The sequence below is a fragment of the Pseudoalteromonas sp. DL-6 genome, assembly GCF_004328665.1.
In the GTDB taxonomy this organism is placed as follows: Bacteria; Pseudomonadota; Gammaproteobacteria; order Enterobacterales; family Alteromonadaceae; genus Pseudoalteromonas.
This window is the reverse complement of record NZ_CP019771.1, coordinates 115,343-230,685: the sequence shown is the minus strand read 5'-3', so window position 1 is coordinate 230,685 and position 115,343 is coordinate 115,343. Positions and strand designations below refer to the sequence as shown.

Annotated in this window: 98 protein-coding genes and 1 pseudogene (2 of these 99 running past the window's edge); 61 read left to right on the top strand and 38 right to left on the bottom strand. The window is 39.6% G+C overall.

The window, feature by feature from the left end; genetic code table 11:
• Positions 1 to 528, top strand: partial view of a 23S rRNA pseudouridine(2604) synthase RluF gene (rluF, locus tag B1F84_RS16125; RefSeq protein WP_131692068.1) — the 3' portion only. It extends 462 nt beyond the left edge of the window; only the last 528 of its 990 coding nucleotides appear in the window; its start codon lies off the left edge, out of view; it ends in the stop codon at positions 526 to 528.
• A gap of 21 nt (positions 529 to 549) precedes the next feature.
• Here rluF and B1F84_RS16120 read toward each other — a convergent pair whose 3' ends face one another.
• Positions 550 to 3,615 (bottom strand): efflux RND transporter permease subunit, encoded by a 3,066-nt coding sequence (locus B1F84_RS16120; RefSeq protein WP_131692067.1) that lies wholly within the window; start codon positions 3,613 to 3,615, stop codon positions 550 to 552.
• Positions 3,616 to 3,617: 2 nt separating this feature from the next.
• Positions 3,618 to 4,700 (bottom strand): efflux RND transporter periplasmic adaptor subunit, encoded by a 1,083-nt coding sequence (locus tag B1F84_RS16115; protein ID WP_076919747.1) that lies wholly within the window; start codon positions 4,698 to 4,700, stop codon positions 3,618 to 3,620.
• A gap of 122 nt (positions 4,701 to 4,822) precedes the next feature.
• Here B1F84_RS16115 and B1F84_RS16110 point away from each other — a divergent pair, with 122 nt between their 5' ends.
• Positions 4,823 to 5,725, top strand: a complete 903-nt coding sequence (locus tag B1F84_RS16110) for a LysR family transcriptional regulator (protein WP_131692066.1) — start codon at positions 4,823 to 4,825, stop codon at positions 5,723 to 5,725.
• On the top strand, positions 5,715 to 6,020 hold the full coding sequence (locus tag B1F84_RS16105) for an MGMT family protein (RefSeq protein ID WP_131692065.1): 306 nt from the start codon (positions 5,715 to 5,717) through the stop codon (positions 6,018 to 6,020). Before B1F84_RS16110 ends, B1F84_RS16105 begins: the two co-directional genes overlap by 11 nt.
• A gap of 1 nt (position 6,021) precedes the next feature.
• Here B1F84_RS16105 and B1F84_RS16100 read toward each other — a convergent pair whose 3' ends face one another.
• The gene (locus tag B1F84_RS16100) at positions 6,022 to 9,051 is read right to left on the bottom strand and encodes an EAL domain-containing protein (protein ID WP_240702037.1); all 3,030 of its coding nucleotides are present in this window, start codon (positions 9,049 to 9,051) and stop codon (positions 6,022 to 6,024) included.
• A 241-nt stretch (positions 9,052 to 9,292) separates the two neighbouring features.
• Positions 9,293 to 9,922: a hemolysin III family protein gene (locus B1F84_RS16095; RefSeq protein WP_131692064.1), complete on the bottom strand. Its 630-nt coding sequence runs from the start codon at positions 9,920 to 9,922 to the stop codon at positions 9,293 to 9,295.
• Positions 9,923 to 10,204: 282 nt separating this feature from the next.
• On the opposite strand from B1F84_RS16095, the gene B1F84_RS16090 reads away from it, so the two are divergent.
• From B1F84_RS16090 to B1F84_RS16020, 15 genes are all read left to right on the top strand, one after another.
• Positions 10,205 to 10,483 (top strand): hypothetical protein, encoded by a 279-nt coding sequence (locus B1F84_RS16090; protein WP_008112538.1) that lies wholly within the window; start codon positions 10,205 to 10,207, stop codon positions 10,481 to 10,483.
• Between the two features lie 229 nt (positions 10,484 to 10,712).
• Complete coding sequence (locus B1F84_RS16085; protein WP_036933580.1) at positions 10,713 to 11,291, top strand: LON peptidase substrate-binding domain-containing protein; 579 nt, start codon at positions 10,713 to 10,715, stop codon at positions 11,289 to 11,291.
• A gap of 70 nt (positions 11,292 to 11,361) precedes the next feature.
• Entirely contained in the window at positions 11,362 to 11,985 is a 624-nt protein-coding gene (locus tag B1F84_RS16080; RefSeq protein ID WP_008112542.1) for a sigma-70 family RNA polymerase sigma factor, read from the top strand.
• Entirely contained in the window at positions 11,978 to 12,643 is a 666-nt protein-coding gene (locus tag B1F84_RS16075; protein WP_008112543.1) for a ChrR family anti-sigma-E factor, read from the top strand. The genes B1F84_RS16080 and B1F84_RS16075 overlap by 8 nt, the downstream gene beginning before the upstream one ends.
• 8 nt (positions 12,644 to 12,651) lie before the next feature.
• Positions 12,652 to 13,605, top strand: coding sequence for a DUF523 and DUF1722 domain-containing protein (locus B1F84_RS16070; protein WP_131692063.1), 954 nt, complete (start codon positions 12,652 to 12,654; stop codon positions 13,603 to 13,605).
• Positions 13,605 to 14,999, top strand: a complete 1,395-nt coding sequence (gene phrB / locus B1F84_RS16065) for a deoxyribodipyrimidine photo-lyase (protein WP_131692062.1) — start codon at positions 13,605 to 13,607, stop codon at positions 14,997 to 14,999. The genes B1F84_RS16070 and phrB overlap by 1 nt, the downstream gene beginning before the upstream one ends.
• A gap of 1 nt (position 15,000) precedes the next feature.
• A complete protein-coding gene (locus B1F84_RS16060; RefSeq protein WP_008466632.1) occupies positions 15,001 to 15,429 on the top strand; it encodes a nuclear transport factor 2 family protein in 429 nt (142 codons plus the stop codon).
• Between the two features lie 2 nt (positions 15,430 to 15,431).
• Positions 15,432 to 16,142 (top strand): SDR family NAD(P)-dependent oxidoreductase, encoded by a 711-nt coding sequence (locus B1F84_RS16055; protein WP_075170210.1) that lies wholly within the window; start codon positions 15,432 to 15,434, stop codon positions 16,140 to 16,142.
• The gene (locus B1F84_RS16050; RefSeq protein WP_131692061.1) at positions 16,139 to 17,392 is read left to right on the top strand and encodes an FAD-dependent oxidoreductase; all 1,254 of its coding nucleotides are present in this window, start codon (positions 16,139 to 16,141) and stop codon (positions 17,390 to 17,392) included. The genes B1F84_RS16055 and B1F84_RS16050 overlap by 4 nt, the downstream gene beginning before the upstream one ends.
• Positions 17,385 to 18,122 carry a DUF1365 domain-containing protein gene (locus B1F84_RS16045; RefSeq protein WP_131692060.1) on the top strand — a complete coding sequence of 246 codons (738 nt, stop codon included), beginning with the start codon at positions 17,385 to 17,387 and terminating at the stop codon, positions 18,120 to 18,122. Before B1F84_RS16050 ends, B1F84_RS16045 begins: the two co-directional genes overlap by 8 nt.
• Before the next feature lie 49 nt (positions 18,123 to 18,171).
• Positions 18,172 to 19,434, top strand: a complete 1,263-nt coding sequence (locus tag B1F84_RS16040) for a cyclopropane-fatty-acyl-phospholipid synthase family protein (RefSeq protein WP_008112553.1) — start codon at positions 18,172 to 18,174, stop codon at positions 19,432 to 19,434.
• A complete protein-coding gene (locus tag B1F84_RS16035) occupies positions 19,412 to 19,912 on the top strand; it encodes a DUF2878 domain-containing protein (protein ID WP_131692311.1) in 501 nt (166 codons plus the stop codon). Before B1F84_RS16040 ends, B1F84_RS16035 begins: the two co-directional genes overlap by 23 nt.
• A gap of 23 nt (positions 19,913 to 19,935) precedes the next feature.
• On the top strand, positions 19,936 to 20,424 hold the full coding sequence (locus tag B1F84_RS16030) for a chalcone isomerase family protein (RefSeq protein ID WP_076919738.1): 489 nt from the start codon (positions 19,936 to 19,938) through the stop codon (positions 20,422 to 20,424).
• A 1-nt stretch (position 20,425) separates the two neighbouring features.
• Positions 20,426 to 20,968, top strand: coding sequence for a DUF3833 domain-containing protein (locus B1F84_RS16025; protein ID WP_008466623.1), 543 nt, complete (start codon positions 20,426 to 20,428; stop codon positions 20,966 to 20,968).
• A gap of 205 nt (positions 20,969 to 21,173) precedes the next feature.
• Positions 21,174 to 21,449: an HU family DNA-binding protein gene (locus B1F84_RS16020; protein WP_008112559.1), complete on the top strand. Its 276-nt coding sequence runs from the start codon at positions 21,174 to 21,176 to the stop codon at positions 21,447 to 21,449.
• A 65-nt stretch (positions 21,450 to 21,514) separates the two neighbouring features.
• Here B1F84_RS16020 and ilvN read toward each other — a convergent pair whose 3' ends face one another.
• From ilvN to B1F84_RS15980, 8 genes are all read right to left on the bottom strand, one after another.
• Complete coding sequence (gene ilvN / locus B1F84_RS16015) at positions 21,515 to 22,015, bottom strand: acetolactate synthase small subunit (protein WP_008112561.1); 501 nt, start codon at positions 22,013 to 22,015, stop codon at positions 21,515 to 21,517.
• Complete coding sequence (locus tag B1F84_RS16010) at positions 22,015 to 23,739, bottom strand: acetolactate synthase 3 large subunit (protein WP_131692059.1); 1,725 nt, start codon at positions 23,737 to 23,739, stop codon at positions 22,015 to 22,017. Before B1F84_RS16010 ends, ilvN begins: the two co-directional genes overlap by 1 nt.
• 448 nt (positions 23,740 to 24,187) lie before the next feature.
• The gene (locus B1F84_RS16005; RefSeq protein ID WP_008112567.1) at positions 24,188 to 25,195 is read right to left on the bottom strand and encodes an isocitrate dehydrogenase; all 1,008 of its coding nucleotides are present in this window, start codon (positions 25,193 to 25,195) and stop codon (positions 24,188 to 24,190) included.
• A 179-nt stretch (positions 25,196 to 25,374) separates the two neighbouring features.
• Complete coding sequence (locus B1F84_RS16000; protein WP_131692058.1) at positions 25,375 to 27,057, bottom strand: hypothetical protein; 1,683 nt, start codon at positions 27,055 to 27,057, stop codon at positions 25,375 to 25,377.
• Positions 27,057 to 27,452 (bottom strand): DUF3192 domain-containing protein, encoded by a 396-nt coding sequence (locus B1F84_RS15995; RefSeq protein WP_131692057.1) that lies wholly within the window; start codon positions 27,450 to 27,452, stop codon positions 27,057 to 27,059. The genes B1F84_RS16000 and B1F84_RS15995 overlap by 1 nt, the downstream gene beginning before the upstream one ends.
• Positions 27,453 to 27,521: 69 nt before the next feature.
• Positions 27,522 to 28,295, bottom strand: a complete 774-nt coding sequence (gene xni, locus B1F84_RS15990; protein WP_131692056.1) for a flap endonuclease Xni — start codon at positions 28,293 to 28,295, stop codon at positions 27,522 to 27,524.
• A gap of 8 nt (positions 28,296 to 28,303) precedes the next feature.
• Positions 28,304 to 29,647, bottom strand: a complete 1,344-nt coding sequence (gene ppnN / locus B1F84_RS15985) for a nucleotide 5'-monophosphate nucleosidase PpnN (RefSeq protein WP_076919734.1) — start codon at positions 29,645 to 29,647, stop codon at positions 28,304 to 28,306.
• A gap of 77 nt (positions 29,648 to 29,724) precedes the next feature.
• Positions 29,725 to 31,233 (bottom strand): GGDEF domain-containing protein, encoded by a 1,509-nt coding sequence (locus tag B1F84_RS15980; protein WP_131692055.1) that lies wholly within the window; start codon positions 31,231 to 31,233, stop codon positions 29,725 to 29,727.
• Between the two features lie 225 nt (positions 31,234 to 31,458).
• On the opposite strand from B1F84_RS15980, the gene B1F84_RS15975 reads away from it, so the two are divergent.
• The 3 genes from B1F84_RS15975 (at position 31,459) to B1F84_RS15965 (ending at position 37,246) form a co-directional block, all read left to right on the top strand.
• Entirely contained in the window at positions 31,459 to 33,249 is a 1,791-nt protein-coding gene (locus B1F84_RS15975) for a PDZ domain-containing protein (protein WP_131692054.1), read from the top strand.
• Positions 33,250 to 33,498: 249 nt separating this feature from the next.
• Positions 33,499 to 34,890: a diguanylate cyclase gene (locus B1F84_RS15970; protein WP_240702036.1), complete on the top strand. Its 1,392-nt coding sequence runs from the start codon at positions 33,499 to 33,501 to the stop codon at positions 34,888 to 34,890.
• A 184-nt stretch (positions 34,891 to 35,074) separates the two neighbouring features.
• The gene (locus tag B1F84_RS15965) at positions 35,075 to 37,246 is read left to right on the top strand and encodes a S46 family peptidase (RefSeq protein ID WP_131692053.1); all 2,172 of its coding nucleotides are present in this window, start codon (positions 35,075 to 35,077) and stop codon (positions 37,244 to 37,246) included.
• Between the two features lie 1,229 nt (positions 37,247 to 38,475).
• On the opposite strand, the gene B1F84_RS15960 is transcribed toward B1F84_RS15965, so the two are convergent.
• The 3 genes from B1F84_RS15960 to B1F84_RS15950 all read right to left on the bottom strand — a co-directional run bounded on the left by B1F84_RS15960 (position 38,476) and on the right by B1F84_RS15950 (position 39,890).
• On the bottom strand, positions 38,476 to 38,919 hold the full coding sequence (locus B1F84_RS15960) for a T6SS immunity protein Tdi1 domain-containing protein (RefSeq protein ID WP_131692052.1): 444 nt from the start codon (positions 38,917 to 38,919) through the stop codon (positions 38,476 to 38,478).
• Positions 38,920 to 39,053: 134 nt separating this feature from the next.
• Positions 39,054 to 39,464, bottom strand: a complete 411-nt coding sequence (locus tag B1F84_RS15955; RefSeq protein ID WP_131692051.1) for a hypothetical protein — start codon at positions 39,462 to 39,464, stop codon at positions 39,054 to 39,056.
• A gap of 126 nt (positions 39,465 to 39,590) precedes the next feature.
• Entirely contained in the window at positions 39,591 to 39,890 is a 300-nt protein-coding gene (locus B1F84_RS15950; protein ID WP_131692050.1) for a hypothetical protein, read from the bottom strand.
• Between the two features lie 325 nt (positions 39,891 to 40,215).
• On the opposite strand from B1F84_RS15950, the gene B1F84_RS15945 reads away from it, so the two are divergent.
• Positions 40,216 to 41,487, top strand: a complete 1,272-nt coding sequence (locus B1F84_RS15945) for an aminotransferase class I/II-fold pyridoxal phosphate-dependent enzyme (RefSeq protein ID WP_008112587.1) — start codon at positions 40,216 to 40,218, stop codon at positions 41,485 to 41,487.
• Positions 41,488 to 41,555: 68 nt separating this feature from the next.
• Complete coding sequence (locus B1F84_RS15940; RefSeq protein ID WP_131692049.1) at positions 41,556 to 42,215, top strand: NAD(P)H-dependent oxidoreductase; 660 nt, start codon at positions 41,556 to 41,558, stop codon at positions 42,213 to 42,215.
• Between the two features lie 17 nt (positions 42,216 to 42,232).
• Here the strand turns inward: B1F84_RS15940 and B1F84_RS15935 are convergent, their stop codons facing one another.
• The 6 genes from B1F84_RS15935 to B1F84_RS15910 all read right to left on the bottom strand — a co-directional run bounded on the left by B1F84_RS15935 (position 42,233) and on the right by B1F84_RS15910 (position 49,122).
• Positions 42,233 to 42,421: a DUF1289 domain-containing protein gene (locus tag B1F84_RS15935; RefSeq protein ID WP_082653630.1), complete on the bottom strand. Its 189-nt coding sequence runs from the start codon at positions 42,419 to 42,421 to the stop codon at positions 42,233 to 42,235.
• Between the two features lie 14 nt (positions 42,422 to 42,435).
• On the bottom strand, positions 42,436 to 42,951 hold the full coding sequence (locus B1F84_RS15930; RefSeq protein WP_131692048.1) for a hypothetical protein: 516 nt from the start codon (positions 42,949 to 42,951) through the stop codon (positions 42,436 to 42,438).
• Between the two features lie 158 nt (positions 42,952 to 43,109).
• Positions 43,110 to 43,724, bottom strand: a complete 615-nt coding sequence (gene hisIE / locus B1F84_RS15925) for a bifunctional phosphoribosyl-AMP cyclohydrolase/phosphoribosyl-ATP diphosphatase HisIE (RefSeq protein ID WP_131692047.1) — start codon at positions 43,722 to 43,724, stop codon at positions 43,110 to 43,112.
• Positions 43,715 to 44,494: an imidazole glycerol phosphate synthase subunit HisF gene (hisF, locus tag B1F84_RS15920; protein WP_055012039.1), complete on the bottom strand. Its 780-nt coding sequence runs from the start codon at positions 44,492 to 44,494 to the stop codon at positions 43,715 to 43,717. Before hisF ends, hisIE begins: the two co-directional genes overlap by 10 nt.
• Before the next feature lie 487 nt (positions 44,495 to 44,981).
• Positions 44,982 to 48,041 carry an efflux RND transporter permease subunit gene (locus B1F84_RS15915; protein ID WP_131692046.1) on the bottom strand — a complete coding sequence of 1,020 codons (3,060 nt, stop codon included), beginning with the start codon at positions 48,039 to 48,041 and terminating at the stop codon, positions 44,982 to 44,984.
• Between the two features lie 10 nt (positions 48,042 to 48,051).
• Positions 48,052 to 49,122 (bottom strand): efflux RND transporter periplasmic adaptor subunit, encoded by a 1,071-nt coding sequence (locus tag B1F84_RS15910; RefSeq protein ID WP_131692045.1) that lies wholly within the window; start codon positions 49,120 to 49,122, stop codon positions 48,052 to 48,054.
• A gap of 559 nt (positions 49,123 to 49,681) precedes the next feature.
• Here B1F84_RS15910 and B1F84_RS15905 point away from each other — a divergent pair.
• Both B1F84_RS15905 and B1F84_RS15900 read left to right on the top strand, forming a co-directional pair.
• Positions 49,682 to 50,689 (top strand): catalase family peroxidase, encoded by a 1,008-nt coding sequence (locus tag B1F84_RS15905; protein ID WP_131692044.1) that lies wholly within the window; start codon positions 49,682 to 49,684, stop codon positions 50,687 to 50,689.
• Between the two features lie 16 nt (positions 50,690 to 50,705).
• Complete coding sequence (locus B1F84_RS15900) at positions 50,706 to 51,245, top strand: cytochrome b (RefSeq protein WP_131692043.1); 540 nt, start codon at positions 50,706 to 50,708, stop codon at positions 51,243 to 51,245.
• 66 nt (positions 51,246 to 51,311) lie between these two features.
• Here the strand turns inward: B1F84_RS15900 and B1F84_RS15895 are convergent, their stop codons facing one another.
• Genes B1F84_RS15895 through hisG form a run of 6 tightly spaced genes read right to left on the bottom strand, consistent with a single transcriptional unit; the run spans position 51,312 to position 57,000 of the window.
• On the bottom strand, positions 51,312 to 52,037 hold the full coding sequence (locus B1F84_RS15895) for a 1-(5-phosphoribosyl)-5-[(5-phosphoribosylamino)methylideneamino] imidazole-4-carboxamide isomerase (protein ID WP_131692042.1): 726 nt from the start codon (positions 52,035 to 52,037) through the stop codon (positions 51,312 to 51,314).
• A gap of 32 nt (positions 52,038 to 52,069) precedes the next feature.
• Positions 52,070 to 52,660, bottom strand: a complete 591-nt coding sequence (gene hisH / locus B1F84_RS15890) for an imidazole glycerol phosphate synthase subunit HisH (protein ID WP_131692041.1) — start codon at positions 52,658 to 52,660, stop codon at positions 52,070 to 52,072.
• Positions 52,657 to 53,718, bottom strand: coding sequence for a bifunctional histidinol-phosphatase/imidazoleglycerol-phosphate dehydratase HisB (gene hisB / locus B1F84_RS15885; RefSeq protein WP_010388866.1), 1,062 nt, complete (start codon positions 53,716 to 53,718; stop codon positions 52,657 to 52,659). Before hisB ends, hisH begins: the two co-directional genes overlap by 4 nt.
• Entirely contained in the window at positions 53,715 to 54,803 is a 1,089-nt protein-coding gene (hisC, locus tag B1F84_RS15880; protein ID WP_131692040.1) for a histidinol-phosphate transaminase, read from the bottom strand. Before hisC ends, hisB begins: the two co-directional genes overlap by 4 nt.
• The gene (gene hisD / locus B1F84_RS15875; protein ID WP_131692039.1) at positions 54,793 to 56,094 is read right to left on the bottom strand and encodes a histidinol dehydrogenase; all 1,302 of its coding nucleotides are present in this window, start codon (positions 56,092 to 56,094) and stop codon (positions 54,793 to 54,795) included. Before hisD ends, hisC begins: the two co-directional genes overlap by 11 nt.
• Positions 56,095 to 56,100: 6 nt before the next feature.
• Positions 56,101 to 57,000 carry an ATP phosphoribosyltransferase gene (gene hisG, locus B1F84_RS15870; protein WP_131692038.1) on the bottom strand — a complete coding sequence of 300 codons (900 nt, stop codon included), beginning with the start codon at positions 56,998 to 57,000 and terminating at the stop codon, positions 56,101 to 56,103.
• Between the two features lie 396 nt (positions 57,001 to 57,396).
• Here hisG and B1F84_RS15865 point away from each other — a divergent pair, with 396 nt between their 5' ends.
• The 4 genes from B1F84_RS15865 (at position 57,397) to B1F84_RS15850 (ending at position 60,784) form a co-directional block, all read left to right on the top strand.
• Positions 57,397 to 57,627, top strand: a complete 231-nt coding sequence (locus tag B1F84_RS15865) for a hypothetical protein (protein ID WP_008112623.1) — start codon at positions 57,397 to 57,399, stop codon at positions 57,625 to 57,627.
• Positions 57,628 to 57,755: 128 nt separating this feature from the next.
• The gene (locus B1F84_RS15860) at positions 57,756 to 59,672 is read left to right on the top strand and encodes an ATP-dependent DNA helicase (protein WP_131692037.1); all 1,917 of its coding nucleotides are present in this window, start codon (positions 57,756 to 57,758) and stop codon (positions 59,670 to 59,672) included.
• 8 nt (positions 59,673 to 59,680) lie between these two features.
• Complete coding sequence (gene tsaB, locus B1F84_RS15855; protein ID WP_131692036.1) at positions 59,681 to 60,382, top strand: tRNA (adenosine(37)-N6)-threonylcarbamoyltransferase complex dimerization subunit type 1 TsaB; 702 nt, start codon at positions 59,681 to 59,683, stop codon at positions 60,380 to 60,382.
• 72 nt (positions 60,383 to 60,454) lie between these two features.
• A complete protein-coding gene (locus tag B1F84_RS15850; protein ID WP_131692035.1) occupies positions 60,455 to 60,784 on the top strand; it encodes a hypothetical protein in 330 nt (109 codons plus the stop codon).
• Between the two features lie 74 nt (positions 60,785 to 60,858).
• Here the strand turns inward: B1F84_RS15850 and B1F84_RS15845 are convergent, their stop codons facing one another.
• Both B1F84_RS15845 and B1F84_RS15840 read right to left on the bottom strand, forming a co-directional pair.
• Complete coding sequence (locus B1F84_RS15845) at positions 60,859 to 62,148, bottom strand: alkaline phosphatase (RefSeq protein WP_131692034.1); 1,290 nt, start codon at positions 62,146 to 62,148, stop codon at positions 60,859 to 60,861.
• A gap of 295 nt (positions 62,149 to 62,443) precedes the next feature.
• A complete protein-coding gene (locus B1F84_RS15840; protein WP_076920222.1) occupies positions 62,444 to 64,360 on the bottom strand; it encodes a methyl-accepting chemotaxis protein in 1,917 nt (638 codons plus the stop codon).
• A 412-nt stretch (positions 64,361 to 64,772) separates the two neighbouring features.
• Between B1F84_RS15840 and B1F84_RS15835 the strand changes: the two genes are divergently transcribed.
• The 3 genes from B1F84_RS15835 (at position 64,773) to rnd (ending at position 68,574) form a co-directional block, all read left to right on the top strand.
• Entirely contained in the window at positions 64,773 to 65,624 is an 852-nt protein-coding gene (locus B1F84_RS15835) for an alpha/beta hydrolase (RefSeq protein ID WP_131692033.1), read from the top strand.
• A 115-nt stretch (positions 65,625 to 65,739) separates the two neighbouring features.
• Positions 65,740 to 67,392: a long-chain-fatty-acid--CoA ligase FadD gene (gene fadD / locus B1F84_RS15830; RefSeq protein ID WP_008112636.1), complete on the top strand. Its 1,653-nt coding sequence runs from the start codon at positions 65,740 to 65,742 to the stop codon at positions 67,390 to 67,392.
• Positions 67,393 to 67,443: 51 nt separating this feature from the next.
• Positions 67,444 to 68,574 carry a ribonuclease D gene (gene rnd, locus B1F84_RS15825; protein ID WP_131692032.1) on the top strand — a complete coding sequence of 377 codons (1,131 nt, stop codon included), beginning with the start codon at positions 67,444 to 67,446 and terminating at the stop codon, positions 68,572 to 68,574.
• Positions 68,575 to 68,627: 53 nt separating this feature from the next.
• Here the strand turns inward: rnd and minE are convergent, their stop codons facing one another.
• The 3 genes from minE to minC are packed head-to-tail and all read right to left on the bottom strand — an operon-like array spanning position 68,628 to position 70,412.
• The gene (minE, locus tag B1F84_RS15820) at positions 68,628 to 68,891 is read right to left on the bottom strand and encodes a cell division topological specificity factor MinE (RefSeq protein ID WP_008111532.1); all 264 of its coding nucleotides are present in this window, start codon (positions 68,889 to 68,891) and stop codon (positions 68,628 to 68,630) included.
• Between the two features lies 1 nt (position 68,892).
• Entirely contained in the window at positions 68,893 to 69,702 is an 810-nt protein-coding gene (gene minD, locus B1F84_RS15815) for a septum site-determining protein MinD (RefSeq protein WP_076920219.1), read from the bottom strand.
• A gap of 5 nt (positions 69,703 to 69,707) precedes the next feature.
• Positions 69,708 to 70,412: a septum site-determining protein MinC gene (gene minC, locus B1F84_RS15810; RefSeq protein WP_076920218.1), complete on the bottom strand. Its 705-nt coding sequence runs from the start codon at positions 70,410 to 70,412 to the stop codon at positions 69,708 to 69,710.
• 156 nt (positions 70,413 to 70,568) lie between these two features.
• Here minC and B1F84_RS15805 point away from each other — a divergent pair, with 156 nt between their 5' ends.
• Together B1F84_RS15805 and B1F84_RS15800 are read left to right on the top strand one after the other, a co-directional pair.
• Entirely contained in the window at positions 70,569 to 70,850 is a 282-nt protein-coding gene (locus B1F84_RS15805; protein WP_013463311.1) for a YcgL domain-containing protein, read from the top strand.
• Positions 70,843 to 71,859, top strand: a complete 1,017-nt coding sequence (locus B1F84_RS15800) for a lytic murein transglycosylase (protein ID WP_131692031.1) — start codon at positions 70,843 to 70,845, stop codon at positions 71,857 to 71,859. Before B1F84_RS15805 ends, B1F84_RS15800 begins: the two co-directional genes overlap by 8 nt.
• Before the next feature lie 58 nt (positions 71,860 to 71,917).
• On the opposite strand, the gene B1F84_RS15795 is transcribed toward B1F84_RS15800, so the two are convergent.
• Positions 71,918 to 72,466, bottom strand: a complete 549-nt coding sequence (locus B1F84_RS15795) for a MarR family transcriptional regulator (RefSeq protein ID WP_008111522.1) — start codon at positions 72,464 to 72,466, stop codon at positions 71,918 to 71,920.
• A 216-nt stretch (positions 72,467 to 72,682) separates the two neighbouring features.
• On the opposite strand from B1F84_RS15795, the gene adhP reads away from it, so the two are divergent.
• Complete coding sequence (gene adhP, locus B1F84_RS15790; RefSeq protein WP_131692030.1) at positions 72,683 to 73,693, top strand: alcohol dehydrogenase AdhP; 1,011 nt, start codon at positions 72,683 to 72,685, stop codon at positions 73,691 to 73,693.
• A 99-nt stretch (positions 73,694 to 73,792) separates the two neighbouring features.
• Here the strand turns inward: adhP and B1F84_RS15785 are convergent, their stop codons facing one another.
• Positions 73,793 to 76,213, bottom strand: coding sequence for a TonB-dependent receptor plug domain-containing protein (locus B1F84_RS15785; protein WP_131692029.1), 2,421 nt, complete (start codon positions 76,211 to 76,213; stop codon positions 73,793 to 73,795).
• 292 nt (positions 76,214 to 76,505) lie between these two features.
• Positions 76,506 to 77,701: pseudogene (locus B1F84_RS15780) on the bottom strand (amidohydrolase family protein).
• Positions 77,702 to 77,854: 153 nt separating this feature from the next.
• On the opposite strand from B1F84_RS15780, the gene B1F84_RS15775 reads away from it, so the two are divergent.
• The 17 genes from B1F84_RS15775 (at position 77,855) to B1F84_RS15695 (ending at position 100,071) form a co-directional block, all read left to right on the top strand.
• The gene (locus B1F84_RS15775) at positions 77,855 to 79,672 is read left to right on the top strand and encodes a DUF885 domain-containing protein (RefSeq protein ID WP_131692028.1); all 1,818 of its coding nucleotides are present in this window, start codon (positions 77,855 to 77,857) and stop codon (positions 79,670 to 79,672) included.
• Positions 79,673 to 79,768: 96 nt separating this feature from the next.
• The gene (locus B1F84_RS15770) at positions 79,769 to 80,284 is read left to right on the top strand and encodes a YcgN family cysteine cluster protein (protein WP_076920211.1); all 516 of its coding nucleotides are present in this window, start codon (positions 79,769 to 79,771) and stop codon (positions 80,282 to 80,284) included.
• Positions 80,281 to 80,796 carry an RNA methyltransferase gene (locus B1F84_RS15765; RefSeq protein WP_131692027.1) on the top strand — a complete coding sequence of 172 codons (516 nt, stop codon included), beginning with the start codon at positions 80,281 to 80,283 and terminating at the stop codon, positions 80,794 to 80,796. Before B1F84_RS15770 ends, B1F84_RS15765 begins: the two co-directional genes overlap by 4 nt.
• A gap of 348 nt (positions 80,797 to 81,144) precedes the next feature.
• Complete coding sequence (locus tag B1F84_RS15760) at positions 81,145 to 82,794, top strand: M1 family metallopeptidase (protein WP_131692026.1); 1,650 nt, start codon at positions 81,145 to 81,147, stop codon at positions 82,792 to 82,794.
• A 191-nt stretch (positions 82,795 to 82,985) separates the two neighbouring features.
• Complete coding sequence (locus tag B1F84_RS15755) at positions 82,986 to 84,875, top strand: methyl-accepting chemotaxis protein (protein ID WP_131692025.1); 1,890 nt, start codon at positions 82,986 to 82,988, stop codon at positions 84,873 to 84,875.
• Complete coding sequence (locus B1F84_RS15750) at positions 84,872 to 85,978, top strand: GGDEF domain-containing protein (RefSeq protein WP_131692024.1); 1,107 nt, start codon at positions 84,872 to 84,874, stop codon at positions 85,976 to 85,978. Before B1F84_RS15755 ends, B1F84_RS15750 begins: the two co-directional genes overlap by 4 nt.
• Entirely contained in the window at positions 85,965 to 86,576 is a 612-nt protein-coding gene (locus tag B1F84_RS15745; protein ID WP_131692023.1) for a DsbA family protein, read from the top strand. Before B1F84_RS15750 ends, B1F84_RS15745 begins: the two co-directional genes overlap by 14 nt.
• Positions 86,577 to 86,800: 224 nt before the next feature.
• Positions 86,801 to 87,553, top strand: coding sequence for a DUF3450 domain-containing protein (locus B1F84_RS15740; protein ID WP_131692022.1), 753 nt, complete (start codon positions 86,801 to 86,803; stop codon positions 87,551 to 87,553).
• Positions 87,554 to 87,563: 10 nt separating this feature from the next.
• The gene (locus tag B1F84_RS15735) at positions 87,564 to 88,931 is read left to right on the top strand and encodes a MotA/TolQ/ExbB proton channel family protein (RefSeq protein ID WP_131692021.1); all 1,368 of its coding nucleotides are present in this window, start codon (positions 87,564 to 87,566) and stop codon (positions 88,929 to 88,931) included.
• A gap of 3 nt (positions 88,932 to 88,934) precedes the next feature.
• Complete coding sequence (locus B1F84_RS15730) at positions 88,935 to 89,462, top strand: MotA/TolQ/ExbB proton channel family protein (RefSeq protein ID WP_008111501.1); 528 nt, start codon at positions 88,935 to 88,937, stop codon at positions 89,460 to 89,462.
• A gap of 53 nt (positions 89,463 to 89,515) precedes the next feature.
• Positions 89,516 to 89,926: a biopolymer transporter ExbD gene (locus tag B1F84_RS15725; RefSeq protein WP_008111500.1), complete on the top strand. Its 411-nt coding sequence runs from the start codon at positions 89,516 to 89,518 to the stop codon at positions 89,924 to 89,926.
• Positions 89,927 to 89,932: 6 nt separating this feature from the next.
• The gene (locus tag B1F84_RS15720) at positions 89,933 to 90,538 is read left to right on the top strand and encodes an energy transducer TonB (RefSeq protein ID WP_131692309.1); all 606 of its coding nucleotides are present in this window, start codon (positions 89,933 to 89,935) and stop codon (positions 90,536 to 90,538) included.
• A 37-nt stretch (positions 90,539 to 90,575) separates the two neighbouring features.
• On the top strand, positions 90,576 to 91,904 hold the full coding sequence (locus B1F84_RS15715; RefSeq protein ID WP_131692020.1) for a hypothetical protein: 1,329 nt from the start codon (positions 90,576 to 90,578) through the stop codon (positions 91,902 to 91,904).
• A 315-nt stretch (positions 91,905 to 92,219) separates the two neighbouring features.
• Positions 92,220 to 93,821, top strand: coding sequence for a hypothetical protein (locus B1F84_RS15710; RefSeq protein ID WP_131692019.1), 1,602 nt, complete (start codon positions 92,220 to 92,222; stop codon positions 93,819 to 93,821).
• A gap of 93 nt (positions 93,822 to 93,914) precedes the next feature.
• Positions 93,915 to 96,626, top strand: a complete 2,712-nt coding sequence (locus tag B1F84_RS15705) for a TonB-dependent receptor (RefSeq protein WP_131692018.1) — start codon at positions 93,915 to 93,917, stop codon at positions 96,624 to 96,626.
• A gap of 202 nt (positions 96,627 to 96,828) precedes the next feature.
• Entirely contained in the window at positions 96,829 to 97,968 is a 1,140-nt protein-coding gene (asd, locus tag B1F84_RS15700; protein ID WP_131692017.1) for an aspartate-semialdehyde dehydrogenase, read from the top strand.
• 144 nt (positions 97,969 to 98,112) lie between these two features.
• Positions 98,113 to 100,071: a methyl-accepting chemotaxis protein gene (locus B1F84_RS15695; protein ID WP_131692016.1), complete on the top strand. Its 1,959-nt coding sequence runs from the start codon at positions 98,113 to 98,115 to the stop codon at positions 100,069 to 100,071.
• A 37-nt stretch (positions 100,072 to 100,108) separates the two neighbouring features.
• On the opposite strand, the gene B1F84_RS15690 is transcribed toward B1F84_RS15695, so the two are convergent.
• Entirely contained in the window at positions 100,109 to 100,912 is an 804-nt protein-coding gene (locus tag B1F84_RS15690) for an ion transporter (RefSeq protein WP_175611416.1), read from the bottom strand.
• A gap of 100 nt (positions 100,913 to 101,012) precedes the next feature.
• Here B1F84_RS15690 and B1F84_RS15685 point away from each other — a divergent pair, with 100 nt between their 5' ends.
• From B1F84_RS15685 to B1F84_RS15655, 6 genes are all read left to right on the top strand, one after another.
• Positions 101,013 to 101,219, top strand: coding sequence for a hypothetical protein (locus B1F84_RS15685; protein WP_008111491.1), 207 nt, complete (start codon positions 101,013 to 101,015; stop codon positions 101,217 to 101,219).
• Positions 101,220 to 101,225: 6 nt separating this feature from the next.
• Complete coding sequence (locus tag B1F84_RS15680) at positions 101,226 to 101,513, top strand: hypothetical protein (RefSeq protein WP_008111489.1); 288 nt, start codon at positions 101,226 to 101,228, stop codon at positions 101,511 to 101,513.
• 137 nt (positions 101,514 to 101,650) lie between these two features.
• Complete coding sequence (locus B1F84_RS15675) at positions 101,651 to 101,845, top strand: YwbE family protein (protein ID WP_008111487.1); 195 nt, start codon at positions 101,651 to 101,653, stop codon at positions 101,843 to 101,845.
• On the top strand, positions 101,842 to 102,360 hold the full coding sequence (locus tag B1F84_RS15670) for a DUF4240 domain-containing protein (RefSeq protein WP_131692015.1): 519 nt from the start codon (positions 101,842 to 101,844) through the stop codon (positions 102,358 to 102,360). The genes B1F84_RS15675 and B1F84_RS15670 overlap by 4 nt, the downstream gene beginning before the upstream one ends.
• A gap of 281 nt (positions 102,361 to 102,641) precedes the next feature.
• Positions 102,642 to 108,953 carry a M4 family metallopeptidase gene (locus B1F84_RS15665; RefSeq protein WP_131692014.1) on the top strand — a complete coding sequence of 2,104 codons (6,312 nt, stop codon included), beginning with the start codon at positions 102,642 to 102,644 and terminating at the stop codon, positions 108,951 to 108,953.
• A 392-nt stretch (positions 108,954 to 109,345) separates the two neighbouring features.
• Positions 109,346 to 109,801 carry a hypothetical protein gene (locus B1F84_RS15655; protein WP_010388821.1) on the top strand — a complete coding sequence of 152 codons (456 nt, stop codon included), beginning with the start codon at positions 109,346 to 109,348 and terminating at the stop codon, positions 109,799 to 109,801.
• On the opposite strand, the gene B1F84_RS15650 is transcribed toward B1F84_RS15655, so the two are convergent.
• Together B1F84_RS15650 and umuD are read right to left on the bottom strand one after the other, a co-directional pair.
• Complete coding sequence (locus B1F84_RS15650; RefSeq protein WP_131692012.1) at positions 109,798 to 111,054, bottom strand: Y-family DNA polymerase; 1,257 nt, start codon at positions 111,052 to 111,054, stop codon at positions 109,798 to 109,800. The two genes, B1F84_RS15655 and B1F84_RS15650, sit on opposite strands and share 4 nt — an antisense overlap.
• On the bottom strand, positions 111,042 to 111,455 hold the full coding sequence (umuD, locus tag B1F84_RS15645) for a translesion error-prone DNA polymerase V autoproteolytic subunit (RefSeq protein WP_010388819.1): 414 nt from the start codon (positions 111,453 to 111,455) through the stop codon (positions 111,042 to 111,044). Before umuD ends, B1F84_RS15650 begins: the two co-directional genes overlap by 13 nt.
• Positions 111,456 to 111,717: 262 nt before the next feature.
• Between umuD and B1F84_RS15635 the strand changes: the two genes are divergently transcribed.
• The 3 genes from B1F84_RS15635 to B1F84_RS15625 all read left to right on the top strand — a co-directional run.
• The gene (locus tag B1F84_RS15635) at positions 111,718 to 112,707 is read left to right on the top strand and encodes an LLM class flavin-dependent oxidoreductase (protein ID WP_131692011.1); all 990 of its coding nucleotides are present in this window, start codon (positions 111,718 to 111,720) and stop codon (positions 112,705 to 112,707) included.
• Positions 112,708 to 112,943: 236 nt separating this feature from the next.
• A complete protein-coding gene (locus tag B1F84_RS15630) occupies positions 112,944 to 113,897 on the top strand; it encodes a patatin family protein (protein ID WP_205988873.1) in 954 nt (317 codons plus the stop codon).
• A 521-nt stretch (positions 113,898 to 114,418) separates the two neighbouring features.
• On the top strand, positions 114,419 to 115,343 hold the 5' portion of the coding sequence (locus tag B1F84_RS15625) for an alanine/glycine:cation symporter family protein (protein WP_131692009.1). 482 nt of this gene lie beyond the right edge of the window; 925 of the gene's 1,407 nt are visible here — the first part of the coding sequence; its start codon is at positions 114,419 to 114,421; its stop codon lies off the right edge, out of view.

Genomic DNA, 115,343 nt, shown 5'->3' with positions numbered 1-115,343 from the left:
ATTTTAGATACTGTGACCAAAAAATGTAAAGTGACGCAAACAGGTGCCCAGCAATTCACTATTATTTTGACTCAAGGTTTAAATCGTCAAATTCGTCGTATGTGTGAATATTTAGGTTACGAGGTCGTCACACTTAAACGTGTTCGCATTATGAATGTCACTCTCAAAGGGTTAAAAGTAGGGCAATGGCGGCATTTAAGTGACGCAGAAATGGCGGTAATTAACGACTCGATTGCTGATTCTGGCAAAACGCAAGAACACTCACTTTATGATGATGCTAAGCAGAGCAATTACACTGAACAAGCTAAAAAGAGTCATGCTAAACCTGCTCACAAACATGATTTTCAGGGCGGGAATCCACGTCGTGAAAATAATGACGAGCAACAAAAGCACGCTAAAAAAAGTAGCCGAAATACCCCTTATCAAAAGCGTTCAACCACGTATGTAGGTAAATCAAATACTCACAAAGCAACTTCTGTTACAGGGAATAAAACCCGCAGCAGTGGAACATTAAGCTTAAAAAAATAAGCTTAATTGTTTTTTATTAGCCTACTGTTTAGGGTAATCAATCCTAAATACCACAGTGTATAAAACCGGTACCACAATCAGAGTCAGTATGGTGGCAAAGCCTAAACCAAACATGATGGTGACCGCCATTGATTGGAAGAATACGTCAAATAATAATGGGATCATGCCAAGTATTGTGGTTATAGCGGCCATGGCAACAGGGCGCACACGGCTTACGCCTGAGTCAAACACTGCTTGATAGGGAGATTTACCCTCGCTGAGCTCTAAGTTTATTTGATCGACTAAAACAATGCCGTTTTTAATCAACATACCACTCAAACTTAATAAACCAAGTAGTGCCATAAAGCTAAAGGGGGCATTCATCACCAATAAACCTGCACTAACACCAATAATAGCCAGTGGCACGGTGGCCCAAATAACCAAGGGTTTTTTCACTGAGTTAAACAGTAAAACGGTAACCGCAAACATCGCTAAATAGCCCAGTGGTAACGAACCAAAAATAGCCTTTTTGGCTTTACTTGATGATTCGAACTCGCCACCCCATTGCATTTCATAGCCACGCGGTAAATCAATTGCTTCGACTTCAGCACGAACTCGAGCAAATAATTTAGCAGGTGTTTCATCTCCAAGTACATCATGATCCGCCATAACAGTAATAGTACGCTTGCGGTCGCGACGCATAATTAAGCTGTCTTCCCACTCAACAATAAATTCATCAACCACTTGGGTAACCGGTACAAACACCCCTAAAACAGGGCTATAAATTTGTAAATCGTGAACACTGTCTACGTTTAAGCGCTCGCTAGCCGGTGAGCGGGCAATAATTGGTAACAGTTGCGTACCATCACGATAAACACCCACTTGTTTACCTGATAAGCTAGTCAGCAGTACTTGGTCGAGGTCAAACTTGGTGATCCCTAACCGGCGGGCTTTTTGTTCGTTAAATTGTGGGCGAATCATTTTGGTTCTTGCCCGCCAGTCATCGCGAATATTAAACGCACCCTCATCTTTGGCGATTATCTCTTTAGCTTGAGATGATAGCTGTCTTAATATGATTGGATCGGGGCCAGAAAAGCGCGCTTCTATTTTAGCATCGGTTGATGGGCCAATTTCCATTGGCTTTACTTTTAGCTTTGCTGAAAGTGGATGCTGCTGTGCGTAATCGCGCACCTTTTGCATTACTTTAGCGACCGCTTCACGATTGGTTACACGAATAATTAACTGCCCATAAGCAGGGTAGGATTTTTCTGGTGCATAAGTCAGCATAAAGCGCGGCGCACCTTGGCCAACCGTACTGGTAATTTCTGTAACCAGTTCATTTTGTTGTAAATAGGCTTCGAGCTGTTTTATGCCCTCAAGGGTGGCACGAATATCAGCACCTTGATCTTGCCAGTAATCTACATAAAACATCGGTGTATTTGAGGCTGGAAAAAACGATTGTTTTACCGAGCCAAATCCCACTACAGCGCTGCATAAAAGGGCAACCATAAGGACTAAGGTTGTTTTTCTAAAGCGCATAGCTAAATTTAAGGTTGCTTTGTAGCCATTGAAAATAATACCTTGATACGGGTCCTCATGCTGTTGGTTCTGCTCGTGTTTAAATTCAGTTTCTTTAAACATTAAGTGAGCAAAAAATGGCGTGAGGGTAATTGCGGTGATCCAGCTCAACAACAGCGATATAAATAACACCCAAAATAGGCTACCGGCAAATTCACCACTGGCATCTGAGCTTAAACCAATAGGTGCAAAAGCAGTAATTGCTATTACTGTTGCGCCAAGTAATGGCCACTTCGTTTGATCTACGATATTAACCGCTGCTTTAAGCTTTGTTTGTCCGCGCTTTAAGTTGATCAAGATGCCTTCAGTGACAACAATAGCATTATCAACCAACATCCCTAATGCAATTATTAGCGCGCCTAGAGAAATACGTTGCAGGTCAATTGCAAACAGCTTCATAAATATAAAGGTGCCTAATACAGTCAGTAATAAAATACCGCCAATGAGAACGCCACTTTTTAAGCCCATAAAAATAAGCAGTACCACAATGACTATTGCAATGGCCTCTATTAAACTAACAATAAAGCCATCTACAGACTGCTCTACTTCTTTTGGTTGGTTATACACCGAGCTTATATCAATGCCATGAGGGCGTTGGTATTCAAGAGATGCTAAATGCTCATCTATGTGTTTACCCACATCAACAACATTCACTCCAGACATAAACGAAACACCAATCAGCAGTGCTTGCTGTTGATTATAGTGAATGACATTAGTGGGCACTTCTGCGTATTCACGATAAACCTGTGCAACATCGCCCAAATAAATGAGTTCGCTGGCACCTGGTTTTGAAATTAATAAAGTTTCCAGCTCTGTTACATCTTTAAATTCACCGGTAGGATGCAGGCGGATAGACTCATCACCGACACGAATACGTCCAGCGTTAGATACCGTATTTTGTGATTGCAGCAAGTCATAAATATGACCTGGGGCAATACCGAGCTGTGCCAGCTTTTGGGTTGATACCTCAACCATAACCTGTGGTTGCTGTTGCCCTGCGATAGCGACTTTGCTGACGCCTTTGACTAAAACCAGCTCTCGTTTTAAATAATCAACGTAGTCTTTTAATTCATCATATGAATAACCATCGCCAGTCACCGCAAACATCACGCCATAAACATCAGCAAAATCATCAATCACATTACTGGGATAAACACCACTTGGTAGTGAGGGACTGAGGTCGTTAATTTTACGACGCATTTCATCCCATATTTGTCTTAGCTCTTGTTTACGATAGCTGCTTTTCATCTCTACGGTAATTTGCGATTTACCGTTGGATGAAATGGAGGTGACATAATCAACATAGGGGAGCTGCTGAATGGCATTTTCAATTGGAAATGTCACTTCTTCTTCTACTTGCTGCGGGGATGCTCCCGGGTATAGAGTGATCACCATGGCTTTTTTTAAAGTAAATTCAGGGTCTTCCAGTTGTCCTAAATCAAAATAGGAAACACTGCCGCCAATCAATAGCAACAACGTAAACATCCAGCTAATGACCTTTTTCTCGATGGATAGTTGCGCAAAGCCCATAATTATAAGCCTCGCTCTTTATTCCAAGGGCGAACAGACATGCCTTCTTTTAAAGAGTGGACACCGGCTGAAACAACCAATTGACCTTCTTTTACGCCACTGAGTACTTCAATGGTGTCGTGGTGTAATTGCCCCACGTTCACGGCTTGTTTATGCACTGTGCTGGTTTGTTGATTAAAAACCCATACATAGGCGTTATCGCTAAGGCTTTTGTTAGGATCTGAAAATACCGACTCAATGGGTAAAATGGTGTAAGGCGTTTGTGAGCGGGTTACTTTGCTTAAATCTATGACTACTTGCCCCGACATACCCGCAAGCAAATTAAAATCTTTTGGTACCGGTAATGAAAACACCACTTTATAGGTAAGCGTTGCCGGATCAGCTTGAGTATCCCATTCTTTTAGTGTCAGTTTATATTGCTTGTCGTGATAGCCATCAAATTCAACCATAGGTTGATATTGGGTATCTTTTTGAATACGCGCCACGATTTTTTCCGGAACCTGTATTTCTACATCCATAAAGTCGCGGGTTTCTAAACGCAGAACATTCTGTTTAGCCTGAATACTCTCAAAGTTTTTTACAAACACTTTAGCCACAATGCCTGCAAACGGTGCACGGAGTTCGCTATATTCTAAGTTTGTTTCTGCAATTTTAAAGGCTGATTCGGCGACCTGCTCATTAGCAACTGCTTGGTCAAGCTCTGATTGACTGGTGATATTTTTTTCAAACAGCTGCTTTATTCGTTTCAGCTGCGACTTAGCTAGTTCATATCGTGCTTTACGCTCGTTATATTGCAATTGAAAATCTTCAGGGTCTAATTTAGCCAATAGTTGCCCTTTTTTAACTTGTTCACCAGCTAGAACAGGAAACTCAATCAGTTCACCATTGACCCTAAAAGCAAGATAAGAGCCTTGGTTTGCAACCACCTCTGCAGGGAAGCTCCGAATGTTTGTTTGCGAATCATGGCCAATACTAAATAATTTAACGGGGCGAATAGGCGCTTCTTTAACTACTTTTTCGGGCTCCGAGCAACCTATTAAACTTAGTAATGTCGCAGATAGTAAACATAAGCGAAACAGTGGCATGATATCTCCATGATAAAAAAAGGCTAAATAAGTCAGTGCAGCATACGCTGCAAACATATAAAATAAAATTCATTAAATTTTAGAAACTCAATAAGTTTTACTTATGATGTGTTGTGTGGCCAATGAAACTTAATCAATTACAAATATTAGATGCTATTGTACAAAGCGCGAGTTTGAGTGGAGCGGCATTAAAGCTACATAAAACGCAACCGGCGTTAACATTGGCGATTAAAAACTTAGAGTCTAAGTTAGGCTTTGACCTGCTGGATCGTTCTAAATACCGTTTACAACTCACCGAAAAAGGGCGTATTTTTCACCGAGAGGCTAAACATTTGTTAACCGCTAACGATCAGCTTACTCAGCTCGCAACAGAGCTGGCATTAGGCAATGAAGCACAATACAGAGTCTGCTACGAGCAAATTTGCCATGTGCAAAGTTATAACCAGATCATAAGTAATACTTTTAAGCATTTTTCGAGCACAGAGTTTCGTTTAACCAGTGGAAAGCGGTTTGTATCTTTAGAGCAAGTGAATACCGGTCAAGCCGAGCTTGGAATTGGGCCATGGTTTGATTTATTTCATGCTACGGGCGATTTGGAAAGTTTACCTATAGGTAAATTAGATATTGGTATCGTGGGTGCTAAAGGGGTTTTACCTAAGCAGCTTAGCTATGATGAATTACAGCTTTATCCGTGTTTGGCGATGTTTGAAAGTGGCTTGAGTATCGACAGTGACAGGCTTTCTTATTCGAAAGGGGCTGCGGTTATGAAAATAGATGACATATCTACCTTAAAGTCGTTTTTACTTTCAGGAGCGGGTTGGGCAATGATGAGTTTAGGTCATTGTAAAAAAGAAATTGCCGCGGGCTCATTACAGCAAATCATTGTTACCGACAGAGAGCATCAATTTAGCGCACAAATTAGAGCTTTTCGTCAACATGCTATGCACCATGGGCCTGTTGCGCGCAAAATTTGGCAACAATTTGAATTACTCAGCCAGGAGTACTTAAACAAGAATGGACGTTAATAAAGAAACGGTTATTTACACTATCATAGCCAGTATACCTAAAGGCTGTGTTGCCAGTTATGGCCAAGTAGCTGCGCTTGCGGGGTATCCTAATAATGCTAGGTTGGTAGGTCGTTTATTAAAAGAGATGGCAAAAGATTCGACGATCCCTTGGCATAGAGTGGTTAACAGTCAAGGTAAAATAGCGTTTGCACAGGGCAGTGCGCAGTATCAAACGCAACGAGAAAAGCTACTTTCTGAGGGCGTTACTTTTAACAATCAACGAATTAATATGGCAAAACACCGCTGGCAATAAACTAACTATCCATTTTATGTAAGTCAGTTAAAGCCCAAATTTCATCAGCAGTCCATTCGTTTAACCAAATAGGAATATCCTCAGCTTTCATGGGTTTGGCAATGCCATAACCTTGTGCTAAATGACAGCCAAGAAGCATAAGAGTTGCTGCATGCTCAGGCGTTTCTACCCCCTCAGCAATTACCTTGCGTTTAAATGATTTAGCCAGTGCAATAACGCCTTTTACTATTGCTAAGTCGTCTGAATCTTCCAGCATATCTCTAATGAAGCTTTGATCTATCTTTATTAAGCTTGCAGGTAAACGTCTCAAGTATGTGAGTGAGGAGTAACCGGTACCAAAATCATCCAACGAAAAATCAACCCCTAACGCTTTACAATCTTGCATAGTTTTAGATACATGGGTCACATCGCTCAGTGCACTGGTTTCTAGCACTTCTAGCTCTAAATTGGTTGCATTCACTTGTGGGTGCGCCAATAGTAATTCAGTTAACTTTGAAGTAAATTCAGGTTGTTGTAATTGTACTGCAGCAACATTAACACTCACTTTTATAGTTAAACTTGGCGTTAATGATTGCCATTGATTAATTTGAGTCAAGGCGGTATCAATAACCCACTCGCCAACGTCTATCATTAGTTGATTGTTTTCAATGGCTGGTAAAAACTCGATAGGGCTTAGTAAGCCACGCTCGGGATGTTGCAAGCGTATTAACGCCTCTACGCCAATCATATCGCCGGTTCGCATATCAACCTTAGGTTGATAATAAAGTACAAACCAATTGTTAGCTAAGGCCTCACGAATAAGCGTTATGCCTTTTTGCTGTGTCTTAACGGTATCACCTTGGCTAGTATCAAATAAGTGATAGCGGTTTTTGCCCATTTGTTTAGCTATATACATGGCTTGATCTGCATGGCGCATTAGTTGATCGGCATCAAAATTATCTTCAGGGTATACGGTCACCCCAATACTGGCAGAAACATTTAAGACAATGTCATTCACTGTCACCGGTTTAGCTGCTGCAGCTAATAGCCGCTCGAGCACAGGAACGCAATCGGCAATTGATTCTAGATTAGTTAATACGCCAACAAATTCATCGCCACCAATACGGGCTAAGCTATCACCTTCACGCAGTGCATCTTTTAAACGGATAGAAATTGCAACAAGTAACTTATCGCCAATATCATGGCCATGTGAGTCATTTACTTGTTTAAATCCATCTAAATCTAGAAACACCACAGCCAATGAATTGTTATGACGACGGCATTGCAACATAGTTTGGCTAAGCCTATCGGCAAGCAGCACACGGTTTGGCAAGTTAGTTAATAAATCATAATGAGCAATCCGGCTAAGTTGCTCTTGTTGGCGTTTAGCTTGGGTTATATCGGTAAATATCCCTAAATAAAAGGTAACGTCGTTATCATCTGTTAACACAGAAATAGTGAGTAGCTCTGCATATAATTCACCATTTTTTTTGCAATTCCAAATCTCCCCTTGCCAATGGCCAAACTTATTTAATTGTAGCCACATATCCTTATAGAAAGAGTCTGATTGTTTACCTGAGTTTAAAAATGCAGGGGTGCGACCAATGACCTCTTCATGGCTATAACCAGTTATCCGACAAAAAGCAGGGTTAACATCAACAATATGACGATTTACATCGGTAATGATAATGCCTTCATGGGTATCTCTAAATACGCGTGAGGATAAGTGCAGCTTTTCTTCAATTAACTTTCTCTCAGTAATATCGATTGATACACCCAACATAGTGACTGCACTACCTTGATTATCTCTTACGAGTGTTCCTTTGGTATTAAACCAACGAATTTTGCCACGTTTATTAACAATACGATGATCAACATTATATTCCTTTGCATCGTCAATGCACTGTTCTATATTTTTTATGATATCGGCACGATCATCAGGGTAAATAATGGCCAGGTATTCATTTTTAGTCATTTCTAGTTGTTTAACATTGCCGTTTATTAATCTAATACCATGTTCAGAAAAACGGATTATATTGGTTTTTATATCCCATTCCCAAGTCGCAATTCCACCTACTTTTTGACTCAGAAGAAGCCGTCTTTCGGTATCGGTAAGTGCTTTAATATTATTTTGTAGTGCATGAGTACGTTGCGTTACTTTTTTTTCTAGTTTTAGGTGACTGGCTCTTAAGCGAGTCACTAAATAAGCAGTGACTGTGGTTAAAAAGATGAACAGGGTTGCAATGGCAACACCAAATAACAGCATGCTACTATCTTTCCAGCCATTGATAGGATAAGTTTTAAATACCCAAACCCCATTTGGTACTTGTATATTAAAGTCGACAGTATTTTTTATTTTTTGGTTTTTTGAGGTAACAATAATTTGCACATCATTTGTATTGGGCATGACTTTTGAAAGCTCATAGCCAATACCTGCCTGTGGCAGTTGTGCTAAGTTAACGCTTTGGAGAATATCAGGAAAGCGTATAAGCGCAGTAGCAAACCCCCAAAACTTATTACCGTCTTGAGTGTCAAGATAGACAGGTAACCTAGCAGCAGCCCCCATTCCTCCTTGAAATAACTCAAACGGCCCTGCAAGGGTTAATTTCCCGGTTTTTTTGGCCAAAAAGGCCTCTTGAGTTCGCAGTGGATTTTCTAATACATTATTTCCTATGGCGCTTTCATTGCCTTTGAGTGGCACTACGTGTGTAAGGATACCGTTTTTGTGAAGCTGTAAAGCTGCAAGGCCAGGGTAGAGCGCTAACATTTCAGATGCAAGCTCTTCAAAGCCTTCTGTTTTACCATTTTGAGTACGAATTAAGGCCGCAATTGGGTAGGCGGCAGAAAGCGCTTGATTTAGGTTATTTCTAATGTGGTTTACGTAACTACCTGAAACCTCTCTAATAGAGATTTGCTTCTGCTGATAAATGTATTGATCAAGTAAGTAAATTGAATACACAGCGGCAAGCGTTGACATTAAAAAAGTGATCAACACCAGTCTTGCATAGATAAACAAGCTTAATATTTGTGGGCGTGTTTTAGATAATGACAATATTAATAACACCTAGCGTTGTTTGATACCAACCCGCAATAATACTTAATTAAGCGATTTGGTATGAGCCGCGTCCATTTAAATCAATGGCGTTTTAAGTTCCTAGAAACAGTATAGCAAACAGGTTTTAGATCATGAGATAGATTTTGTTATACTTTGTTATTAATAAGTACATTTGCAGGGTATTAGTTAAAAACGCAGGTAATGAGGGGATATTTAAAAAGACTATGTGTATTGTTGCTTAATACACATAGCGGGTAATGGCAATGTAATGGCTGACGCATCCACCAATAACAAAGAGGTGCCAAATAGCATGGCTATATTGAGTACTTTTAGCGCTGTAAAACACAGTACCTACACTATAAAATACGCCGCCAGCTAATAGCCAGTAAAGTGCATTGATAGGCACGTGTAAATAAAGTGGATATACAATGGCCAATGCAAACCACCCCATTAATAAATAGGTAGCCAGCGACACCTTTTTATTGCCATTTTTAACCAGTAGTTTATAAGCGATGCCTGCAAACGCTACCGCCCAGATAAAGACTAAGGTAGCCCAAGACCAGAGCCCAGATAACGACAGCAACAAAAAGGGCGTGTAGGTGCCTGCAATCAATAAATAGATGGCGCAATGATCACATTTTTTGTAAAACGCTCTCAACCTAGGGCGCACACTGGCGTGATAAAGCGTTGAAGATAAAAATAAAATAAATAAGCTACTGCCATATATCAAAGTACTTGCATAACTTTTAACACTGTTAGTTTGTTTAACTAAATCCCAAAAAACAAAAGCAGCAAATACAATACCTAAAGCATGACTAATAACATTTAACAGCTCTTCTTTTTTAGAATAGGGGGCTTCAACAGACATAACAGATCCTACCACTTAACTAGATTGTTTTCAGTGTACGCGTGTACGCTAGAATTTTCAATTGAGAAATAACTCCCTTAATTTACTGAGCATTAACAAACACACTATTATTTGGTTTTATTTTTTAAATTGTTGGTCAAATTTACTAATTTAGATTTTAAGTTTTTCATTTTTATTATTTTATTTAATTTAAAAACAATAACTTAACTATTTTTTTCTTTATGGCATAGCCCTTGATAGTAACTAAGTGTACTAACCAATAAACAAACAAGGAATACCATTATGAAAACTTCAATCAACATGACAATCGCTAGCTTACTTGTATTAGGCTCAACTCAGGTTAACGCGACAGAAGTCGATTTAAATATTACAGATATGCTAACTAAAACAGTGTCTACTTATGTATCACAAGCAAGCAATGAGCTTGAAAAGTCAGTTAAGGAAGCCGTTTCTTTTGATGCGCAGCTCATCCTTGATGGCTTACTTGAAACTAATCCTGTAGTTAATAATAACAACATGGATGAAAAACAACGTGTAGTAAAAGCACAACCAAAGCAGTAAAAAAAGGGAATAAAGTAATGAACAGTGAGTTCGAACTATTAGCCATTATGTTGGCGCCTGTGGCAAGTATACTAAGTGTTTATTACTTGGTTTACATGATAAAAAATGTGGGAACGAGGTTAAATTAGTAGATGCATTTACCCTGTAAAGCAATCGATGTAACTAAAGCTGATCGACTTGAATAAAGCGCACGTAAATAAAGGCAGAGTGTTTGAAAGAAGTAGACTTTATGAAACGTGCGATTTTCCCATTACCTATATTTATACTACCTGAAGGCTATACGCGATTACGCATATTTGAGCCTCGTTATTTAACGATGGTAAAAAACGCATTAAAAACCAGTAGCGGTTTTGTTTTATGTACGTTTGAGCATGACACCCCTTTGAACATAAGTGCCCAAGGTTGCTTAATGGATGTGATTGACTTTGATCAAGACGAAAGCGGTATGCTATTGATTGATGTTTTTGCATCGAAAAGTGTACAAATAGATAACGTGTATCAAGATGAGCAGGAACTTCGCCACGGTGATGTATCCGCTTGCAACACACCGTATTGGTATAACAAAGATAACCACGAAATTGGTCAGCACCACCTTTTACAAGTGGCACTGGAAGAAGTCTTTGCAAATAACCCCGATTTGCAATCGCTGTACAAAACTACCAAATTTAATCAGCTCACGTGGATTGTTGCACGATGGCTTGAATTACTCCCCATTTCTATAGAGAAAAAACAACAACTTGCATTTGAGACTAACTTTGATAACTTGCTCAGTTTCCTCCATACTGTGATTAATAACGAATTTGCCTAAAATAATTATGATCCGCTTATAATCTTTGCTCGTAATGGTATCTACTAAAGCAATAACGGGACATTTTACTATGGTAAGTCAACAACAATCACTACGTTGTGAACCTAACACAGGTAAGTACGCTGCCATGCCAGAAACGCCAAGTACGGAACTCAGGGAAGCATTAGTTAATGTTGCTCAATCTCGCGATAAAAAATCATTCGCGTACTTGTTTGAGTATTTCGCACCAAAAATCAAACGCTTTGGCATAAAGCAGTTTGGTGTAGAAGCCCAAGCAATGGAATTAGTGCAAGAAACACTTACGTCAGTGTGGCGTAAAGCCCACCTGTATAATAGCGACAAGGGTGCGGCTACTACATGGGTTTACACAGTAATGCGTAATGCTTCTTTTGATATGCTTCGTAAAATGAAAAGTAACAAAGAAGAAAACATAAGCGAAGATATCTGGCCGTTATTGAACGAATCTGAAGATACAAACCACGAGTATAGTGACCACCTTGAAGATCAACAAATAAAGCGTTACCTAGATAAATTGCCACAAGCGCAAAGAGAAGTGGTACGCGGTGTTTATTTTCAAGATATGTCGCAAGAGCAGCTTGCTCAACAATTAAACATTCCAGTAGGCACGGTAAAATCACGATTACGTTTAGCCTTGCAGAAATTACGTAATGAAATGGGAGATCAGCATGATTAAACATCACCCGAGTGAAACACTACTGACACAATACTGTGCAGCAACACTTCCAGCATCACTTAGCCTTGCAGTATCAATACATGTTGATATGTGCCCTGTGTGCCAAGCAAAAGTTGAAAAACTTGAGGCAAGTAATGCGCATGCAGTTTTTAGTGACAATATGGATGTGACAACTGTTGAACAAACAGACGATATAATTGAATCAAGTTTACTTGATATGATCACTGCCGATGACTCGATTGATGAAGTATATTCTGTTGAACCGGTTAGTATTAGCGTTAACGAACATAACTACAGCTTACCGAGGGCTCTTACACGTATTTCGCATGGCAAATTTACTCAAGTGGGTAAGCTTGCGCGTTCTCGTATAGCGCTTGATGATGGTCATTTACGTTCAAGTTTGTTACATATAGATGCTGGTGGAGAAATTCCAGAGCATACGCATACTGGATTTGAGGTTACCCTACTTCTTGATGGTGAATTTACAGACGAAGAGGGTAGTTATGTGCCTGGTGATTTTATTTGGCAAGATGGCCGTCACCAACATACTCCCCTAACAAAAGAGGGATGTTTGTGCTTTACTGTTGTTAGCAGTGCGCTACATTTCAATAAAGGACTTAGCAAGTTACTTAATCCAATTGGTGGCTTGATCTATTAAGAGAATATATGCAAACAGATACAATAAAAATAGGCATTAGTGCCTGCTTAGCAGGCGAAAAGGTTAGATTTGACAGTGGTCATAAAAAATCCAATTTTTGTATGGAAGAGCTGGCCAAGCATGTTGAATATAAAATGTATTGTCCTGAGGTTGCTGTAGGTTTACCCATACCTCGCCCGACAATTCGTCAAGTAAGAACTGCTGATACTATTAAAGTGTGTCGACCAGATGGAACCGGTGATGTTGGCCCTCAACTGACAGAATATGGTAAAAAAATAGCCACAGAACAAGCAGGACATCTTAGCGGGTTCGTTTTTTGTGCAAAGAGTCCAAGCTGTGGCATGGAACGCGTCAAAATATACAATGAGGCAGGAACGGGTAACACGTCTGAGGGAATTGGTTTTTTTGCTGAACAGATTATGAAGCATAATCCTTTATTACCTTGTGAAGAAAATGGCCGCTTAAATGATGTTCATTTACGCGAGAACTTTGTAATGCGTGTTTATACGTTGCATAACTGGCAGCAACTCGTTAAAGAGCCTGTTACAGTTCATCGCCTTACTCAGTTTCATGCTCAATACAAATACTTGTTAATGGCTCATAACTATCAGGCTTACCGTGATTTAGGTCACTTACTTGGTACGTTTGTAGGTGATGACGTAAATGCACTCGCCGATGAGTACATTCTGGGTTTAATGACAGCGCTTAAACGACCTGCTTCAAGAAAAAATAATTCAAATACGCTAATGCATTTACAAGGATACTTCAAAAAAGATTTATCAAAAATCGAAAAAGAAGAAATGCGTGAAGCGATTGAAGAATATCGCCAGGGTTTAGTGCCGCTTTATGTACCACTGACTTTGCTTAAACACCATTTAAAGGTTCATCCAAATGAGTATTTAAGCAAGCAAATTTACTTTAACCCTTATCCTAATGAACTTAAGTTACGTTACGGTTTGTAATGAAAACACTATTTTGGTTTAGGCGCGATTTGCGCCTTTTTTCTAACGAAGCGCTTATTGAAGCGTTAAATAATGGTGCTAAACACGCCATTTTTTTTGTGTGCGAAAAACAATGGGCAGAGCATAATACCGCAGCCATTCAAATTGACTTACTTAAACGCAGAGTGAGTTATATTCGCGAAAAACTTGCCAAATACGGCGTTAATTTACATGTAATAAACGCTCCTCTTTTTGCCGATTGCCAAACTAAACTTCTCGATTTTTGTCAGCAGCATGAGATTAAACATATTATAGCCAATACTGAGTACGAGCTTAATGAGTTTAATAGGGACAAAGCGATTCGAGAACAGTGCGATCAACAGCAAATAACGTTTACTTTATACGAGGGTGAAATAATTGCTCCCGTAGGCAGTGTGCGTACTCAAAATAATGAAATGTATAAAGTATTTACACCGTTCAAACGCGCGTGGTTAAAGCAGTATCAAGATACACATTTTAGTTTATTGCAGTGGCCGTTATCTGAAGAGCCGATAGAAATCGAACCATGTGAGTTACTAAGTGGTGATGAAAGCTCAAAAAAATGGCCTGTCGACGATGAGACCTTATCAACCGTAGTTGATAATTTTATTCACGATAAATTAGCAAGTTATGATGATGTACGTGACATACCAAGCGTAAAAGGAACCTCGGGTTTAAGCCCCTACTTAGCCCTAGGGGTTGTTAGTAGTAAGCAATTAATGGTTAATATACAACAACATTATCCCGATATACTCACTACTTCTAAAAGTAAAACGTTTACCTGGGTTAACGAACTCATTTGGCGGGAATTCTATAAACATTTAATTGCCGAATTTCCTAAATTATCACGCGGTGCTAACTTTAACGAAAAGTACGATAGTGTGCGTTGGCGTGACAGTGACGCTGATTTTAAGCAATGGTGCGAAGGTCGCACGGGTTATCCGCTTGTTGATGCAGCTATGGAACAGCTTTTGCAAACAGGCTGGATGCATAATCGTTTGAGAATGGTGGTTGCAAGTTTTTTAACTAAACATCTACTGATTGATTGGCGTAAAGGCGAGCAGTTTTTTATGCAGCATCTTATTGATGGCGATTTAGCCTCAAACAATGGCGGCTGGCAATGGGCTGCAAGTACCGGATGTGACGCTCAACCTTATTTTAGAGTATTCAATCCTATCACCCAAAGTGAACGCTTTGATCCAAGTGGTGATTTTATTCGTAAATATCTGCCTGAATTAGAAAAAGTGCCAGATAAACACATTCATTTCCCACATACTTACTTAGCAGCAACGGGGCAAAATGAACACTGTTACTGGCCGGCAATTGTTGATCATAAAGCGGCACGAGCGAGGGCTTTAGCTGCATTTAAGGTGTGATATGGATAACCAATTATCAGTCGATAAATTTGTAGAAATATATCAAAAGCTTGATAAAGATAACCTGGACTTATTAACTGAAATTTACGCTCAAAACATTCACTTTATAGATCCGCTGCATGAGATTAATGGCCTTGAAGATTTAAGACATTATTTTTGTGGTTTATATAGTAATGTTAAGCATTGTCGATTTGACATAACCGATTCATTTACCAACGATAATAATGCATTTGTATACTGGACAATGCATTATTCTCACCCAAAACTTAATGCAGGTAATACAATTTCAGTGCAAGGGCACAGTAAACTCGTTTTCGAAGGTGAAAAAATTATTAATCACCGTGATTACTTTAACGCTGGAGAGCTTTTGTATAAGCATATTCCATTACTGGGCAACATTATTAATTTTATTGATAAAAGGGCTGGTTAATTATGATTACGCTTATTACAGGTGCAACATCAGGTATAGGTGAACAACTTGCAATAAAGTATGCTGAGCAGGGCGACACAGTCATTGCGTGTGGACGAAATACGCAAAAGCTCGCTGAACTTGCAAAACATAACAACATAGAAACCTGCCAATTTGATGCAACTAACTTGCAAGATATTAAAGCTGCGACCCTAGGTTACCCACAATTTGACCGTGTTATTCTTAACGCTGGTAATTGCGAGTATGTTGATGATGCTCGTAATTTTGATAGTGCCCTTTTTGAGCGTGTTATCAATGTTAACTTACTCTCTATGGGTTATTGCTTAGAAGCACTACTACCTAAAATAACATCAGGCGGCCAGTTAGTGATGGTTAGTTCGAGTGTTACTTACTTACCTTTACCTCGGTCAGAAGCTTATGGCGCATCAAAGGCGGGCGTGAGTTATTTAGCTAAAACCTTGGCAGTGGATTTAAATGATGTTGATGTAACACTAGTCCATCCTGGTTTTGTAAAAACCCCGCTTACTGATAAAAATGATTTTCCTATGCCTATGGCTGTTAGCGCTGAAAAAGCGGCTGATTACATTATAAAAGGCGTTAAAAAGCGTCGTAAAGAAGTTCATTTTCCGTATCGTTTCACACTTATATTAAAAGCATTGCGAATATTGCCACTTTCGCTTTGGCTTAAAATTGCAAAAGGATTAACCCGTTGAAAAAAATAGCAATAATTGGGACTGGCGTATCAGGTTTAACCTGCGGACACCTATTGCACAAGCATTATGATGTCACTCTATTTGAAAAGAATGATTATATTGGTGGCCACACTGCCACGGTAGATGTAAATCACAGTGGTATCAACTATGCGGTTGATACCGGTTTTATTGTATTTAACGATAGAACATATCCTTACTTTGAAAAGCTGCTTGAGCGCATCGGTGTAAAACGTAAACCAACACAAATGAGCTTTAGCGTTCACAACGAAGCTACGGGCTTTGAGTACAATGGGCATACATTTACAAGTTTGTTTGCTCAGCGTAGAAACATAGTTAGACCTAAGTTTTGGCGTTTGTTATACGATATCGTGCGTTTTAACAAACTGTGTAAGGCTTTGTATGAAAAAGACCAATACACTGAGCAATCACTCGGTGAGTTGCTAAAACAGCATCGCTTTAATGACTTCTTTAAATACCACTACATTTTGCCAATGGGTGCAGCTATTTGGTCTACTAGTATTAAAGAGATGGAAAACGTGGGCGTGGAATTTTTTGTAAAATTCTTTTTTAATCACGGTTTATTAGATATTACTAATCGTCCACAATGGTATGTTATTCCGGGTGGTTCTCGTGAATACATCAAACCTCTGATCGCCGGCTTTGCTGATAAAATACAACTAAACACTCACATAAAATCGGTTACCAGAGATGAGCAGGGTGCAACAATTACTTTTGCTGATGGTGAGCAAGCTGTGTTTGATAAAGTTATTTTCGCGTGTCATTCAGATCAAGCGTTAGCGTTACTTGGTGATGCCTGCGAGCAAGAAAGCAAAGTGTTGGGTGCTATCCCATACACAGAGAATTCGGTGGTGTTACATACAGATGTATCATTATTACCAGATAGGAAAGCTGCGTGGGCGAGTTGGAATTATTTACTAAATAATAATACCGACAAAGCCGCTGTGGTTACGTATCAAATGAACATACTGCAAGGGATAGAGTCTGATACCCAATTTTGTGTCACTTTAAATCACTTAGAAGGGATCAACCAAAGTAAGATTTTACGTGAATTTACCTATCACCACCCCGTGTTTAATCAACAGTCAATAGCTGCTCAACAACTGAAAAATACAGTTGATGGTCAAAACAATACCTATTTTTGTGGTGCCTATTGGTATAACGGCTTTCATGAAGATGGCGTACGCAGTGCCGTCGATGTTGCAAAGCAACTTGGAGTAGAGTTTGACTAATGCAGTGTATTTAGGCGATGTTAAGCATCGCCGTTTTGCTGTAAAACACCATGCGTTTAATTACCCACTTTATATGATGTGGGTTAATTTAAATAATACTCACGCGCTCAATGGCGTCCACAAACAGCTCGGTACTTCAGGATTTAAAGCATTAAAGTTTGAGCAATCTGATTATTTAAAGGGGTTACCCGATAGTCAACATCAGCCCATTATAGAGCGTGCCCATGCGCAGCTAGCCCAGCTAGGCGTAGATGAAAAATTTAGCCATGTATACCTGCTAGGGCAATTACGCTGCTTGGGCATTTATTTCAGTCCTGTAAACTTTTATTTCTTTGGTCATCAAGATAATGAATTTAGCTACATGGTTGCTGAGGTGAGTAATACTCCATGGAATGAGCGACATTACTACTTGGTTCCACTACAAAAAAAAGTGAACTTTAAGAAAGTATTTTCCGTATCACCTTTTATGAATCTAGATATGAACTATCATTGGACAGTACGTCAAAAGAAAGACAATATACTGATACGTATAGAAAATAAGCGCGATGAAGAACTGCTTTTTGACGCTTCATTAAGGTTGCAGCGCCAACCATTGTGCAATGTTCAAATGAGCAAGCTGTTGAAGCGATTTCCTGCGATGACATGGTCTATTTTTAGAGGTATTTACTATCAGGCATTTAAATTGTTTGTTAAAAAAGTCCCATTTTTAGGTCATTCAGGCAAATTTTAAATTTAATTTATGTTGTTTTATAAGTAATAACAATAATATAGGTAAGTATATGGAAAAGGTATCGAGCTTACGCGTTCAGGAACGCACCAGTTGGTTTACTAATTTATATAAAAAGTTAGTGTTTAAAGCGTTCTCGTCAATTGAAACGGGGCAGATAGTGTTGGTTGAGAATAATCAGCAGTCTGTATTTGGAGATGCGTCTTCAGAGCTGAAAGTTACTGTCACCGTTAACGACAATGCCATGTATAAAGCGTTCGCTCTTTCTGGTAGCGTGGGTGCGGGCGAGTCTTACATTTTAGGGCAATGGCAATGTGATAATTTAACCCGCTTAATCGAAATTTTTGCGATTAACCAAGATCAGTTAGATGCGTTTGAAAAGAAATTTGCGTTCTTTAGCAATATCGCCCACCGTATAAACCATATAAAAAACAAAAACTCTCATGCAGGTTCAAAAAAGAATATTGTTGCTCACTATGACTTAGGCAACGACTTATATGAGTCTTTCTTAAGTAAAGAAATGCTATATTCGAGCGCGGTCTACCCAAGCAAAGACGCCACTCTTGAACAAGCGCAGCAATACAAACTTCAACGTATATGCGAACAAGTTGAGTTACAGCAAGGTGACACAGTTATTGAAATTGGTACAGGGTGGGGGGCATTTGCCATTTATGCCGCAACTCATTATGACTGTCATGTAACCACCACCACTATTTCTGATGAACAACACGACTATGTTGCTAACAAAGTTAAACAGCTTGGACTCGAAAGCAAAATCACTTTGCTCAAACAAGACTACCGTCTATTGACTGGAAAATACGATAAGCTGGTCTCAATAGAGATGATTGAGGCAGTAGGTCATGACTACTTACCTAGCTTCTTTACCAAGTGTGGTGAGTTATTAAAAGATGACGGTGCCATGCTTATTCAAGCAATTACGATTAGCGATCAGCGTTATCAACATTACTTAAAAAATTCAGACTTTATACAACAGTATATTTTCCCTGGTGGGTGTTTGCCTTCGCTTAATGAAATGAGTGAACAAATTAAAAATAACACCGATATGAATATCCACACCATCAATGATATTGGTGCTCATTATGCCCGCACTCTTGCCGATTGGCGTGAGCGTTTTATTGCCAGCTGGCCAGAGCTTGATAGCGATAAGTTTGATGATCGTTTCTATCGCTTATGGCTATTTTACCTTGCCTATTGTGAGGGGGCATTCAGAACTCGAGCCACCAGTACTGTGCATTTAATGGCACGCAAACCCCGCTTTACGAGTAGTAATGATGAGATTGCACTCGCTTATTAACTTTGTGCTGTTTCAGGTAGTGTGGTTTATGTGCCTGCTACTTGAACAGGACTCATTAGTTTTTTCTGCTGTAGTCATAGCGTTGATGTTTTACTTATCAGCACAAAAAAAACAAGATGCTTTACTGGTTTTTAAAGCCCTGCCATTGGCTCTATTGTGTGAGTTTATTGCGGTTCAGTTAGGGCTATTTGAGTTTAAAGTTGATCCGTTTCCATTATGGCTGGTGTTTTTATGGATCGCATTAGTGCTGTGTATTAACACCTCAATGTCGTTTCTAACTAAGCTTAAACCGTGGCAAGCATTTTGTGTGTGTTTGTTATTCGCGCCAGGCAGTTATTGGGCTGGTTCGCGATTTGATGTACTAGAATTAGGGATGCCACTGTGGCAGTTTTGGCCACTTTACGGTGCTTTATGGGCTGCAACATTTACCCTTATTTTATTTATAAACGGTAAAATAGGCGCGTTTGTTAAGCAATAAAATGATACTGCTTGGAGGTAACGATGAAAACGCTTTTAAATTTACTTATGGTCTATGCTTTACTCAACTCTGTTGCTTACGCTGACACCCAATTTAATAAGGTGGGCGAAGCCCGCATGGAATATCTGTTTTGGGATGTTTATGATGCAACGCTTTACACACCCTCTGGTACTTATACTGCCAAGCAAACGCCTGTTAAATTTACCTTAACCTACTTGCGCGATTTTGACGCTAAAGACATTGTAAAAGCGACTAATGAACAGTGGCAACATTTAGGCAAACCTCAACTTTCAGCTCGCTATGCAGATAAATTACTCTCGATATGGCCAAATATTAAAAAAGGTGAATCGTTAACTTTATTAACTGATCAGCAAGGGCACAGCACTTTTTTTCATAACGATAACCAAATAGGCCGTATTGATGATGCCACGTTTGCTGAAGATTTTTTAGCTATTTGGTTAAGTGAAAATACCTCGGAACCATCAATTAGAAATCAACTACTAGGGATTTAATATGATTAATCTAAAACGCGTTAAAGTCGCCATGGTATTGGCTGTTAGTTTTTTTATTGCCAGTTGTTCAGCCCCAAGTGTTGAACATTACAAAGGTTCAGAACCAAATTTCGATTTTAAGACCTTCTTTAGTGGCGATTTGAAAGCCTATGGCGTTGTACAAGACTTTAAAGGTGAATTAACTCGTAAGCTTGTTGTGGATTTAAGCGCTACGTGGGATGGCAATAAGGGCACTATTGAAGAAGATTTTGTTTACGATGATGGGGAAACACAAAAACGTATCTGGAAAATAACCTTAAACGACGATAACACTTTAACTGGAACGGCCTCAGATGTTTTAGGAATAGCCACAGGTGAAAGTGACGGCAGTGTGTTTCATTGGAATTATAATGTAGAGATCCCTTACGATGGCAGTTCGTTGGAAGTTAATTTTGACGATTGGATGTACCTAGTAACAAATACCCGCTTGATAAACCGTACGTCTATTGTTAAGTTTGGTGTTGAGGTTGGGGAAGTGACCTTAGTAATAGAAAAGGTAGAGTGAGTCATTAAGGTGCAAAGCTGCACTAATAGTGTGCCTAAATTAAGCTTTTGTTAACTCAACTCGCTGTATTTTACAGTGAATTTTACTATTTTTACTAATTTTTTAGTATTTTAGATAAAAATCGTAATTTGCTGTTGCTAACTCTTCGAAAATGCATAAAGATAGGATTTGCGAAGGCAAAATAATAACGAATAGGAATCTAATAATGAACAAAGCTCAACTAGTTGAAAAAATCTCTACTGACGCAGAAATCTCTAAAGCAGCCGCTACACGTGCACTTGATGCATTCACAGGCGCTGTAACTTCTTCATTAAAAGAAGGCAACTCTGTTGCATTAGTTGGTTTTGGTACTTTTTCAGTTAAAGAACGTGCTGCACGCACGGGTCGTAACCCACAAACGGGTGCAGAAATCCAAATTTCAGCAGCGACTATTCCAAGCTTTAAACCAGGTAAAGGTCTTAAAGACCAAGTAAATCTATAATTATAGGTTTATAAAATATAATAAAAGGGCTATTTAGCCCTTTTTTTTTGTTGTAAATTTAACGCTTATTTAGCTTTAAGCGCCTTATCTCCTCGGCCAATGCCGACTGCGCCTGAGCGGACTACTTCAATAATGTCGGTCTCGTGGCGTAAGGTATCTAAGAACGACTCTATTTTATCGGTGCTACTTACCAATTGTAGGCTGTAACTTTGACGACCCATATCTAAAATAGCCCCTTGAAATACATCAACAACACGAGTTACTGCCGCACGAGTCGCTTCGTCTTTGGCAAATACTTTTACTAATAGTAGTTCACGCTCTATATGACTCATGTCGGTTAAATCAATAACTTTAAGTACATCGACCAGCTTGTTTACTTGCTTTGTTATTTGTTCAACAATTCTGTCATCGCCCTTAGTGGTTACCGTAATGCGAGAAAGTGATTCATCGTCTGTGGTACCCACTGTTAAGCTATCAATATTGTAGGCTCGCTGAGAAAATAGTCCCACTATACGTGATAACGCACCGGGTTCATTTTCTAATAATATAGATAATATACGACGCATTATGCCTTCACTCCTTTTCTTAACCACATCTCATCTATGCCACCGTGCTTAATTTGCATCGGATAAACATGTTCTTTTTCGTCTACTAAAATATCTAAAAATACCAATCTATCGGTGATCGACATGGCTTTGTCTATCGCTGGTTGTAACTCATCAAGGGTGTTTACTCTGATACCCACATGGCCATAGCTTTCAACAAGCTTTACAAAATCAGGCAAAGATTCCATATACGATGAAGAGTGTCTGCCGCCATAAATCATGTCTTGCCATTGTCTTACCATCCCCAGTGAGCGGTTATTTAAGGAGATCACCTTTACTGCTAAGTTATACTGTAAACAGGTTGATAGCTCTTGAATGTTCATTTGTATAGAGCCGTCGCCAGTTACACATAAAGACTCTTTGTCAGGAAAAGCCAGTTTAACGCCCATTGCTGCAGGTAAACCAAAGCCCATAGTGCCTAGGCCGCCTGAGTTGATCCATTGACGAGGGTGTTTAAATGGGTAATACTGCGCGGCAAACATTTGGTGTTGCCCAACATCAGAGCTGACATAAGCATCTCCGTTGGTCGCTTCATATATTGCCTCTATAACTGCCTGAGGTTTTATTTTGTCACCATCGCTATTGTAACTAAGGCATTTTTGTTCACGCCAGCTGATCACTTGTCGCCACCAATCTTCTTGTGCACTGCGATCAATTTTAATTGGGCTGTTATCTATGGCAGTTTGTAATTGCTCAAGTACCGTTGCCAAACAGCCAACAACAGGAATATGTGATTTAATGGTTTTAGAAATAGAGGTTGGATCAACATCTACATGCACAATAGTGGCATTTGGACAGAATTTTTGAACATTATTAGTAACCCGATCATCGAATCGTGCGCCAAGTGCTAAAATAACATCGGCATTGGCCATGGCTTTATTGGCTTCTAATGTACCGTGCATACCCAACATACCAATAAAGTTAGGGTGAACGCCCGATATACCGCCCAGCCCCATTAACGTGTTGGTAATAGGGGCATTAAGTGATTCGACTAAATGAGTTAGTTGCTCTGAGGTGTTTGAAAGCACAATACCGCCACCAGAATAGATAACCAGTTTCTTCGCTTCTAAAATAGCAGTAACAGCTTTACGAATTTGTTTAGAGTGACCCTTGGTATTAGGGTTATAGGTTCTAAGTTCGGTTGCTGGCGGGAAGTTGTAAGCAAAAGTCAGTTCTGGGTTAAGCATGTCTTTAGGAAGTTCTACTACCACCGGGCCTGGGCGGCCAGTGCTGGCAATATAAAAGGCTTTGGCAAGAATATTAGGTATTTCAATAGCGCTTCTACAATTAAAGCTATGCTTTACAATGGGGCGAGAGCAGCCAACAATATCGGTTTCTTGAAACGCGTCATCGCCAATAAGATTTGTTGGCACTTGACCTGATAATACCACCATAGGAATTGAATCCATATACGCAGTTGCTATGCCTGTTACACAGTTTGTTGCACCGGGACCTGATGTAGCAAGTACAACACCTACTTCACCGGTTGCTCTTGCGTAGCCATCAGCCATGTGTGTGGCCGCTTGTTCATGGCGTACTAAAATGTGTTCAATATCGTCCTGCTGAAATAGTGCATCGTATAAATCTAATACTGAGCCACCGGGGTAACCAAATATATACTTAACCTTAAGCTCTTTTAATGACTTAACAACTAATTCAGAGCCATTATATTCTTGTTTACTCATCCTCATTCCTCTGTTGATTACATGCAAAAAAAAACCCCCGCGTAGTGCGAGGGTTTTAAAAAGCAATTTTCACCTTTTAATACATCCCCGCTGGGCTTATCACTAAGACCAGTACGAGTAAGACTAATAGACGAAATTGTGTGTTCATGGTGTTTTTGCTCTTTAAAATAAAATATTGTTTAAATGACAATTTTTGTATGTGGTTATTTTTAAGGCTTTTGTGCACACATGTCAACCCATTAAACTGATTTTTGGATTAAAAATTCATTTTTAAATGTTTTTTAATCTAATAATCTATTTAATGTGAGTTATTTTCACTTTATAAGCAGAAATTATGCAGTTTTGCGTGTTCACTTAGGGTTGGGGATGGTCAGAGGGAAATTTAAATGCTGTGTTTCTGGCATAAAAAAAGCCAGCATTAGCTGGCTTTTTAATTTAACAGTACTAATTACAGACGGTCAATTACTGATTGTGTGAAATCAGTAGTACCGTGGCTGCCGCCTAAATCGCGGGTAGTACGGTCGCCTGATTTAATTACATCAGCAACAGCGCTACGAATACGTTCAGCTGTATCGCCCATGTTTAAATGCTCTAGCATTTGAATAGAGGCTAAAATCACTGACGTAGGATTTGCAAGGTTTTTACCAGCAATATCAGGTGCACTACCGTGAACAGCTTCAAAAATAGCAGCATCTTCACCAATGTTTGCTCCTGGTGCCATGCCTAAACCGCCTACTAAGCCAGCACATAAGTCAGATAAAATATCGCCAAATAAGTTCGTTGTAACGATAACGTCAAACTCTTCAGGAGTCATTACAAGTTTCATACATGTTGCATCAACAATCATTTCAGTTGATTCAATTTCTGGGTAACGCTCAGCCACTTCACGCGCTACTTTTAAGAATAAACCAGACGTTGATTTTAAAATGTTTGCTTTGTGTACAGCCGTTACTTTTTTACGGCCTTCACGTACAGCTAGTTCGTATGCGAATGTTACAATTTTTTCTGCGCCTTCGCGAGTGATCACAGATTTTGCTTCAGCTTCGGTGCCATCTTCAGATACAACTTGGCCTGCACCTGAATACATACCTTGCGTGTTTTCACGAATAGTGATGATATCAATATCGTCGTAACGTGCTTTAGTACCGGCAAACGATTTAACCGGACGTACATTGGCGTATAGACCAAATTGCTTACGAAGTGTTACGTTGATAGATGTAAAACCTTCGCCTACTGGCGTGGTTAAAGGACCTTTTAAGGTGATTTTATTCTTAGCAATTGTGTCAATTGTTTCTTGTGGAAGCAATTCGCCTGTTTTCTCAAGCGCAGCAAGGCCAGCGTCAACAAATTCATAATCAAAATCGCATCCTGCGGCTTTTAGTATTTCAAGTGCTGAGTCGATAATGCTTGGGCCGATGCCGTCGCCTTTGATCACTGTTATGGTTTGTTTGGCCATGAACTTTTCCTTTAAAGATTTGGATACACACATAAATAAAAATACTCAACAGAGTTTAGACTACTTATATGACAGGGGTACTAAATTTTAGCCGGCATTTATACCAATTTATCTCTCATTTTGCCAGTTTATAGTATGAATACAGGGTATAACTTTAAGTTATAGTGGTAATAAGTCAGCTAAATACTATTGTGTAACCCTAAGCGCAGCAGCGATTGATTAAAATCGGCTTCACTTTGCCAACCATGGCGACTAAGTTGTTGATTCAATATTTGCTGTTGCCATGCTGTTAATGGCAGGTTAGGTTGAAGTATACGCTGTGCCACTACCTTTAATGCCGCCCATAATTGACCGGCATCATTAAGCTGCTTTTTAGGGAGTTGCTCAGCATTTAATAAAGCCGATGCCCACGGATCGCCACTAAGTAATTCGTTAAGCTCGTTATTTAAATGAGGAGCATCTATTTTGTTTACACCAAAAAATGCACTAAACGGTGTATCGAGCGATTTACTCGGTGTTTTGTCAATGGTGATTTTTCTAGAAACATCTGCGCTGTAATGTATCAACACATAATATAAGTAAGCATATAAGCTTAAACTAACACGCTCACCTTGAACGCGAGGATTATGTTTTACTAGTAGCTCTAAAATATTTACTAAACAACTAATACGGGTGCATAAAAAGGCATGTAAAGGATGAGCAATACTATTTACCAATTGTTGAAACACTACCCCTTGAATAATAGCCGGTGCTTTATCGTAACCTACCATAGATAAACTATGTCTTAAATCTTTAGCAGGTAATAGCTCTTTGTTGTAGTGCTTTACTGCTAAGCATACTGACTTTATAACGTCAGGGTAGGGGGTAAGTAAGGTGTTCAAAGCTTTAAAGCTGTATTCTTTTTGCGTTTTTATTTGTTTAACTAATTGGTACAAGGGTGCTTGTGCAGAGTGTACATTGTGTGGAATATTAACATGTTCACTGTCCCATACTTTTAAAAATAAGCGGTTATCATTGCATTCCCATGCTTTTGAGTCATCCATTAAGGACGCTTTAATACGATACCATGCCATTTTAGTATTGGCGTTATTAACTATAATATGTCGGCCTTGCGTATCCGTGGCTAAATAAACCATAGCTTGGTCGGCATACACGACTTGGCTGCCAGGTACATATTGTCCAACGTGTGCAACTAGCGCTTTTAATAACGTTTGTGCAAATGAGTTGGGAGTTCTTATATATAAATCAGCGACCGCTTTATAAAAATTTATGTGCTGTTGTTTTTCATTACAAGTAACGTTAAGTGCTAATATATTAGCTAAAGAAACCAACACACTGGCACCGTCATAAAGCATAATTTTAGGTGTATCTAATAATGCGTGTTTGTATTTGCCTAATTTTGCCAAAATATGAGCAATTTGGTGCGCGGGTTGTTTAGCCGTTAATAATACTTTGGCTGCAAGTTTATGGCGTAACTGCCACATTTTTTTATCGGCTTCGTTAAACGTTTGCTGTTGAGCTAACTTATTTAATTGTTTGGCAACACAAAGGTGTTCAACTAATGAGGCACTAATATAAAGCTCGGTTAAATCGTTGTCGTAGTTTTGACTACTACACAAAGCACAGGTTAATACACATTGGTTAACCACTAAATTGGTTGCGTAACTATAATGTGTTTTATATAAATTTAACTGAGCTTGCAAGGCCGCTGGGTTTTGTTTGTATAATGCAGCGTATTGCTCTGAAAGCTTACACACAAGAGGGTAGAAGGTATGCCACTGACTTTTATTGTTATGGGAGCTTAAAAGCAGTTGCGTGCTTTCGAATAGCTTTTTTAGTTTACCCGACAGTGGAGCTTCCATTAAATCTTCCCATCATTATGCTCAAGGTATTTTTCATAAGCACTTGGGCCCCACATTATTAATTGGCCATTTTTAAATAATAACCCAGTACATTCATCCATGGTGGTGATACCGTCTGAGGTTTTGTGTTGAGTACGATAAAAAACCACCTGCCATACTTGCTCGCCATCACGCTTAGCATAGGTTAAATCTGGGCTACCTAAATATTCAAGCACATCATTTAGCGTAAAGGTATCTTCTAAACGCAATTTTTCGATATAGCGTTTATTAAAAGCTTCTCTGTCTTGCCAAATCATAGCTTGTGGATCGTCTTTATAGAACATAATAACTGACGTAGCTATTAGAGCGTATAATCCTAATCCTAATATTAAATACCTAATAAACTTTTTAAACATTGCCAACCCAGACCAAAATAGCTATCGCTAGTATACGTATTGCAAGTGTACAGTGCTATTAACTTGCGACTAATTAAGCCTTAACTGCTTTAAACTAAAGCCTAAATGGATATCTGTACGCAAACTCACCAATTGCTTAGAAATAACAAACATATCCATATCTTCATTAAGCTTTTTTTGTAGCCGCGTATTTAACGATTCATCATTTAGCGCTTCTTCAATAGAGCTATATTGATTAACCAATTGCTGCGCGGATTTAACACCAATACCTTTAACACCAGGAATGTCATTGGTTTTATCGCCTGCGAGTGCCCAAAAGTCGATGAGTTTATGCTGCTCAACGGCGAAGCGCTCTTGAATGTGTTCTTCATTGAGGTGTTGCTTTTTAAAGTAATCGTATACTTCAATATGCTCATTTAAATGAGGTAAAAAGCCTTTATCAGTAGAGACAATGGTATTATTTATCTGATTATTAGCCGCTTTATGCGCTAAAGTCGCAATAATATCGTCAGCTTCATCGTTAGTCGGTTCAAATACCACTATACCGGTTTCTTCAATGGCCGCTTTAAAATGGGGTAACGCGTTTTTTAAGGTCTCTGGCATGGGGGCACGGGAATGTTTGTAGTCTTTATAAAAGTGGTAACGCCAGCTTTTGTCACCATCAAAAACCGCAATTGCATGGGTTGCATTAGTGGTCGTTAAAAGTTTTTTGCATGCATGTGCAACCCGTGCACAGCAGGCTTTTAGCATGTGCTCGTCGCTGTGATGGCTTTGGTTTGCATCAACAGCATAAATGCGCCTAATTAAATTAAGCGCATCAATAAGGAGTAAATGGGGATTCAATTATAAACTCACGCTTTTATTGTATAACAAGGAATATACTTACTTCCGGGAAGTTTCATTCTACCTTGTTCTACAAATGCTTGTAAAAGCTTGTCCATTGCTTTCATTAAGTCAGGCTCACCACTTAGCACATAGGGGCCATGCTCTTTAATTGCATTTAAGCCTTCTTCTTTTACGTTACCGGCAACAATTCCCGAAAACGCACGGCGTAAATTAGCGGCGAGCTGTTGTTTGGGTTGATCAAGGTGCAAATCAAGTGACGCCATGGCTTCATGAGTTGGATAAAAAGGTTGCTGAAAATCATTTTCTATTTTCAAGGTCCAGTTAAAGTAATAGGCATCGCCTTGGCTTTTACGGTATTCGCGAACCCCGTTCATGGCTGATTTAAGCTTTTGGCTAACTAATTGAGGGTCATCAATTATCACTTCAAACTTACTCAGCGCAGCATCACCTAAAGTCAATTGAATAAACTTACACAGTTCTTCAAAGTAAGCTTTGCTGTGTTTAGGGCCTGTTAAAATAACCGGTAAACACTGTTTGTCATTTTCAGGGTGTAATAAAATACCTAATAAATAAAGTAACTCTTCGGCTGTACCTGCGCCACCTGGAAAAATAATAATAGCGTGTGCGGTGCGAACAAATGCCTCAAGTCGTTTTTCAATGTCGGGTAAAATCACCAGCTCATTTACAATTGGGTTGGGTGGCTCTGCCGCTATAATACTGGGCTCAGTTAAACCTAAATAACGATTATTGGTAATACGTTGCTTTGCATGGCCAATGGTCGCGCCTTTCATTGGGCCTTTCATTGCACCTGGGCCACAACCGGTACAAATATTTAAGCCACGCAAACCTAGTTCATAGCCAACTTGCTTGGTGTATTTATATTCTACTTCGTTAATAGAGTGCCCACCCCAACATACAATCATGTTAGGTTCGCTATTTACCTTAAGTGCGTCGGCATTTCTGAGCATATCAAAAACCATGTGGGTAATGGCTTTAGTTTCTTGGAGGTTCTTTTCATACTTTTGGCAAATAAACAAAATATCGCGAATAACCGAAAATATGTGCTCATGAATGCCTGTTACTATGTGGCCATCAACAAAGGCCGTTTGCGGAGGATTTTCTAACTCAATTTTTATACCGCGTTCACGGCTAACCAAACGTATATCAAAATCTTTGTGTTTATCGTAAATATCGTTACTTACGTCGGTGTGGCTGCCTACATTAAGCACGGCCAATACACAGTTTCTAAATAGTCTGTAGCGTTCGCTGTTTGATGATTGCTCGAGTAAGTCTACTTCTAGCTGCGACAATAAATCTAATACCCCCGTAGGGTTTAATTGTATTAGCATCGACATTCTCCTTGAAACTTCTTGGGTAAATTTACTGCGTAGTTATGCTTTTTACTCAAAGGTAAAAGTGCATAACACTATTTACTAATACACAGACGATCCCGGCCTGAGTTTTTAGCATCGTATAGAGCTTCATCGGCTCTATCAAACGCTTTTAGAGGGGTGTCACCCACTTTAAATTGGGTTGCACCCAATGAAACGGTAATTTGAATTTGCTGGTCTTTAAATTTAAACGGGATCTTTTTAATCGACTGCCTCAATTTATTAAGGTGTTCAGTTGCACTATCAAGTGAAGTTCGCGGCATTAATAATACAAACTCTTCGCCGCCATAACGAGCAATAAAGTCAGTTTGTCTAATTGATTTTTGTAATGCTTTTGCAATCACTTGTAGGGTAATGTCGCCCGCTGTGTGGCCAAAGCGATCATTAATTGATTTAAAGTGGTCAACATCAACAACCACTAAGGTTATGTCTGAAGGTTGCTCATTAAATAAGTTAATTTCGTAATTGTAGCGCTCATCAAAGGCAGCCCGGTTAGGTAGTTTTGTTAGGCTGTCGAGTAAACTTTTAAAGCGTTGTTCATTTAAACGTTTTTTATAATTACTAACTTTGCTTTCTAGGCTACTGATCCTATCGTTTATTTGTGCAAAGTTAGCTACCAAAATTTGCCTGTCTTTTTGCTCAAGCTTTTCTTTTTCAATTATATCTTCGCTGAGCGAGCGCAGCTCATTTTCAACTAACTTTTTTAAAGAGGTAATTGATGTGGCGCTTTTGGTCTGAGAATTAAGGTTTTTAAGCTTAGTGCCAATGCGTTGGTTTATTGACTCAAATTCAACATTCATCGACTCCGAATGTTCACTGGTCGATACCAATGAGCGATGTAGCTCTTCAAGCGTTTGGTTTAAAGAGGTTAAAAAGCTTTGCGCTGATTCACGTTCAACTTGGATGCTTTGTACAATAAGTACAATTACATCAATTGCTGCATCAAGTAGCTGATCAACCGCTCTATTTTTAGCAATACGTTTTTTAATTAAATACAGCGCTTCGTTTGCTTTTTCTTCAAGCACTAACTCGCTGACTAACTTAAACAGCTTGTCAGTAAGAATGGTTAAATTAGGCGGCTCAAAGGTGGTATTACTTTTAGCAATTAAGGCTTGATGATAAAAAATAATTAGCTGGTTTAATACGGGTATAAAACCATGTACCGATTGAATATCGTCTAGCTCGTTATCGAGCAAATGGCGAAGCGTTCTGCGCGTATCGTCAGGCAAACCTTTAGTTTGTTGTAATTGTTTGCCTGCATTTTGAACGCTGGTAAAAAGGTCACGTTGATGTGCGAGTTGAATGGCTTCTTGGTTTTTTAGCAAGGCTAAAATATCATCTACCAAAGGCGAAAAGTCCTCAAAACTCATGCCTTTGTTGAGTGCACTGCGGAACTTGGCCAGACGGTTATCAAGCTCAGTATCAAGTCCCTTACAGCTTAAAGATAACTTAGCTGCAAAGTTAGAAAGCGTACTCACTTGATGTTGACGCGCACTTTCTATTACTTTTCTACTGTCGATTGCTTGTTTTAATTTTTGTTCCACTGTATTGGAGCTCCTAGACACCTACACACCATCATTTTAGTACCGTTATTGTTTTAGTTTACAACAAAAACATATTAATAGTAGGGATGAGATCAAAAACTTAATGTTTTTAATAACAAAATACGAACGATCTTGAATATAAGTGCATTTATCGCTTTTAATTCACTTTTAAAAAGGGTCTTGTTAATCTTGGTACAACAATACCTTATATAAAAAAGAGCCTTCATGAAAAAGCTACTTGCCTTATCAATTTTAGCTGCCTGTTCAGCACCGGTAATTGCCGACGTTAATTACGCTTTAAACATCTCCCAGCCAGAACATCACCTAGGTGATGTAAATGTAGAATTCCCTAAAACGGCGCAATCTTATTTAGATGTAAAACTGCCAGCATGGCGCACTGGCCGCTATGAAATTTTAAATCTTGCTAATGGTGTACGTTATTTTAAAGCCAGCGATGATGAAGGTAATGCACTAAAGTGGGAAAAAATAGATCACAGCACATGGCGTGTTCATTTAAACGAGCCAACTCAAGTTAATGTTGATTACCAAGTGTATGCTAATGAGCTAGGTAAGCGCGCTCGTCATATTGACGACAGCCATGCCTTTGTTGATGCTTCAGGCTTTTTTATGTTTAGCGAATCATTTCGCCAAGAGCCAGTTACGGTTGAATTAAACGTACCTAAAGCATGGCGCTCGGTGTCGGGTATGGAAAACTATAAAAACAAACACAGCTTTAAAGCCAGCGACTACGACGTGCTTGTTGATTCACCAATAGAAACCGGTATTAACGAGCTACGTACTTTTGAAGTTGATGGCCGAGAGTACGAACTAGTGGTGTGGGGCGAAGGTAATTACGACATAGAACTGATGCTATCCGATTTAAAAAAGCTAGTAGCAACGGGCAATGTAATCTGGGACAACTACCCGTATGAGCGCTATGTATTTATGGTACATGCTACATCGGGCGCGGGCGGAGCAACCGAACACTTAAATTCAACCATTATTCAACGCCCACGCGATCGTTTTGCTAAACGTGAAGATTACTTAGCTTTTATAAGCACAGCGGCACATGAATTTATTCATACTTGGAATGTAAAAGCGTACCGTCCTAAAGGGCTTGCGCCATACGACTACACCAATATTAATTATTCAAAACTGCTGTGGATTGCCGAAGGCTCTACTAGTTATTTTGAAGACCATTTATTAGTGCGCTCAGGTATTCAAACCACCGATGAGTTTTTTAATAACTTTAGTAAAACCATTAATCGCCACCTCACAACCCCAGGGCGTGAAGTGCAAAGTGCTAGCGAAACCAGCTTTGATAAATGGATAAATCAAGGTGGTGATCATGCTCGTAACTATGGCACTAATATCTACCTTGAAGGCTCGTTATTGTCGATGGCGTTAGATATCGACCTACTAGAAAAAAGCCAAGGTAAAATAAGCTATAAAAATGTACATAACGAACTTTATAAGCAGCATAAGCTACCAGCGGGTTTTACTGAGCAAGACGTATTAGCTATTTTAAAGCAGCTAACAGGGCGTGATTACAGCAATTGGTGGCAAACAAATGTTAGCTCACCAGCTAGCCTAGATTTTGATGCACTGCTAGCAAAAGTAGGTTTGAGCTTCGAGCTACCTGAAAAAGCCAAGGCCACACCAAGCTTAGATGCATTTACTAAAAATACTGGCGAGTTACTAACGCTTACCCATGTGCGCCGCGATGGTGCTGCATGGCAGGGCGGCTTAACCACCGACGATAAACTCGTCGCTATTAACAAAAAGCATGTAGGGAAAGACTTAACCGCGAGCCTAGAAACCTTTAAAGCAGGGGACAAGGTAACTGTTGATTTTATTCGCCGTGATGCATTAATGACGACTGAGCTTGTGTTATCTGAAGATTTCGACAAACCTAAAAAAGTAGTCGCTAATAAAAATGCTACTGCTGAGCAAAAAGCGCTGTTTAAAGCATGGATGGGTGTAGCGCATCCAAATGATGTGAAAAAAGACGACTAACATCGTTTATCATTTTGTTTAAAAAGGAGCTTAGGCTCCTTTTTTTATGCTATTCAGTCAATCGTTGATGGATTTCCTATAAACTATAAGGTAATCATTAATATGGTTGTATAACAAATCATAAGGTTAAATTTACAGTAGTGAAAATAATAACTCATTGTTTAAATTTACGATTAATCCTTGTCTCTTTTTACTTTTATAAATCTTTGTCTATCTTAAATATAACTACTTAGGTTTAGTAAGGGATTAATGATGAAAAATATCGGGGATTTAAGTTTTAGAGCTTTACTAGAGCATGCCCACATTGGCGTTATCATTCATGATTGGGATACATCAATAATTTACATTAACCCGACTGGTTTAAAGTTATTAAAAGTTGGTTATGATCAAGCTATAGGTAGAGACTCATTTGATACACATTGGACTTTCATTGATGAAGCTGGCGATATTTTAACGGTTAAAGATTACCCAGTTAATCAAGTTAAAAAAAATAAAGAAAGGGTGATCAACAAAGTCATTGGTGTATTAGGAAGCTCTGAAGATGAAATAAGCTGGTTTTTAATGAATGCATATTATGAAGGCAACGATAATGACGATAAATTTATTGTTGTAACCATTACTGATATTTCTGAATCCAAACAACTTTTTTCTTTTCAAGATGTAGTAGAAAACACTCAAGATATGGTGATTATTACTGATGCAAAAAATATCAAATATCCCGATGGTCCAAAAATTGTATATGTAAATAAAGCATTTGAGAATTTGACGGGTTATTCCTCATCAGAATTGATTGGTGAAACACCTAGAATTTTACAGGGGAATTTAACAGATCCAGAGGCTAAGCAGAGGATCGCTAAAGCACTTGAGAATAATAAAGAAGTGACAGAAACGCTGTTAAACTACGACTCTCGTGGCCGACCGTATTGGGTGGAAATGAATATTATTCCGCTAAAAAACAAATTCTCAGAAGTCACTCATTTTGCCGCAATTCAACGTGATGTATCTACCAGCAGATTTCAAACAGAACAGCTCGAAAAGAGAAATAGGGACTTAAAAGAGCTTAAAAATAATCTAGAAAAAATTGTTCAAGAAAGAACATTCGAATTACAAAAAACAAAATCGCAGTTGGAAAAAATTGCTTTTTTCGATCCTTTAACAAGCATTCCTAATCGCCGTTTTTTTACTGATCAAGCAAATAAACTAGTTAAATCTTCAGTTAGACATGGTGGAACAATTGGATTCGGGCTATTTGATGTCGATGACTTTAAAAAGGTTAACGATACTTACGGGCATAATGTTGGTGATAGCGTTCTTGTTAATCTGGCCAAACTTTTAACTATAATATTACGCGCTGATGATGTTTTTTGCCGTTATGGAGGTGAAGAGTTTGCATTCGCGTTAGTACTTAAAGCTCCCTCCGATGCCGAGCTGGTCGCAGAAAAAGTGATTAATGCTATTAGGGAGCTAAGAATACAATCAAGTGATAATAACAGTATTAATGTAACAGTAAGTATGGGATTAAATATAGTAAACCCAACTGAAAAAACTGACATTGATGATGAAATTAAAAAAGCGGATATAGCTATGTATGACGCAAAAAAATCAGGGAAAAACCGCTATATTATTTATTCCCCGAAATAAATAGATAGTGAGTCCCACTGGAACTGATTTGCATGGATTAGTAGGCCTTTAAAGATTTTAATCCTTTTTTATTTGATGAATTCACACACTGGTTTACAATTTTAAACAATTTTCGTCTCTCTAAGTTGACCTGACTCATACTTAATGAGTAACCTGTGGGCTCAATAATAAAAGGGATTCTATAATGCGTTTAAAACCTCTTGTTGCCACGTTGGTAGCAACCTGTTCACTGGCACTTTCTTCTGCAGCCCATGCCGATGAAGGCATGTGGCAACCTCATCAACTACCAGAGCTTGAGTCAATTTTAAAAGCCAAAGGGCTTGAAATTAGCGTTGATTCAATTTCAAAATTAACCGAATTTCCAATGAATGCGGTTATCAGCTTAGGCGGTTGTACAGCATCGTTTGTTTCGCCAAAAGGCTTAGTTGTAACTAACCATCACTGTATTTATGGTTCGGTGCAATATAATTCAACGCCTGAAAATAACATTTTAGAAAATGGCTTTTTAGCAAAAACACCGGCTGAAGACTTACCAGCTGCGCCAGGTTCACGTGTGTATGTGACTGAAACAGTGACCAACGTGACCGATAAAGTGATTAGCGGCACTAACGAGCTAAGCGCAAAAGCACGCTACGATGCGTTAGAAAAAAATCAAAAAGCACTTGTTGCACAGTGTGAAGCTGATGCCAGTTACCGTTGTAATGTGTATTCGTTTCATGGTGGTTTAGAGTTTTACCTAATTAAATCGCTGGAAATTAAAGATGTACGTTTAGCGTATGCACCTGCCATGGGCGTAGGTAAATACGGTGGCGATATCGACAACTGGATGTGGCCGCGCCACACGGGTGACTTTGGTTTTTACCGCGCATACGTAGGTAAAGATGGCAAGCCAGCAGAATACAGTGAAGATAACGTACCTTACGTGCCAGAGTCTTACTTAAGTGTAAGTGCTAAAGGCGTGCAAGAGGGCGATTTTGTCATGGTAACAGGCTATCCAGGGCGTACTAATCGTTACCGTATTTCGGCAGAGGTCGATTACGTATTTAACGACAGTTACCCTAAAGCACGCATGCACAATACTAAATACGTGTCACTGATTGAAGAAAACTCAGAAGATGGCAGTAAAGCGCGTATTGCTTACGAAAGCACCATTGCAGGGTACAACAACTACATTAAAAACTATGGCTCAATGATCGAAAGCTTTAAAAAAGGCACTATGTTTGAGCGTAAAAAACAATTTGAACAAGAACTTACAAGCTGGATCAACAGCGATAGCGAGCGTAAACAGCGCTACGGTAACGTACTTAATGAGTTATCGGCGTTAGTGGCACAATCGCAAGAGCACAGCGAGCGCGACCGTATGGTAGGCTATGTTCACCGTTCACAAATGATCAGCACTGCACGTCGTTTATACCGCTTAGCGGTTGAAAAACAAAAGCCAAATAGCGAGCGTGAATCAGGTTATCAAGAACGTGATTTACCGCGTATTAAATCTTCTCTTGAGCGTATGTCACGTCGCTTTGATGCCAATGTAGATAAAGCTATATTACTGCACTTTTTAGAGCAATATGCAGCATTACCTAAAGCAGAGCGTTTTAGTGAAATTGATAAAGCTTTTGCTTTAGAAAACGGTTTTGATAAAGCAAAACAAAGTGCATTGCTAGATGAAATGTATGCCAAATCAACGCTAGATAATGAAATTGTACGTAATTCATTATTTGAACAAACACTAAGTCAGCTTAACCAAAGCCAAGACCCATTCATGCAATATGCTAAAGCTATATTTGCTGTGATGAAAGCCGAGGAAGATAAGTCAAAAGCCTTGGCAGGTAAGTTACAAGCTGCTCGCCCAGAGTTAATGAGTGCGATTATTGCCTTTAACAAAGCGCAAAACAAACCGGTTTACGCCGATGCAAACAGCACATTACGTGTAACTTACGGCACGGTAGGCGGTTATTCTCCGCAAGATGGATTAGTGGCTACGCCGTTTACTTCTCTTGAAGGCTTACTGGCTAAAAACACCGATGTTGACCCATTTAATGCACCTATAAAGCTGCAAGAGCAAATTAAAGCGAAGCTTTATGGTGATTACACTGGTGGCATGAATACTGTTCCAGTTAACTTTTTATCAAATGTAGACACGACAGGTGGTAACTCAGGTTCGCCAACGCTTAACGGCAATGCTGAGCTGGTGGGTTTACTGTTTGACGGTGTGTACGAAAGCATTATTGGTGATTGGGATTACAACCCTGAACTGAATCGCTCAATTCATGTAGATTCACGCTACATGTTATGGGTAATGGATAAAGTAGATAACGCCCAAAACTTATTAGACGAAATGAAAATCGTAAAATAAGTAGCAATTAAACTAATAAAATGGCGCTCACCTTAACCGGAAGCGCCTTTTTTTGGTTTAAACATTTCTGATTAATTTAGCTTAGGTACGGGATGCGGGATGCGGGATGCGGGATGCGGGCTAAGTGCTAAGTGCTAAGTGCTAAGTGCTAAGGGCTACGAGGTTCGTGTTGCGGGGGGGAGCTAATTTGTTTTTAGCAGTAAATGTCTTTAGTAGCAGCGATTTTATATCGCGTCAGAGTTAAGCCTAAATAAGTATTTACCACCGAGAACACAGAGTTCACAGAGAAATACTTAAAAGATAGCAATCCATCTCTGTGCAGCGCAAAGCGCCTCGGGAGTCTCTGTGGTGCAAAAATTGTTTTTAGCAGTAAATGTCTTTATTAGCAGTGATTTTATATCGCGTCAGAGTTAAGCCTAAATAAGTATTTACCACCGAGAACACAGAGTTCACAGAGAAATGCTTAAAAGATATGAATCCACCTCGGTGTAGCGCAAAGCGCCTCGGGATCCTCTGTGGTGCAAAAATTGTTTGTAGCAGTAAACGTCTTTCGTAGCAGCGATTTCATATCGCGCTAGAGTTAAGTCTAAATAAGTATTTACCACCGAGGACACAGAGTTCACAGAGAAATACTTAAAAGATAGCAATCCATCTCTGTGTAGCGCAAAGCGCCTCGGGATTCTCTGTGGTGCAAAAACTGTTTTTATCAGTAAATGTCTTTTGTAGCAGCGATTTCATATCGCGTATTTATGGGCATTAGCATTTTACTCGCGCCTCTTAGCCCGAAGCCTCCCATCCACTTCTCTTTGTGTAATAAGGTCTTTAAGTGATTTATGCACAAAGAGGGCGAGGAGACGCTGCGCTTTTAGAGGAAGAGATAAAACAAGGCTGTTTTTAGTTAGTCACTGCCATGTAGTGCCACGTTATCTTTGCTGAGAATGTAAGGTGACGATTTATAGTAAACAAAAAACCAGCCTAATATGGCTAAAATTACGCCTAAACCATATTTGCTAAAAATTGGAATATACATCATCAATGTAATGACGACCGCCAAATATAACAACAATGTAGCCCAAAATAATTTTGAGCTGATAAGTTTCAATCTCAACTGACAATTGGCACATTTAAAGTAAATCGGGAATGCAGATAAATAAAGGCTGAAAACATCTATTTTATGTTCACACCGAGGGCACAGACTCATAAATTTCCTTGTACTTTTAACGGCCTTGTTAGCTTTCGCTTACACCAACTTGTTGTGCCACTTGACCTGTTAGGGAAAAATGAACCTCAATATCAGTTGGTTCAATATTTTCAATTTTATACTCACCACCCAACAGCCAAGGTTTTGTTAAGTTATAAATTTGGTTGTGTGATAATGATTTACCTGATTTTATTAAATCACCTACCATTTGAACTGCAAAGTATTCTATAACGAACTCTTTATCGGCTAACAACTCATTAAAGCCTTCAGGTGTCTCAGCTACTTGTGAGAACTCACCGCCTCCTGAGTCTAGCCACCAAACTTGGCCATTATTTATATTTTTAACAAATGCATCACCGGAAGCTGAAAGCAATATAGGTAAATATTCTCCATCCAATAACCACTCCCATTCAGATAACAGAGAGTCTCGTTCAAGGTGCGAGAAATTTACCGTTAAGTCATTTAATGTCATCTGAACTTCCTAGAAAGCTAACTTTTAAATAAGGGGCGCGGACGTGTGGGCTAAAATCCGAACGAAGTGAGCTAGCCCACATGTTCGCGTCCCAGCCCGCGTAGCGGGCGAACTTGATTTTTTTGTTATGTGCGTTAACTATCTACGTCCTCTTTGGAGGTTGTCTTTGGCACATTGTCTTGAATTTCGTTATTGAGAACTACAGTTTCTTTATGCTTTTTCATCATTTTCAGAATTGCTGAATCTGCTGAATCAATAGCTCCCTCAAGTGAAGTTGTTAGATTTGCTAGATCTGTAAACTCATCTCGCGCACTCACTTTCAATTTCAATATTTCTAGGTCTTTTTCATTTGTTGGAGGAGGCGTTAAATCAATTTGGTTTTGCCAAGACTGCATTTTCTGAATTGCTGAACTATTTATTCCTGCAAGTAAGAATTGCAGTTCCCCTTTTGTTTTTTTATTTTCATTGATAACAGCAGTTTGGTATACGGCAGTGGCTGTCCCTATAATCCCAACAATTAGGGATAACACGCTTAATGGATCCATAAAATGTCCTTATTTGTAAATTTACCGAAGCACATAACGCCTCGTTAAGAGGCAAATAATATGTTGGCTAAAATAAGCAACGCAGGAGCAAAAGCCAACTGTTATTTGTCCTGCTTTAACGACTTGTTATGTTGCAACTCGCTGAAGTAAATCTTGGGCACCATATATTGTTATAAATGCCACAAAAAACAAACCAATTAACCTCAAACTTTTGTGAGCATCGGCAGGAACAGCGACCATAGCAGCAATCCCAAACTTTTCGCCTAAATACCACAAAACCACTTTATCTAACCCCCAGAATATTAAAAAAAGATCAATACAAACCAATGCCTCATAGCCCATATCAAAGTAATGAAAAGCAAAGAAGAGAACTAAGAAGACTATAGCTAAACTAAATAGCGCCTTTTTTAACATCTGAAGTGACAAAACTGCTCCCTGCAACATAACAATTTAATAGTGCGCCCATCGCGCATATCTCTGCCAATGTCGCGCTCACTTTTCTATTTTATATAGTTTTAACAAATTACCTAACATATTACTATCACTAAGTTTTTTATTATGTTTAATAATTACTTAAGGAGAAATATGCGCGCTTAGCTCATTTTATTGAATATATGAGCAAACGGTAGTTTGAACACTTAGTTAGATAGAGCGTTACATCTATTTCCTTCAACATTCTTTAGTATATTTCATGTGCACTTTGTAACCATTAAATGCTACGTTAGATGTAACTATATTGAAGGAATAAATTATGAAACTTGAGTCTTTAGCATTGCACCATGGTTATGAATCTGAAGCCACCACAAAGTCGGCGGCGGTGCCGATTTATAACACCTCTTCGTACACCTTTGATAATACCCAGCATGGCGCTGATTTATTTGATTTAAAAGTGCCTGGTAATATTTATACCCGCATAATGAACCCAACCAATGCGGTGCTTGAGCAGCGTATTGCCGCGATGGAAGGCGGTATTGGTGCGCTGGCTGTGGCCTCGGGTATGGCGGCGATTACCTATGCGATTCAATGTTTATGTGAAGTAGGTACTAATATTGTAAGCACTAGCCAAGTGTATGGCGGTACTTATAACTTATTTGCCCATAGCTTGCCGCGCCAAGGTATAGAAGCGCGAATGATTAAAGCCGATGATTTTGACGGTTTTGAAAATGCCATTGATGAAAACACTCGAGCGGTTTTTTGTGAGTCGATTGGTAACCCAGCTGGGAATATTGTCGATATTGCTCGCCTTGCGAAAATTGCCCACAGCAAAGGGGTGCCTTTAATTGTAGATAACACCGTGGCTACGCCGTATTTATGTCGCCCATTTGAGTTGGGTGCCGATATTGTGGTGCACTCACTCACCAAATATATTAACGGTCATGGTACTGCGATTGGCGGCATGATTGTTGATTCGGGCAAGTTTGATTGGAAAGCCAATGCGACTCGTTTTGCGATGATGAATGAGCCTGATCCGTCGTACCATAATGTAGTGTATACCGATGCGTTTGCTGAGGCGGCATTTATTGGGCGTTGCCGCGTTGTCCCTCTTAGAAATACCGGTGCGGCGCTTGCGCCTAAAAACGCATCAGATATTTTAATTGGCCTTGAAACGTTAGGGCTAAGAATGGATCGTCACTGCGAAAACGCGCAAAAAATTGCTGAATATTTAGAGAGCCATCCTAAGGTACTTTGGGTTAATTACGCGGGATTAAAATCAAGCCCGTATAATGAAATGAGCCAAAAAATTACCAATGGTAAGGCGTCGGGTATTTTAAGTTTTGGTATTGCCGGTGGCCTTGAAGCCGGTACGCGGTTTATTGATGCCCTAAACATGATTTTACGTTTGGTTAATATTGGTGATGCTAAATCGCTGGCGTGTCATCCTGCATCTACAACGCACCGCCAACTAAATGATGAAGAACTGGCTAATGCGGGTGTGAGCCGCGATTTAATTCGTTTATCGGTGGGTATTGAAAACATTGATGATATTATTGCCGATGTAAGCCAAGCACTCGATAAAGCCTAAATCGTACGGTAAATACCTCAAGCTTTTTTGAGGTATTTATTTTTGTAATTAAAAAGGAGTGCCGTTAGATGAAATTTTTAATTTTTCTCGGTTCGGTTAGAAAAAGTACCCCACCTAAGCCTGCGCGTTTAGGGGAAAGGGTAGCAAAAGCATGTGAGCGTTGTTTGCTTGAGCACTATTCTGAGCATGAAATAGAGCTTATTGATCCGCTCGATTACGATTTTGACCCAGTGTTTAAACCGCACTTTGCTTATTCGCAGGCTGAGGTACCTAAACAGCTTGATGATTTAGCGGCAAAAATTAAAGCCAGCGATGGCTTTGTTATGGTGAGCCCTGAATATAATCATTCGATGAGTCCAGCACTCGCTAATATGCTAAACCACTTTGGTAGTTCTTTATTTGGCTATAAACCTAGCGCGATTGTTACCTATTCTGCAGGGCAATGGGGCGGCGTTCGTGCTGCTGTTGGCATGCGCAGCTTTTTGAGTGAATTGGGTTGTTTACCGGTATCAGCAACGATCCATGTACCAAAAGCGCAAGACGTATTTATTGAAAGTGGTGAAGCAAACAATGCGGCAGAGCAAACAGCGTGGGATAGCTATTTTTCGCGCACCTTTAATCAATTAATGTGGTGGGCTGAGGGCGCAAGCAAACAACGTGAGGCGTTAGATCCTAAGCAATTAAGCAAAGATTTTAAGCGTGACCCATCACAACGTAATGCGCCTTAACGGTTGATAAATTTAAGCTAGTCTTTGTTTGCGTCTTCGCGAGGGGAGGCCAATATTGCTTGCTTTTGTTCGTCGGTTAAAATAATCCAGTCAAATATTTCGTCGCTAGTGCGCCCGCACCCAGTGCAGTAGCCATTCATTCTATAACATTCACCGATACAGTCTGTTTTTAGATGAGTGGATTGTTTACTGGGTGTTTGGCGCATACATTCTCTCGTAATTATTTAGTGGCGACGGGCTTTCCTACTTCTAAAGAGGTCGACCAAGTTTTAATTTTTGATAACGTTTTGCTGGTATAAACAGAAATAACCGGTGACTTGTCATCAAGTACAAAGGTAGTTCGCAGCGACGTTTCTGACTCTTTTTGCGTTTCTAACCAGTTATTTGTTTTAGTTAAACACTGGCGAGTGAGTTCAACCGCTTGTTGATGCATAGCAACGGCTTGTTGTTGATCTGTGTAGCTTTCTTGGCAACGGTAGGTCACAGTTTGCTTGTTAAAGCTAGTCACTTGGCAGTTATCGCCAAACACGTTGTACTTTGCACTCCACACATCTAAATAAGGTGTTTTTACTTTAGTATCTTTTAACGCTTCAAAGCGATTATCGTATTCGGTTATTAAGCCATCCATTTTTTCACAGGGCGTTAAGCTGTCTAATTTGGCTTTTTGCTCGCTGGTTAAACTGCTACATCCAGACAAAATAAGACCAGTGAGTATAAGCGATATATAAGTTTTCATAGTGCGCTATCCTTTTGTAATAGCTATTCCTTGAATATTAGCTAAAGGATACCTAAGGGAGAGAATAAATGCTATTGAGAAGGCTGAATTAAAAAGAAAAATTATGGCTTTTTATAACGATGTGCGCCACATAATGGCGCACACAGTAATCGTTGTATTTACTTATGACGACCTTGTAGGCAAGCAACTACATCAGTGAGTTCTAACCCTTGTCGTTGTAATAGTACAACAAGGTGATACAACAAATCAGCTGACTCGTTAGTAAGTTCATTGTTGTCGTGTTTCATTGCCGCAAGTGCCACTTCTACACCTTCTTCACCTACTTTTTGACAGCTACGGCTTAAGTCTTCTGCAAACAGTGACGCGGTGTAGCTTTTAGCTGGATCATCATTTTTACGAGCAACAATGACATCTTCAAGTTGCGCTAAAAAGCTTAAGCTTGGTTTTGCAGCATCACCAAAACAGCTTTGTGTGCCTAAATGACAGGTTGGGCCTTCTGGGTTTGCAAGTACAAGTATAGAGTCGTAATCGCAATCGGTATGCACCGATACCACGTTTAAAAAGTTTTCTGATGACTCGCCTTTGGTCCATAAACGCGATTTAGAGCGCGAATAAAAAGTCACTTTATTACTTTCAAGTGTTGCTTTAAGCGCTTCGCTGTTCATAAAGCCTTGCATTAAAATTACGCCAGAGCGGGCATCTTGAACAATGGCAGGGATCATCTCGCTTTTAGCGAAATCAACTTGAGTTTGGTTTTCTAAGGTTACTTGCATAGTCTTGCTGCCACTTGGTTATCGATTAAAAATTGTTTTAGTTCACCGATGTTGATCACGTTTTTGTGAAAAACACTGGCTGCGAGTGCACCATCTACTTGGCTTTGTTGAAATACATCAACAAAATCTTGCATGCTGCCTGCACCACCAGAGGCGATTAAAGGAATATCACACAGCTGGCGTATTTTGCTTAGTTGCTCGTTGTCGTAACCGTTGCGCACACCATCTTGGTTCATACAATTTAAAACGATTTCGCCCGCACCTAAGTCTTGTACGCGTTTAACCCATTCTTCGGTTTTATAACGGGTGCGGCTTGACGCATTAGGATCGCCAGTAAGCTGATAAACTAGATATTCACCGGTTGTTTCATCAAAAAAGCTGTCAATGCCTACAACCACACACTGCTTGCCAAACTCATCATGTAACTCTTTAATTAGCTCTGGACGCGCAATTGCTGGACTATTAATACTGATTTTATCTGCGCCACGTTCAAGTACGCGAGCAGCATCGGCTACCGATTTAATACCACCGGCTACACAAAATGGAATATCGATATGGCGGGCAATGTTCTCAACCCAATTTACATCGAGTAAGCGTTTTTCAACGCTTGCACTGATCTCGTAAAATACCAGCTCATCGGCGCCCGCTTCACTGTAAGCTTTTGCAAGGGTAAGTACATCGCCAACTACTTCGTGACCCTTAAATTTAACGCCTTTAACGACTTGGCCGTCTTTTACGTCTAAACAAGGAATTATACGTTTTGATAACATGAGAATGCCTCGTTTTTAAAATTCTGATTTGAAAAAAAGCTGTTTTTACATTTATTATTTGTATGACTAAATAGAAGACACATAGACTGCACTTGATATGTTATTTATTTGATAAATTTGAATAGTTAATTTAATGAATGAATCTTAAAGCATTACTATGCAATGAATTCTTAGCCCCACTATATAATAAAACTCCGGCTATGTTAATCGCTAAAGCTAGAACTTAAAGTGATAATTAATGCCTTAACAAAGTATCCACTGCAAATCTAATTTAAATTTATAAAATACTAAAGTTAAGATGTTTCTTTGGAAAAATAACAACCGTTTTTGAACGAGTTTTTAGCATCATAAAAGGTTTGAAAAGGCGTGTAGTATATGCAGTTTTTTTAAAAGTTGAATAGTGGTTAATTATATGAACTATTCTGTTCAAAGCTTATAAAGTGGCCATGACTTACCTATTAAGCATGGCCATATTTTTTGTTGGCGTTTAATTAGTTGCCTGTTCGTCTTGTTTAACATTCATAAAAATAGCGTACAGCACAGGTATTACGATTAAAGTCAGCAGGGTAGCAAACAGTAATCCAAATACTAAAACCACGGACATTGATTGGAAAAATGCATCAAAATACAAGGGAATAACCCCTAGTACAGTGGTGAGTGTGCCCATCATTACCGGTCTTACCCGACTATTTGCCGAATCGATAATGGCATCATATGCAGGTTTACCTTGTCGAATTTCCATATCCATTTGATCTACCAATACAATGGCATTTTTAATCAACAAACCAGAGAGCGAAAGTAACCCTAATATACCCATAAACTCTAATGGTATTTGTGTGGTTACCAGCCCAAACACAACACCAATTAAGGCTAATGGCACAACAAGCCAAATAATAATTGGTTGTTTTAAAGCGTTAAATAACACAATAACAATCAGTACCATGGCTAAAAAGCCCAGTGGAATAGTTGAGGCCAGCATTTCGTTAGACTCTTTCGATTGTCCGTATTCGCCATCCCATTCAAGTCGATACCCTTGAGGAAGTTCAATGGCCTCTATTTTAGGTTTAACCCGATTAAATAACTCTGAGGCTAGTTCACCCGGCAGTGGATCGGCTTGGGCTTTTATGGTCCATTCGCGGTCTTCGCGTTTTAAAATACCATCGCGCCAGACGGTTTTAAACCCATTGGTTACTTGCACTAATGGCAATGTTTCACCAGTGATATTGCTTTGCACTTGAATGTTGCCAATATCGTTTATGTCGACACGTTCCGATTGTGGTGCTCTAACAATAATAGGAATGAGCTCTTCACCTTCACGATACTGTCCAACAACTTGCCCCGAAAAATTTTGCTGTAAAGCTTCAGCAACTGCTTTACGCGTTACACCAGCGCGTTGTGCGTTAATGGCTGAATACTGCGGTTCAATAACACTAATGCGTTGTCGCCATGTATCTTTAATAGACAAGGCGCCGCCATCATCAATTAATATTCCTTTTGCTTGTTCAGCTAGCTCTCTTAATACTTCTGGGTCGGGGCCTTTAAATGTGGCTTCTATTTTAGAGCCACCACCTGGGCCCATTACAAAGCGCCATACTTTGCCCTGAGCATCAACAAAGTTGTCGTCAATGTAATTTTGCACCGTAGGTAAAAGTTTATCGAGCTTTTTATAGTCATCGACTTTAGCTAAAATTTGCCCATAAGAACTGTTTGGAGATTCGCTACCATAAATAAGCATGTAGCGAAGCCCGCCACCGCCAATAAGGGTTTGGATACCTTCAACGCCATTTTGTTGCTTTACAAATTCCTCTAACTTGAGCATGTCTTTTTTGGTTTTTTCAATATCGGTCCCTTGCGGCAGCCAAAAATCAACCACCATTTGTGGTGTGGTAGAGGCTGGAAAAAAACCTGATTTTACAAATTGAAATCCCCACATAGACACACTAAAGGTGGCAACTACAACGGCAATACTGAGCCAGCGATGATGCAGTGCTGACACCACTACCGATTGATAAAGTGCCATAAGTTTATTTGGTTTTGCTGAGCCTGAGGTATCGTTATCTTGCTGTTTAAACAAGCAATAACAAAATAAGGGGGTTAGGGTAATGGCAAATAACCAACTGTATAATAAAGAGATTAAAATTACCCAGAATAAATGACCAGTAAATTCAGCGGTATCACCTGGGGCAAGACCAATAGGCGCAAAGGCAACAATCCCTACTAAGGTACCACCTAGTAATGGCCATTTAGTTTGCTTGACAACTTCGCTGGCAATGTCTAACTTTTTGCGCCCTTTCTGTGTACCAACTAAAATCCCTTCGGTCACTACAATGGCGTTATCAACCATCATGCCTAACGCGATAATAAGCGCACCAAGCGAAATTCGATGCATGGGTATGCCGCTTAAATCCATGGTAGCAAGGGTGGCAAAAATGGTTAGCAGTAACACAGCGCCAATAATAATTCCTGAGCGTAACCCCATAAATAGCAGCAGGGTAACCATTACAATCACCAGCGCGACTAAAACATTGACCACAAAGTTGTCGACTGAATCTTGTACTACTTTACCTTGATGGTAAAACTCATGCACTGTAATGCCAAGCGGTCTGAGGTTTTCTGTTTGTTTTACTTTGTCATCAACACGGTCAAATACTTTAACCACATTAGCGCCTAATACACTGGCGACCCCAAGTGATATAGCAGGTTTAGAGTTATAACGTACCAATTTTGTTGCCGGACTTTGAAAGCCACGGTACACATTGGCAATGTCTTTAAGATAAATTGTTTTACCTTCACCGCTAGCACTAACCAATAGATTTTTAATGGTATCAACGGAGTTTATTTCTCCGGTCGGGTCGATAAAAATACGTTGATCGCCAATTTTGGTATTACCGGCGCTTAATACAGCGTTTTGTTCATCTAAAATACCGTAAATATTATTAATAGATACACCTAAAGAGGCTAACTCTTCACGGGCAATTTCTACAAATATACCTTCTTGCTGAACGCCCGTCATAGCAACTTTTGCCACGCCTTCTACTTGTAGAATATCGCTTTGTAAATTTTTAGCGTACGCATGTAGCTCGTCAGGAGAGTAACCTTCGGCGGTAATTAAATAACTTAAGCCATACACATCACCAAAATCGTCATAAACTTGTGGTGTGCCAGTACCTGGAGGTAATGTTGGGCGTGTATCATTAATTTTGTTTCTGAGTTTAGTCCAAATAACTTGCAGCTCAGATTTAGTTGGAGAGAATTCTGATTTAATCTCTACTTTAATTTCAGATAAACCCGTAGATGAGGTAGACGATATAGTATCAACCTCTTGCAGCTCTTGAATAGCACGCTCTAGCGGCTCTGTGACTTCTTTTGCTACTTCTAGCGGGCTTGCGCCTGAGTACGAAACAAACACTTGTGCGGTACGAATTATAAATTCGGGGTCTTCAAAGCGTGCCATATTTTTATAGGATGAAAAACCAAACCCTAGAGTTAAAATAATGAGTATGGTGCTAATTAATTTATTATTGATTGTCCATTTTGCTAAATCCATTACCGCGCTCCTATGCTTTAGTCCAAGGACGTACTTTCATACCCTCAGTTACATAGTTTGCACCTGCACCAACAATTACATCACCGGCTTTTAAACCCTCAGTGACAATGAGTTGCTCGCCAATGCCATTTTCAATTTTAACGGGAGCTTTAGAAACTTGCATGGTTTTAGCGTTAACCGTCCAAACAAAGTGTTCACCGTTTTGTTCAAAAATAGCAAAGGTTGGCACTAATAAACGAGTGCCATTTGAGGTGTTTTCACGTGTTATTTTTAAACTGGCATTCATGCCAGGCAATATATTAAGGTTATTAGGTACAGCAAAGGCAAATCGTACTTCATAGGTTTGGCTCGCTGAATCAGCTTCTAAATTGGCACGTCTAAATGTTGCAGGAATAGGGGCAGTCGATACATCTTGTAAAATTACCGACGCTACATTGTTTTGCTTAGCATCTACCGTGGCCACAATAGACGCGGGAATATTTACGACCGCTTCCATTTCACCTTTACCAAATAAAGTAACAACATGTTGACCAGCACTTATATTTTCAAGCTGTTTTACTGGTACTTCAGCAACAATAGCATCATAAGGGGCTATAATTTTACTGTCAGATAATGCTTTTTGTGCTGAGTCATATTGTGATTCGGCTACTTCTTTTTTAGATTTTAGTTGCTCTATATCTCGTTGTGAAATAACCCCATCTTTAGCGAGCTTTAAACCACGTTGGTAATCATTGTTGGCGGTTTCAAACTGTACTTTGCTCGACTTAACCTCATTAACAAAATTACGTTGCTCTAATGCGGCTATTACATCGCCTTTTTTTACGTTTTGTGCGGCAATAACGTTGAGCTCTTGTAGCTTTCCGCTAACCTGAAAAGCCAGTTTTGAGCTATTTATAGTGTCGATAGTGGCGGGGTAGGTGAGCGTTTTTGATTGCGACTCATCACCTAGGGTTATAAGTTTCACTGGGCGCGGCTTATTTTGTTTTTGTGTGGTGACTTCGCTTTCTGAGCAACCGGTTAATAAAAGCAAAAACGTAATACTAATTAAGTTAAATTTAGTAAAACAACGTGTTTTGATCATCTGGCTTACCTTAAATAAAAAGTGCGTTGTTAATTGTTGGCATTTTAAATCTGTAAAAAATTATAAAATAGTCCATTGAGTTTATTTTCGAATGTATCTGAAATGCAATTTATTAAGCTATAACTATTTAATTGTTGAGAGTAAGCAGCGCTTATCAAGTGATTAATAAATAACATTTTAATTTCAACTGTTTATTATTGCTGTACGGTTTTGTTTTAATTTGTATGATTTTGTAGAAAGTTACCAAAGTGCAACTTAATACTGGCTTTATATAAACCTAAGTATAATTAACAATCAGCTTTTTAAAAGCGCAAGCTCATAAACATTAGCTGTTTGCAGTTGTAAAACCATAATGAATACTTTTGATTAATTAAATTGAAATATTAATTGCTTAGCAGCGGTCTTGTAGGAGTCATGTTGGTATCGCTTAATAAAAGCGCTGCAACGTAAAGCATCACTCAGTAATGGTTAGCCATTAATTTAAAGACGTAATTTATAAACTATGAAAAATTCCAAACATAATCATCAAGAAAATAATCATACGAGGTCTAATCCTACCATGAGTAAAAAAATCATCTTAATAGCAATTATTAGCTTATTTGCCCTGACTATTTTTTATTTTACCGGCGCATTTAATCGTGACGCAGTGACTGCACAGCGTTTTGTTAATTTACAGCAAGGTGATAAAACCCATGAGGGATTTCGCCGAGCACACGCAAAAGGTATTTGTTTAGCTGGCTCTTTTGAGTCAACGGGTGAGCTTGCTAAGTACTCGCAAGCAAAGGTATTTGATTTAGGGGCAACCCCTTTTGTAGGTCGCTTTTCTATTGCGGGTAATAATCCAACTGCACCTGATTTAAAAGCACCGGTGCGTAGTTTAGCGTTTTCTATAACCACTGATGATAACCAAGAGTGGCGTGTTGCAATGAATACGCCTCCGGTTATGGCGGTAGCTACGCCAGAAGCGTTTTTTAAACAACTACAAGCTCTTTCACCCGATCCGGTGACTAAAAAGCGCAGCCCAGAAAAAATTAAAGCGTTTTTTGCAGCACACCCTGAAAGTGCCGCTTTTAATAACTGGAAAGCAAGCTACACGCCAACCAGTAGTTTTGCCACTGAGCAATACCACAGTATTAATGCGTTTTATTTGGTGGATGAAAATGATGAAAAGCATGCCGTACGCTGGATTGCTAAACCGCAATTAAGTGATGAAAACACCCAACCACTTAATAATGATTCACCAGATGCATTGCAGCTACAACTTAAAGACCAAGTAGCTCAAGCACCGATTAAGTTTGATATGCTGTTTAGTTTTGCAACCGAAGAAGATGATGAAAACAACCCAACTGTTTTATGGCCACAATCGCGCAAAACCATTAACGCCGGTACGTTAGTAATATCACGCTTGCAAGCACAAGAGGGTGGGGTATGTGAAAACATGAACTTTGATCCGCTGGTATTACCAACAGGTATTCAGCCAAGTGCTGATCCTATTTTACGTGCCCGTGGCGCTGCGTATGCAGAGTCATTTCGTCGTCGTGCTAAAGAAGTACTTTTAAATAATTAATAACAGGAACGAGTCAATGAAAACAATTACCAAATACTCAGCGTCGAGTATGCTTATTCACTGGGCAATGGCATTAATTATACTTTCTATGTTATTTCTTGGTTTGTCGATGGTACAAAGCTTAGCCGTATGGCAGGTAGAGGCTATACAACTGCATAAATCGTTTGGTGTGTTAGCACTGATATTAGTTGCAATAAGATTAATTAATAAAGTACTGTGTAAAAGCCCCGCATTACCACCGAGTGTGCCTAAACCGCAAGCTTTAGCCGCACATTTAACCCAAGTGGGTTTATATGCGTCTATGGTTTTAATGCCAATTTCAGGCTGGTTAATGCAAAGTGCTGATGAGCGTACAGTGAGCTTTTTTGGTTTATTTACTTTGCCTAATTTAGTCAGTAAAAATATTGAGGCCTATGCGTTTTTTCGTGAAGCACATGGCCTAATTGCTTATGCATTTTTACTGTTCATTTTTATGCATGTTAGCGCTGCACTTTATCATGGTTTAATAAAGCAAGATGGCGTATTGGGCTCTATGTTGCCGGGTAAGCATAAATAAACTGATTGTTTTATACAAAAAAAGGCACAGACGCGCTCGCATCTGTGCCTTTTTAAATTTTAGTATTTAGCCTAATTTAAGCGCGTCTTCTACGCTAAAAGCACCATCTAATAAAGACTTACCTAAAATTACGCCGCCAACACCAAGTTCATTGAGCTTTTTAATATCATCTAACGAGCTTACTCCTCCTGAGGCTTGCACTTTAATATCTGCATTATGATTAATTAAATCTTCATAAAGCGCAAAAGAAGGGCCCGTCATGGTGCCATCTTTACTGATGTCCGTGCATAAAAAGTCAATAACACCCAGACCAACGTAAAAATCAATCAGTTCAAATAATCCAAACTCAGATTCGTTTAGCCAACCGTGAGTTGCTGGTGCCCATCCGTTTGCAGCTTTATTAACATCAAGGGCAATTACAAAGTGCTCAGCGCCAAATTGTTCAATCCAGGCTTTTACTTGCTCACGCTTTTCAACCGCCATTGAGCCAATAACCACTTGGTTTGCACCTGCTTTTAGCCAATCGCTAACGTCTTGCTCTGAACGAATACCGCCACCTACTTGGTAAGGTACATTGAGAGCTTTTGTTGCTGCTTGAATATGTTGCCACTGTTTTTTACTTGGATCCCGTGCGCCCTCTAAATCAACTAAATGTAATTTAGTGGCACCACTGTCGGCATACTCTTTTAAGCGAGCATCAAGCTCAAAGGGATAAAACTGTGCGGTATCGTATTTACCTTGATACAAACGCACGATTTGATTTTGTAATACATCTAATGCTGGAATAATCACTGTATTTCTCTTTTAAAAGCATGAAGAGCAACCTAAAGTTGCCAATCAATAAAATTTTGTAATAAACGCGTACCTACTTTAGCGCTGCGTTCAGGGTGAAATTGCATGCCGGCATAATTGTCTTTAGCTACAATTGCAGAAAATGTTTGCCCGTATTCGCTGCTGACTAGCGTGACGTTATTAACTGTATGGGCGAAACTGTGCACATAATAAACCTGGTCGTCCGCATGCAAACCTTGAGTCAACGGGTGCGCTTGTTGAACAGATAGGTTATTCCAGCCCATATGTGGTGACGTTAAGCTACCTACATCAAGTGCTTTCACTTCGCCTGGTATTTTACCTAAGCATTGCACGTTTCCTTCTTCAGTGCTTTCACACAGCAGTTGCATGCCTAAGCAAATTCCCATTAGCGGGCGCTGATATTCGTTAATTGCTTGCTGCCAACCATTATCAACCAAACGCTTCATAGCAACAGATGCATGACCAACACCGGGTAAAATAGCACGTTCATAGCCTGCTAGTTGTTCTGGCGAGGTAATCACCGTAGGGGTTTGCCCTAAACGCTCAAATGCAAACCGCACTGAGTTAATGTTGGCGCAACCGGTATTAATTATCGCAATCATAAACATCCCTTAGAGCTGGCTGTTTGTTGGCTGGTATCTTGTGCAATAGCCATACGCAAAGCACGAGAAAACGCTTTAAATAAGCCTTCCACTTGGTGGTGGCAGTTGCCATCACTTACCGATAGAATAAGGCTAATTGCGGCGTTATCGCTTAAGCTTTTGAAAAAGTGCTCAACCATTTGTACGTCTAAATCACCGGCTTTTTCACGGCTAAAGTTGGCGTTTAATACAAATGAAGCACGACCCGACAAATCAATTTGTGCCTCAGCTTTACATTCATCCATAGGTAGGGCAAAACCATAACGCGCAATTTGCGATTTGGTGCCAAGCGCCTGTTTAAGGGCAACACCTAAAGCAATACCAATGTCTTCGACAAGGTGGTGCTCGTCTATGTGTAAGTCACCTTTGGCTTTAATATTTAAGCCAATATTGGCATGAGTGCGAATTTGATCCAGCATGTGGTCAAAAAAACCAAGGCCAGTTTCAATACTGCCATTTTTTGTTTGATCAAGGTTAACTGCTACGTCTATTTGCGTTTCTTTGGTATTACGTGTCACGCGACCTTCACGGTTTGCCGTGGTCAGCTTAGTGACAATGGCAGGCCAGCTGCCATCGTATAAAATACCTTCACAACATAAGTTTTGTGCAAGGCCAATATCGGTTTGGCGATCGCCAATCACAAAAGAACGTGCTAAATCAACTTTGCCTGAGCGCATCAGTTCAGTAAGTAAGCCTGTTTTTGGTTTACGGCAATCACAGTTTTGTTCATCAAAATGTGGGCAAATTAATACTGACTCAAAGCTGATACCTTGGCTTTGCAGTATGTCCATCATTTTGTCTTGAGCAATGTCAAAATCGGCAGTTGGGAAGCTGTCTGTGCCCAAGCCATCTTGATTTGATACCATTACTAAGCGATAGCCTGCTGCTTGCAGTTGCAATAAGGCAGGAATAACACCTGGTAAAAACGCTAGTTTTTCAAGGCTGTCGACTTGTTTGTCGGTGATTGGCTCTTCAATAATAGTGCCATCGCGGTCTATAAATAAATAGGGGTTACTCATGATACTTCCTGTTGTGCTGTGGCTTGAGGCAATTGCAGGCCATCTAACCAAATTTTTACTTGTTCTAATTCTTGTTCATTACCAATTGAAATACGTAGCCAGTCGTCTTCATTAAATAAGGTAAAGGCGCGCATTACTAAGCCTTGTTTAAGCGCTTGTTTAAAGTAATCCTTGTTCGCTAATTTTAAAGTAACGAAGTTGCCTTCACCAGTGAGTATTTTTAATACTGCAGGAGAGGCGTTTAACCAGTCAATAAGCTTTAACTTTAAGCTATTTAAAATCGTCACTTGGCGACGCATTGAGGTAATCGCATCAGGGGCAATGGCTTGCGCTGCAATGCTGGCTACCACACCCGATACCGGATACGGTGCAATGACTTTACGAATAGGCCCTAATACACTAGCCTGAGCGAGAGTAAACCCTGTTCTTAAACCCGCAAGTGCAAACGCTTTTGAGAGTGTACGAAGTACAACAATATTACTGAACTCGTTTATAAGTTGTGTTGTACTTTGCTCTGGACAAAACTCTATGTAGGCTTCATCAACAATCACTAATGCTTTACCTGCAAGCGCAGTGGCAATGGCTTTTACTTTATCTAGCGGCGTTAAGCTTCCAGTTGGATTATTTGGATTACAAATAAACACTAGTTTTGAGCTACCCACAGCGGCAATTATTTCATCCACGCTGCCATTTAATAAAAGCGCTTGTGTTAGGTCATTGATTGCGACGTTGTGTGTATCGGCCGTTACTTTGTACATACCGTAAGTAGGTAAAAATAGTGAAATACTGTCTTTACCTGGCTCACAATAGGTACGCACTAACAATTCAATGCCTTCATCTGCGCCACGGGTCATTAATACATTTTCGCTTTCAAGCTCAGCATAGGCTGCGTAGCGGTCAATAACCAATTGAGGCTGAGGATCTGGGTAACGATTCAAGTCTTCGATTGTTATTTCAAGGTTTTTTGCATACGGGCTTTCGTTGGCATTGAGCCAGGTTGTACCGGTTAACTTTTCACTTTTAGCCGAGCTATACGCAGCAAGTGCTGCAATATTATCAGGTAATAAGCCGCTCTCATTGCTCATTTTTTATTGCCTCTAAACGAATTGAAACCGCATTAGCGTGGGCATCTAGGCCTTCTGCATCTGCTAAGGGTAAAATAGCTTTTGAAAGCTCAGTTAAGCCTTGTTTACTGATAGTTTGTACTGTGTAAGTACGGAAAAAATCGAGTAAATTTAAGCTAGAGTAAGTTGCACTGTAACCATAAGTGGGTAACACGTGATTAGTGCCTGAGGCATAATCGCCCGCTGACTCTGGAGTGTAATCGCCAACAAATACAGAGCCTGCATTCTTTACTTTATCTAAATAAGGAGTGGCATCGCCAAGCTGTAATATTAAGTGCTCTGGCCCATATTGCGCTGATACGTCAAACGCTTGGGCTACTGAATCAACTAGAATAAGAGACGAATTTGCCAATGCCTGTTCGGCGGTGTCTTTTCGACTTAAGTTAGCTAATTGACGAGTAAGTGCGTCTTGCGTTTGTTCAATAATCGTTTCACTGTTACATAATAAAATAACTTGTGAGTCAGCCCCGTGTTCTGCTTGAGACAGTAAGTCGGCAGCAATAAACTCTGGGTTTGCACGCTCATCTGCAATCACTAACACTTCTGATGGCCCTGCTGGCATATCAATCGCCATACCTGGAATCGTTTGTGCGACTAACTGTTTTGCCATAGTGACAAAGCTGTTACCTGGGCCAAAAATCTTATTCACTTTAGGAACAGACTCTGTGCCATAGGCCATAGCAGCAATCGCGCCTGCACCACCGCTTTCAATAATTGTGGTGATACCACATAATTTAGCGGCATATAAAATAGCCGGGTTAATTGCTTTATCACCTTGTACTGGTGTGGTTAATACCACGGTGTTTGCACCGCTTAACTGCGCCAATACACCTTGCATAATAACCGATGATGGAAGAGGAGCACTCCCTCCTGGTACATAAATACCGACTGCTTCGATGGCTTGATATTTCAGTTCACAGTCAACACCTGGTTGAGTCGATAACTTAATATCTTTTGGCAGTTGCGCTTGGTGAAAACATTTCACATTGGCATAAGCGGTATCAATTGCATACTTAAGCTCTGGGCTTAGCATTTTCTCAGCGGCATTAATTTCATCAAGTGGAACACGTAAACGCGGCTCAGCTCGGTTATCAAACTCTTTCGCTAACGCAAGTAATGCGGCGTCGCCTTGTGCATTTACTTTTGCCAAAATAGTTTGGCAAATGCTTTCTACTTTTTCACTCGCTGATACAGCAGGGCGCATAAGCGCCGCTGCTTGAACTTGTGATGATTCCTCATTCCAACGAAGCATGGCTTGTTACTCCATCATTTTTTCAATTGGCATAACTAAAATAGAGTTGGCACCAAGGGCTTTAAGTTGCTCCATGGTTTCCCAAAATAGGGTTTCGCTACTCACCATGTGTAGGGCAACATAGTCATCATTACCTGCCAGGGCAAGTAAGGTAGGTTGGCCAGCGCCAGGTAAAATTTCACAAATTTCATCAAGCTTATCTTTTGGTGCGTGTAGCATAATGTATTTGCTTTCTTTAGCTTGCTTAACACCACGTAAACGCGGCATTAGCTTATTTATGAGTGCCAATTTTTCAGTATCTTGTAGTTGAGTGTTTTGGATTAAACAGGCATTTGACTCTAAAATAGTGTCGCCTTGCATTAAGCCATTTGCTTCAAGTGTTGCGCCAGTAGAGACTAAATCACAAATAGCATCGGCAAGTCCTGCTCGTGGGGCTACTTCCACTGAACCTGTTAACATTACTGTGCTGGCGTTAATGCCTTCGCGTTTTAAGTATTGGCTTAAAATTTCTGGGTAAGTGGTCGCAATACGTTTGCCTTCAAACCAGCTCTTGTCTTGTTTGCCAAGTTCTTGTGGCCATGCAAGTGCTAAACGACAGTAACCAAAGTCAAGTTTAGCAAGCTTTGTAACTTCACTTGGTACACCTTGGCGTTCTCTTTCTGCTTGCACTTCTACTAGTACGTTTTCGCCAACAATACCTAAATCACAAACACCGTCCATAACTAAGCCTGGAATATCGTCATCGCGCACACGTAATACGTCAATAGGCATGTTGGTTGAGTGTGCTATGAGGCGCTGCTCACGAAGATTGAGTTTTACACCCAGTTGTTTAAGCAGATCTTGACAATCTTTAGATAGGCGGCCACCTTTTTGGATGGCGATACGAAGACGATTACTATTATTCATTACTCATTTTCCTTTAATTTAAAAACTAAAAACCCCGAGGGAAACCTCAGGGCGAAAATGAATCTTGGTATGTTGATTCGCCAGAGGTTTCCTTTTAGGAACAACCTCTCAGCGAAAGACCTGACAGGTTATTCCGATGAATGATGGTGGTGATGTACAACTGTCAGTGAATTAAGCATTTTTTATCCTATTTGGCTAATCGTTATTGTGTTAACGCTTAGCTGCAATCTGTTTAATAAATTTCGCATTTATAAAAACACATTAACCGACAGCATGGCAAGAAAAATTTTCTTTAATTAAAGAATATCTTATAACTGCCGATAATAGTTAACATATTGCTTTATTTATCAACAGTCTTATAGTGATTAAATAACGCGCAACCTGCTGGAGTCACACATGGATATAATGATCCCCTATTTAGGGCCTATTACCCGTTTAGCGCTTGAATCTAAAGGTGCTTTTCATATTGCAGGGGTGCAACAAAGCGCTAGGGCGAAGCAAGTTGAACTTGAAGAGCGCAAAAAGAAAGAGATAGAAAAACAAAAAAAAGCATCGTTCGACCAAAAAAAATCGAGCAATAGCAACGCAGAAGATGACGACAAGCCTCATTTAGATACTTGGGCTTAGATTAATAAAAGTAAACCTCCCACTGCGTGTTAAATATTCTTCTCAATGTAGAGGGGGACTGATTAATCACGGCATTACTTGCTCTTGGCTCTGGGCTTACGTAAAATCCCGCTATTATTTTTTACATAGTGATTGGTATTATCAAACAGCTGTTTAGTGCGACCGGGCCTTTGGCTTTATCAATAGATGGATACACACCACGCCAGCCTCAAATCGATATGGCGGTGGCTGTTGATGATGCATTACAAACCCGAGCTCAACTTGTTGTTGAGGCAGGTACTGGCACAGGTAAAACCTTTGCCTATTTAGCCCCCGCACTTAAATCTAAAGGTAAAACCATTATCTCAACCGGTTCTAAAGCACTGCAAGAGCAGCTTTATCACCGTGATTTACCGGTATTAGTAAAAGCCTTAGGTGCAGCGAAAAAAACGGCCTTGTTAAAAGGGCGTGCCAATTACTTGTGTACATATCGACTAACTCAGCATGTGGCACACGTACCCACAGACGACCCGGATGTTATGCATCAGCTTGCTATGGTTGCAAAGTTTGCCAGTGAGACCCACAGCGGTGATCTTGCCGATTGTATTGGTATTGAAGAAGACGCCAAAGTGCTACCTTATGTAAGCTCAACCGCTGATAATTGCTTAGGCAAAGAATGCCCTGACTTTCAAGAATGCTATATTCGCAAAGCACGTTTAAAAGCGGCTGATGCCGATGTTGTGGTAATTAATCACCATTTATTTTTTGCCGATATGGCGGTAAAAGAATCAGGTTTTGCAGAGCTGATGCCCAATGCTGATGCCTACATATTTGATGAAGCTCACCAATTAAGCGAAATTGCCAGCGACTATTTTGGCGAAACCATGAGCACCAAAAAGCTGGTGGATTTAATTAACGATTTGCGCGCCATTTACCGCGCTGAAATTCCAGACATGCTGCAATTAGGCAAAAGTTTAAATAAACTGGAAACCAGTGTCGCTGATTTAAGGTTGCAGTTTGGAGTTGATGGTAGCCGAGGCGATTGGCGCGAAAAGCTCAGTAATAAGCTTATTTGCTCGGCATTACACCGTGTAATAAGTGATTTAGAGTTTGTGTATCAGGTTTTAAAGTTATGCTTAGAGCGCAGCGATAAAATAGAACATCCGTTTGAACGAGTTTTGGCTTTTAAAGGCCAGTTAGAGCGCGTATTCGATACCGCCCAAACAGGGTTTAGTTACTGGTACGAAACCACGAGGCGCTATTTAACAATCAATATAACGCCATTAAACGTATCGGCAAAATTTGCATTGATGATGAAAGAATCTGGTGCGGGGTTTGTATTTACCTCCGCCACGTTATCGGTCGACAATGAACTGAGCCACTTTAATGCAAGCCTTGGCTTAAAGCCAAAGCAAAGTATGATGGTTGATAGCCCGTTTGATTATGCCAATCAGGCGTTGCTGTGCTTACCTCGTTATTTACCTCAATCGCATGAAGATAATATGCCCCATGCTATTGTAAAACTGACTTTAGAGCTCATAAAGTCGGCTAAGGGGCGCTGTTTTGTGTTATTTACCAGTTACCGTATGATGCATTTAGTGGCTGAGGGCTTAACGACGCAAATGGACTACCCAGTTTATATGCAAGGGCAAATGTCTAAACGCATTATATTAGAAAAATTTACTCGCCATGGTAATGCGGTATTACTGGGGACCGCGTCATTTTGGGAAGGGGTTGATGTACGAGGCAGTACCTTAAGCTGTGTTATTATTGATAAGCTACCGTTTGCTGCCCCTGATGATCCTTTACTACAAGCTAAAATGCAAGATTGCCAAATGCAAGGCAAAGACCCGTTTGCACATATTCAATTACCCCAAGCAGTGATTGCATTAAAGCAGGGGGTAGGTCGCTTAATAAGAGACAACAAAGATAAAGGCGTGCTAGTGATTTGCGATAATCGCTTAGTTACACGCCAATACGGACAAGTATTTTTAAAGAGTTTACCGCCAATGCGCCGTACACGAAGCTTAGAAGATGCCAATACATTTTTAAAACATATTAATTGAGTACAAAAATGATCAAAAGTAATATTCTCGCCCTAGACGCTTCTACTGAGGCATTATCAATTGTTTTGCATTATCAGGGTAAAACATTTCATCATTTTGAAGAGTGTCCACAGCAACATAGTCAAAAAATACTGCCACTTATTGATGAGCTACTTGGTAAAGCCGGCTGTAAATTAAAAGATTTAGACGTAATAGGATTTGGCCAAGGTCCTGGAAGTTTCACCGGCGTTCGTATTAGCGTAGCCATTGCCCAAGGTCTTGCATATTCAACTAATTTACCATTAGTTGGGGTATCTACTTTAGCAGTCATGGCACAGCAGGCATTAGAACAGTTTGGTGCTGACGTAGTTTATTCTAGTATTGATGCGCGTATGGGAGAAATATATTTTGCTCAGTACCACGCAAAAGATGGATTGATGACACTTAAAGGCGAAGAGCGAGTATTCAAACCTGAATTGTTAGATGCAACCTTGATAGATATAAACATCGATGCTGCAGCCGTAGGGACTGGGTTTAAAAGTTACCCTGACGCATTAACAGCATTTAATAATGTAACCATACAGCCAGCAATAACCTTACCGGATGCACACTATATGCTGGCCCTAGTAGAGGCGCAGTATCTTGCTGGTAAGGGTGTAAAAGCCAGTGATGCACAACCAAAGTATGTGCGTGACACGGTAACATGGAAAAAATTACCGGGCCGTGAATAAACAAACACGGTTGTTTGCAAATTAAGCGATTTTAAATCATAATTTAATTATGTTGTTGGTTGGAGAAGCGCTGTGTCGCTACCTATAAGTTCTGGTTTTTTTACAGGTGATATACCTGCTAAGGTGCGTTCTACTTCGGTAGTTCCGGCGCAGCCTGAACGAGTACTAGAGCAAGCCAAACCACAAAAAACTAATACCGATTATGTCAAAAGCAGCCCAGAAGGGCTTGAACTTGCAAAAGAGTTTACAAAAGCGAGCAGCAAAGACACCCAATACAGCCAAACTATTTACGATCAACCCAGTGCCCAAGTAAGCAAAGCGATTTCGACTTATACTGAGTTTGCTAATTTAGAGCGAAGAGCTGAAGTTCAAAGTTTAATTGGTGTTGATATATACGCCTAGTTAAAACCTGATAAAAATCAGCAAATAAAAAAGCCCGAATGAATCATTCGGGCTTTTTATTTTCATTACTGAGATTATTTTTCTATATAACCAATCAATTTTTTAGCTATATCGGTATTATTTTGAGAGCCAACAAAGTCATCGCTATTTTTGCCATAGGCAAATACTTGTACATCAGACGCTGTGTGACCGCCCGTTGTCCAGCCAGTAAAACTTAAGTCATTAATAATGCTTTTAACGGCCAAGTTTAGGGTTTTCTCACCCATAGCTTTGGCTTGCTTAAGTTTAATTTCGTTTTCAGCTGTAAATTCAATACTGGTATTAGCCTGCCAAACCGTTTTAAGGTTATCTGACTCCATTAATAAATTAGTCAACGTACCTGCAGTGGCTTTAACACCTTTGATGATATCTGTTTCCCATTTATATTGGCCATGTGCACCAATAGTTAAACCGCCTGTTGAGTGATCAGCTGTGATCACTAAAATAGTGTCTGGGTTGTTATCTACATAAGCTTTAGCCGTTTCGATTGATTTAGCAAAATCGTCCATTTCAGCCATTGCACAGGCAATATCATTCGCGTGGCCACACCAATCAATTTGGCTGCCTTCAATCATCACAAAAAAGCCTTTATCATTTTGCCCATCAAGCAAATCAAACGCTTTAGCAGTTAACTGCTTTAATCTTGTTGGGTTTTCATCAAGAGCAAATGGTAAGCCTTTAGGTGCATATAAACCTATAGCAGGCACTTGAGTGATTTGACCAAGGTTTTTAAAATCATCGCCGTATTGATAACCAGCTTGTTTAAACTCGTCAACTAAGTTTCTGTCATCACGAATAAAGTACTGAGTACCACCGCCTAACATTAAATCAACTGGTAATTTACCTGCAACTTTATTGTCAATGTAATCATTGGCAATATCATCGTAGTTTCTTCTTGATTCATTATGTGCGGCAAAGCTTGCTGGTGTTGCATGGTTTATTTGTGAGGTAGCCACTAATGCTGTTGTCATTCCTTGCTCTTTTGCAATTTCTAGCATTGTTTTAACTGGTTTTTTAGCTGTATCAACAGCAATTGCGCCATTATAACTTTTATGACCGCTACTTAGTGCTGTTGCACCCGCTGCGCTGTCGGTTACGTACGTATGGTCGTCAGGATAAGTATGTGCCATACCTTTTAGCATGGTATCGAAAACGGTGTTTTCTATTTCTTTTGTTGTTGGGTCGTCTTTGTAGTATCGATAAGCAGTTGTGAAAGCGGGACCCATGCCATCACCAATCATATAAATAACATTTTTAGGCGCTGTTTGAGCGAAAGCTCCTGTTGTTGTACATAAAAGCGCTAATAATCCGAACTGTTTTTTCATTGTGTGTACCCTTTAAGTGTACTTGTTTTATTTAATAGCGCTATTATTGTATACAGATAGCAAGATAAATAAATGAATATATGATGATTAATGAGTTTTGTATGAGGTTTTGACTATTTTTAGCTTAATACTTCCATATTAGCGACATGAATTACCCTATAAAATAATTATTTACTGATATATCAATATAATAGGTACGCTAAATTAGTTTAAGGAATTGAACTGAGTTTGCAAATAGGGGGTATAGTAATACAGCCTTGAGTGAACCTTTCACCCAAGGCAAGTTAAGTAGGTGTTAAACTTTAAAGCGCGACACCATTACTTGAAGCCCACTGGCTAATTGAGCAAGCTCGCTGCAGGCTTGTGCTGTTTGTTCAACAGATTGACCACTTTGTTCGGCAATATCATTAATGCGAGTGATACTGCGGTTTACTTCTTCTGCGGCCAGTGATTGTTGCTCAACTGCGGCAGAGACTTGAATGTTCATGTCGTGAATTCCCTCAACAGCAAGGTTAATTTCACTCAATGAGGTTTGCGTTCCCGTTATTTCAGTAACCGAATCATTGCTCTTCGTGCTACTGCGTTCCATTGCATCCACAGCATCTTGAGTCCCAGTTTGAATGTTGGCAACCATTTGTTCAATTTCACCGGTAGATTGCTGAGTGCGTTGCGCTAAGTTACGTACTTCGTCGGCTACTACAGCAAAGCCTCGACCAGCTTCACCCGCACGCGCAGCTTCAATAGCAGCATTTAGTGCTAGCAAGTTTGTTTGCTCGGCAATATTTCTAATTACTTCCAGTACTTTTTCAATACTTCCGCTTTGCTCTTGTAAATTCCGAATAGTTTGCGAAGCTTGCTCAACTTCATTGGCTAATGAGTTTATCGCATTAACACTTCGCTCAACGGAGCGATTACCTTCTACTGCAATTGCATTGGTTGTTTGTGCGCTACTTGCAGCACTGTGCGTATTGCCAGCAATTTCTTGAATAGACGCTGCCATTTCTGTCATTGCTGTTGCAACTTGTGTCGTTTGGTCGCGCTGAGTTACTACACCTTGACGGGTTTCGTTGGCAACAGCGGTAAGCTCTTCTGTTGCAGCGGCCATTTGGTTTGTTGAATCTGCAACCTGCTGAACAAGTTCCTGAATTTTAGAAATGAACAGGTTATATCTGTAAGCTAGTTCGCTGAGTTCATCTTGCCCTGTTTCATCGAGTCTGCGAGTTAAATCACCTTCACCTTCAGAAATATCTTTAAGGGAGGTAAGCGTAGAGCGAAGTGGTCTAATAATAGTTTGTGATAAGCCATAAGCAATTAACACCGCAAGCGCTATGGCAACAATAGCAATAACTATCACAAAATTGCGGGTGTTTGCTGCCGAATTAGCGTAAAAGCTGCGGTTCATCGCGATTTCAACTACCGCAACGGGTTTACCTGAATAGTCGTTAATACTTTTAGCAAGGGTCGCTAATGGTTTTGATGAACTGTTGTGATGACCTAGTACCGTATTACCATCCCAAGCAGCAAGGATCTCATTTCTTGAGATAAGCGTTTTTTCAGTTAATGATGAAGCAAGCAGTTTTGGCGTTCTGTTTTTTATAGTATGAATTGCAATATCTACATTTGAACCAAAAGCCGTGCTAAATTGTTCAACAAAATTTTGTGATAAATCAATACCAAATTCAATTGATCCTACGTGTTTACCATCTGCATTTACCGGCACTAAACCTCTTATTCCCAGACCACTAACACCTTCTTCAACGCCATTGACTGGCTGACGTTTACGGTTCACTTCCACAATGGTACTTCGCTTAGATGATAAATCATCTCCGTACTTTTTAGGATCGTGTAAGCGTAAAAAAGAGGTAGCAGGAGCTGTGTGAAATTGAAACTGTTCGACCCCATATTGCTCATTCAGGATATTAAAAACCGGTAGCAATTGTTTGCTAAGCAGCTCTCTGTCACCTCTAGCAAAGGCCTCTTTAATAGATGGCTGGCTGGCAATCATTGCACTCATTGCTTGCGCTGACATTGCTTGGTTGTTAATTTGTGAGGTGACAGCATCATAAATACTTTGCATTTCACGTTTTTCCGCTTCACTACTCAGTTGGTTGGAATTGATCAAGTAAAACGCTGACATAATGATGACAGTTATCGTTACGAGGGTTGTAAAACCAACAGATAGACGAGAGCCGATGGTAAAGTTTCTAAACACGATTAAACCTTATAGATTTTAATTTGCACTTAAAAATACAAATATGAGTACAATTATTTTATTGATAAACGCATAGAATCCTTTCATAGTGTTTGGCTGGTATTTTTTGCAGATACATTGAAGTTATTCGTTAAGTTTAGATTAATATTAATAGATATCAAAGAAATTGTAGTATAAAAACGCATTTATTTTGTATGAATAACATACAGCTAAATCTTTGTTTATATCGGTGTTACTTGGTTATCTTTTGTGCATTTAAAGTTGCATTATGTTTACAATGTAAAATAAACAAATAACTCTCGTTTTGTCTTTCTTTTAATTCTTTAGGGTTGATTTTTTGTTTTTAAATTCGAAAAGGTCATTCAAAATAACTACTTTTTGCGTGTTAAAATAATTTAAATAGAGGTAATAATTGCAACCATTTTCTGTCAAAGCTAATGACTTAGATATACATGGCCTTAAATTTGGAGACGGTGAAGAGATTGTTATCGCGCTTCATGGTTGGTTAGATAACAGTGCCAGTTTTGCGCCTATGCTTACTAATGTACCCTCAAATCAAACATGGTATTGCATTGATTTTGCAGGGCATGGTCTGTCATCTTGGCGAAGCACGCAAGCTCACTATTATTTTATAGATTATGTAGATGATGTTTACGCCTTCATTAATGCGCTTAATATAAAAAAAGTACATTTGGTAGGGCATTCAATGGGGGCGATGGTCGCGGGTTTATTTGCAAGTTGTTTCAGCGAATATGTTAAATCCGTTTCTTTTATTGAAGGAATAGGTTGCGTTACAACCCAAGCAGATGAAGTCGCTTCGCAGCTAAGAAGTGCCATACTTAACCGAGCACGGATAACCACTAAAAAACCGAGGATATACACGTCAAAGCAGCAAATTTATCAAGCACGTTCAAAAACAACAGATTTAAATGATGAACTAATTGCGCTGTTAATGGACAGAAACATAAAACAAATGCACAGTGGGTTTGAGTTAACGACTGACCCTAAGCTTAAAAATCACTCAGGTTTTCGATTTGATGAAGCGCAATGTATTGGTGCAATAAAAGAATTAATTGCACCATGTCAATTAATATTAGGTGATAAAGGTTATCCATTTGTAAAACAAAACTTAGATAAGTATAGTAATTATTACAATAACTTGAGAGTATTAGAAGTGCCTGGCGGGCATCACTGCCATATGCAAAGCAGTGGGCTATGTTTTGAACACATTCAAGCATTTATGCTGCAAAGTAGTGCATGTTAATTGTATATTAGCGATAAATGTGGGATTATCTCTAGATTAGAGTATTTGCTCAATTGTGAAAGTGCCTTACTTAGATTAAGGTTAATAAAAATATAATTATAAACAGGGGCTAAGAGTGGAAAAAATCTGGCTTAAGCGCTACCCAGAAGGTATGCCTGAAACAATCGATCCTGAGCACTACAACTCGTTACTCGAAGTGTTTGAAAAAAGTTTTAATGAATACAAAGATTTACCTGCATTTACAAATATGGGTAAAACATTGTCTTACAACGATATAGATGCTGCAACAAAACGCGTTGCCGCCTATATTCAAAACGATTTAGGGTTAAAAAAAGGCGATAAAGTCGCTGTGATGATGCCTAACTTGTTGCAAACCCCTATTGCTATCTTAGGTATTTTGCGTGCAGGGTGCGTGGTGGTTAACGTTAACCCACTTTACACCGTACGCGAGCTAGAGCACCAGTTGAAAGACTCTGAAACATCAGCAATATTTATACTGGCTAACTTTGCTGTAACGCTTGAAAAAGCGCTGCCTAACACCGACGTGAAACACATTGTAGTTACACAAGTGGGTGACATGATGGGCGGCCTTAAAAAGCATTTAGTTAATTTTGTCGTTAAGCATTTCAAAAAAATGGTGCCGAACTACACGTTGCCAAACACGATTAACTTCTGCGATTTATTAAAAGCAGATCCAAACGGTTACAAACGCCCAGACGTAAACCTAAGCGACTTAGCTTTTTTACAGTACACGGGTGGAACTACCGGTGTGTCAAAAGGCGCTATGTTAAGCCATGGCAATATGGTGGGTAACCTTGAGCAAGTATCTGGTTGTTTAGATAACGTGCTTGACCGTGGTAGTGAAGTGGTTATTACTGCGCTTCCGCTTTATCATATATTTGCATTAACGGCGAACTGTTTAGCATTTATGAAATATGGTGGCTTAAACGTTTTAATTACTAATCCACGTGATATGCCAGGGTTTGTAAAAGAGCTTAGTCAGCATAAATTTACTGCTATTACAGGTGTTAATACTCTATTTAATGGCTTATTAAATACTCCGGGTTTCTCTGAACTTGACTTTAGTCACCTTAAAATGTCATTGGGTGGCGGTATGGCTGTTCAACGCCCTGTTGCAGAAAAATGGCAGAAGGTCACTAACAGTAAGTTAATGGAAGGCTATGGCCTGACAGAATGTTCGCCATTAGTTACAATTAGCCCGTACGATTTAGAGGCTTATAATGGCTCTATTGGTTTACCTGCACCAAGTACAGATATTAAATTAATGCTTGATAATGGTGAAGAAGCGGCTAAAGGTGAGCCAGGTGAATTGTGGGTTAAAGGCCCGCAAGTAATGCTTGGTTATTATAACCGCCCAGACGCAACCGCCGAATGTTTAAAAGATGGCTGGTTTGCAACAGGTGATATTGCGACATACGATGATGAAGGCTTCTTCTATATTGTTGACCGTAAAAAAGACATGATTATTGTTTCAGGCTTTAATGTATTCCCAAATGAGATTGAAGAAGTGGTTGCGATGCACGAAGGTGTATTAGAAGTTGCCGCAATTGGTATTCCTCATGACATTAGCGGTGAACAAGTTAAAGTTTTTGTTGTGAAAAAAGACCCTTCTTTAACTGAAAAAGATATAATAAAACATTGTCGTGATAATTTAACTAATTACAAGGTTCCTAAACTCGTTGAGTTTAAGGATGAGTTACCCAAAACTAACGTGGGTAAAATTCTCAGAAGAGCCTTAAAAGATTAGCAACTATAAAAAAGCCGACATTAGTCGGCTTTTTTATTTGTAGGAGACTCAGTGCACTACCAATTGATCCAAACCCAAAATGAGCTAAATACGTTTGTAGAACAAATAAAAAACAAACCCATTCTTGCTATTGATACCGAGTTTATGCGCCGCCGTACTTTGTATCCCGAAGTTGCACTAATTCAAGTTTATGATGGCGAACACTTAGCACTTATCGACCCGCTTGCAGAGCTTTCCTTGTTTGATTTTTGGCAAATACTTAAAGATCCGAAAGTGCTAAAAGTACTTCATTCTCCCTCAGAAGATATTGAAGTTTTTCAAAAGTATGCGGGGTTTGTTCCCTATCCCTTATTCGATACCCAGTTTGCACTTCAACTACTAGGTGAAGGTAACTGCATGGGATTTGCCCTAATGGTAAAAACCTTATTGAATATCGACATTGATAAAAGTGAATCACGCACTAATTGGTTACAACGACCTCTTACTCAAAAGCAGCTTGAATACGCAGCGGCTGATACGTTTCATTTACTGCCTTGTTTTGAGTTAATTATAGACAGCATTAAAGCGGCCGATTTATTCGATATCGTTATTAATGAAAGTGAATTAGTGGCAAACAAGCGAGCTTTTCAAACACCAGATGAACTGCTTTATAAAGAGATCAAAAATGCATGGCAGCTTAAGCCGCATGAGTTAGCGGTACTTAAAGAGTTAGCCGTGTGGCGAAGAAATAAAGCAATTCGTAAAAATCTCGCGCTTAATTTCGTTCTTAAAGAGCACAATATGACAGAAATCGCTAAACGAGGCCCGTCAAGTTTAAATGCTCTAAGACAAATTCCAGGTGTCGAGCCCATTGAAGTAAACCGTTCTGGGGTGGAAATTTTAAAGTGTATTGAGCAAGCTAAAGCTGTTCCAGCTGAGCAGCACCCACAGGTACTAAAGCGCTTAATTGATTTTCCTACTTACAAAAAAGTAGCAAAAGAAATTAAACAAAAAATTACTAAAGTAGCTAAAGAGCACAACATACCTGAAGACGTTATGGCCTCGAAAAAGCAAGTGAATCAGCTTATAAGTTGGAACTGGAAGTTAACTGATGAGCAAAAATCAAAGCACATAAAGCCAGATTTACTGAGCTCATGGCGATATGATTTTGTTAAAGATGCGCTTAAAGAGTGGGATAATTAAAGCCTAATAGGCGAATTACAAACAAATAAAAAGGGCGCTTAGCGCCCTTGTTTTTATTTCTTTTCTTCGTCAGGTAATGTGACATTGAGCTCTAGAACGGCTAAATCGTCTTCATTTTGATCAAACTGAACTTGAACTGCATCAGCGCCTACATTTACGTACTTACGAATGACATCTAATATATCTTGCTTTAATTGTGGCAAGTAATCAGGTGTGCCTCGCTGAGAACGTTCGTGCGCGACAATGATCTGCAATCGCTCTTTTGCTAATGACGCACTGTTTTTCTTTTCTGAGCGGAAGTAGTCAAGTAAAGACACATTAACCTCCAAATATCCGTTTGAATAAACCCTTTTTCTCTACATCTAAAAATCTAAATTCAACTGTTTCGCCTAATAAACGACTGATCGCATCAGCATAAGCTTGGCCTGCGTCTGATTCGCTATCAAGAATAACGGGTTGTCCAGAGTTTGATGCACTAAGTACTGCTTGAGATTCAGGAATGACACCTAGCAAGTCGATGGCTAGAATGTCCTGGATATCTTCAACAGATAGCATTTCACCTTTTGATACACGATCTGGATTATAGCGTGTTATTAGCAAATGCTCTTTAATGTTTTCCAAACCTTCTTCGGCGCGTTTAGATTTACTGTGTAAAATACCTAGTATACGGTCAGAGTCTCGTACAGACGATACTTCTGGGTTGGTAGTTACAATCGCTTCATCAGCGAAGTACATGGCCATCATGGCACCGGCTTCAATACCCGCGGGAGAATCACAGACTATGTAGTCAAAGTCTTCTTTTAACTCGTTTAGAACACGTTCAACGCCTTCACGTGTCAATGCGTCTTTATCGCGTGTTTGCGATGCAGGAAGTAAAAATAACTTCTCTACACGTTTGTCTTTTATAAGTGCTTGGTTAAGGTTGGCTTCACCATTGATCACATTGACAAAGTCATACACTACGCGACGTTCACAACCCATAATAAGGTCTAAGTTTCGTAGGCCGATATCAAAATCGATGATAACAGTCTTATAGCCTTTTAATGCTAAGCCTGTACCAATTGCTGCGCTTGATGTTGTTTTACCAACACCCCCTTTACCCGAGGTAACGACAATTATTTTTGCCATGAGATTTATCCTTTAACCAAAGCTGAAATTTCTAAAGATTCATTTTTTTGTTGTATTTGAACTGCGTTACCCCAGTGTTCACCTTGCAGTGAGTCACTGATCCAGTAATTACCATTGATTGAAACGAGTTCTGCTTCTAATTTATTACAAAAAATGTATGCGTTTTCGAGCCCTTTTGCACCGGCAATTGCACGGCCGCGTAGGGTTCCATAAATATGTACATTGCCATCAGCAATTACTTCTGCACCATGGCTTACTGCGCCTAACACCACCAAATCGCGATCTTTGGCATAAACTTGTTGGCCTGAGCGAACCGCACCATTAATAATTTGTGCTGGTAAATATACGGTTTTTTCAACCACTGACGTATTAGGCTCTACTCTTGCGGGTTCAGTCTTAACGTCTTGTGAATAGTTTAAAACAGATAAACCAGCAGCTTTCGCTTGTTTGTGCTGCTCATCAGAACCATTACATACACCCACAGCATTAAAACTCATTCGTTCGATGAGTGATTTTAAGTGAACAAAATCAATAGGATTATTTTTTACTTCAATTAAATTGACAACAATGGGGGCACCCTCAAAGAATTTTGGGGCTTGGGCTATTTTTATATACAGTTGTTCTGCTAAAAGGGGGATATCAGTACTATAAAGATGTAAAACTGATAAGGTAAAAAGATTGCCCTTTAGCTCAAAAATTTGGTCCGACATAGATGCTCAACTGGATTGTCTGATTAGTGTGAAATTTTTATATAAACCTAGGCTGAACAAGGCGTTTATTGTAGTTTTCACTCTAATTTTTATAACTTATTATTATTGCCATGTTATAGTGTGTAGCACTGTTAAGCAAGATTTTATAGGGCCATAATGCTAACTGCGGTATATAAAAGTAAGAAAAAAGCAGATACTTTCTTATTTATTGAAAAAAGAGACGATTTTAGTAAAGTTCCGGAACCTTTAATGGCCATGTTTGGTCAACCACAGTATGTGATGATCATTAACTTAGCTAAGCGTACTCAATTAGGCGTAGCGGATTTAGACACTTTAAAACAGTCGCTTAGCGACCAAGGCTATTATTTACAAATTCCGCCACCAGAGGAAAACTTACTAAGTCAATTAAGAAAACAAAATGGAGCAGATAGTGATTAAAAAATTAGCAGTTGTACTGTGTGGTATCTGTTTAAGCTCATCGGTGATGGCAAAAACCCAAGCTGAGTTTCAACAATACCTTACTAATTTAAAGCAAGAGGCAATAGCTAAAGGCTACGACACTCAGTTAATTGAGCAAGCATTTGCTAGCGCTGCTTACAAAGAAAAAGTGATTTCTGCGGATAAAAATCAGCCAGAAGTAAAAGAAACACTGGAAACATATTTACCAAAACGTGTGCCGCAATGGAAAATTGATCGCGCGCGTAAATTGTATAAAGAAAACCAAGACGTTTTAGAGAAGGTTGCAAAAGACTTTGGTGTTCAAGCACGCTTTATAGTGGCTATTTGGGGCTTAGAAAGTAACTTTGGTGCTATTCAAGGTGGCCACAACGTGATTTCTTCATTGGTAACACTGGCATTTGATGGACGCCGTGAAGCGTTATACAAACGCCAATTGTGGGCAGCACTGGATATATTAAAGTCGGGGCATATCACGCTTGATAAATTTAAAGGCTCATGGGCAGGGGCAATGGGGCAAACTCAATTTATGCCAACCTCATTTAATGCCTATGCCGTTGATTATAACAATGATGGCCGCAAAGATATTTGGACAACAAAAGAAGATGCGTTTGCCTCTATTGCTAATTATTTAAAGCAAGAGGGCTGGAATGACAACTTAACTTGGGGTCGCCAAGTTCAATTACCTGCTGATTTTGATAAACAATATATATTAAAGCGCGGTACTAAAACACGTAAGCAATGGCTTGAATATTGGAACAATTCAGAGCGTTCACTCGCTGATTGGCAAGCATTGGGGGTTCGTCGTGCTGATGGCAGCGATTTACCAAATGTTGCTGTAGATGCTGCATTAGTGATGCCTGATGATGTAAACGGGCGCATGTATTTAGCATACGATAACTACAAGGTATTTATGCATTGGAATCGGTCATATTACTTTGCAACCAGCGTGGGCTATTTGTCAGACAGAATAGCTTACCCAAAAATTTAAGCTAAAGTGAATAACAAAAAAGCCGCAAATTGCGGCTTTTTTGTGGGTGAGATATCGACTAAATTTCTTTTTTAAATATTTTATCTTTTAGGTCAATGACTTTGCCAATCCCTGAACCTAGCTTCATTAGTTTGTTAAGCTGCTCCGGGGTTAAACGTTGTAATTCTGACGACCATTTAGTCACTGTTTCAAGTAGGTTATGGATTTCGCCCATTTGCTTTTGAGCATAGATTTCATCGTCGTTACTTGCTTCGTCCAGTAAATTATCTCTAAGTAAGCTCAGTGTAGGCTCAACTTCACGCTTTTTGCGCTCTTCAAATACGCGATTTGCCATATCCCAAATATCGCCTGCAGGGGCATAGTACTCTTTTCGATCCCCTGGGATATGCATTACTTTGATCAGCTGCCAAGATTGTAACTCTTTAATTCCCATGCTGACGTTGCCGCGCGAGATACTCAGTGCCTCGGCAATTTGGTTTGCTGTCATGGGGTCTTTAGTAATAATCAATAATCCACACATTTGGCCAATGGTGCGGTTAAATCCCCAGCGGCTGCCCATCTCACCACAATGCATTACAAAGGCAAAGTTTTTTTCTGATAATGTCATTGTTACAAGTTTCAAAAATAAATGAAATCTATGCTAGCACGCTGGTTAAGTATGGCAAGACTTAAGCTGGGATAAAAAACTACGTTTTACGACTAATGATTGATATAGATTAATATTTAAGCATTTATAGTGAGGTATGTTGCGGGTATGCAACATGACATTGTTGTTTAACACCCATGTTAAATAGCATAATTTTTTATAAACGATGGAATGACTATGAAAGCAGCAATAAATACAGAATACAAAGGCAAGTTAGCGATCACCGATTTACCTATCCCAGAAGTAGGTCCTAACGATGTGCTGGTAAAAATAGCCGCTTGTGGTGTGTGTCACACCGATTTACATGCGTGTCATGGTGATTGGCCAGTAAAACCAAAAATGCCATTGGTACCAGGGCATGAAGGTGTAGGCGTAATAGAAAAACTAGGCAGTAATATTAAGCACTTAGAAGTGGGCGATAGAGTAGGCGTACCATGGCTTTACAGTGCGTGTGGCCATTGTGAGTTTTGTTTAGATGGACGCGAAACCCTTTGTTTATCGCAACATAACACTGGTTACTCTATTGACGGTGGGTATGCAGAATATTGTTTAGCACATGGTGACTACATCATCAAAATACCGGAAGGTTTAGGTTTTGCTGAAGCTGCCCCGTTATTTTGTGCCGGCGTAACAACGTATAAAGCATTAAAAGTGTCTGGCGCTAAACCAGGTCAATGGGTTGCTATTGTGGGTGTGGGTGGTTTAGGGCACTTAGCGGTGCAATACGCCAAAGCAATGGGCTTTAATGTAATTGCTGTTGATACTGGCAAACAGAAAATGGCGCTAGCTAAAGAGTTAGGTGCTGATATTACACTTGATTTTAAAGAAGTGGTGCCCAGTGAAGCTATTTTTGAGCAAGTAGGTGGCGCGCATGCTGTTGTTTGTACCGCAGTATCAAAACCAGGGTTTGAACAAGCATATAAAAGTGTTCGCCGTGGGGGTAAATGTGTATTAGTTGGTTTGCCACCTGAAGATATGCCGCTGCCAATTTTTGACACCGTACTGAATGGTGTATCAGTAGTAGGTTCTATTGTAGGTACGCGTAAAGATTTACAAGAATGCCTTGAATTTGCCGCACAAGGTAAAGTAAAAGCCATCATTGAAGAGAAAAAACTTGAAGATATTAATGAAATTTTTGATGACATGCTTAAAGGTGAAATAAACGGCCGCATAGTTGTTACAATTTAATTTAATTTAATTTAATTTAATTTAATTTAATTTAATTTAATTTAATTTAATAAAATATGAATGCGCACAAACCAACTCGGTTTGTGCGCTTTTATTTAACTATAGCGTATAGCTAAAGCTTAGCTTTGCATTACGTTCTTCACCTGGCATTCCCCCTAAAAACATGGCTTTAGAGTAATAGTTTTTATTAAACAGGTTATTAATGTTTAACTGCATCTGCCAGTTATCAGCTTTATAGCTAACGGCAGCATCATATACGGTATAAGCGGGTACGTAGCCATTATCAATACCGAATGAACTTGAGTTAGTACTGCGTTTATCAACAAATGTTAAGCCTGCGCTTAAATCTACTGCGTGAGGTAATTCAAACAACGCCGCTGAGTAAGTAACCCATGAACTTGCCGTTACATAAGGCACCCCTTTTTGGCGGGTATCAAAACTTGAGCTGTTTGGGTTAGTTTTATCGCGGGCGTCTTGATAAACACCGTTAATATTAACTTTCCATTGATCGTTCAAATACGCATTTAAATCAATTTCTACACCTTTTGTTTGTTCTTCGCCATCAAAAAAGCTCTCTACTACGTTAGGTGCTGACACACCGGCTTCATAAAGAGGGTTGGCGTATTCTAAATTAGTGCGGGCACTTTCAAATACCACAATAGATGCCAGTAATTGGTCATCAAATGCCTTAAATCGAAAGCCTAAATCGTTACTCACTGATTCTGAGTCTTCTCTATCAGCTTCATTACCAGCAACAGAGCCAAGAACACTGTAAGCAGTGCGTCCTTTTGAGTGATTTAAAAACAAAGCCATATCAGCGTTTACTTGATAAGTAGCACCTAAGTTATATGTTAAACCATTGTCTGATGTGTTTGCTTCAGGCGTTGGATTTGCGCGGCTTTGGCTATAACGTGGATCAACTCCAAAGTGCTCGTAACTTTGTTTAATACGATTGTGAGCAACCCCAATACGAGTGGTGATTTTGTCATTAATATAAGCAACATGCTGAAGGCCTACGCCCCAAGCTTGTACTTTTTTATTGTAATCACTGGTTTTAAGCGGATCATAATCAGCAAATTCACCTGTCGGCCAATTTGGTTGACGCATATCAAAAATGTACGGTAGTGCACCTTGGTAAATCACTTCTCCGGCTTTGTTTTTAATGACTTTATCGGCATCGTAAATAGAGTACTGTTTAAAACGAATATCACGATCTTCATAGTTGGCATTAACTAGTAGTTCGTTTTCAATGTTACCAAGCATAAAGTCATAACGTAAATCTAAGAAGTATTGCCATGATTTTTCATCCGCTTCTACTTGACGATACTCTTGGCGTCTGGCTGCAAAAGGGTGTAATACATTATCTACAACTAACGGTGCACGTGGGTCTTGGTTAATTACACCGCGTCGGTTCCAGTACACATAATTATAAGCACCTGTTTGGCGAGCAAAGCTTGAGGTGTAATTACGATACTGTAGCTGTTGATTAACAAATAAATTATCACTAATGTAATAGTTATGCGCTAATTTAAAACGCAACTCTTCACCTTCGTTATCCTTTGCCATCGGTGATATTATGCCATTGGTACCAAAGTTAAAGGGTGTCAGGCCATCGTTATTTGCCAACGAATTAGCCAGTTCATTTCGTTGTGCTTCACTCAATTGTATGCCATTTGCTGTAGGGTCATTAACTAAATCGGCGCCTGATACTTCTCCAGCGGTTAAACCGTTAACCGATTCACTATTAAAAATACGAATAGGGTGGCCAATAGAATCCACTGCAATAGCATCTTTAACATATGCCCCAGACAATACAAAAGATTGCTGGTCATTAAGCACATATTTTAAAGACGAATAAATTTCATCGCGCTGCTCTTTTAAATCACGAAAGCCATCGCTAGAGGCGGTTTTGGCCATTACCCGATAAGCTAAATCATCGGTTATTGCATTGGTGCTATCGAGTGCAAGTGAATAACTATCCCACTGACCGATATCTATTTCTAGCGTATGTTGCTCGTTAAATTGGGGTTTCTTTTCAATGAGATTGATCACACCACCGGCGCTACCCATACCATATAAGCCAGTTGCAGGGCCCTTTAATACTTCGATCGATTCAACATTGGTTAAAGAACGAGTAGGGTTAAATGTATTGCCTAAGCCTGCGCCGCCATACATGCCATCATAAGTGTAATTAGCGCCCAAGCCACGAATAACTAAGTTATCACCAATGCCATAGTTATTCCCCGCTTGAGTTAAGCCACTCACATTGCGGATCACATCCTGAAGACTATCAATACCTTGTGATTCAATCAGCGCTTTATCAACAATGACCACGGGTGCAGGGGTTTCCATAAGTGACATATCTGATTTAGTGGCTAAACCTGAACTCATCACCACTCGGTTTTGTTGCTCGTAAACGCTAATTCTTTCAATATCTGAATTAACTTGTGACTCGCTTGCTATTGCTAAATTTGCGTTTAAAAACGCTAAAGAGAGGAGAGAGTATTGAAATCTTTTCATAAACTGATAACCATTCGCATTTGTTAATTTGCGCGAATGATAATGGTTATCATTTTAAAGTTAAATAAAAAGTTCATTTTTTTTGTTATTTATGAGTTATTTGCTTGCTTATTGAGCATGGCGTTCTAAAAACAAGCAAATTAAAGTCGTGAACGGGATATAGCACGAGTAAGTTGGCCTAACTAAGAGAGAATTTTAATAAAGTATTGACGATTAAATGGGCAGTTTAGCTACATTCGCTAAAAGAGTGTTAAGGTTGAGCTAAGCTCAACCTTATAAAGATGTATTGGGTTTATTGCTTGTAAACGACACCGGCTTTCATTACAAAAGGAATACGCTCTAGCGTAGAAATGTTTTTCAGTGGATTCGCTTCTACCGCTATAATATCAGCTGCAAAACCGGTTTTAATTTGACCCAGCTGTTTATCAGCCTTTAATAATTTAGCACTGTTAATGGTTGCGGCTTGAATTGCTTGTAATTCACTCATACCAAATTCAACCATACGGGAAAACTGTTTAGCATTATCACCATGCGGATAAATAGCTGCGTCGGTACCAAACACCATATTGACACCCGCCTCAACAGCGCGTTTAAAACTATCGCGTTGTTTTTTTGATACAAGGCGTTCTTTATTTAGGTTTTCTTCATCAACGCCATTTTGCTCACCAAAGCTCAGCGTATATTCGGTATTATAAATATCCATCGATAACCAAGTACCGTACTCTTTTGCAAGCGCAATCGCTTCATCGTCTAAAAAGCTAGCATGCTCAACACTATCTACACCGGCTTTAATGGCCGTTTTAATGCCGTTAGTTCCATGTGCGTGAGCGGCAACAGGTAATTCACGCATGTGTGCTTCATCAACTATGGCTTTCATTTCTTCAAAGGCGTATTGCTGTATGCCTACTTTTGTTCCTTTAGAAAATACCCCACCCGTGGCGCAGAGTTTGATTGCATTGGCGCCATATTTAATATTTTCACGCACTTTAATACGCACAGCCCACGGGCCATCCGCAACGCCGGTGGCAGTATATTTCATCTCTGGAGGTAAGCGATTATTATCGCAGTGCCCACCAGTAATGCTCAATGAAGGGCCAGCAGCCCAAATGCGTGGACCGATAATATCGCCTGCATTAATACCGTCTCGTACCGCAATAATACTGTAGCCTTCAGCACCTAAGTTACGTACTGTGGTAAAGCCTGCTTGTAAGGTTTGCTTAGCAAAATAGCTGGCTTTAATGGCCATACGCGGAACTGATTGGCCTAAACGCTCACTACGAGACACGGTTGGATCGCTGGTTAAATGCACATGCATGTCCATTAATCCTGGCATTAGGGTGAGTGTGGGTAGGTTTATTAGTTCATCATTACTGCTAAGCTTGGGCTTTTTATTAAATTGAATTTGGCTTATATATAGGTTGTGGCTAGTGTACTTGCGCTGGTTAAGCTCAGAAATGCGATTGATGCAGTCAGTAAATGTTTTTTCATGGTTTAATCATTATAATTATTTTCATTCATTTGAATGTAGCAACCATAAGCTACTGAGTAAATAATATAGCGACGAACAGCACTCACCTCAATTGCTTTATTTAAGCCATTTAAAACCGCATAATTGGCGGGTAAAAACTAACAAGGGAATTTATGAAAGTTATTAAAATAGCACTGGTTGCCAGTAGCGTTATGTTTGCCTTAAGTGGTTGTATGAGCACCAGCTCGCAATTAAACACAAATCAGTCAGTCGCAACTGTCATAAGCGAATTATCAGCCGAGCAGCAATTAGATGTGCTCGTTGCTCAGTACTACGACGAATCATTGAATTTTAATCCATTAAGCGCTACCTATAATGGCCGCCATGAATTTGATGATCAATTTTTGCCTGAGATATCGCAGCTTAATCGCGATAAAAAAGCCGCATTTTATAAAAAATATCAACAACGCTTAACGCTGATTGATCAATCCCAACTCACCGGTCAGGCGCTGCTCAACTTTGAAGTGTTATCGCGCGATTTAGCTCTTAAACTTGAGGGTATGCAATATAAAGATTATTTGTTACCGATAAATCAAATGTCGGGTGCGCATAATACCTTCGCCGGATTTGGTTCAGGGCAAAGTGCTCAGCCTTTTAATACCGTTGCCGACTACGAAAAATTTATCAAGCGTGCCGAAGGTTTCGTTAAATGGCTTGCAAGTGTTGAACAATCGATGGCGCAAGGTGTTAAACAAGGTGTGGTATTGCCTATGCCATTAGCAAAAAAAATACTCCCGCAATTTAAAGTGCATGTTGTTACAAGCGCTGAAGATTCTCTTTTTTACTCGCCTATTAAAGCCATTCCCGATTCATTTTCAGCTGATGAAAAGCAACAGCTAAAAGCGCAGTATAAAACACTGATTTTAGATAAATTAGTACCTGCTTATCAGCGTATGAGCGACTTTTTAGCCAACAATTACATACCTCATGCTCGCGATTCTGTTGGTTATGCTGATTTACCTAACGGTAAAGCGTGGTACGAATACCAAATAAAGAAAAACACCACGTTAAGCTTATCTGCTGATGAAATTCATGAGATTGGCTTAAGTGAAGTGGCTCGAATTTTAAGTGAAATGAAAACGGTTAAAAACACTGTTGGATTTGAAGGCGATTTATCGGCCTTTTTTAATCACTTACGCGACTCAGATGAGTTTTATTACAAAACGGCTGATGAGTTAATTGCCGCCTATGAACAAATTAAAGCAAAAATAGACGCTCGCTTACCAAAGCTATTTAATATTGAGCCTAAGGCACCTTATGTTGTAAAAGCTGTTGAAGCCTATCGAGCCCAATCGGCTGCGGGAGCGTCGTATGCGGGGCCCGCTCCTGATGGCTCGCGCCCAGGCATATTTTATATCAATACTTATAACTTAAAAGCACAACCTAAGTTTTTACTCGAAACGCTGTCTATTCATGAAGCCGCTCCAGGTCATCACTTTCAAATTGCACTGCAACAAGAAGTGGAAAGCTTGCCCGATTTTCGTAAATTTGGCGGCTACACGGTGTTTGCTGAGGGCTGGGCATTATACGCAGAAAGCTTAGGCAAAGAGCTTGGCTTATTTACCGATCCGTATATGTGGTATGGGCGTCTTAACGATGAGCAGCTAAGAGCTATGCGTTTAGTGCTTGATACAGGCTTTCATGCTAAAGGTTGGACACGTCAACAAGGTATTGACTACATGTTAGCAAATTCCTCAATGGCAAAAAGTGATGTTATTGCTGAAGTGGAGCGTTATATTGCATGGCCAGGGCAAGCATTATCGTACAAATTGGGCGAGTTTAAAATTAAACAGCTCAGAGATTTCGCCCACCAGCAATTAGGTGAGCAATTTGATATTAAAGCGTTTCATACGCAAATATTAATAGATGGCGCATTACCTATGCCTATTCTTGAGCAAAAAATTAAACGTTGGGTTAAGTCTCAGCAGTAATAAAATCGCGCGAAGCCATACTGTTATTAGGGATTGGCTTTGCGCGTTTTGCTGCAATACGTTAGAATGCGCGCTCTTAAAAGGGGCGAGAACACCATGTTTGATCAACAATTAGCAAATACCCAATTTTGGCTTAGTAAAAGTCTCAATGAAATGAACCAACAAGAATGGGAAGCCATTTGTGATGGATGTGGAAAGTGTTGTTTAAACACCTTTATTGACAGTGAAGACGAAGATGACTTTACTGCCACCGACCAGTTAAGAGAAGGCGAACAACTTATATTCACTAATATTGTTTGCCAATACCTTGATAACAATACCTGTGGCTGTAGTGAATACGAAAACCGCCAAACCTTAGTCCCTTCGTGCGTTAAGCTTACTAAAGAAAACCTAAAAGACATCTTTTTTATGCCACAAAGCTGCAGCTATCGCCGACTTCATGAAGGGCGTGGTTTAGCAACGTGGCATCCGTTACTTAATAACGGCGATAAAACTAAAATGCACGAGCTAAACATTTCTGTTAAAGACAAAACAGTAAAAGATTGTGATGTAAAATTAGAAGATTTTGACTTGTATATTGCCGAGTGGCCAACTAAGGATTGCAACGAGTGAGTAAGCTACAAGCAAGTATTGGTTTAATTAACCCAAAAAGCCCGACCAACGTGGGCGGGGTGTTACGTGCAGCAGGTTGTTATGACGCAAAGCAGGTGTTTTTTACTGGCAACCGTTATCTAAACGCACAAAAGTTTCATACTGATACTAAAAACGTGGTGCAACGTATTCCATTAACCGCCACCGACAATTTAGCTTCAATTAAGCCTCAAGGCGCTAAAGTAGTGGTAATAGAGTTAATAGAAGGTGCTACACCCTTGCCTGAGTTTACCCACCCTGAGAACGCATTTTATGTATTTGGTCCAGAAGACGGCTCTGTGCCTAAAGATGTTTTAAAATGGTGCGACGAAGTGGTGTATATCCCTACTATTGGCTGTATGAATTTAGCGGCAACCTGTAATGTTGTTCTTTATGACCGACTCGCGAAATTGGGCGGAATTCAAAGCAGCGATGAAACCATTATTTCCTCACGCGATACTAATAATAAAATGAAATGGCAAAAACAACCTTAATCTATAAACAATTTAAGCGTGAACAGGACGAGGAAGCTTTGCTCGGTTTTTAATTCTTCTTATATAGATGTATGCCAGTAGAATAACCTAGGTGCATTTATCTAGCCCACTAGGTTACAACTTCGCGCCGCGATTAAATTGCCCCCTAGTTTGAAAAAGCATTAATCCGCAATGGTCAACAGACCCAGTTAAATGTAAAAAAAAGTAACTGATTAACTTGAAAAATAAGCAGTTCGTCTTTTTTTAACTCTATAAATGTAAAAGTATGTAATTATAATGAAAAAATTATAACTACGAGGTTTACATTTTATGCACCGAGTATGCTACTTGTTTCGCTGCTGTTGGCTAATGTTACTAAGCATTTCGTTAACAGGCTGCTACTCAAAGCCTGCAGCTTTAGATCCGCAAGTAGCAAGCACCGGTGAGACGTTATCTGCGATAGCCCAAACCACAGATGTTATTTTTTACGATTTACAGTTAACAGTCCTTCCCAGCAACAAACAGATTTCCGGCACAGGTAAAACCATGTTTCGAGTGCTGAAACAAACGCAGCAAGTCGAACTCAAGCTCGATAGCCGGTTCTCTATAGAACACGTCACTGTTGCTAAGCAAGCAGCTAATTTTAGCCATCAGCATGGCGTTATTATTATTGATTTGTATGAAACTAAATACCCAGGTGAAGTTGTTGAAGTTGCCATTAGCTATTCGGGGCATCCCCATGAAGCTATTAACCCTCCGTGGAGTGGTGGCTTTGTATTTAGTCATACGGCACAAGGTGAGCCTTGGATAGCGACGGCAGTACAAGGCGAGGGCTGTGATTTATTTTGGCCTTGTAAAGATCACTTTAGCGATAAAGCCGACAGTATGCGTATTCGCGTCACAGTGCCAACGGGTTTAAGTGTTGCTAGTAATGGTGTGCTTAAAAAAATAATGCCATTAAAAAATAACACAACTGAATTTGATTGGTTTTTATCTGAGCCTGCCAGTGATTACAATATTGCATTAAATATTGGCCCCTTCGAACGTATTCAACAACACTATAAAAGTATTAATGGTACGCAGGTACCTGTTGAGTTTTGGGCTCTACCTGAAAACAGTCACAAAGCCCTTAAGCTACTCAAAGATGATGTGTATCAACAGCTCGCATTTTTTGAATCTGTATTAGGGCCTTACCCTTGGGGAATGCAAAAATTAGGCTTTGTAGAAACACCGCATCTGGGTATGGAACATCAAACAATTAACGCTTATGGTAAAGGGTATACCCGCGATCCAAGTGGTTATGACTGGCTTATTCAGCACGAATTGGCTCATGAGTGGTTTGGTAATTTAATGACTCATGAAAAGCTCAATGATGCATGGTTACACGAAGGTTTTGGTTTTTATATGCAGCCAGCTTATAGCTTATTTAAATTTGGTGAGGCTGCCTATAACCACGCCATGTACACCGCGTATTTAGGATTAAAGAACTGCCAGCCGATTGTAAAACAAGGGAAAGTTACTTCTAAAGAAGCGTTTAATGCAGATATTTATGGTAAAGGTGGATGGACGCTGCATACCTTGCGCTGGCTAATTGGAGACGAGTTATTTTGGCAAGCTGCCCGAGAGTTAGTATATGGTCAAACGCAAACAGCTAATTTGAGTTACCCAATCGAGTCGCGTTATCGCAGTAGCCAAGAGTTTATTGATATTATTAATCGGATCACGGGCGATGATTATACGTGGTTATTTGATGTGTATCTAAAGCAAGCCGCGTTACCAAGTTTAACCATGGAGCGTACCAATACAGTCGCTTATTTAAGCTGGAGTAACAGCGAAAAAGATGGCACAGCGTTTAAAATGCCGGTTCCTATTTCTATAAACGGGAAGTTGACAACTCACACTCCAGTGGATGGACTCATTACTATCAATGCTAACAAAAGTGACATTATCGTTATCGATCCACAGATGAAGGTTCTGCGACAGTTACCTATAATTAGTCAATGCCAGCAACAAAGCTAAGCTTATATAGATTAAATTACAACTTGTTATAAGTTTAAGATTTAACCAAATACCGTTCTTTTTGGATTTTAAATCTCATTATTTATTATTATTTTTAATTATTAACCTCGCCTGAACAATATTTGCTAAGACTTTCAGTTAAAAATTTGTTAAAAAGGCAGTGGTAATAATGATTAATTCTTAAGGTACTTATGTTTAGCTCGCTAAAATTCACCTCCAAAATCACTATCGCTGCGTCATTAGTGTTAGTTTTAGTGTTAGGTGTTTTCACTATTAATAACTATTTTTCAATGCGTCATCAAACTCAAGAGCAATTGTCGCTGGTGCTAGAGCAAAACTCAGAATCGGTTTCTAAAAACATCGCAAGTTGGCTCAATAATAAATTGGCGATTGTGATCTCTATCGCAAAAACATATCAAGATAACGATACGAAGTCTTTAACGCTTTCGCAATTAAATACCGCTGAGCTTGCCGGGGATTTTAAAAATACCTACATAGGTAAATCATCGGGGACATTTATTTTAAATGATCAAAGTGTTGTGCTCCCCAGCGATTTTGATGCTACAAGTCGCCCTTGGTATAAATTAGTAGAAAATAAAACAACAACGGCTTTTACAACCCCTTATATTGATGTGACCACCAACGAACTGACAATTTCAGCCGTTGCGCCTATTAATAGTAATGGTCAATTTAAAGGGGTAGCGGGAGCAGATATTGATATGCAAACCATCGCTGAAATTATTGGCGATATTGATTTCTTGGGACTCGGTTATGGCTTCTTACTTGATAATAAAGGGCAAATATTAAGTCACCCTGATAGTAAATTAAATTCAAAAAAAGTCGCAGATTTGATTGGTAAAAATGTACCGTTAGCAAGAGAGTTTACAGAGTATCAAGTAGCGGGTGAAACCTCGCTGGTATCCTTTACTAAGATTCGTGGTATTGAAAATGTTGATTGGTATCTGGGTGTTGTAGTCAATAAAGATAAAGCGTATTCAAGTGTTTCTTCGTTTGGTCAAAAGGCAATTGTCTTTTTAATTATAGGTATTTTAGTGATTGTTGCATCACTGGAGTTTTTACTGCGTTATTTAATGCGACCTATGTATCGTCTTAATGATGCTATTAGAGATATAGCACAAGGTGAAGGCGATTTAACTTGTCGACTCAGTGTTGAGAACGATGACGAGTTTGGTCAGTTAAGTAATTCATTTAATATTTTTATAGAAAAAATTCAAAATTCAATTGTTCAAGTTAAGTCTTCGACACAGTTGCTAGAAACCGCGGTTGCTAAACTGGTGACGCAAACAGATTCAACATTAACTATGTATGATGACCAAAGTGAACGTACTAACAGTGTGGCATCGGCAATTAATCAGTTTTCTGCTACCGCAACAGAAATTTCAAGCAGTGCAAGTAATGCCTCAACCCTTGCTAAAGATGCCGATCAATATTGCGCTAAAAATCAGCAAACATTGACTAATAACGTATCGAGTATCCATCAGCTATCGCAAAATATAGAGCTCGCACAAGAAACGATTAATAGTTTAGACTCGCATACCGCCAACATCGGTAATGTTCTAGCGGTAATAAAAGGAGTAAGTGAACAAACTAACTTGCTTGCTTTAAATGCGGCAATAGAAGCGGCACGTGCTGGTGAAGCTGGAAGAGGGTTTGCCGTTGTTGCCGATGAAGTAAGACAATTAGCACAACGAACTCAGCAATCAACCCAAGAAATTGAAAATACGGTGATTGAACTGCAAAAAGGTTCAAGCTCTGCCGTTGAGCTGATGAAAACCAGTTTAGAAGAAAGTGAAAAAAGTGTTCAGCAAGCGGATGCTGTCGGCGATGTAATGAAACAAATAATTAGTGCGATAAAACAAATAACGGATGCTAATCATAGTGTCGCTAATGCTACTGATGAGCAAAACCAAGTTGTTAAATCATTACACTCAGATATTCATGTTATTAGTGACCTATCTACGCAAGGTCAATCTAACTTGAACCTTACATTAGAAGAGTGCACCAAGCTTAAGCATCAATTTAGTGACTTAGAGCGGATGGTTAAAAAATTCAAAGTATGATCAATAAAACAAAAATAAATAAACCTAACTGGCTTAGTTTAATTAATATTGACAGTGTTTATAGCTTTGATAGACAGCGCCAAGTGTTTTCGTTATTTACCATGATAACGATTGCCTTGGTGTTAATTACTTATTTAGTGATTACAAACCATGGTGTTTATGCGCCCATGTTAACTGTCGCGTTAGTTTCAGTAAATGTAACCATTGTAGGGTGTATTGTTTATTTTATAAAAACCAAACAGCTTAATGCTATCGCGCTAATTACTTTGATGATTGTATTTTTGATGTGTTTAGCATTGGTATACACCGGCGGTAAAGAAAACACCGCCTTATATTGGCTAATGTTTTATCCTGTTGCCGCATTTGCCATTCTCGGCGTAAAATTTGGAGCTTGGTTGAGTGGTAGCATGTTATTGAGTTGTGCTGCACTACTTTATGGGCCAGACATAGGCCAAGTCGCTTATGGCGTGGTAGAAAAAACCCGCTTTATTGCTGCGTTTTCATTAGTGCTGGTTTTTTCTTTTATCGGTGAGTATTTTCGTCACCGTAGCCACCTTGCCATTGCCGATGTAACTTTAGAGCAAAAACAATACGCGTATACCGATCAGCTTACAGGGGCGCCTAATCGTCGTTTTATTACATCACATTTTTTAAAGCTTGCTGCTGCAAGGCCAGCGCATTATTTGCCGCTGTCTATTTTACTTATTGATTTAGATAACTTTAAAGAATTAAACGACACCTATGGTCATGACTTTGGCGATACCGTACTAATAGAGTTTACAAAATTATTAGAGTCGCAATTTTCTGCAACCGCCCTTAAAGCCCGTTATGGTGGCGAAGAATTTGTGGTTATTTTACCGCAGATGACCACCATAGAAGCCAGTATTTTGGCTAATCGCTTTAGAGAATGCGTGCAACATCATGTAATATTAACTGATAAACAACAACGAGTATCGTTAACCTGCAGCATTGGTATTGCACAAGCTAATCATGTTGATGACTACGATAGTGCATTAAAACAAGCCGATGAGTATTTATATCAGGCAAAATCACAAGGACGCAATAAAGTCATATTTGCGCATGGCGAGCATGTCAGTCAATAAGCTTATTTATGTGCACGATCCTATGTGTAGCTGGTGCTGGGGATATAAACCTACTTGGCAAAAACTCGAATCTGCTTTAGCAAATATACTGCCTATAGAATATAGAGTCGGCGGTTTAGCGGCTGATAGTGACCAGCCAATGAGTGCCGATATGCAGTTGCAACTACAAGGCATATGGCAAAACATTAGCAACCAATTAGGCACTGAGTTTAATTTTAATTTTTGGCGAGAATGCCAACCGCGCCGTTCTACTTATCCCTCCTGCAGAGCGGCTGTAATTGCTCGTAGCTTTAACAAAGAGCCACAGATGATTGACGCTATTCAACAAGCGTATTATTTAAAGGCGCAAAATCCATCGGATGAATACGTGCTTATTAAACTATGCGAAAAAATTGGTTTAGATCCCTGTTTATTTACTCAGCAGTTACACTCGAACGAACTTAAGCGTCGCTTTGATGATGAGCTTAATTATGTTCGCAGTTTACCTATTCAAGGTTTTCCGTCTTTAGTATTAATACACAATAATCGCGCTTACCCTATTGCTATTAACTACACAGATTGGCGACAAACCCTAACTGAAATACAATCTTACTTGTAAACTTTAGTCCCCAAAAATCCCCTCAGCACTTTCAACTCGGCTACTAAGGCTAATTTATTACCACTGTCATAAAAGCGACTTTTTTACGCAACACGCTTGTCATTTTTAAGCTATACACTTTCGCTCATTGAAACCATCTCGCTTTAAATTGTTTTTTTGTAAACGAGCTAAAGCGATTAATAAACACTAGCAAATCCGCTAATTAACGAGCAAAGGTGTATACGATGAAAGGCGTTAAACCATTAATTTTAGCTGGTATTGTAGCCGCAAGTGCAGCAGTCCACGCCAATGATTTAAACACGGTAATTGATAAAAGCAGCGAAATTAATAATTTAGCTGCGCAATCACAAACAAAAATAGACAAGATTGCAGATTCAATGCAAGGGCGTTTGCAGCAATTTAAAACCCTAAATAAAGAAATAGATGGTTTAGCCGTTTATAACGCACAGCTAACAAAACAATTAAATAATCAAATAGAAGAGATGGAGTCGCTTAATTTATCAATGGATCAGGTATCGATTATTGAGCGCCAAATAACACCTTTAATGCTTCGCATGATCACCGGGCTTGAACAGTTTGTTGCCTTAGATGTGCCGTTTTTAAAGCAAGAACGCAAGCAGCGTCTTGAATCATTAAATGCAATGATGGAACGCGCTGATATTTCATCGAGTGAAAAATTTCGTCGTGTGTTAGAAGCTTATCAAGTTGAGGTTGATTACGGTCGCACTATTGAAGCGTATACCGCATTGCTTGATGTGGAAAACAAAGAACGTGAAGTCGACTTTCTACGCATTGGTCGTTTAGAGCTCATTTACCTTACGCGCGATGGCAAACAAGCAGGTAGTTGGGATCAACAGTCACAGTCGTTTGTTGCTCTGCCTGATTCAACCATTAGCCAAATTAATAAAGGGCTTCGCATTGCTCGCAAACAACTAGCCCCCGATATGTTAACACTGCCAATTCATGCTGCAGAATAAGAGGTTTACCATGAAATTATTAACGAAAATGACAAAAATGGCCGTGTTTGCAGCCAGCTTAGGTTTTTCAGGTGTGATGTGCGCTGCTGAGCCAATGAATTTAGATGCCTTATTAAAAACCTTAGAGCAGGGTAAATCAGCGCAATCAGCGCAAAATAAACAACGCGAACAAGAATTTGTAGCACGTCAAAATGAACAAGTGCAAATGCTTAAAAACACTCAAGCTAAACGTAACCAAATGCTTAGCGAGTCAGAGCGTTTAGAGACGCAGTTTGAAGAAAACGAAATTAAACTGGCTAATTTGACCGATACTTTATCAAAGCGTATGGGTTCATTAAAAGAGCTATTTGGTGTGCTACAACAAGTTGCTGGTGATTCAAGCAATAAGTTTGCAACTTCTGTGGTATCGGCACAGTTACCTGGACGTAGTACTTTTATGGATGAATTGGCGCAAAAAATGGGGTCTACCTCAAAGCTTGCGTCTATTGAAGATATCGAAAAAGTCTGGTTTGAGCTACAACGCGAAATGACCGAACAAGGAAAAGTAAGCCGCTTCAATACAGATGTAATTGTTGACGGTGGCAATAAAGTACAAAAAGAAGTGGTACGTGTGGGTGCATTTAACCTGATAAGTGACGGTCAGTACCTAGAGTATACACCTTCTACCAATACCATCAGTCAACTTACTCGCCAACCAAGCAGCCGCTTTACCGCGACCGCGGCTGATTTGCAACAAGCAAACACCGGTGTGGTGCCGTTTGCGCTTGACCCAACAGGTGGTTCAATTTTAGGTTTATTAGTACAAGCCCCTGATACCAGCGAGCAAGTCCATCAAGGTGGTGCTGTTGGTTACGTTATTTTAGGCGTTGGTTTATTAGCATTATTAATTGCGTTAGAGCGTTTTGTATCGCTCATGCTGATGGGTGGAAAAATCCGTCGTCAATTAAAAGACGATACAGCCCGTGATGACAACCCGCTAGGGCGCGTCATGAAAGTGAAAGATCAATACCCTAATGTGGCGTACGACACGCTTGAACTTAAGTTAAGCGAAGCCATTTTACGCGAAATGCCAAAAATCACCCGTAATTTAACGCTTATTAAAATTATCTCTGTGGTAGCGCCACTGCTGGGGTTACTCGGTACGGTAACCGGGATGATCAATACCTTCCAAGCAATTACTTTATTCGGTACTGGCGACCCTAAACTAATGGCAGGCGGTATTTCGCAAGCCTTGGTTACTACGGTATTAGGCCTTGTGGTTGCCATTCCAACGGTGTTTTTATACACCTTATTGAATACCCGCTCAAAAGGTTTACTGCTTATTTTACAAGAACAAAGTGCGGGTATTATTGCCGAGCGAAGCGAGAAAGGAGCTTAAACCATGGTGCTATTGATTGATTCAATCAATGCTATCCGTGATTTTCTCGACACGGGAGGCCAAGTTCTCTTGGTCATTGCCGTGTTAATTTTCGCGATGTGGTTATTGATACTCGAGCGATTTATGTACTTTTTTAATGGCTATCGACACTACAAAAAAGACGTTAAAAATACGTGGAAAACCCGCAGTGAACGCAACAGCTGGAACGCAGAGCAAATACGTCAAGCCATGGTGTCACGCGCCAGTATGCGATTAAACGCAAACTTACCGCTGATTAATGTAATGGTAGCGCTGTGTCCACTATTAGGATTGCTTGGCACAGTTACAGGGATGATAGAAGTCTTCGATGTAATGGCCATTACAGGTACTGGCAGCGCACGCTCTATGGCATCGGGTGTGTCAAAAGCAACCATACCGACAATGGCAGGAATGGTCGGTGCGTTATCTGGGGTGTTTGCCTCAACCTATTTACAGCGTAAAGCAAAGCGTGAAGTTGAATTGTTGCAAGACACTATGGTGTTAGACCACTAAATAATTATTGAAAAGCGGTGTACATAATCACCGCTTATTCTAGGAGAAGTAAAATGAGAGCCCCATTAGGTAATTTATTCCAAGAAGATGAAGCAGAAGAAATAAACATGACTCCTATGCTGGATGTTGTATTTATTATGCTTATTTTCTTTATTGTTACAGCCTCGTTTGTAAAAGAAGCCGGTATTGATGTAAACCGACCAGAAGCGGCAACTGCGGTTAAAAAAGAGCGGGCTAACATATTAGTGGCTATATCAGATCAAGGTGAAATTTGGATCAATAAACGTCAAATAGATGTACGTGCCGTACAGGCCAATATTGAACGCTTAAAAGCTGAAAACCCACAAGGCAGTGTAGTTATTCAGGCCGATAAAAAAGCCACTACAGAAACCTTGATAAAAGTGATGGATGCCTCGCGTGCAGCGGGTGTATTTGATGTTTCAATAGCGGCTCAAGAAGGGTAACGAGTGATGCGTTATGTACTTGCGTTAATTATAGCGGGTGTGGTCACCTTTATGCTGTTTTTAGGCATGCAGGCATTGATCACCGGTGGCGAGGGCGCCATGACGGAGCCTGCCAAAGGGAATGTGTTAGATTTTGTCCGTTTGAAAAAAGAAGAAACGGTACAAAAAAAGGAGCGTAAACCACAAAAGCCACCAACACCTAAAGAACCACCTCCGCCAATGGAATCGCCACAAATGCAAAGTAGCGATAACAATACTGCTAGCAACAACTTTGATTTTGCTGCCAATGTCGATGCTGATGTAAACCTAGCGGGTGGATTAGCGTTAGAAACTAGTGATGGTGAGTATTTACCCATAGTAAAAGTGGCACCAGTATACCCAAGGCGTGCGTTATCGCGTGGTATTGAAGGGTATGTCATTGTTGAATTTACAGTTACAAAGCAAGGTACGGTTAAAGAGCCGCAAGTTATTAAAGCCGAGCCAGAGTCATTGTTTGACAGAGCAGCGATGGATGCGGCCCTTAAGTTTAAATATAAACCGCGCGTTGTTAATGGCGAAGCTGTTGAAGTAGCCGGTGTGCAAAATAAAATTTCTTTCCAAATTAATGGTTAATTCTGTTAAGTAAGCAAAGAGTGAATGTGAGGCAATTATGAAATTAAAACTAACAACCAAGCTATTGAAACTTAGCATGTTGTGCACAGTTGCAATCAGTGCCAGCGTTGTTACACCAAGTGCATTGAGTGTATTTCCGGGTGTAAATTTGGCGACAGTACAGGCCGCTGAACAGCAGAAAACAACACGAGTGCCCGCACTTCGTGAAAAGGTATACAGCCAATTAGCTCGCGCCCAAAAACTTGCGGATGATGGCGATAGCAAAGCGGGTTTGGACGCGCTTGATAGCATACAAGCGCGTTCATCAAGTATGAACTCTTATGAAATTGCGATGATGCATAACTTTTATGGGTTTATTTATTACAATGAAAACGACCTTGTAAAAGCAATTGCTTCATTTGAAAAAGTGATTGCCGAAGATGGCATTCCAGAAACACTGCGTTTGAGTACAACATTCAGTTTAGCGCAGCTTGCAATGGCTAACAGCGACTACAAAAAGGTGATTGCATTTTTAGACAAATGGGATGCCATTAATACAAAGCCTAAAACTGATGCGTATTATTTATTAAGAGCGCAAACCTACTATCAATTAAAAGACTATGCGCAAGGCCTGAGTTACATTACCCAAGCCATTAACTTAAGTGATAGCGAAGGCAAAGTACCAAAAGAAAACTGGCTGGTACTCCAACGCGCTATGTATTACTCACTTAACCAAACCGATAAAGTAGTCAGCGTACTAGAGCGTATGGTAAAGCTATACAACAAACCTGAATATTGGGTGCAATTAGCCGGTATGTACGGTGAAACTGGGCAAGAAAAACAGCAGCTTAGTGTTTTAGAGGCGGCTTATCAGCAAGGATTTTTAACCTCTAAATCTGATCTAAGGCAGCTTGCGCAGGTATATTTATATAATCAGCTTGCTTACAAAGCGGCCAATGTAATGAGTAAAGCAATAGAGCAGGGCATTGCTGAACCCACTGCTAAAAATTATGCCTTTGTAGCTGAGGCCATGGTACAAGCTAAAGAAGATGCTAAGTCGATTAGTTACTTTACCAAAGCTGCAGAGCGTTCAGAACATGGTAAGTACGATCAGCGTCTAGCTGAAGTGTATGTAAACACAGAACAGTATGACGAAGCTGCCGATGCAGCGCGAATGGCGCTGGATAAAGGCGGCCTTGATTTTGAATCAAATGCGTTTGTTGCTTTAGGGATGGCACAATACAATTTACAAAACTTTGATGCGTCTATCCTTGCGTTTGAACAAGCCGAAAAACACAAAAAGTCGCAACGTTTAGCCCAGCAATGGATCAAATATGTAAAACGCGAAAAAGTGCATGCGCAAACATTAAAAACAGCACTGCTTTAATTTTTATAGTGCGATTATTAGTTCTTAATTGACGCACTAAACACCACTTCATAATTGCACTACTCAAACCACATTCACGTTCAGTTAGTGTGGTTTTTTTTGCCTGCCTTTTTAAAGCAACCAATTGATTTTTAATTAATTAACATTGTCATTTTATGTTTATTAAAGTGTAACTTCATTGTCATAACACTCCCGTATTGTACTTCGTATTCGATAACTCAAGTGACCTTAATGCATGAGTATCGTGCCTTAAAGTGACTTAAGTTATTACTTAAAGCGCTAACACAATAATTAAATACTTTTACGGAGTGAACAATGAAATTATCTGGCTTATTCAAAATCAGCTTAGTGGCTACAGCAATGACACTTGCTGGTTGTGGTGGTGATATAGAAATTACACCAACCGTTAATGATAACAGCACCAGTACAGACAACAGTGTTAATAATTCTAATAACAACACCGGTTCAACAACGGATGATGAGGCTGTATGTGCAAGCTATGAATCAGATGCAGGCACGGTTACAGGTGTGGTCAGTGGTATAGATTGCTTATACAACGATTCATTTTCAAGTAAAACTATTTCAATTACTAACAATATTACTTTTAAAGAGTTACCTGGCGGTGGTGTACATGTATTTGCTGACGCTCTGCAGATTGGTGAAGATGGCAACACTGTTGATGGCTTTTCTATTCCTACTAATGGCCCAACGATGACTGTAGAGCCTGGCGCAACCCTTGCGTTTCAATCAGGTGAAGCGATTTTACGCATTGCACGTGGTGCAAAAATTCAAGCCGTGGGTACAGCAGAAAAACCAGTAGTATTTACCTCAGCTAATGCCTTTGACCGTTTTGATACAGCTGGTGAAGGTGCACGTTATGCTGACTGGGGTGGCATTATCATTAATGGCCAAGGTATTACAGATCAATGTACTGATGCAGAGCGTGATGGCGGTACATGTAACGTAGCCTCTGAAGGTATTACAAGCTACTTTGGTGGTAACGATAATAGCGATTCAAGCGGTAATATTAAATGGGCTAAAGTATGGTATGCAGGCTCTGGCCCTCGCGTAGGTGGTGAAGGTGATGATTTAAATTCATTAACACTTAATGCTGTTGGTTCTGGCTCTGAGTTTGATTACATTCATATTCACCAAGGCTTTGATGACGGTATTGAAATTTTTGGTGGTGCAACCACGCTTAAGCATATTGCAGTGACTGATACCCAAGATGATTCGTTTGACTTTGATGCCGGTTGGCAAGGTAAGGCACAGTACTTATTTGTTCAGCACGGTACAGTAACGCTAAACGACGGTTCAGTGGTTAATATGGGTAACAATGGTTTTGAGTCTGACGGTGTTAAAGGTTCATCTTCTGCGCAAGTATCACCTTCAAACCCTATGGTTGCTAACGTGACGGTAATCACCACTGATGGCAATTCAGTTCGTGATGATGACCCTTCACAAGCTTACAAGTTTGATGACCAATTTAATTCAAGCATTTATAACGCGTTAATCGTTAAGAAAAACGCCGTTAATACTCAATGTATTGAATTCTCAGGTGATGGTGAAAAGCAAGCCGATAACATCTCTTTTACTAGCTCAGTAATGGCGTGTTCAAATAATTTCGCTAATACCGATACTTTTGCTGGTGGCCCACTTGCCGGACAAACTAAAACTGCCTGGTTTGAAAATGGCGGTGCCAGTGAAATTTTAACAGATGACGTTACTGTTCTTGCTGCGAATGGTTTTGCTACTAATACGGCTTCTTCAGATGTGAGCGTCACTGCCACTGATTTAAGTACAACAGATGCGTTCTTTGATTCGGTTAATTACATCGGTGCAGTATCGGATCAGGATACAACGTCAAATTGGTATAAATGGGTTGAAGCAGCAGTAGCCGCGGCTAACGCAGACTAATTTAACACTATTTATAAACTTTTGAAGGCGCCTTGGAGCTTGCATAATAAGCGTTTGGCGCCTCTTTTGTATAATCTGATCAGGATGTATCTTATGTCTAAAAAGCATAGACTTAATCAAATTACATGGGCGATTGGTTTAGGGCTGTGTGCCCAATCTGTAAGCCTGTTCGCTGCGCAAAATGATGTTGATGTAGCCCAAGAAATAGAAGAAGTAGTGGCAGTAGGTACGCGCTTACAAGGCAGTGCTGCTGCTGTGGTTGAAGAGCGAAAAAACCAAGCCTTTGTAGCCGATATTTTAGGCTCAGAGCAATTAGCGCGTACTGGCGATAGCGATGCCGCCTCTGCTCTTAGGCGTGTAACCGGTTTAACCCTCGTTGATGGCAAGTTCATTTATGTGCGTGGTTTAGGTGAGCGTTATTCGAGCGCACGTTTAAATGGTGCGTACATACCCAGCCCCGATTTAACTCGCAATGTGATCCCGCTTGATATTTTTCCCGCTAGTATTATTTCTAGCATGGCGGTACAAAAAGCTTACTCACCAAATATGCCTGCCGCGTTTGGTGGCGGTAATATTGACATTAGAACCAAAACTGCACCAAGCGAGTTTACAGCGGGTGTAGAGGTAGGTGTTGGTTATAACACCGCGGCAAGCGACGGCTTTACTTACAACCGTAAAGAAAGCGGACTACCTGATGCGTTATCATCTGCAATAACACAATACCGAGGTGATTTTGGTATTAGCAACATAGTAAAACGCGACGGCTTAGTCGATGGTGACACAACACGTGCAGAGCAAGCGACTGCGATTAATAACGAATTACTCAAGTCGTTACCGCGTGGTTATGAGTTAAAAGAAGACTCTCTCGATCCACAATACAATATTAAAGCCCATTACGGTGATAGCTTTAGCGAATCTTACTTTGGCGGCAAGTTAGGCTTTATGCTTTCTGGCGCTTATAAAAATGAGTGGGATTTTGAAGACCGATTTAGCTCAGTGATAAGCCAAGATTTAAAAAATGAAGACGGCAAAATTGACTGTACGACAGCACTTAACACTGCTGATGATGTTGCAAATTCATGTTTTAATACTGTAAAAAATTCCCAAGTGACCACAGAAAACGAGCGTTATAATGCGTCATTTAGCTTAGGCTATAGCTTAGGTACTCACAGTATATCAGCGCAGCAGCTTTACATTATTGATAATGAAGATGAGTCTGAAATTGCGATTTCGCAGAGTCCAGCGGGTAGTTCAACATTTAGTATTGCAGGTGATGGCGTTGCTAATCGTAACCATACTTTTAACTACGAAGAGCGACAACTCAATATTACCCAGTTTATTGGTCAGCACACCTTTTTAGATTACATGGGGATTGGCGCTGATTGGCAGTATACCGAAGCGAAGGCAACAACGGATATTCCGACGAATGCTGATTTTGAATTTCGCGATGAGTACAACACCGACGGGTCGTATGTAGGTTCTCAAATCACGGGTGATGATAATCGTGTGATTATGTCATACACCAACATGGAAGAACGAGTTAAGTCTTACAGTGGTAATTTAAACTTACCGCTTAGCTTTGACAGTATGGATGTTGAATTTAAAGTAGGGTATGACTTTTCAGATAGAGCGCGTATTTTTAATACCTCAAGTTTTGCTATTAATAACAGTGGTGGTGCTGGTATCACTATAAATGATGGCAGTGATAATGCGCTAAATAATAGCGGGTATCTAAGCGATGAATTTATTAATAATAACGCGATACTGGTTGATTTTAACGAACCAACAGCTCCTGATGCGGATGATTACCTAGCAGGACAAAAAGTAGATGCGGGTTACGCCTCGTTTGATGTGTTTTATGATCAATGGCTACGCATTAGCGGTGGTGTACGCTATGAACAATTTAAACAAACGTCTATTGGTACATCTAGCCTAATATTTGATCAAGATGACTTAAATACTTTCTACGACCCTGAAAAAATTCAAGCGGGCTCTATTGTTTCAGACGATTGGTACCCTGCGCTTTCTGTTACCTACGTAGGCGCTGATAACTATCAAGTACGTGCTGGTTATGGTGAAACGGTAGTTCGTCCGGATTTTCGTGAAGTGGTACCGGTTACCTACTTTGATCCACTTACCGATATTAGAACATTTGGTCGTACAGGGCTTAAAAGTAGCCCGATTAAAAACTATGACTTACGTTATGAATATTACGGTGAAGCCGGTAATTCGTTTAGTGTTGCTGCCTTTTATAAAGACATTACAGCCCCCATTGAAACCGTTCTTAATATTGGCGATGAAGACTATTCAGCCTCATTTATTAATGGTGAAACTGCTGAGGTCTACGGTATAGAAGCTGAATGGTTGCAAGACCTCACGTTTTTATCTGAAGGGTTATTTACCAGTGGTAATATTACTTTGAGTGACTCAGAAGCGTCTATCGATCCTGCGCTTGCCGGTACGTTAACTAATCCTAAAAAACGTATGACGGGTCACTCAGAGTATGTTGTTAATTTGCAACTTAACTATGATTCACTCGATGGTATGCACAGTAGCTCTTTGGTTTATAACGTATTTGGTGAACGAATTTTAGCAGCAGGTGTAGCGAGTCGAGATGATGCTTATGAGCAGCCATTTCATTCATTAGATTTAGTTTATACCTTTTACCCTGATTTTAATTCTAAGGTGAAGTTTAAAGTTAAAAATCTGCTTAATGAAGATCAGGAAGTATCGCAATCAGATATTATTGTTCGCTCTAAAGAAGTCGGTATGAACTTTGATATTAGCTACAGCTATGAGTTTTAAGTAAAAGCCCAAGGATAGGATTTATAACAACGCCTAACTACTCATTAGCCCTGTATTTTATACAGGGCTTTTTTATGTGTATGAAAAATATTTAAGTTACAGTTTATTGACTAGTTTTAGCGTGCTGGTGGTGTTAGCTTAGAGCTGTAAAAATTAAATCTCACGCAATGAATTTTTAATTTTTAATGTATAGGCTCCTTTTATGAATCAAACAGTGGAACAAACAATGAAAAAAGTAGGATTAGTTGGATGGCGCGGCATGGTAGGCTCAGTATTACTCGAGCGAATGGAACAACAACATGATTTTGCTCATATCGACACCACCTTTTTCACCACCTCACAAGCAGGTCAGCTTGGCCCTGAGTTAGCAGGTCCAGCTAAACCGCTTTTAGATGCTAGTGATATTTCTGAACTTGCAAAAATGGATATTATTGTTACCTGTCAGGGTGGCGATTATACTAATGCGGTGTACCCAAAATTACGTGAATCGGGTTGGGATGGCTATTGGATAGATGCAGCCTCTGCACTGCGCATGAGTGACGACAGTATTATTGTGCTTGACCCTGTTAACAAAGATGTGATTGAACAAGGGCTAGAGCAAGGTGTTAAAACCTTTGTAGGTGGTAACTGCACGGTTTCACTTATGCTACTAGCACTGGGCGGTCTATTTGAACAAGACCTAATTGAATGGGTAAGCCCAATGACCTACCAAGCAGCGTCGGGCGCCGGTGCACGCAATATGAAAGAGCTCATTGCCCAAATGGGTGCTATTCATGCAAGTGTTGCGCAGCAATTAGATAACCCAAGTTCAGCTATTTTAGAAATTGATAAAATAGTCAGCGAAAAAATGGCATCAAGCGATTTGCCACAAGATCAATTTGGTGTGCCGCTAGCAGGTAGCTTAATCCCATGGATTGATGTGCCTATGCCAAGCGGTCAATCAAAAGAAGAATGGAAAGCGCAAGTAGAAGCCAACAAAATTTTAGGCTCATCAAAACAGCCTGTGCCTATAGATGGTTTATGTGTACGCATTGGTGCAATGCGCTGTCATAGCCAAGCGATGACCATTAAACTACGTGAAGATATTAGCGTTGAGAAAATAGAAGAAATTTTAGCCTCGCACAATGAGTGGGTTAAAGTAATTCCTAATCAGCGCGACCTTACCTGTACCGACTTAACCCCAGTTAAAGTAACTGGCACGCTGAGTATTCCTGTTGGCCGTATTCGTAAACTTGCCATGGGGCCAAAATATATTAGCGCCTTTACCGTGGGCGATCAGCTTTTATGGGGCGCAGCAGAGCCACTGCGTCGTATGTTACGTATTATTGTAGACGGTGAATAATTCTCTAATTTATTAATTTAAAGGGTTAGCTACGGCTAGCCCTTTTTATTAACCTTGCGAATCAATATTAATATTCTTGTCTCATTTCTTGCTCAACGCCTTTAGTCACACTATATTTTAAGAGTGTTTTTAGAGGTTAACTTCATGAATATATCAAAAAAATTAAAGCTCTCTTTTGCATCAGCAATTGCTCTACCGTTATTAATTATAGCCGCTTTAGTTATTTCTCAAACTAGAGAGCAAGCACTGGAAAATTTCTCCGTACTAAGTGAACGAGAAGCCCGCCAAGTTGATAACGCAATTACCATGTTTTTTGCTGAAATTGGCAAAAATGTTGATTACTTAGCCTCTCATGAAACAATTAAAAATGCCCGTGAAAACATAAAAACACATATGGATATCGGCACTGAGGTAATGCTTGATCACCCGAATCAAAGCCCAACAGAGCAAGCTGCTTATAGTTTATTTAATCACTTTGGTGAGACTCACCCTGGGCTTGCCTATATTTACATGGGGAATGAACAAGGTGGTTATATTCAATGGCCTATGGGAAACGTAAACGCTAATTACGATCCTCGTCAGCGCCCATGGTATAAAACCGCTAAACAAGCGAACGGTAAAACAACCCGCACTAATGCTTACTACTGGGCAGCTGATGATTTAGTGATTGTATCCACGGTTAAAGCCATTATTGATAACGGCGAGTTAATTGGTGCTCAAGGGATGGATGTTTCACTAGGAGGGCTTACTGACATAATTGCTAATATTAAATTAGGCGAAACAGGCTACTTAATGTTGATTGAAGACAGCGGCAGTGTGCTGGTGGATGTGAAACACCCAGATTACCGATTTAAAAACTTAGCTGATATTGAGGGCGGAAAATATGCCGATTTAGCTAAAAATAACCAAGGCCTGTTTGATGTCGATATTGATGGAAAACAGTATATGGCCAATATTTACACGTCTCCCATTTTGGGGTGGAAGTTTATTGGGGTGGTAGAAAAGTCTGAGGTAATGAGCGCGGCCAATGCAATGGCTTATACCATTTTAATTATTAGCGCGATATTAATTGCCGTATTTATCGCGATAGCGAGTTATATTTCTAAACTTATTTCTGCTCCTATTGTTGAGGTAAGCGATGGTTTAACTGAAATATCACAAGGAGGAGGGGATTTAACCCAGCGCCTAGCGATAAAAACTAAGGATGAAACCGCTAAATTAGCCACTAGTTTTAACTTATTTTTAAATCTGATCAGTGAGCTGGTGACGCAAATTAATGAGTGTGCGCAAAATGTCAGTAAAACTTCATCGCAAACTTCATCGCAAGCTGCACAATTAACAAGCTCTACCAGTCAGCAACAACAAGCCTTAGAAATGGCGGCAACGGCTATTAATGAAATGGCTGCCACTGCTAATGAAGTATCGAGTAGTTGTGCGAATGCGGCGGATTTAGCGGTTCAAACACAACAAGCATCAGACTTGGGGCAATCGGTTATTACTCAAACCGTAGAAAGTGTGGTGCAGTTATGTGATGTAATTAACCGTGCTTCAGCAGATATCACTCAACTTGATGCAGAAAGCGAAAATATTATGTCTATTTTGAGCGTTATTCGCGGTATTTCTGAGCAAACCAATTTACTAGCATTGAATGCTGCAATAGAAGCTGCGCGCGCTGGAGAGCATGGGCGTGGTTTTGCAGTGGTTGCTGATGAAGTGCGTGCGTTATCGCAACGCACTGCCGAGTCGACCGAAGAAGTGGCGTCGCAGTTAGATAAACTACGTACTATGTCATCTAAAGTGTCTAAAGACATGGAACGCAGTATAGAAACTACTAATAAAACTGTAGAGCTTGCTCATTCGGCGCAACAACAGTTTAGCGAGATCACAGCCTCTATTGTTAATATTAGCGATTTAAATACCCAAATAGCCACCGCAGCTGAAGAGCAGCAACACGTAGCTGAAGACATAAACCGAAACGTTATCGAGATTAAAAATGCAGCCGATGAGGTCAGTGATATTGCTGTTAGCACCAGTGACAACGGTAATGAAATGAGCCGTCTTTCATCGATATTAACGGACTTAGTAGGCAAGTTTAAAGTATAAATAATAGGGCAAGTGCATACTTGCCCTTTTATACATGCTATTTATTTTTAAGTAATTGCTTTAACTCTGTTAGCTGTGCTTTTAATTCGTTTACTTGGCCTTGGGTGGCCGGTAGTGAGTCGTTATCGGCTTGCTCTTCACGTGCATTGCGATGCTCTTCACTCATCACCTCTAAGATTGCCCCGACCATCATATTTAAAAATACAAATGCAGTTAAAAAGATAAAGGTTAAGTAAAAAATCCAACTTAATTTGTATACCGCCATGGTTTCGTACATCACGTCGGTCCAATCTTCGAAGGTGGCTATTCTAAACAAGGTGAGCATAGAAATAGACACATCGCCCCACAGTACCGGGTTTATCTCAGCAAATAACATGCTACCTGTAGCAGCATAAATATAAAAAATTACAAACATTAGCAGCGCAATGTAGCCCATTTGCGGGATAGCTTTTATTAGTGAGTTCACTAATAAGCGCAGCTCTGGGATCATAGACACCAAACGTAGTACGCGGAAAATACGCAGTAGTCGAGCAATAAAAATAGTCGAGCCTGCCGCAGGATATAAACTTCCGATCACTATAATGAAGTCAAATATGTTCCAGCCTTTGGAGAAAAAGTCTCTGATACCTTTACTGGCAATATAACGAATAACTAGTTCGATTAAGAAAAACACCGTAATGCCTATATCCATCCAATGTAGAAATAGCTCAGCGGTAGGGTGTAACGAATAGGTATGTGCACCTACGGTCAGTGCAGAAACAACAATAACTGCAATAACAAATGATTGAAATAATTTACTTTTATCGATACGCTGGAACAGCTCTTGTAACTGCGACAACATCATAACGTGCCCTTAACGGTTATAAATACAAAACCAGTGCAATATACAGCAAAAATAACGAAAATCAGTAGTTTTCCGGTTAAAATATAAGGAATTTTGAATGTTGAATCATAACTTAAAGTATCTACTTTCGTTATCGGTAATCGTAGTGTTAGCAGGGTGTAGCAGTGATAGCCGTTATCATGAAATTCAATCAGCCCGATTAGGTGAGTGCAGTCATATGGCTGACAAGGAATACCATGAATGTGTTAAACAACAACAAGACAGCTACAAAGAATTTAAAAAGCAACAAACCGCTGAGCAGTAATAAACAATGACCAAAACCCAAAAGCAGCTAGATAAACGTATTCGTCAGCAATTAACACTGGCTTGCGAGCAAATAAAAGATAATGTTGAGGGCTTTAGCTTTCTTACCCATTCGGCAGATTTAAATAATTTACCATCAAAGTTTACCGTAAGCTGTTATTTTATTGATGCTATCGCACTAGAGCAGGCAAAACAAAAAAATCAGCTAGATTACATTGAGCAGCTTATTTGTAATGTATTAGCTAGTTTAAATATTCATATAAAAAACAATGCCATTTCATTTTTTAAGAAGTAAAAATAGGTATGTTGTTTTTGTTTAGCTATTCTTCATTTTAACGTAGTTCAGGCATTTATAGGCCTAGTAAAAGCTTTAATATAGAGAGATTTTATTAAGCAGGCTATAATCCCCAAAAATAGCAAAAGAGATTATATATGGCTGTTCCAACACGTTCACAAATAACACCCGGCACAGAGGTTAATATTGTACTTAAACAAGATCAACGCAGTGGTACATTAACTAATGGTATTGTGTCGCGTTTATTAACCAAGTCGCCTAATCACCCGCATGGTATTAAAGTACAATTAGAAGACGGCCAAGTGGGTCGGGTAAAAGAGATCCTTGCATGAGTGAGCTAACCTTAACTGATTTTTGGTGCTTGGTTACTGTCGAAGATAAAACCTCAGAGCCCGATTCAGTGTGCCAATCGCTTAAGTCGGCACTGAGTGACTTATCAGATGAGCAATTAATTGAATTTGATAAACAGTTTAGTATTTGTATGCGCCAAAGTTATACCTGGGATTTATTTGGTGCGGCGTTTGTCATGGCAGGCTGTAATGACGAATATGGCTTTTCAGAATTTCGTTGTTGGTTAATATCCCGTGGTGAAGCCGTATTTAAAGCCGCACTAGAAAACCCTGATAGCTTAGCTCAGTGCACACCGCTTTATTTTTTAAACGAGCAACCTTACCCGTATTTAGATGAGTATGACCTAATTGCAGGTTTGTTATATGAAGAACGTAATGACGATGAGTTACCGTTTATTCCCTCAGGGCTTGAACAACCTAAAGGCAAACGCTTTAAAGACAAGCCTAAGTTTTTAAAACAAAGTTACCCGCAGTTATTTGCAAAATATTGGCAGTAAGACGTTAATATTGCATAACTCTTAACAACTTTTTAAAACATGAAACTGCGTGGATATTTAATTTTTCTATGCAGTTTCTTTGTTCTTTTATCATTTATTTTTTGCATCCTTAAAATTCAAATCACGGTTTCAATTAATTATTTAGTTGCCTTTTACATTAGTTAATAATTGTACCTATTTATTTAGTTTTATGAATGACTCCCCATTATCAAATATGTTACATTTGAGCGTTTTTAAATGAATAAACACTGAATAATTATAATATACGACATAGGAATGTTATGTATAAAACACTTTCATCAGGATTGATAGCATTTTGCTTTTTGAACACGCTAAGTTCTCAAGCTGCTGTTTCGCAGCGAATAAATAAATCATCCACCCAAGAAGTTAAGCAACTTTTAAATCAAAACGCCTCTATTGCTAATAAGTCTTCTGCAAGTTCTTATTTTGTAGAACTAGAACAACCTCAATTGAGCCTTTCACAACAAGTTAATGTGTCTTCTAAAAAGATGCAGCAATACTTTTCTGGGGTTCCAGTATGGGGTCAGCAAATTAGAGTTCAGCCTAACTCTGAACATATTAGTGGCTTTTTTGCTAAAAACATTAACTTTGCATCTTTGAATAAAACAGCGAGCGCTACTTTTGATGAGTTAAAAGCTGTTAAATCTTTGCTGACGAAGTCTAAATTAGATGATTCGCTTGAGAGCCAAATAATAAATAATAAACGCTACATTTATATTCATGATGGCAAGGCTTATTACGTTCGCTTAATTGAACTCAAAGTAACTAAAAATGGCATTGAAACAATGCCAATTGGTTTAATAAGTGAATCTACTTATCAGATTTTTGAACTGTGGGATAATATTCAAAGTGTTGACGGTAAAGGACCTGGTGGCAATCAAAAGATTGGCCAGTATGAATACGGTACAGATAGAGACGCATTTAATGTTACCCAAGTCGGTGGGACTTGTTTTTTAGAAAATGACAAAGTAAAAACGGTCACTATGGAATCGGGCTCTGAGCCAAGTGAAGCCTTTTCATTCACATGTGATCGTAATACACATAAGGAAATAAATGGTGCTTTTTCTCCATTAAATGACGCTCATGCATTTGGAACCGCAGTTTTTGATATGTATCAACAATGGTACAACACTGCACCGCTTACATTTCAATTGTTAATGCGAGTTCACAGTGGTGATAACTGGGAAAATGCCACTTGGAATGGCCAAGCAATGACCTTTGGTGATGGCGCTGATAGATTTTACCCGCTGGTTTCACTTGATATTGTATCTCATGAGGTTAGCCACGGCTTTACTAGTCAAAACTCCAATCTAATTTACTCTAATCAATCAGGCGGAATTAATGAGTCTTTCTCTGATATGGCAGGTGAAACTGCAGAGTATTTTTTACGTGGTGAAACTGACTGGTTATCAGGGGCGGATATTTCAAAAGTAGATCCAGCCCTTCGTTACTTTGAAACTCCTTCATTAGATGGCGTTTCTATTGATAAAGCCAGCGATTTTTATCCGGGCATGGATGTTCACTTTAGTAGTGGTGTTTTTAACCGTGCTTTTTTCCTTCTTTCAAATACTGATGGTTGGAATCCTCAAAAAGCGTTTGAAATAATGCTAAAAGCAAATCAAAACTACTGGGTTAATTCGAGTGGTTTTATCGATGGTGCATGTGGAGCAATCAACTCTGCAATTGATTTAAATTATAATGCATTTGATGTAATTTCAGCATTTAATGAAGTAGAAGTTATTTGCGATAATATTAAGTTTGTCGATACTGATTCAGATCTCATGGATGATTACTGGGAACTTTTATACGGACTAGACCCGTCAGATGCCGATGATGCCAACTTAGATTTGGACCAAGATGGCCTTTCTAACTTGGAAGAATACTTAGCAAATACTCTTCCAAACTCAGTTGATACTGATGCTGATAGCTTATCTGATTACGATGAATTAAACGTCTACATGACGTTGCCTAACAACGCGGATTCAGATTCCGATCGTATGCCAGATGGCTGGGAAGTCACTTTTGCATTTAATCCACTCGATGCAGCTGATGCAGAACTTGATTTTGATTCCGATAGCTGGGCTAACTTAATTGAGTACTATGGCAACAGCGACCCAACTGATCCAAACTCTGAACCTTCTGTTTTTCCTGAAACTACTTATAATTTTGATGACGCAGTTGTCCCTGAATTTTTAGTTTCTTCAACCCCTCAAACGCCTTGGTTTATTACTGATTATGACGGCCACGATGGCTTAGTGTTAACTAGCAGTGATATTACTGATTCGCAACAAACGAGTGTTGAATTTCAATTTATAAGTGACGAACAACGTTTTGTTAACTTTAACTACTTATTGGAAACTGAAGCAAATTATGACTTCTTTAAAGTTTATATTAACGACGCACTAGTTCTTGATGAGTCAGGCCTAACTGATTGGAAGGTGGCTTCTTTTCCATTACCTACTGGGTTTAATACAGTTAAGTTTGTATACACTAAAGACGTTATAGTGTCTGAAGGTTTAGATGCTGTATTTATCGATAATTTATACATTGGGCCTAGTTTCCCTGACTCTGATGGTGATGGTATGTCAGATATGTGGGAATTATCGTATGGTTTGGATATAAATACTGACGACTCAGCGCTTGATTTAGATAACGATGGTTTATCTAACCTTCTTGAGTTTTTAAATAACGGTTTACCTAACAACTCAGATACTGATGGCGATTTAATGCCCGATGGGTGGGAGTATAACAACAGTCTAAATCTTACAGATGCCGCCGATGCGTCACAAGATGCTGACAATGATGGATTTACTAACTTCACAGAGTATCAAGCAAATACAGATCCTCAGTCAGATGCCTCTTACCCTGTTGTTTTAAATATCACAACATCATTCGAAGGCGATACACTTCCAACATGGATGACTGAGTCAGTAGACTCAAGTGCACCGTGGTTTATCACAAACGACTTTGCCACACAGGGCTTACAAAGTATTCGCTCGGGAGACATCACTGATTCTCAGTTTAGCGGGTTTACTGTCACGGGTTTATTTGAAGAAGGGGTTTTAGCGTTCGATTATAAGATTGATTCTGAATCGTGTTGTGACTTTTTTATCGTGACTATAGATGGCCAAGAAGTTATTGGTAATGCTGAACGTGGAAATTTAGACGCACCTGAGCAAACTTCATTTTTAGTTAATATTAGTGAAGGGTTGCATAAGATTGAGTTCAAATATACCAAAGACGGATCAGTATCAACTGATGCTGATGCAGTATGGCTTGATAATTTTGCTATGCTTCCAGTCGGTGATCAAACCGATACTGATAACGATCAAATGCCAGACTATTGGGAACTACTAAATGGTTTGAATCGTTTTGATGCAAGTGATGCACTATCTGACAAAGACGCTGACAGCCTTTCAGCCCTTAATGAGTATAACCTAGGAACAAATCCAAATTCATCTGACACAGATTCTGATGAGTTAAGTGATGGCTATGAAGTTAATAATGGCTTGCTACCACTTGACCCTTCAGATGCGAGTTTAGATTTTGATGCTGATGGTTATACTAATATTCAAGAGTTCTATGGGCAAAGCGTTGCTAATGATGCAACATCGACTGTGCAGTCTTTTTCTCAGCTAAATGAAAGCTTTGAAGAAGGGCTTTTGCCAGTTATGTTTACTGAGCTTGCAGAGCACTCTACTCAATGGCAGCTTAATACCAACTGGTCTACGGATGGTACATCAAGCTTAAGCCTAAATGCTTCTCCAGCAGGTAGTAAAAGCGGCTTTGCAATTGCAGGGTTATTTGAGGCGGGGTTCATTAATTTAGATTACTTTTCAAACAGTAACTCATTATTCCAAATTAGTGTTAACGGTACTCAGTACAATATTAAGCATTATCGCTCTCGTTTGTTAATTCCGGTAAATGATGGTTTTAATATTGTGAAGATAAAATACGAAAGTCCTTACTTAGCAGATATGCCTTTTTCAGTTGATAATATTTCATGGACTGCTGAGCTGGATGTAGTTAGTGACTTTGATGGCGACGGTATTCCAGACTATTGGGAAGCACAGAATGGACTAAATGCACTTGACTCTTATGATGCATCAAATGATCCAGACTACGACGGTTTATCTAACTTAAACGAGTATCAGATGTCTAGTAATCCGCTTTCTACAGATACAGATGGCGACGGTGTACTAGATAGTGAAGATAGTCACCCAACTGATTCTAGCTTGGGTGAAAATATAGCCCCTGTTTTTGTATCAAGTTTAGAGCCAATTACTCTTGAAGCAACTTCTCAAAATACTAACCTTACAAATATTTTTGTTCCTGAGGCAACTGATAACGGACATTTAGAACCTTATGTTTATGCTGCTTCTGGGTCTTACTTGCCCCTTGGTGAACATCAAATTACATGGGTTGCTCGTGATTATGTTGGTAACGAAACTACGGCTATTCAAACGGTAACCTTGGTTGACACAACGCCACCTGTTATACAAAACTATTACTCAGTTAATGTTTATGGCAGCTCAATTGATGACATAAAAGCGGCATTATTTAACTCTAATGCTATCTACGATAGTGTATCGGATGTGGCCACTATCGATATTGATAGTAACTTTGTGTTCAGAACGGGGGATACTTTAATTCCTGTTTCTGCTGTTGATGGAGCGGGTAATACTTCTACAGGTGAAATAAATGCTCGTGTTTTTCCTAAGGTTAGTATCCAGCCTACTACCTATGTTTACCAAGATGGTAATGCGGTTATTGATGTATTCATAAGTGGTAAAAGCCCTTACGGTTCAGTAAGCTTTGATCTGATTGGAAATAATACTAGTAAATATATATCTACAAATCAGCATGGTCTTGTCAAGGTAGTGCTAGAACGTGAGTTCTTTGAAAATGCGTCGAATATTCGCATTAATACGAGAAGCAGTTCATTTACTGATAGAAATGATACTAGCCAGTTAGTCTTTCTAAATGAAACTGCAAAACCTGAATTTATTACTAATCTATATCAAAATGGAAAAGTAATAAGCAATATAGTTCAACGTGATTCATCAGACTTTATTGTTGAAGTTAATGCAGTAAATTTACCGAGTGCAGCAGCTGATAATTCAATAGAGCTTCAGTTATCTTCACAAGGTGATTACTTTGTAAATAAAGTTGGTCACTCAAAATGGAATATTACTTTTACGCCTCAATTACTTACTGATCCTAACAATCTAGACATTATGTTTACTATAAAACAGAATAGCGAGACTGTTGCAACGGATCAAATTAGTTTACGTGTGATTGACGCAGTTACTTTTAATGATCTTGAGTTAGATACTGATGGTGATGGTATTCCTGATGCTGAAGAAGGTGTGAGCGATGGCGATAAAGACGGCATTGTTGATTACTTAGATAGCTCTTCTATTACGCATTCAGCTGTTTTAGATTCAGGTGATATGGTTCGTAGTATCGATGAGTTTAATCACTTGTCAGTAGGTAACATTAAACAGGCTACTGTAACGCAAATGATTGCTGATATGTCTATTTCAGAGCAAGACTTAAGTACTTACTTTGATAGCTTAGACGTTACAGAACCTCACTTTCAAGCTAAAAGTGATATTGTAAATATTCACATTACTCTTTCAAACTCATCGGGTACGGCTGAAATTGCGATACCAGAGTACGTTAACTCTATTTTAAGTTCAGAAATGCAAATTCGTTTGTTATCTAATACAGGCTGGCAGTCGGTTTCAATGCTAACTGGTAACGTGTACGAGCAAATTTGTTCAGGTTGCTTTACTTTTGCAGTAACAGACGGCAGTGAATTTGACTTAGACGGTCAAGTTAATGGTGTAATTGAATTAGTTGCTAAGTTAGCTGAAGAAAGCTTAAACCAAGCGCCTGTTTTAGATGTAACAATTCCAGCAACCATTGAAGAGCTTTCAACTACTGAGCTTGATGCGTCAGGAACAACAGATCCTGATGGTGATTTGCTAAGTTTTGAGTGGAGTATTGATCATCCTCAATTATCACTGGCGCCTTCAGAGATAGATAGTAAAGCGACACTGACTGTAGGTGAATTAGAGGAAACGTTCACTACAGATATTACTTTATTAATCTCAGATGGTTACGAGCAATTCACAGAGGTATATACAGTGACCTTTATGCACGTTAATCAATTACCAGAAGTTGAGTTGAGCTCATCTTCTTTATCGGTTGATGAGGGTAAAGAAGTTAGCGTTACAGCAACAGCGACAGACAAAGAGTCATCTGAACTTACTTATAGCTGGGTTCAAACACAAGGTATTGAAGTCGCAATTGAAGATGCTAATTCAAATACATTGTCGTTTATTGCGCCAAATGTATCTGTAGCAAGTGAGCTTGGCTTTAAACTTAGTGTTTCTGATGGTGAAGGGGAGACAGAGCAAAGTGTTATCGTTACTGTTAATAATGTACCTGAAGCACTTGCAACACCTAAAGAAGGTGATAAAAGTGGAGGAGGTTCTTTCAGTTTCTTCTTATTACTTTTAGCCGCTTTGTTTGTTTATAGAAGAGTACAGTTGTTACACAAATAACAACAGTCTAATTATATAACTATTAAATCCCTTGATTGTTATCAAGGGATTTTTTTGCATAAATTTTAAAATAAGTAAGTAGGTTTAATGTGTTAAGCTAATTGTATTGTGACTTGTTAGGTTTCTTTAATGAAAAATTATAAAGTTTTACTATGTGTTTGTTGTTTATTTTTTGCTAATCAGTCTTTTGCTAAAACGATTTTACCTAATAACAAAACTAAGTTTGTTAGTTTGTTTAATAGTAAAGTTGGCGATTATGAATTAGTTTTTGCGCAGCAGCTCATAGTAATACGACTTCGCATCTTTTATAGTAAATCTCTGTTATAGTTAGAAATAGCTAAGGCATAGTCACAGTGCTTGATCATGGTTGATACACGAGGATAGAGCTTATAATGAAATGTTTCACACTGGTTTTACTTACCATAAGCCTTTTTAGCTGTTATGCAGTAGCAGGCCCAAGTAATAAAACTCGCTTTATTCCACTATTAAAAACTAAGCTAGGTAATTACGAAGTTACCTCAAGTAACTCGGGTTTGTGCACTAATAGTCGATTGCAATTTAATAACCCTGAAGATCCTGAGCAAGGTTTTAGCTTAGGTAAAGAGATTTTGTTTAACTCATTACACAATGGCACTCGTACTATTCAAAAGCCTAATTATTGTTTTATTACCAGCTCACTTAAATACAAAACTAATGGCCTCGAAAATGGTTTACGTATGAGCCGATGTGATAATCCAATTCACGAAAGAACCATTAAACAAACTATTACTTTTTTAACCGATAACACCCTTAAATACACCTTAGATAACCCAAGTGTAGAATGCGAATTTATTAAAGTTGCTGACTAACACTGTATTTTAGGAATATCGCGCCAACGTGTTGTGTATTGCGGCGATAAAAAAGCTCTATTCATATGCCAGCGTTCATTTAGTTGGCTGCTTGCTACGCTAAGCATTCCTTTCCCAAAGCGATGATTTATCGCATCTAAGCAGCCCATTAACTGCGGGTTATCGGTTTGTTTCTCAAATAACGTATGTTGTTGAAACTGCTGTGGGCTAAGCTCTAATGCACCCACTCCACATTTATAAAAACGAATACCCGGCTGATATATCTGCTCAAAACTCTTTGATACTGCACTTGCTATAACACGGGTATCGTTAGTGGGCGGATCAAATTGATGCATAGCTGACTTTTTATAAAAGGCTTGCTCATGTGACGAGCTGGCGGCAAAAATATAAATACGATGAGTGAGCGACTGTTGCGCTCTTAATTTTTGTGCAACCACGCTGGCATGATTTATTAATGCGGTTCTCACTGCATCAGGATCGTTAAGGCGCTGGCCAAAACTACGCGTTGAAAAAATAGCTTGCTTGTCTTGGCGAACATCATCCCAGTTTAAACAGGTAATGCCATTGAGCTCGTTAACTGTGCGCTCAAGCACCACGCTAAATTGGCGACGAATTGTTTTTGGACTTTGCTGAGCTAGTTGCCATGCGGTATTAATATTCATTAGCGCCAGTTTTTTAGCTAAACGTTTGCCCACTCCCCATACATCCTGGCAGTGCATTTGCTGTAAAATAGCTTGTCGGGTTGCTTCATCATCAATCACGGCAACCCCATTAAAGCCAGCTAGTTTTTTAGCAGCATGATTCGCGGCTTTGGCTAAGGTCGGCGTTGGCCCAAACCCAACGCCCACGGGGAGCTTTGTTTCGCGCCATACGGTTCGTCTTATGAGATGTCCATAAGTATGCCAATCTTTGACAACGTCTTTGTAGCCGTTAAAGTGCAAAAACGATTCATCAATACTGTAAATATGCTGGGTATCACAAAAGCGGCCAATCACACTCATCATTCGGTCGCTTAAATTAGCGTATAGTTCATAATTACTAGAGCGTACAATCACATTGTTTTGTTCTAGTAATTGCTTAACTTTAAAGTAAGGGCCAAATTTAGGAATATTAAGCTTACGGGCAATCGGGCATACCGCACACACGCAGCCATCGTTATTGGTAAGCACCACTACCGGCTTTGAGCGAATGGCGGGATCAAATACTTTTTCGGCGCTGGCATAAAAAGCCACGGCATCAACTAAGGCATACATGAAAGTATCTCAGGGCTTTGCCGATGCAACCTAATTGAGCGGGTTACCACGCCTTCAAGCTGAAATTCATCAGACTCGGTTAATTGCACGGGCTTATAAGCAGCAGAAGCCGAGAGCAGCCGCGCATTAGTTTTATCTAGCAGCTTACATACAAATAAACCATTTAAGTTTGCCACAATAACATCGCCATCTTTAGGAATTTCAGCACGGTCAACTAACAGTAAGTCGCCCTCAAAAATACCAATTTCTTGCATAGAGCATCCTGAGGCAACGCCAATAAAGGTGGCATCTGGGTGTTTTATTAATAGCTCGTCAAGTGATATTCCTAACTCACTATACTGCGCTGCAGGCGATTCAAACCCGCAAACACCGGCCTCTATATAAATGGGAATAACAAACATAACACAACCTAAAACGCATATACTGTATAAGTGTACAGTATATGCGTTTTGTATCAGTTATGCCAAGTAATGAATGGCGGATCAATCCATGTTTTTGATCATTTGTTGGGCAGTATGTAAAAAGTCATTGATTTGCTGTGAGTTTAAGTTTTTATATCTATGTGCTAAAACATGTTGAATAACGAATAAAAAGCCCCAGTTACTAGTTTTAAGTATGTGGCATTGCAGCACCTAAATTATCTGCATTTAAGGAGCGGCGATTGTGTTAACTTCTACCCCTTTTTCGTTACTAGAACTGGCGCCTATGTCTAAAGGGGCCACGGTTAGTGACACCTTAAACAAAAGTACAGCCTACGCACAAAGAGCAGACCAATTAGGTTTTAACCGTTTTTGGTTAGCCGAGCATCATAATATGCCTGGGATTGTTTGTGCCGCCACTTCAATTTTAGTAGGGCACATAGCCGGCAACACTAAAAAAATACGCGTAGGGTCGGGTGGAATTATGTTACCTAATCACGCGCCTTTAGTTGTGGCTGAGCAATTTGGCACCTTAGAGAATTTGTATCCTGGTCGAATTGATTTAGGGCTAGGGCGCGCCCCGGGTAGCGACCCTGTGACAAGTCGCGCCTTAAATAACGACATTAGTCGCGCTGAAAACTTTCCTAATGAAGTGAGCGAGTTACAAACATTATTAGGTCCATATGAGGGAACTAAGCGTGTACGAGCAATTCCTGGTGAGAACACCAATGTGCCGATTTGGCTGTTAGGCTCAAGTTTATTTAGTGCCCAGTTAGCGGCGAAAAAAGGATTACCCTATGTATTTGCGGGGCATTTTGCACCACGTTTTGTACATGATGCAATAGCCTTATATAAACGAGAATTTAAAGCATCAAGTGTATTAGCTAAGCCTTATGTGATGTTGGCATTACCTTTAGTGGCTGCCGATACAGATGAAGAAGCACAATACTTATCAACCACTTCAAAACAGCGGGTACTGTCGTTAATCAGAGGCGACGAGTTGTGGTTAAAGCCCCCAGTAGCAACAATGGAAGGCTTGTGGAGCGAACAAGAGCGTGCTCATGTTGAGAGCTTTTTAGGGCTAAGTGTGACTGGCGGGCCAGCGAGTATTAAACACAAATTAGAAATGATCGTGAATCAGTTAGGGGTCGATGAGCTTATATTCACCAACGATTTATATGACGATGAAAAACGTCATCGAGCGTTACAAATCCTAATGGAAATAAAGAATTAAGTTGTTTATTAAGCAAGCGTACACGCAACCATTGTTAAACTAATAGTGAAATAAAGAATTGAGTTACAGATTGAGTAAAAAAGTGATTTATATTTTCAATCGAACTGATTCAATTAATCTGTTTTAAGGATTTAATCAAGCACGTTAAAATGAAACCATAATCCGTTAAGTTAACAACTAAGAGGTACACCGTGAAATCTCAAATAAATGTTGCTCCACACACATTCAATAAGCCTATGCACCCTAAAACTGCATTGATTGCTGAAGGTGGAGGCCAGCGAGGGATATTTACAGCCGGTGTGCTTGACGCGTGGTTAGAGCAAAACTACGACCCGTTTGACTTATTTATAGGCACGTCTGCGGGCTCGCAAAATTTAACCAGTTATTTAGCGCGTCAAAAAGGCTACGCTAAACGCTTGATCAGAGGGCTTTCGCGTCATAAACGATTTTTTCAGTTAGGTCGCGGCCTAATGGGTAAACACATTGTTGACTTAGACTGGTATTTCGAAAAAACCACTGAGGTGAATAGAGCATTAGATTTTAAAACTGCAAAAAATAGCCTTGGCGATAGAGAGCTGCTGATCACTGCAACCAATGCACGAGATCGTAAACCGTATTATTTGTCTCCTACTGGCGATGGTAAACACTGGCGAGAACTATTAAAAGCCTCAAGTGCTTTACCTTTTTTGTATAAACAAGGTGTTCAACTTACTCCTTGGTTAGGTACTGATTCTGCAAATGAAAGCCCTGTAATTGATGCTCAATCTAACCCTGATTTTTTCTTAGATGGTGGATTAGCTGCGCCTTTACCGGTACGCGAAGCGTATAATCGTGGCGCCCGTAAAATTGTAGTAATAAGAACGGTAGACACCGATTTTCAAGCAGAATCAGCGTGGGTACAAAAACTGAGAACACTTGCGAGTGCTTCGGGGTATTGCCCAAAAACCCTCGACTATTTGTTACAACATGAACAAGCGTACTTAGACGAGCTTGAATTTATTGCTAATCCCCCAGATGATGCTGAAATTATTCAAATTTTTGCTAACGAAAAACTACATAGCAAATTGTTAGGCAGCTCTAATGATGACCTCAGATTTGATCATAAATTAGGCTTGAAAGCGGGTCGTGATTATTTAAAAAACTATCATACAGAGTTAAACCGTTTCAGTGAGCCGCAATACGCAATGTAAGCAAGCCTCTAGGGCGTTTATAGCGCTAATTAACAAGCCGCATGCAAAGCAATATGCACCTACTGTATATTGCTTTGGCGTTAAACTTAGCCTGTAATTTTAACGGATTAATAAAAAATACTGATCACACTAAAACAACTCAAGCTAGCGTAATTACCACACTGTAACGCATCATATCAATAATAAAACCAGCCAAGCATTCATAACTCAACCACCAATCTCAGTTCATAAACTCACAGTGAGTCGACTAACCCTGCACAAAATTTAACAAAGCGTACTATTCTTATCTTGGAAATATAAGAGGTCGTATAATTTTAACGCAAGGCTTAGTGCTGCGTCGTTTGAAGCTACAAATATATTATTGATTTTTTTATAAAAAACGATAAGGTGTGAGTGTGATTTTATATTCATAATAACTGAAATAAAATTCACATAGTGTGCGGTGCGTTTATTGTTTTAAACACCTAAAAATATAAATGTAGAAGCAAGCGGATATAAAAATAACAAATAAAGGACGGGTGATGTTTGAAACAGTAGTAAAAAGTGTCAATGGCCTTTTATGGGGCGAAGGGCAAGTACTTATTTACATTCTCCTATTTACCGGAATATGGTTTTCAGTACGCTTAAAAGCAATTCAACTAGTTAAATTTAAGCACATGTTTAGCCTGCTAAAAGGCAGTAGTAAGTGTAATAAAAACGATATTTCATCATTTCAAGCGCTCTGTACTGGGCTGTGTGCTCGAGTAGGCACAGGTAATTTAGCCGGAGTGGCTGTAGCAATATCACTCGGTGGTAGCGGCGCCATATTTTGGATGTGGGTCATTGCTATACTGGGCATGGCAACCGGATTTGCAGAAAGTATTTTAGGCCAGGTATATAAAATTCGCGACAGCAATGGCGAGTTTAGAGGTGGCCCTGCGTACTATATTCAACAAGGCTTAGGCAGTCGTGCATTTGCTATTGTGTTTGCCGCCTGTTTATTTTTAGGTTACGGCTTTACCTTTAGCGCCATGCAAACCAACACCATTACTGATGCACTCAATTACGCGTTCGAAATACCTACTTTTTACTCAGGAGTTGTGATCACACTCTTAGCGGGCTCTATTATTTTAGGTGGCTTTAAAGCCATTGCCCGATTTGCTGAGCGAGTAGTCCCTGTTATGGGCATCGTGTTTGTGCTTGTTGCTGTGGTAATTACACTGATTAACTTCACCCAAGTACCTGCCATGCTTAAAGATATATTTTTATCGGCGTTTGGCTTACAAGAAGCGGGCGCAGGCGCCATGGGTGCAGCCATTAAAAATGGTATACAACGCGGTTTATATTCTAATGAGGCTGGCGCGGGAAGTGTGCCGCATGCATCGGCAAGTGCCAGTCCAATGCCAAACCATCCGGCTACGCAAGGCTACATACAAATGTTAGGGGTGTTTTTCGATACCATCGTAT

What these genes read in the sequence shown, in the direction of transcription:
- B1F84_RS16120 (WP_131692067.1), bottom strand. Translation starts at nt 3,615, where the DNA reads ATGGGCTTTGCGCAACTATCCATCGAGAAAAAGGTCATTAGCTGGATG.
- B1F84_RS16115 (WP_076919747.1), bottom strand. Translation starts at nt 4,700, where the DNA reads ATGCCACTGTTTCGCTTATGTTTACTATCTGCGACATTACTAAGTTTA.
- B1F84_RS16110 (WP_131692066.1), top strand. Translation starts at nt 4,823, where the DNA reads ATGAAACTTAATCAATTACAAATATTAGATGCTATTGTACAAAGCGCG.
- B1F84_RS16105 (WP_131692065.1), top strand. Translation starts at nt 5,715, where the DNA reads ATGGACGTTAATAAAGAAACGGTTATTTACACTATCATAGCCAGTATA.
- B1F84_RS16095 (WP_131692064.1), bottom strand. Translation starts at nt 9,922, where the DNA reads ATGTCTGTTGAAGCCCCCTATTCTAAAAAAGAAGAGCTGTTAAATGTT.
- B1F84_RS16090 (WP_008112538.1), top strand. Translation starts at nt 10,205, where the DNA reads ATGAAAACTTCAATCAACATGACAATCGCTAGCTTACTTGTATTAGGC.
- B1F84_RS16085 (WP_036933580.1), top strand. Translation starts at nt 10,713, where the DNA reads ATGAAACGTGCGATTTTCCCATTACCTATATTTATACTACCTGAAGGC.
- B1F84_RS16080 (WP_008112542.1), top strand. Translation starts at nt 11,362, where the DNA reads ATGGTAAGTCAACAACAATCACTACGTTGTGAACCTAACACAGGTAAG.
- B1F84_RS16075 (WP_008112543.1), top strand. Translation starts at nt 11,978, where the DNA reads ATGATTAAACATCACCCGAGTGAAACACTACTGACACAATACTGTGCA.
- B1F84_RS16070 (WP_131692063.1), top strand. Translation starts at nt 12,652, where the DNA reads ATGCAAACAGATACAATAAAAATAGGCATTAGTGCCTGCTTAGCAGGC.
- phrB (WP_131692062.1), top strand. Translation starts at nt 13,605, where the DNA reads ATGAAAACACTATTTTGGTTTAGGCGCGATTTGCGCCTTTTTTCTAAC.
- B1F84_RS16060 (WP_008466632.1), top strand. Translation starts at nt 15,001, where the DNA reads ATGGATAACCAATTATCAGTCGATAAATTTGTAGAAATATATCAAAAG.
- B1F84_RS16055 (WP_075170210.1), top strand. Translation starts at nt 15,432, where the DNA reads ATGATTACGCTTATTACAGGTGCAACATCAGGTATAGGTGAACAACTT.
- B1F84_RS16040 (WP_008112553.1), top strand. Translation starts at nt 18,172, where the DNA reads ATGGAAAAGGTATCGAGCTTACGCGTTCAGGAACGCACCAGTTGGTTT.
- B1F84_RS16035 (WP_131692311.1), top strand. Translation starts at nt 19,412, where the DNA reads ATGAGATTGCACTCGCTTATTAACTTTGTGCTGTTTCAGGTAGTGTGG.
- B1F84_RS16030 (WP_076919738.1), top strand. Translation starts at nt 19,936, where the DNA reads ATGAAAACGCTTTTAAATTTACTTATGGTCTATGCTTTACTCAACTCT.
- B1F84_RS16025 (WP_008466623.1), top strand. Translation starts at nt 20,426, where the DNA reads ATGATTAATCTAAAACGCGTTAAAGTCGCCATGGTATTGGCTGTTAGT.
- B1F84_RS16020 (WP_008112559.1), top strand. Translation starts at nt 21,174, where the DNA reads ATGAACAAAGCTCAACTAGTTGAAAAAATCTCTACTGACGCAGAAATC.
- ilvN (WP_008112561.1), bottom strand. Translation starts at nt 22,015, where the DNA reads ATGCGTCGTATATTATCTATATTATTAGAAAATGAACCCGGTGCGTTA.
- B1F84_RS16010 (WP_131692059.1), bottom strand. Translation starts at nt 23,739, where the DNA reads ATGAGTAAACAAGAATATAATGGCTCTGAATTAGTTGTTAAGTCATTA.
- B1F84_RS16005 (WP_008112567.1), bottom strand. Translation starts at nt 25,195, where the DNA reads ATGGCCAAACAAACCATAACAGTGATCAAAGGCGACGGCATCGGCCCA.
- B1F84_RS16000 (WP_131692058.1), bottom strand. Translation starts at nt 27,057, where the DNA reads ATGGAAGCTCCACTGTCGGGTAAACTAAAAAAGCTATTCGAAAGCACG.
- B1F84_RS15995 (WP_131692057.1), bottom strand. Translation starts at nt 27,452, where the DNA reads ATGTTTAAAAAGTTTATTAGGTATTTAATATTAGGATTAGGATTATAC.
- ppnN (WP_076919734.1), bottom strand. Translation starts at nt 29,647, where the DNA reads ATGCTAATACAATTAAACCCTACGGGGGTATTAGATTTATTGTCGCAG.
- B1F84_RS15975 (WP_131692054.1), top strand. Translation starts at nt 31,459, where the DNA reads ATGAAAAAGCTACTTGCCTTATCAATTTTAGCTGCCTGTTCAGCACCG.
- B1F84_RS15970 (WP_240702036.1), top strand. Translation starts at nt 33,499, where the DNA reads ATGATGAAAAATATCGGGGATTTAAGTTTTAGAGCTTTACTAGAGCAT.
- B1F84_RS15965 (WP_131692053.1), top strand. Translation starts at nt 35,075, where the DNA reads ATGCGTTTAAAACCTCTTGTTGCCACGTTGGTAGCAACCTGTTCACTG.
- B1F84_RS15960 (WP_131692052.1), bottom strand. Translation starts at nt 38,919, where the DNA reads ATGACATTAAATGACTTAACGGTAAATTTCTCGCACCTTGAACGAGAC.
- B1F84_RS15955 (WP_131692051.1), bottom strand. Translation starts at nt 39,464, where the DNA reads ATGGATCCATTAAGCGTGTTATCCCTAATTGTTGGGATTATAGGGACA.
- B1F84_RS15945 (WP_008112587.1), top strand. Translation starts at nt 40,216, where the DNA reads ATGAAACTTGAGTCTTTAGCATTGCACCATGGTTATGAATCTGAAGCC.
- B1F84_RS15940 (WP_131692049.1), top strand. Translation starts at nt 41,556, where the DNA reads ATGAAATTTTTAATTTTTCTCGGTTCGGTTAGAAAAAGTACCCCACCT.
- B1F84_RS15935 (WP_082653630.1), bottom strand. Translation starts at nt 42,421, where the DNA reads ATGCGCCAAACACCCAGTAAACAATCCACTCATCTAAAAACAGACTGT.
- B1F84_RS15930 (WP_131692048.1), bottom strand. Translation starts at nt 42,951, where the DNA reads ATGAAAACTTATATATCGCTTATACTCACTGGTCTTATTTTGTCTGGA.
- hisIE (WP_131692047.1), bottom strand. Translation starts at nt 43,724, where the DNA reads ATGCAAGTAACCTTAGAAAACCAAACTCAAGTTGATTTCGCTAAAAGC.
- hisF (WP_055012039.1), bottom strand. Translation starts at nt 44,494, where the DNA reads ATGTTATCAAAACGTATAATTCCTTGTTTAGACGTAAAAGACGGCCAA.
- B1F84_RS15915 (WP_131692046.1), bottom strand. Translation starts at nt 48,041, where the DNA reads ATGGATTTAGCAAAATGGACAATCAATAATAAATTAATTAGCACCATA.
- B1F84_RS15910 (WP_131692045.1), bottom strand. Translation starts at nt 49,122, where the DNA reads ATGATCAAAACACGTTGTTTTACTAAATTTAACTTAATTAGTATTACG.
- B1F84_RS15905 (WP_131692044.1), top strand. Translation starts at nt 49,682, where the DNA reads ATGAGTAAAAAAATCATCTTAATAGCAATTATTAGCTTATTTGCCCTG.
- B1F84_RS15900 (WP_131692043.1), top strand. Translation starts at nt 50,706, where the DNA reads ATGAAAACAATTACCAAATACTCAGCGTCGAGTATGCTTATTCACTGG.
- hisH (WP_131692041.1), bottom strand. Translation starts at nt 52,660, where the DNA reads ATGATTGCGATAATTAATACCGGTTGCGCCAACATTAACTCAGTGCGG.
- hisB (WP_010388866.1), bottom strand. Translation starts at nt 53,718, where the DNA reads ATGAGTAACCCCTATTTATTTATAGACCGCGATGGCACTATTATTGAA.
- hisC (WP_131692040.1), bottom strand. Translation starts at nt 54,803, where the DNA reads ATGAGCAATGAGAGCGGCTTATTACCTGATAATATTGCAGCACTTGCT.
- hisD (WP_131692039.1), bottom strand. Translation starts at nt 56,094, where the DNA reads ATGCTTCGTTGGAATGAGGAATCATCACAAGTTCAAGCAGCGGCGCTT.
- hisG (WP_131692038.1), bottom strand. Translation starts at nt 57,000, where the DNA reads ATGAATAATAGTAATCGTCTTCGTATCGCCATCCAAAAAGGTGGCCGC.
- B1F84_RS15865 (WP_008112623.1), top strand. Translation starts at nt 57,397, where the DNA reads ATGGATATAATGATCCCCTATTTAGGGCCTATTACCCGTTTAGCGCTT.
- tsaB (WP_131692036.1), top strand. Translation starts at nt 59,681, where the DNA reads ATGATCAAAAGTAATATTCTCGCCCTAGACGCTTCTACTGAGGCATTA.
- B1F84_RS15845 (WP_131692034.1), bottom strand. Translation starts at nt 62,148, where the DNA reads ATGAAAAAACAGTTCGGATTATTAGCGCTTTTATGTACAACAACAGGA.
- minD (WP_076920219.1), bottom strand. Translation starts at nt 69,702, where the DNA reads ATGGCAAAAATAATTGTCGTTACCTCGGGTAAAGGGGGTGTTGGTAAA.
- minC (WP_076920218.1), bottom strand. Translation starts at nt 70,412, where the DNA reads ATGTCGGACCAAATTTTTGAGCTAAAGGGCAATCTTTTTACCTTATCA.
- B1F84_RS15805 (WP_013463311.1), top strand. Translation starts at nt 70,569, where the DNA reads ATGCTAACTGCGGTATATAAAAGTAAGAAAAAAGCAGATACTTTCTTA.
- B1F84_RS15795 (WP_008111522.1), bottom strand. Translation starts at nt 72,466, where the DNA reads ATGACATTATCAGAAAAAAACTTTGCCTTTGTAATGCATTGTGGTGAG.
- adhP (WP_131692030.1), top strand. Translation starts at nt 72,683, where the DNA reads ATGAAAGCAGCAATAAATACAGAATACAAAGGCAAGTTAGCGATCACC.
- B1F84_RS15785 (WP_131692029.1), bottom strand. Translation starts at nt 76,213, where the DNA reads ATGAAAAGATTTCAATACTCTCTCCTCTCTTTAGCGTTTTTAAACGCA.
- B1F84_RS15775 (WP_131692028.1), top strand. Translation starts at nt 77,855, where the DNA reads ATGAAAGTTATTAAAATAGCACTGGTTGCCAGTAGCGTTATGTTTGCC.
- B1F84_RS15770 (WP_076920211.1), top strand. Translation starts at nt 79,769, where the DNA reads ATGTTTGATCAACAATTAGCAAATACCCAATTTTGGCTTAGTAAAAGT.
- B1F84_RS15760 (WP_131692026.1), top strand. Translation starts at nt 81,145, where the DNA reads ATGTTACTAAGCATTTCGTTAACAGGCTGCTACTCAAAGCCTGCAGCT.
- B1F84_RS15755 (WP_131692025.1), top strand. Translation starts at nt 82,986, where the DNA reads ATGTTTAGCTCGCTAAAATTCACCTCCAAAATCACTATCGCTGCGTCA.
- B1F84_RS15750 (WP_131692024.1), top strand. Translation starts at nt 84,872, where the DNA reads ATGATCAATAAAACAAAAATAAATAAACCTAACTGGCTTAGTTTAATT.
- B1F84_RS15745 (WP_131692023.1), top strand. Translation starts at nt 85,965, where the DNA reads ATGTCAGTCAATAAGCTTATTTATGTGCACGATCCTATGTGTAGCTGG.
- B1F84_RS15740 (WP_131692022.1), top strand. Translation starts at nt 86,801, where the DNA reads ATGAAAGGCGTTAAACCATTAATTTTAGCTGGTATTGTAGCCGCAAGT.
- B1F84_RS15735 (WP_131692021.1), top strand. Translation starts at nt 87,564, where the DNA reads ATGAAATTATTAACGAAAATGACAAAAATGGCCGTGTTTGCAGCCAGC.
- B1F84_RS15730 (WP_008111501.1), top strand. Translation starts at nt 88,935, where the DNA reads ATGGTGCTATTGATTGATTCAATCAATGCTATCCGTGATTTTCTCGAC.
- B1F84_RS15725 (WP_008111500.1), top strand. Translation starts at nt 89,516, where the DNA reads ATGAGAGCCCCATTAGGTAATTTATTCCAAGAAGATGAAGCAGAAGAA.
- B1F84_RS15720 (WP_131692309.1), top strand. Translation starts at nt 89,933, where the DNA reads ATGCGTTATGTACTTGCGTTAATTATAGCGGGTGTGGTCACCTTTATG.
- B1F84_RS15715 (WP_131692020.1), top strand. Translation starts at nt 90,576, where the DNA reads ATGAAATTAAAACTAACAACCAAGCTATTGAAACTTAGCATGTTGTGC.
- B1F84_RS15710 (WP_131692019.1), top strand. Translation starts at nt 92,220, where the DNA reads ATGAAATTATCTGGCTTATTCAAAATCAGCTTAGTGGCTACAGCAATG.
- B1F84_RS15705 (WP_131692018.1), top strand. Translation starts at nt 93,915, where the DNA reads ATGTCTAAAAAGCATAGACTTAATCAAATTACATGGGCGATTGGTTTA.
- asd (WP_131692017.1), top strand. Translation starts at nt 96,829, where the DNA reads ATGAATCAAACAGTGGAACAAACAATGAAAAAAGTAGGATTAGTTGGA.
- B1F84_RS15695 (WP_131692016.1), top strand. Translation starts at nt 98,113, where the DNA reads ATGAATATATCAAAAAAATTAAAGCTCTCTTTTGCATCAGCAATTGCT.
- B1F84_RS15690 (WP_175611416.1), bottom strand. Translation starts at nt 100,912, where the DNA reads ATGTTGTCGCAGTTACAAGAGCTGTTCCAGCGTATCGATAAAAGTAAA.
- B1F84_RS15685 (WP_008111491.1), top strand. Translation starts at nt 101,013, where the DNA reads ATGTTGAATCATAACTTAAAGTATCTACTTTCGTTATCGGTAATCGTA.
- B1F84_RS15680 (WP_008111489.1), top strand. Translation starts at nt 101,226, where the DNA reads ATGACCAAAACCCAAAAGCAGCTAGATAAACGTATTCGTCAGCAATTA.
- B1F84_RS15675 (WP_008111487.1), top strand. Translation starts at nt 101,651, where the DNA reads ATGGCTGTTCCAACACGTTCACAAATAACACCCGGCACAGAGGTTAAT.
- B1F84_RS15670 (WP_131692015.1), top strand. Translation starts at nt 101,842, where the DNA reads ATGAGTGAGCTAACCTTAACTGATTTTTGGTGCTTGGTTACTGTCGAA.
- B1F84_RS15665 (WP_131692014.1), top strand. Translation starts at nt 102,642, where the DNA reads ATGTATAAAACACTTTCATCAGGATTGATAGCATTTTGCTTTTTGAAC.
- B1F84_RS15655 (WP_010388821.1), top strand. Translation starts at nt 109,346, where the DNA reads ATGAAATGTTTCACACTGGTTTTACTTACCATAAGCCTTTTTAGCTGT.
- B1F84_RS15650 (WP_131692012.1), bottom strand. Translation starts at nt 111,054, where the DNA reads ATGTATGCCTTAGTTGATGCCGTGGCTTTTTATGCCAGCGCCGAAAAA.
- umuD (WP_010388819.1), bottom strand. Translation starts at nt 111,455, where the DNA reads ATGTTTGTTATTCCCATTTATATAGAGGCCGGTGTTTGCGGGTTTGAA.
- B1F84_RS15630 (WP_205988873.1), top strand. Translation starts at nt 112,944, where the DNA reads ATGCACCCTAAAACTGCATTGATTGCTGAAGGTGGAGGCCAGCGAGGG.